This is a genomic window from Sphingorhabdus lacus (assembly GCF_009768975.1).
GTDB classification, from domain to species: Bacteria; Pseudomonadota; Alphaproteobacteria; order Sphingomonadales; family Sphingomonadaceae; genus Sphingorhabdus_B; species Sphingorhabdus_B lacus.
In genome coordinates this window covers 3,077,330-3,187,554 of record NZ_CP035733.1, presented here as the reverse complement: position 1 = coordinate 3,187,554, position 110,225 = coordinate 3,077,330, and the positions used below count along the sequence as shown (strand labels likewise).

General features: G+C 59.7%; 119 protein-coding genes and 1 tRNA gene (2 of these 120 running past the window's edge). 56 read left to right on the top strand and 64 right to left on the bottom strand.

All coding sequences use genetic code 11. The annotated features are described in order from the left end of the window. Both EUU25_RS15240 and EUU25_RS15235 read right to left on the bottom strand, forming a co-directional pair. Positions 1–657, bottom strand: the 5' portion of a protein-coding gene (locus EUU25_RS15240) for a phage portal protein (protein ID WP_158902413.1). 465 nt of this gene lie to the left of the window's left edge; the window shows 657 of its 1,122 coding nt (coding positions 1–657); the start codon lies at positions 655–657; its stop codon lies beyond the left edge, outside the window. Between the two features lie 417 nt (positions 658–1,074). Further along, on the bottom strand, positions 1,075–1,263 hold the full coding sequence (locus EUU25_RS15235; RefSeq protein WP_158902411.1) for a hypothetical protein: 189 nt from the start codon (positions 1,261–1,263) through the stop codon (positions 1,075–1,077). Between the two features lie 143 nt (positions 1,264–1,406). On the opposite strand from EUU25_RS15235, the gene EUU25_RS15230 reads away from it, so the two are divergent. Further along, positions 1,407–2,240, top strand: a complete 834-nt coding sequence (locus EUU25_RS15230; RefSeq protein ID WP_158902409.1) for a GDSL-type esterase/lipase family protein — start codon at positions 1,407–1,409, stop codon at positions 2,238–2,240. On the opposite strand, the gene EUU25_RS15225 is transcribed toward EUU25_RS15230, so the two are convergent. The 3 genes from EUU25_RS15225 to EUU25_RS15215 all read right to left on the bottom strand — a co-directional run bounded on the left by EUU25_RS15225 (position 2,218) and on the right by EUU25_RS15215 (position 6,036). Continuing rightward, on the bottom strand, positions 2,218–2,898 hold the full coding sequence (locus EUU25_RS15225; RefSeq protein ID WP_158902407.1) for a Fe2+-dependent dioxygenase: 681 nt from the start codon (positions 2,896–2,898) through the stop codon (positions 2,218–2,220). The two genes, EUU25_RS15230 and EUU25_RS15225, sit on opposite strands and share 23 nt — an antisense overlap. 10 nt (positions 2,899–2,908) lie before the next feature. After that, a complete protein-coding gene (locus tag EUU25_RS15220; RefSeq protein WP_158902405.1) occupies positions 2,909–5,194 on the bottom strand; it encodes a TonB-dependent receptor in 2,286 nt (761 codons plus the stop codon). A 203-nt stretch (positions 5,195–5,397) separates the two neighbouring features. After that, positions 5,398–6,036: a glutathione S-transferase family protein gene (locus EUU25_RS15215; protein WP_158902403.1), complete on the bottom strand. Its 639-nt coding sequence runs from the start codon at positions 6,034–6,036 to the stop codon at positions 5,398–5,400. A 174-nt stretch (positions 6,037–6,210) separates the two neighbouring features. On the opposite strand from EUU25_RS15215, the gene EUU25_RS15210 reads away from it, so the two are divergent. From EUU25_RS15210 to EUU25_RS15200, 3 genes are all read left to right on the top strand, one after another. After that, complete coding sequence (locus EUU25_RS15210) at positions 6,211–6,414, top strand: hypothetical protein (RefSeq protein WP_158902401.1); 204 nt, start codon at positions 6,211–6,213, stop codon at positions 6,412–6,414. Positions 6,415–6,481: 67 nt separating this feature from the next. Continuing rightward, positions 6,482–7,132, top strand: a complete 651-nt coding sequence (locus EUU25_RS15205) for a YqaA family protein (RefSeq protein WP_158902399.1) — start codon at positions 6,482–6,484, stop codon at positions 7,130–7,132. A gap of 51 nt (positions 7,133–7,183) precedes the next feature. Further along, positions 7,184–7,495, top strand: a complete 312-nt coding sequence (locus EUU25_RS15200) for a hypothetical protein (protein ID WP_158902397.1) — start codon at positions 7,184–7,186, stop codon at positions 7,493–7,495. Here the strand turns inward: EUU25_RS15200 and EUU25_RS15195 are convergent, their stop codons facing one another. Together EUU25_RS15195 and EUU25_RS15190 are read right to left on the bottom strand one after the other, a co-directional pair. Continuing rightward, positions 7,496–7,915: a VOC family protein gene (locus tag EUU25_RS15195; RefSeq protein WP_158902395.1), complete on the bottom strand. Its 420-nt coding sequence runs from the start codon at positions 7,913–7,915 to the stop codon at positions 7,496–7,498. Continuing rightward, a complete protein-coding gene (locus EUU25_RS15190) occupies positions 7,912–8,280 on the bottom strand; it encodes a hypothetical protein (protein WP_158902393.1) in 369 nt (122 codons plus the stop codon). The genes EUU25_RS15195 and EUU25_RS15190 overlap by 4 nt, the downstream gene beginning before the upstream one ends. 93 nt (positions 8,281–8,373) lie before the next feature. Between EUU25_RS15190 and lnt the strand changes: the two genes are divergently transcribed. Genes lnt through trmB form a run of 3 tightly spaced genes read left to right on the top strand, consistent with a single transcriptional unit; the run spans position 8,374 to position 12,016 of the window. After that, positions 8,374–9,996 (top strand): apolipoprotein N-acyltransferase, encoded by a 1,623-nt coding sequence (gene lnt / locus EUU25_RS15185; RefSeq protein WP_187351328.1) that lies wholly within the window; start codon positions 8,374–8,376, stop codon positions 9,994–9,996. A gap of 60 nt (positions 9,997–10,056) precedes the next feature. After that, positions 10,057–11,268, top strand: coding sequence for a methionine adenosyltransferase (gene metK / locus EUU25_RS15180; RefSeq protein ID WP_158902391.1), 1,212 nt, complete (start codon positions 10,057–10,059; stop codon positions 11,266–11,268). Positions 11,269–11,311: 43 nt separating this feature from the next. Beyond that, a complete protein-coding gene (gene trmB / locus EUU25_RS15175) occupies positions 11,312–12,016 on the top strand; it encodes a tRNA (guanine(46)-N(7))-methyltransferase TrmB (RefSeq protein ID WP_158902389.1) in 705 nt (234 codons plus the stop codon). On the opposite strand, the gene EUU25_RS15170 is transcribed toward trmB, so the two are convergent. Continuing rightward, positions 12,013–12,567 (bottom strand): hypothetical protein, encoded by a 555-nt coding sequence (locus tag EUU25_RS15170; RefSeq protein ID WP_158902387.1) that lies wholly within the window; start codon positions 12,565–12,567, stop codon positions 12,013–12,015. The two genes, trmB and EUU25_RS15170, sit on opposite strands and share 4 nt — an antisense overlap. Positions 12,568–12,774: 207 nt before the next feature. Between EUU25_RS15170 and EUU25_RS15165 the strand changes: the two genes are divergently transcribed. Both EUU25_RS15165 and EUU25_RS15160 read left to right on the top strand, forming a co-directional pair. Further along, positions 12,775–13,860 (top strand): sensor histidine kinase, encoded by a 1,086-nt coding sequence (locus EUU25_RS15165; RefSeq protein ID WP_246162771.1) that lies wholly within the window; start codon positions 12,775–12,777, stop codon positions 13,858–13,860. After that, positions 13,857–14,600: a LytR/AlgR family response regulator transcription factor gene (locus EUU25_RS15160; RefSeq protein WP_246162769.1), complete on the top strand. Its 744-nt coding sequence runs from the start codon at positions 13,857–13,859 to the stop codon at positions 14,598–14,600. Before EUU25_RS15165 ends, EUU25_RS15160 begins: the two co-directional genes overlap by 4 nt. A gap of 52 nt (positions 14,601–14,652) precedes the next feature. Here the strand turns inward: EUU25_RS15160 and EUU25_RS15155 are convergent, their stop codons facing one another. Then, positions 14,653–14,973, bottom strand: coding sequence for a UrcA family protein (locus EUU25_RS15155; RefSeq protein WP_158902383.1), 321 nt, complete (start codon positions 14,971–14,973; stop codon positions 14,653–14,655). Positions 14,974–15,249: 276 nt separating this feature from the next. Next, entirely contained in the window at positions 15,250–16,245 is a 996-nt protein-coding gene (gene thiS / locus EUU25_RS15150) for a sulfur carrier protein ThiS (RefSeq protein ID WP_373473537.1), read from the bottom strand. Between the two features lie 80 nt (positions 16,246–16,325). On the opposite strand from thiS, the gene EUU25_RS15145 reads away from it, so the two are divergent. From EUU25_RS15145 to EUU25_RS15090, 12 genes are all read left to right on the top strand, one after another. Continuing rightward, positions 16,326–17,288, top strand: coding sequence for a DUF481 domain-containing protein (locus EUU25_RS15145; RefSeq protein ID WP_158902382.1), 963 nt, complete (start codon positions 16,326–16,328; stop codon positions 17,286–17,288). Positions 17,289–17,304: 16 nt separating this feature from the next. Continuing rightward, on the top strand, positions 17,305–17,739 hold the full coding sequence (gene aroQ, locus EUU25_RS15140; protein ID WP_158902380.1) for a type II 3-dehydroquinate dehydratase: 435 nt from the start codon (positions 17,305–17,307) through the stop codon (positions 17,737–17,739). Positions 17,740–17,784: 45 nt separating this feature from the next. After that, positions 17,785–18,264 carry an acetyl-CoA carboxylase biotin carboxyl carrier protein gene (accB, locus tag EUU25_RS15135; protein WP_158902378.1) on the top strand — a complete coding sequence of 160 codons (480 nt, stop codon included), beginning with the start codon at positions 17,785–17,787 and terminating at the stop codon, positions 18,262–18,264. 2 nt (positions 18,265–18,266) lie between these two features. Then, on the top strand, positions 18,267–19,616 hold the full coding sequence (accC, locus tag EUU25_RS15130) for an acetyl-CoA carboxylase biotin carboxylase subunit (RefSeq protein WP_158902376.1): 1,350 nt from the start codon (positions 18,267–18,269) through the stop codon (positions 19,614–19,616). Next, entirely contained in the window at positions 19,616–20,305 is a 690-nt protein-coding gene (locus tag EUU25_RS15125; RefSeq protein ID WP_158902374.1) for a M15 family metallopeptidase, read from the top strand. Before accC ends, EUU25_RS15125 begins: the two co-directional genes overlap by 1 nt. 306 nt (positions 20,306–20,611) lie before the next feature. Beyond that, complete coding sequence (locus tag EUU25_RS15120; protein ID WP_246162767.1) at positions 20,612–21,427, top strand: RcnB family protein; 816 nt, start codon at positions 20,612–20,614, stop codon at positions 21,425–21,427. Positions 21,428–21,540: 113 nt separating this feature from the next. Continuing rightward, positions 21,541–22,809, top strand: coding sequence for a metal-dependent hydrolase family protein (locus EUU25_RS15115; RefSeq protein WP_158902370.1), 1,269 nt, complete (start codon positions 21,541–21,543; stop codon positions 22,807–22,809). A 12-nt stretch (positions 22,810–22,821) separates the two neighbouring features. Then, entirely contained in the window at positions 22,822–23,532 is a 711-nt protein-coding gene (locus EUU25_RS15110) for a prolyl hydroxylase family protein (RefSeq protein ID WP_158902368.1), read from the top strand. 96 nt (positions 23,533–23,628) lie between these two features. Beyond that, the gene (locus EUU25_RS15105; RefSeq protein WP_187351326.1) at positions 23,629–25,446 is read left to right on the top strand and encodes a DUF885 domain-containing protein; all 1,818 of its coding nucleotides are present in this window, start codon (positions 23,629–23,631) and stop codon (positions 25,444–25,446) included. 45 nt (positions 25,447–25,491) lie between these two features. Then, positions 25,492–27,027, top strand: coding sequence for a hypothetical protein (locus tag EUU25_RS15100; protein ID WP_158902364.1), 1,536 nt, complete (start codon positions 25,492–25,494; stop codon positions 27,025–27,027). Positions 27,028–27,037: 10 nt separating this feature from the next. Then, positions 27,038–27,931 (top strand): alpha/beta hydrolase fold domain-containing protein, encoded by an 894-nt coding sequence (locus tag EUU25_RS15095; protein WP_158902362.1) that lies wholly within the window; start codon positions 27,038–27,040, stop codon positions 27,929–27,931. Between the two features lie 60 nt (positions 27,932–27,991). Then, on the top strand, positions 27,992–29,050 hold the full coding sequence (locus EUU25_RS15090) for a fatty acid desaturase family protein (protein WP_158902360.1): 1,059 nt from the start codon (positions 27,992–27,994) through the stop codon (positions 29,048–29,050). Here EUU25_RS15090 and corA read toward each other — a convergent pair. From corA to EUU25_RS15075, 3 genes are read right to left on the bottom strand one after another with little or no spacing between them, the layout of a single operon-like run. After that, on the bottom strand, positions 29,028–29,996 hold the full coding sequence (gene corA / locus EUU25_RS15085; RefSeq protein ID WP_158902358.1) for a magnesium/cobalt transporter CorA: 969 nt from the start codon (positions 29,994–29,996) through the stop codon (positions 29,028–29,030). The two genes, EUU25_RS15090 and corA, sit on opposite strands and share 23 nt — an antisense overlap. After that, positions 29,993–30,514, bottom strand: coding sequence for a DUF1003 domain-containing protein (locus EUU25_RS15080; RefSeq protein WP_158902356.1), 522 nt, complete (start codon positions 30,512–30,514; stop codon positions 29,993–29,995). The genes corA and EUU25_RS15080 overlap by 4 nt, the downstream gene beginning before the upstream one ends. Beyond that, entirely contained in the window at positions 30,511–32,076 is a 1,566-nt protein-coding gene (locus tag EUU25_RS15075) for a lysine--tRNA ligase (protein ID WP_158902354.1), read from the bottom strand. The genes EUU25_RS15080 and EUU25_RS15075 overlap by 4 nt, the downstream gene beginning before the upstream one ends. A 39-nt stretch (positions 32,077–32,115) precedes the next feature. Here EUU25_RS15075 and EUU25_RS15070 point away from each other — a divergent pair, with 39 nt between their 5' ends. The 3 genes from EUU25_RS15070 to EUU25_RS15060 are packed head-to-tail and all read left to right on the top strand — an operon-like array spanning position 32,116 to position 35,929. Continuing rightward, on the top strand, positions 32,116–34,866 hold the full coding sequence (locus tag EUU25_RS15070; protein ID WP_158902352.1) for an ATP-dependent DNA helicase: 2,751 nt from the start codon (positions 32,116–32,118) through the stop codon (positions 34,864–34,866). Continuing rightward, the gene (locus EUU25_RS15065) at positions 34,863–35,408 is read left to right on the top strand and encodes a SixA phosphatase family protein (protein ID WP_246162765.1); all 546 of its coding nucleotides are present in this window, start codon (positions 34,863–34,865) and stop codon (positions 35,406–35,408) included. Before EUU25_RS15070 ends, EUU25_RS15065 begins: the two co-directional genes overlap by 4 nt. Then, a complete protein-coding gene (locus tag EUU25_RS15060) occupies positions 35,405–35,929 on the top strand; it encodes a GNAT family N-acetyltransferase (RefSeq protein WP_158902350.1) in 525 nt (174 codons plus the stop codon). The genes EUU25_RS15065 and EUU25_RS15060 overlap by 4 nt, the downstream gene beginning before the upstream one ends. A 182-nt stretch (positions 35,930–36,111) precedes the next feature. Here EUU25_RS15060 and EUU25_RS15055 read toward each other — a convergent pair whose 3' ends face one another. The 5 genes from EUU25_RS15055 to rpmF form a co-directional block, all read right to left on the bottom strand. Then, positions 36,112–36,471, bottom strand: coding sequence for a MerR family transcriptional regulator (locus EUU25_RS15055; protein WP_158902348.1), 360 nt, complete (start codon positions 36,469–36,471; stop codon positions 36,112–36,114). A 6-nt stretch (positions 36,472–36,477) separates the two neighbouring features. Then, complete coding sequence (locus EUU25_RS15050) at positions 36,478–36,768, bottom strand: integration host factor subunit alpha (RefSeq protein WP_158902346.1); 291 nt, start codon at positions 36,766–36,768, stop codon at positions 36,478–36,480. Between the two features lie 95 nt (positions 36,769–36,863). After that, complete coding sequence (locus EUU25_RS15045) at positions 36,864–37,832, bottom strand: beta-ketoacyl-ACP synthase III (protein ID WP_158902344.1); 969 nt, start codon at positions 37,830–37,832, stop codon at positions 36,864–36,866. Beyond that, positions 37,829–38,848 (bottom strand): phosphate acyltransferase PlsX, encoded by a 1,020-nt coding sequence (plsX, locus tag EUU25_RS15040; protein WP_158903469.1) that lies wholly within the window; start codon positions 38,846–38,848, stop codon positions 37,829–37,831. Before plsX ends, EUU25_RS15045 begins: the two co-directional genes overlap by 4 nt. Before the next feature lie 28 nt (positions 38,849–38,876). Next, positions 38,877–39,053: a 50S ribosomal protein L32 gene (gene rpmF / locus EUU25_RS15035; protein WP_158902342.1), complete on the bottom strand. Its 177-nt coding sequence runs from the start codon at positions 39,051–39,053 to the stop codon at positions 38,877–38,879. A 197-nt stretch (positions 39,054–39,250) separates the two neighbouring features. Here rpmF and EUU25_RS15030 point away from each other — a divergent pair, with 197 nt between their 5' ends. After that, positions 39,251–39,649, top strand: a complete 399-nt coding sequence (locus EUU25_RS15030; protein ID WP_187351281.1) for an MAPEG family protein — start codon at positions 39,251–39,253, stop codon at positions 39,647–39,649. 6 nt (positions 39,650–39,655) lie between these two features. Here EUU25_RS15030 and EUU25_RS15025 read toward each other — a convergent pair whose 3' ends face one another. Together EUU25_RS15025 and EUU25_RS15020 are read right to left on the bottom strand one after the other, a co-directional pair. Next, positions 39,656–40,342 carry an MBL fold metallo-hydrolase gene (locus EUU25_RS15025; protein WP_281346995.1) on the bottom strand — a complete coding sequence of 229 codons (687 nt, stop codon included), beginning with the start codon at positions 40,340–40,342 and terminating at the stop codon, positions 39,656–39,658. Between the two features lie 40 nt (positions 40,343–40,382). Beyond that, positions 40,383–41,021, bottom strand: coding sequence for a S24 family peptidase (locus tag EUU25_RS15020; protein ID WP_158902340.1), 639 nt, complete (start codon positions 41,019–41,021; stop codon positions 40,383–40,385). Between the two features lie 120 nt (positions 41,022–41,141). On the opposite strand from EUU25_RS15020, the gene EUU25_RS15015 reads away from it, so the two are divergent. The 3 genes from EUU25_RS15015 to dgcA all read left to right on the top strand — a co-directional run bounded on the left by EUU25_RS15015 (position 41,142) and on the right by dgcA (position 42,847). Beyond that, positions 41,142–41,348: a hypothetical protein gene (locus EUU25_RS15015; protein ID WP_158902338.1), complete on the top strand. Its 207-nt coding sequence runs from the start codon at positions 41,142–41,144 to the stop codon at positions 41,346–41,348. Further along, positions 41,345–41,617 (top strand): hypothetical protein, encoded by a 273-nt coding sequence (locus tag EUU25_RS15010; protein WP_158902336.1) that lies wholly within the window; start codon positions 41,345–41,347, stop codon positions 41,615–41,617. The genes EUU25_RS15015 and EUU25_RS15010 overlap by 4 nt, the downstream gene beginning before the upstream one ends. Before the next feature lie 234 nt (positions 41,618–41,851). Beyond that, positions 41,852–42,847, top strand: coding sequence for an N-acetyl-D-Glu racemase DgcA (gene dgcA, locus EUU25_RS15005; protein ID WP_158902334.1), 996 nt, complete (start codon positions 41,852–41,854; stop codon positions 42,845–42,847). Here the strand turns inward: dgcA and EUU25_RS15000 are convergent. The 6 genes from EUU25_RS15000 to EUU25_RS14975 form a co-directional block, all read right to left on the bottom strand. Then, on the bottom strand, positions 42,842–43,342 hold the full coding sequence (locus tag EUU25_RS15000; protein ID WP_158902332.1) for a pyridoxamine 5'-phosphate oxidase family protein: 501 nt from the start codon (positions 43,340–43,342) through the stop codon (positions 42,842–42,844). The two genes, dgcA and EUU25_RS15000, sit on opposite strands and share 6 nt — an antisense overlap. Positions 43,343–43,866: 524 nt before the next feature. Beyond that, positions 43,867–45,045, bottom strand: a complete 1,179-nt coding sequence (locus tag EUU25_RS14995; protein ID WP_158902330.1) for an acetyl-CoA C-acyltransferase — start codon at positions 45,043–45,045, stop codon at positions 43,867–43,869. A gap of 24 nt (positions 45,046–45,069) precedes the next feature. Further along, entirely contained in the window at positions 45,070–45,528 is a 459-nt protein-coding gene (locus EUU25_RS14990) for a MaoC family dehydratase (RefSeq protein WP_143776661.1), read from the bottom strand. A gap of 267 nt (positions 45,529–45,795) precedes the next feature. Beyond that, positions 45,796–46,971, bottom strand: coding sequence for a mechanosensitive ion channel family protein (locus EUU25_RS14985; protein ID WP_158902328.1), 1,176 nt, complete (start codon positions 46,969–46,971; stop codon positions 45,796–45,798). Between the two features lie 77 nt (positions 46,972–47,048). Further along, positions 47,049–48,413, bottom strand: a complete 1,365-nt coding sequence (locus tag EUU25_RS14980; protein WP_158902326.1) for a putative O-glycosylation ligase, exosortase A system-associated — start codon at positions 48,411–48,413, stop codon at positions 47,049–47,051. After that, the gene (locus EUU25_RS14975) at positions 48,406–48,576 is read right to left on the bottom strand and encodes a hypothetical protein (protein ID WP_158902324.1); all 171 of its coding nucleotides are present in this window, start codon (positions 48,574–48,576) and stop codon (positions 48,406–48,408) included. Before EUU25_RS14975 ends, EUU25_RS14980 begins: the two co-directional genes overlap by 8 nt. Positions 48,577–48,677: 101 nt before the next feature. Between EUU25_RS14975 and EUU25_RS14970 the strand changes: the two genes are divergently transcribed. Beyond that, complete coding sequence (locus tag EUU25_RS14970) at positions 48,678–49,901, top strand: TIGR04063 family PEP-CTERM/XrtA system glycosyltransferase (RefSeq protein WP_158902322.1); 1,224 nt, start codon at positions 48,678–48,680, stop codon at positions 49,899–49,901. A gap of 30 nt (positions 49,902–49,931) precedes the next feature. Further along, complete coding sequence (locus EUU25_RS14965; protein ID WP_158902320.1) at positions 49,932–50,918, top strand: hypothetical protein; 987 nt, start codon at positions 49,932–49,934, stop codon at positions 50,916–50,918. A gap of 101 nt (positions 50,919–51,019) precedes the next feature. On the opposite strand, the gene EUU25_RS14960 is transcribed toward EUU25_RS14965, so the two are convergent. After that, entirely contained in the window at positions 51,020–52,258 is a 1,239-nt protein-coding gene (locus EUU25_RS14960) for a polyhydroxyalkanoate depolymerase (RefSeq protein ID WP_158902318.1), read from the bottom strand. A 251-nt stretch (positions 52,259–52,509) separates the two neighbouring features. Between EUU25_RS14960 and EUU25_RS14955 the strand changes: the two genes are divergently transcribed. Continuing rightward, positions 52,510–54,222, top strand: coding sequence for an ABC transporter transmembrane domain-containing protein (locus EUU25_RS14955; RefSeq protein ID WP_158903463.1), 1,713 nt, complete (start codon positions 52,510–52,512; stop codon positions 54,220–54,222). 62 nt (positions 54,223–54,284) lie between these two features. On the opposite strand, the gene EUU25_RS14950 is transcribed toward EUU25_RS14955, so the two are convergent. Both EUU25_RS14950 and EUU25_RS14945 read right to left on the bottom strand, forming a co-directional pair. Then, complete coding sequence (locus tag EUU25_RS14950) at positions 54,285–54,734, bottom strand: DUF1465 family protein (protein ID WP_158902316.1); 450 nt, start codon at positions 54,732–54,734, stop codon at positions 54,285–54,287. A gap of 133 nt (positions 54,735–54,867) precedes the next feature. Beyond that, a complete protein-coding gene (locus tag EUU25_RS14945) occupies positions 54,868–55,065 on the bottom strand; it encodes a YdcH family protein (RefSeq protein ID WP_143776667.1) in 198 nt (65 codons plus the stop codon). A gap of 155 nt (positions 55,066–55,220) precedes the next feature. On the opposite strand from EUU25_RS14945, the gene EUU25_RS14940 reads away from it, so the two are divergent. The 7 genes from EUU25_RS14940 (at position 55,221) to EUU25_RS14910 (ending at position 63,530) form a co-directional block, all read left to right on the top strand. Beyond that, a complete protein-coding gene (locus EUU25_RS14940; protein ID WP_158902314.1) occupies positions 55,221–55,388 on the top strand; it encodes a YdcH family protein in 168 nt (55 codons plus the stop codon). A 75-nt stretch (positions 55,389–55,463) separates the two neighbouring features. Next, on the top strand, positions 55,464–57,728 hold the full coding sequence (ptsP, locus tag EUU25_RS14935) for a phosphoenolpyruvate--protein phosphotransferase (protein ID WP_158902312.1): 2,265 nt from the start codon (positions 55,464–55,466) through the stop codon (positions 57,726–57,728). A gap of 96 nt (positions 57,729–57,824) precedes the next feature. Beyond that, complete coding sequence (locus EUU25_RS14930) at positions 57,825–58,817, top strand: helix-turn-helix domain-containing protein (protein WP_246162763.1); 993 nt, start codon at positions 57,825–57,827, stop codon at positions 58,815–58,817. 119 nt (positions 58,818–58,936) lie between these two features. Beyond that, complete coding sequence (locus tag EUU25_RS14925; RefSeq protein WP_158902308.1) at positions 58,937–59,863, top strand: tetratricopeptide repeat protein; 927 nt, start codon at positions 58,937–58,939, stop codon at positions 59,861–59,863. Next, positions 59,854–60,801, top strand: a complete 948-nt coding sequence (gene tilS, locus EUU25_RS14920; RefSeq protein ID WP_158902306.1) for a tRNA lysidine(34) synthetase TilS — start codon at positions 59,854–59,856, stop codon at positions 60,799–60,801. The genes EUU25_RS14925 and tilS overlap by 10 nt, the downstream gene beginning before the upstream one ends. A 143-nt stretch (positions 60,802–60,944) precedes the next feature. Next, positions 60,945–62,894, top strand: coding sequence for an ATP-dependent zinc metalloprotease FtsH (ftsH, locus tag EUU25_RS14915; RefSeq protein ID WP_158903461.1), 1,950 nt, complete (start codon positions 60,945–60,947; stop codon positions 62,892–62,894). A gap of 21 nt (positions 62,895–62,915) precedes the next feature. Beyond that, positions 62,916–63,530, top strand: coding sequence for a DUF3800 domain-containing protein (locus EUU25_RS14910; RefSeq protein WP_158902304.1), 615 nt, complete (start codon positions 62,916–62,918; stop codon positions 63,528–63,530). On the opposite strand, the gene EUU25_RS16585 is transcribed toward EUU25_RS14910, so the two are convergent. Both EUU25_RS16585 and rpoZ read right to left on the bottom strand, forming a co-directional pair. Continuing rightward, positions 63,504–64,763 (bottom strand): DUF3667 domain-containing protein, encoded by a 1,260-nt coding sequence (locus EUU25_RS16585; protein WP_246162761.1) that lies wholly within the window; start codon positions 64,761–64,763, stop codon positions 63,504–63,506. The genes EUU25_RS14910 and EUU25_RS16585 overlap by 27 nt on opposite strands. Before the next feature lie 91 nt (positions 64,764–64,854). Beyond that, positions 64,855–65,199 (bottom strand): DNA-directed RNA polymerase subunit omega, encoded by a 345-nt coding sequence (gene rpoZ / locus EUU25_RS14895; RefSeq protein WP_158902302.1) that lies wholly within the window; start codon positions 65,197–65,199, stop codon positions 64,855–64,857. A 170-nt stretch (positions 65,200–65,369) separates the two neighbouring features. Here rpoZ and EUU25_RS14890 point away from each other — a divergent pair, with 170 nt between their 5' ends. Then, complete coding sequence (locus EUU25_RS14890) at positions 65,370–66,503, top strand: phospholipase D-like domain-containing protein (protein ID WP_158902300.1); 1,134 nt, start codon at positions 65,370–65,372, stop codon at positions 66,501–66,503. 300 nt (positions 66,504–66,803) lie between these two features. On the opposite strand, the gene EUU25_RS14885 is transcribed toward EUU25_RS14890, so the two are convergent. Together EUU25_RS14885 and EUU25_RS14880 are read right to left on the bottom strand one after the other, a co-directional pair. After that, positions 66,804–67,346, bottom strand: a complete 543-nt coding sequence (locus EUU25_RS14885) for a GNAT family N-acetyltransferase (RefSeq protein WP_246162759.1) — start codon at positions 67,344–67,346, stop codon at positions 66,804–66,806. 215 nt (positions 67,347–67,561) lie between these two features. Then, complete coding sequence (locus EUU25_RS14880) at positions 67,562–67,960, bottom strand: glycine zipper 2TM domain-containing protein (RefSeq protein WP_343032370.1); 399 nt, start codon at positions 67,958–67,960, stop codon at positions 67,562–67,564. A gap of 156 nt (positions 67,961–68,116) precedes the next feature. Here EUU25_RS14880 and EUU25_RS14875 point away from each other — a divergent pair, with 156 nt between their 5' ends. Further along, a complete protein-coding gene (locus EUU25_RS14875) occupies positions 68,117–68,338 on the top strand; it encodes a hypothetical protein (RefSeq protein WP_158902296.1) in 222 nt (73 codons plus the stop codon). Positions 68,339–68,366: 28 nt separating this feature from the next. Continuing rightward, a complete protein-coding gene (gene rarD, locus EUU25_RS14870; protein ID WP_187351280.1) occupies positions 68,367–69,263 on the top strand; it encodes an EamA family transporter RarD in 897 nt (298 codons plus the stop codon). A 9-nt stretch (positions 69,264–69,272) separates the two neighbouring features. Here rarD and pyrC read toward each other — a convergent pair whose 3' ends face one another. Continuing rightward, complete coding sequence (gene pyrC / locus EUU25_RS14865; RefSeq protein ID WP_158902294.1) at positions 69,273–70,310, bottom strand: dihydroorotase; 1,038 nt, start codon at positions 70,308–70,310, stop codon at positions 69,273–69,275. Between the two features lie 38 nt (positions 70,311–70,348). On the opposite strand from pyrC, the gene ygfZ reads away from it, so the two are divergent. Further along, a complete protein-coding gene (gene ygfZ, locus EUU25_RS14860; protein ID WP_158902292.1) occupies positions 70,349–71,092 on the top strand; it encodes a CAF17-like 4Fe-4S cluster assembly/insertion protein YgfZ in 744 nt (247 codons plus the stop codon). Between the two features lie 311 nt (positions 71,093–71,403). Here the strand turns inward: ygfZ and EUU25_RS14855 are convergent, their stop codons facing one another. Then, entirely contained in the window at positions 71,404–71,772 is a 369-nt protein-coding gene (locus tag EUU25_RS14855) for a septal ring lytic transglycosylase RlpA family protein (RefSeq protein WP_158902290.1), read from the bottom strand. Positions 71,773–72,033: 261 nt separating this feature from the next. Between EUU25_RS14855 and EUU25_RS14850 the strand changes: the two genes are divergently transcribed. Continuing rightward, positions 72,034–72,119, top strand: a tRNA-Tyr gene (locus EUU25_RS14850). A 23-nt stretch (positions 72,120–72,142) separates the two neighbouring features. On the opposite strand, the gene EUU25_RS14845 is transcribed toward EUU25_RS14850, so the two are convergent. The 11 genes from EUU25_RS14845 to gyrB form a co-directional block, all read right to left on the bottom strand. Next, positions 72,143–72,943, bottom strand: a complete 801-nt coding sequence (locus tag EUU25_RS14845; protein ID WP_246162757.1) for a tyrosine-type recombinase/integrase — start codon at positions 72,941–72,943, stop codon at positions 72,143–72,145. Between the two features lie 429 nt (positions 72,944–73,372). Further along, positions 73,373–73,588 (bottom strand): hypothetical protein, encoded by a 216-nt coding sequence (locus EUU25_RS14840; protein ID WP_158902286.1) that lies wholly within the window; start codon positions 73,586–73,588, stop codon positions 73,373–73,375. A gap of 27 nt (positions 73,589–73,615) precedes the next feature. Next, positions 73,616–74,131 (bottom strand): hypothetical protein, encoded by a 516-nt coding sequence (locus tag EUU25_RS14835; RefSeq protein WP_158902284.1) that lies wholly within the window; start codon positions 74,129–74,131, stop codon positions 73,616–73,618. 86 nt (positions 74,132–74,217) lie between these two features. After that, complete coding sequence (locus EUU25_RS14830; protein ID WP_158902282.1) at positions 74,218–74,475, bottom strand: hypothetical protein; 258 nt, start codon at positions 74,473–74,475, stop codon at positions 74,218–74,220. Then, positions 74,468–74,749, bottom strand: coding sequence for a hypothetical protein (locus EUU25_RS14825; protein WP_158902280.1), 282 nt, complete (start codon positions 74,747–74,749; stop codon positions 74,468–74,470). Before EUU25_RS14825 ends, EUU25_RS14830 begins: the two co-directional genes overlap by 8 nt. 1 nt (position 74,750) lies before the next feature. Then, positions 74,751–75,047, bottom strand: a complete 297-nt coding sequence (locus tag EUU25_RS14820) for a hypothetical protein (RefSeq protein ID WP_158902278.1) — start codon at positions 75,045–75,047, stop codon at positions 74,751–74,753. A gap of 410 nt (positions 75,048–75,457) precedes the next feature. After that, positions 75,458–77,281, bottom strand: a complete 1,824-nt coding sequence (locus EUU25_RS14815) for a phage major capsid protein (protein ID WP_158902276.1) — start codon at positions 77,279–77,281, stop codon at positions 75,458–75,460. Between the two features lie 81 nt (positions 77,282–77,362). Next, positions 77,363–77,713 carry a RuvC family protein gene (locus EUU25_RS14810; RefSeq protein ID WP_158902274.1) on the bottom strand — a complete coding sequence of 117 codons (351 nt, stop codon included), beginning with the start codon at positions 77,711–77,713 and terminating at the stop codon, positions 77,363–77,365. Between the two features lie 69 nt (positions 77,714–77,782). Next, positions 77,783–78,031: a hypothetical protein gene (locus EUU25_RS14805; RefSeq protein ID WP_158902272.1), complete on the bottom strand. Its 249-nt coding sequence runs from the start codon at positions 78,029–78,031 to the stop codon at positions 77,783–77,785. 280 nt (positions 78,032–78,311) lie between these two features. Next, positions 78,312–80,846 carry a phage/plasmid primase, P4 family gene (locus EUU25_RS14800; RefSeq protein WP_158902270.1) on the bottom strand — a complete coding sequence of 845 codons (2,535 nt, stop codon included), beginning with the start codon at positions 80,844–80,846 and terminating at the stop codon, positions 78,312–78,314. Between the two features lie 317 nt (positions 80,847–81,163). Further along, positions 81,164–83,722, bottom strand: a complete 2,559-nt coding sequence (gene gyrB, locus EUU25_RS14795) for a DNA topoisomerase (ATP-hydrolyzing) subunit B (RefSeq protein ID WP_158902268.1) — start codon at positions 83,720–83,722, stop codon at positions 81,164–81,166. Between the two features lie 443 nt (positions 83,723–84,165). On the opposite strand from gyrB, the gene EUU25_RS14790 reads away from it, so the two are divergent. Both EUU25_RS14790 and EUU25_RS14785 read left to right on the top strand, forming a co-directional pair. After that, positions 84,166–85,734 (top strand): class I adenylate-forming enzyme family protein, encoded by a 1,569-nt coding sequence (locus tag EUU25_RS14790; RefSeq protein WP_158902266.1) that lies wholly within the window; start codon positions 84,166–84,168, stop codon positions 85,732–85,734. Then, positions 85,724–86,194, top strand: coding sequence for a DUF2721 domain-containing protein (locus EUU25_RS14785; RefSeq protein ID WP_158902264.1), 471 nt, complete (start codon positions 85,724–85,726; stop codon positions 86,192–86,194). Before EUU25_RS14790 ends, EUU25_RS14785 begins: the two co-directional genes overlap by 11 nt. Positions 86,195–86,410: 216 nt before the next feature. On the opposite strand, the gene coaD is transcribed toward EUU25_RS14785, so the two are convergent. The 3 genes from coaD to EUU25_RS14770 are packed head-to-tail and all read right to left on the bottom strand — an operon-like array spanning position 86,411 to position 88,038. After that, entirely contained in the window at positions 86,411–86,911 is a 501-nt protein-coding gene (gene coaD / locus EUU25_RS14780; RefSeq protein WP_158902262.1) for a pantetheine-phosphate adenylyltransferase, read from the bottom strand. Beyond that, positions 86,911–87,792 carry a polyprenyl synthetase family protein gene (locus EUU25_RS14775; RefSeq protein ID WP_158902260.1) on the bottom strand — a complete coding sequence of 294 codons (882 nt, stop codon included), beginning with the start codon at positions 87,790–87,792 and terminating at the stop codon, positions 86,911–86,913. The genes coaD and EUU25_RS14775 overlap by 1 nt, the downstream gene beginning before the upstream one ends. Positions 87,793–87,798: 6 nt before the next feature. After that, complete coding sequence (locus tag EUU25_RS14770) at positions 87,799–88,038, bottom strand: exodeoxyribonuclease VII small subunit (RefSeq protein WP_158902258.1); 240 nt, start codon at positions 88,036–88,038, stop codon at positions 87,799–87,801. Between the two features lie 119 nt (positions 88,039–88,157). On the opposite strand from EUU25_RS14770, the gene EUU25_RS14765 reads away from it, so the two are divergent. Beyond that, complete coding sequence (locus EUU25_RS14765) at positions 88,158–88,604, top strand: hypothetical protein (RefSeq protein WP_158902256.1); 447 nt, start codon at positions 88,158–88,160, stop codon at positions 88,602–88,604. Between the two features lie 92 nt (positions 88,605–88,696). On the opposite strand, the gene EUU25_RS14760 is transcribed toward EUU25_RS14765, so the two are convergent. From EUU25_RS14760 to EUU25_RS14750, 3 genes are all read right to left on the bottom strand, one after another. Beyond that, positions 88,697–89,572, bottom strand: coding sequence for a LysR substrate-binding domain-containing protein (locus EUU25_RS14760; protein ID WP_158902254.1), 876 nt, complete (start codon positions 89,570–89,572; stop codon positions 88,697–88,699). Between the two features lie 252 nt (positions 89,573–89,824). Then, positions 89,825–91,126 carry an MFS transporter gene (locus EUU25_RS14755; protein WP_158902252.1) on the bottom strand — a complete coding sequence of 434 codons (1,302 nt, stop codon included), beginning with the start codon at positions 91,124–91,126 and terminating at the stop codon, positions 89,825–89,827. Then, entirely contained in the window at positions 91,123–91,446 is a 324-nt protein-coding gene (locus EUU25_RS14750) for an antibiotic biosynthesis monooxygenase family protein (protein WP_158902250.1), read from the bottom strand. Before EUU25_RS14750 ends, EUU25_RS14755 begins: the two co-directional genes overlap by 4 nt. A 133-nt stretch (positions 91,447–91,579) precedes the next feature. On the opposite strand from EUU25_RS14750, the gene EUU25_RS14745 reads away from it, so the two are divergent. From EUU25_RS14745 to EUU25_RS14735, 3 genes are read left to right on the top strand one after another with little or no spacing between them, the layout of a single operon-like run. Next, a complete protein-coding gene (locus tag EUU25_RS14745) occupies positions 91,580–92,206 on the top strand; it encodes a class I SAM-dependent methyltransferase (RefSeq protein WP_158902248.1) in 627 nt (208 codons plus the stop codon). A 53-nt stretch (positions 92,207–92,259) separates the two neighbouring features. Continuing rightward, a complete protein-coding gene (locus EUU25_RS14740) occupies positions 92,260–92,409 on the top strand; it encodes a hypothetical protein (RefSeq protein ID WP_158902246.1) in 150 nt (49 codons plus the stop codon). A 36-nt stretch (positions 92,410–92,445) separates the two neighbouring features. Continuing rightward, on the top strand, positions 92,446–93,012 hold the full coding sequence (locus EUU25_RS14735; RefSeq protein WP_222848801.1) for a GNAT family N-acetyltransferase: 567 nt from the start codon (positions 92,446–92,448) through the stop codon (positions 93,010–93,012). Positions 93,013–93,058: 46 nt separating this feature from the next. Here EUU25_RS14735 and EUU25_RS14730 read toward each other — a convergent pair whose 3' ends face one another. Together EUU25_RS14730 and EUU25_RS14725 are read right to left on the bottom strand one after the other, a co-directional pair. Beyond that, on the bottom strand, positions 93,059–93,610 hold the full coding sequence (locus EUU25_RS14730; protein ID WP_158902244.1) for a hypothetical protein: 552 nt from the start codon (positions 93,608–93,610) through the stop codon (positions 93,059–93,061). Positions 93,611–93,703: 93 nt separating this feature from the next. Then, complete coding sequence (locus EUU25_RS14725) at positions 93,704–94,273, bottom strand: hypothetical protein (protein ID WP_158902242.1); 570 nt, start codon at positions 94,271–94,273, stop codon at positions 93,704–93,706. Positions 94,274–94,463: 190 nt separating this feature from the next. Here EUU25_RS14725 and EUU25_RS14720 point away from each other — a divergent pair, with 190 nt between their 5' ends. Then, positions 94,464–94,799, top strand: a complete 336-nt coding sequence (locus EUU25_RS14720) for a GFA family protein (RefSeq protein WP_158902240.1) — start codon at positions 94,464–94,466, stop codon at positions 94,797–94,799. 6 nt (positions 94,800–94,805) lie between these two features. Here EUU25_RS14720 and EUU25_RS14715 read toward each other — a convergent pair whose 3' ends face one another. Next, positions 94,806–95,186, bottom strand: a complete 381-nt coding sequence (locus EUU25_RS14715) for a VOC family protein (RefSeq protein ID WP_158902238.1) — start codon at positions 95,184–95,186, stop codon at positions 94,806–94,808. A 307-nt stretch (positions 95,187–95,493) separates the two neighbouring features. Here EUU25_RS14715 and EUU25_RS14710 point away from each other — a divergent pair, with 307 nt between their 5' ends. Further along, a complete protein-coding gene (locus tag EUU25_RS14710; protein WP_158902236.1) occupies positions 95,494–96,165 on the top strand; it encodes a hypothetical protein in 672 nt (223 codons plus the stop codon). A 26-nt stretch (positions 96,166–96,191) separates the two neighbouring features. After that, positions 96,192–96,812, top strand: coding sequence for a glutathione binding-like protein (locus EUU25_RS14705; RefSeq protein ID WP_158902234.1), 621 nt, complete (start codon positions 96,192–96,194; stop codon positions 96,810–96,812). 7 nt (positions 96,813–96,819) lie between these two features. Here the strand turns inward: EUU25_RS14705 and EUU25_RS14700 are convergent, their stop codons facing one another. The 6 genes from EUU25_RS14700 to EUU25_RS14675 form a co-directional block, all read right to left on the bottom strand. Then, the gene (locus tag EUU25_RS14700; RefSeq protein WP_425505188.1) at positions 96,820–99,045 is read right to left on the bottom strand and encodes a prolyl oligopeptidase family serine peptidase; all 2,226 of its coding nucleotides are present in this window, start codon (positions 99,043–99,045) and stop codon (positions 96,820–96,822) included. A 551-nt stretch (positions 99,046–99,596) separates the two neighbouring features. Then, positions 99,597–99,926 carry a GFA family protein gene (locus EUU25_RS14695; protein WP_246163012.1) on the bottom strand — a complete coding sequence of 110 codons (330 nt, stop codon included), beginning with the start codon at positions 99,924–99,926 and terminating at the stop codon, positions 99,597–99,599. A 53-nt stretch (positions 99,927–99,979) separates the two neighbouring features. Beyond that, a complete protein-coding gene (locus EUU25_RS14690) occupies positions 99,980–100,507 on the bottom strand; it encodes a DUF2239 family protein (RefSeq protein WP_158902230.1) in 528 nt (175 codons plus the stop codon). A 381-nt stretch (positions 100,508–100,888) separates the two neighbouring features. Beyond that, a complete protein-coding gene (locus EUU25_RS14685; RefSeq protein ID WP_158902228.1) occupies positions 100,889–102,181 on the bottom strand; it encodes a DNA-packaging protein in 1,293 nt (430 codons plus the stop codon). After that, entirely contained in the window at positions 102,178–102,888 is a 711-nt protein-coding gene (locus tag EUU25_RS14680) for a hypothetical protein (RefSeq protein ID WP_158902227.1), read from the bottom strand. The genes EUU25_RS14685 and EUU25_RS14680 overlap by 4 nt, the downstream gene beginning before the upstream one ends. A gap of 95 nt (positions 102,889–102,983) precedes the next feature. Further along, a complete protein-coding gene (locus EUU25_RS14675) occupies positions 102,984–104,084 on the bottom strand; it encodes a winged helix-turn-helix domain-containing protein (RefSeq protein WP_158902225.1) in 1,101 nt (366 codons plus the stop codon). Between the two features lie 90 nt (positions 104,085–104,174). Between EUU25_RS14675 and EUU25_RS14670 the strand changes: the two genes are divergently transcribed. Together EUU25_RS14670 and EUU25_RS14665 are read left to right on the top strand one after the other, a co-directional pair. After that, the gene (locus EUU25_RS14670) at positions 104,175–104,738 is read left to right on the top strand and encodes a hypothetical protein (protein ID WP_158902223.1); all 564 of its coding nucleotides are present in this window, start codon (positions 104,175–104,177) and stop codon (positions 104,736–104,738) included. A 129-nt stretch (positions 104,739–104,867) separates the two neighbouring features. Next, positions 104,868–105,392 carry a hypothetical protein gene (locus EUU25_RS14665; protein ID WP_158902221.1) on the top strand — a complete coding sequence of 175 codons (525 nt, stop codon included), beginning with the start codon at positions 104,868–104,870 and terminating at the stop codon, positions 105,390–105,392. A 51-nt stretch (positions 105,393–105,443) separates the two neighbouring features. Here the strand turns inward: EUU25_RS14665 and EUU25_RS14660 are convergent, their stop codons facing one another. From EUU25_RS14660 to EUU25_RS14650, 3 genes are all read right to left on the bottom strand, one after another. Further along, the gene (locus EUU25_RS14660) at positions 105,444–106,334 is read right to left on the bottom strand and encodes an alpha/beta hydrolase-fold protein (RefSeq protein WP_158902219.1); all 891 of its coding nucleotides are present in this window, start codon (positions 106,332–106,334) and stop codon (positions 105,444–105,446) included. Positions 106,335–106,844: 510 nt separating this feature from the next. Then, positions 106,845–107,159, bottom strand: a complete 315-nt coding sequence (locus tag EUU25_RS14655; RefSeq protein WP_158902217.1) for a hypothetical protein — start codon at positions 107,157–107,159, stop codon at positions 106,845–106,847. A gap of 85 nt (positions 107,160–107,244) precedes the next feature. Further along, on the bottom strand, positions 107,245–107,769 hold the full coding sequence (locus tag EUU25_RS14650; protein WP_158902215.1) for a hypothetical protein: 525 nt from the start codon (positions 107,767–107,769) through the stop codon (positions 107,245–107,247). Between the two features lie 574 nt (positions 107,770–108,343). Between EUU25_RS14650 and EUU25_RS14645 the strand changes: the two genes are divergently transcribed. Both EUU25_RS14645 and EUU25_RS14640 read left to right on the top strand, forming a co-directional pair. After that, complete coding sequence (locus EUU25_RS14645; protein WP_222848800.1) at positions 108,344–109,954, top strand: S1 family serine peptidase; 1,611 nt, start codon at positions 108,344–108,346, stop codon at positions 109,952–109,954. A gap of 49 nt (positions 109,955–110,003) precedes the next feature. Continuing rightward, positions 110,004–110,225: the 5' end (the start) of a hypothetical protein gene (locus EUU25_RS14640; protein ID WP_158902211.1), read on the top strand. Its footprint extends 360 nt past the window's final position; only the first 222 of its 582 coding nucleotides appear in the window; it begins with the start codon at positions 110,004–110,006; the stop codon falls past the right edge of the window.

The following is a 110,225-nucleotide window of genomic DNA, read 5'->3' as shown; positions in this document are numbered from 1 at the left end:
CAACGTCCCTGCCTCGCCTGCTTCATAAACCAGCGCGCCAGATGGTCGCGCCGCATTGTCGAGCAAGGCCTTGTTCCAACGCGTTGCGGCGTTGTGGATCGCCATAGCCCCGGCTGCCGCCCCCATCGCACCCAGCCCATAATGGTCATCCAGCGGATGCAGCGCGCGCAGGTGGATCACCTGTTCCACCGGCAGCCGCGACGTCGCCCCGGATACGCGATAAATATAAGCCATGGGCCAACCCCGGCTGTCCGCCTCGATCGCCACCCGTTCGGGGCGCAATGCGAACAACTCGGTCGGGCGTCCGTCGGCGCCGGGCAAAATCTCGACATAGGCATTGCCGTGCAACAGCAAATGCGTTGCCACTGTTTCGAGCAGTGCCTGCCCCGCAGTTCGCGCCCGGATCAACCCCAGCGCAACCGGATCGCACGGCAGCAACGGCGCCGATGCCACGCCATCGGTCACCAGACCCACCGCGCGCTGGGCAATTGCATTGGCAAGGTACAACTCACGCACCTGAGCCTCATAGGAACGGGGCCATTCGCCGAGCGCTGTCATAGCGGCGGTGCGAACCCCCGAAAGCCGGTCCTGTTGCACACGCATTTTCCCCGGACGCAGCAACCCGCGCCCGGTTGATTTCCAACCGAAGATATTCATGCCTATTCCTTGAAGTGGTCCAACGCCCGACACGCGCACAAAAAAGGCCGGAGAAAACTCTCCAGCCCCTGCGCCCTTGCATGGGTGCGAATCGCAATTTTCGACGATGCCTATTTGTACCGAATGAGCGTTACGCTGTCAATATGTTTTTACCCATATGGTTAAAATGTCGGTTCTTGCTGCGTCCTATATGACGCCAAAAACGACTATTCCGCCCAGCACAACCGCAGCGAGTGCCAATATAATCATATATGTTTTGCGCTGTTCCATTTTTTCGCCCCCATTTGACCGCTCATCTCGATCCATTCGAGAATGGCATCCTATCGCTTTTGTCCGACGGCGCAATCGAGATCGCACGCCCTACGCAGCGCGCGGATCCAGACTTTGGAGGCTCATGGGGATATGCCCGCAACCCGCTCACACAACCACAGGCGGGACTTCGGTCAATTGCGCGACGATTTCGTCCATGCTGCCGGCGACCAGCAGCGGTTGTCCGCCGACGATGCCGATCTGGGTCTGGCCGTTTTCGGCGGCACGTAGCCACGCGACGTTGGATGCGACGACGAGGTAATTGCCCCCGCGGGAGTGGAGTGCGATAAATTTCATGGTGGTGTCTCCTGACGGGAACCAGCGTTAGGGGCGAGGTGTGTTGTTTGCATTAACGCGGGCCCACATACGTATGTGGGGTGATTGCCAAGCGCTGCATTTCCCATAGACTGCCCCCACACATCGCGAAGGGAGAGCGCGTCATGAAAAGCTTGAATATCTGGACCGGCCTCTATGCCGTGGCGCTGGCCGCGACTTTGCCAACCATCGCGCAAGGCCAAACACCAGATGCGCCGCGCTTTGTTGCGGAAACGCCCACACCCCGTGTCGACTATTGGCAAAAGCGCGCGTCCGACATTGGACAGGAGCTATCCACCGCCCAAAGCCTGGAGCCGGTCCGGCTTGTCTTTGTCGGCGATTCCATCACCGATTTCTGGCATCTGGATGCGAACCCCTGGTTTCCGGGACTCTATTGCGGCTGGTCGGTCTGGAACGAAAGCTTTGGCGGGGCGGTTCCCCAGCACAAGGCGCTCAATCTCGGCGTATCAGGCGACCGGATCGAACATGTGCTCCACCGCCTGCTGCCGGCCGCGCAAGGGGGCGAAGGCTGGCTCGACCGGCCGGACCTGCAACCCGATACGCTTTTCGTCATGCTGGGTATCAATAACAGCTTTGATGCCGAAAAGCCCGCCACCACCAGCATCATCAAAGGGGTCGAGGCCGTGGTCGCGCGCCTGCGGGAACGAAGGCCCAAGGCGCGGATTGTGATCCAGTCGCTGCTGCCGACCGAGGATGCGGTGAAGAACCGCGATCTGGTGATGCCGGTCAATGCGGCGTTGCGTACGCATGCGGCGACGCAGGCCAATACGGTCTTTCTTGACCTCTACCCATCATTTGTGGACGACAGCGGGGCGCAACGGCGCGTGCTGTTCAACGACGCGCTCCATCCCAGCCGCGAAGGCTATCGCGTATGGCGCGACCGGTTGGTCGCCTTTTTGAACGCAGCGCCTGAGGTTAAAGCGCCCAGCGGCGGATGAGATTGTGGTAAAGCTGCGTCAGGCGTAGCACCTCGGCATGGCCCCCGCCATGGTCGGTGGTCAGATGCTGGATGCTCTGGTCAAGTTCGAACAGCATTTCGCGCGCGTGCGTGTCGCGGACCATGGATTGGACCCAGAAAAAGCAGCTGATCCGTTCCCCTTTCGTCACCTCGGTCACATGATGGAGGCTGGACGACGGGTAGAGCAGCATATGCCCGGCCGGTAGCTTATAGGACGCTTGCCCGAACGCCCCCTGCACCACCAGATCACCGCCATCATAGCTGTCGGGATCGGTGAGGAACAAGGTCGCCGACATATCGGTCCGCATCTGCTGCCCCGTGGCGGGGTCGATGCGGATCGCGTTGTCGACATGGTCGCCAAAGCCCTCACCCGGGCCATAGCGGTTGAACAACGGCGGATAGATGGCGTGCGGCAAAGCGGCCGACAGGAACAGACCATTTTGCGCCAGCGCCCGCTGCACCACGGCGCGCGCTTGCCGGGCGGCCTCACCACCCTCGGGCAATTGCCTGTTTCGTTTGGCAAGCGCCGCGCCGGGGCCGCTGGTGGCGTTGCCGTCCACCCAATCCGCTGTGGAGAGGGAGCGGCCCAGCTCCACAGCTTCATGGGGGGGAAGGATATCGGGAATAGCGATCAGCATGGCGCGACCTTCAGAAACTGGCGGTCAGCGAAAGCGTCGCCGATCGTCCCGGTGCGACATAGGCAAAGGGGCTGCCCGACCGGTAGATCGCATCATAGTAAAGCTTGTCGGTCAGGTTGAGGACATTGACCCGCGCCTCCAACCCCTCGCGCACCTGCCACCGCGCGACCGCGTCGAAGCGCGTGTAGCTGGGCACAAAGGCCGTTCCCGCCACCTGAGACCCGCCGAAGATCTTGCTCTGATGATAAACCTGCCCGCCGATTTCAAACCGGTCGGTCACCGCATAGGTGGCGAGCAAGGAGGCGCTGTGCTTCGGGATATTGGCAAAGGGCCGCCCTTCATTTGCGGCGTTCACCGAATTGACCAGCTTGGCATCGGTATAGGTATAGCCGCCGAACAACTGCACCTTGTCGCCCAGATTACCCGACACACCAAGCTCGACACCGCGCGACCGCAATTTGCCCACCAGTTCATAGACACCGGGCGAGGTTTGCTCGCGGGCATTTTGCTTGGTGATCTGGAACAGCGCGCCGGTCAGCAGCAACTCGCCATTGAACAGCTCGCCCTTCACCCCGACCTCCATATTTTCATTCCGCTCGGGCTCCAGATTCTGGGTCACGGCGGCGAGGCCGTCATAGGCGACGCCGTTGCCGTCAATCTGCTCTCCGCTGGGGTTGGAGGAGGTGCTGTAGGACGCATAAAGGCTGACCGCCTCGACCGGCTTGTACAGCGCGCTCGCCTGCCAGTTGAGGAAGCTGACATTGTTGGCCAGCCTTTCGGGTTGCAATCCCGCCGCGTTACTGGCGTCGGGGTTGAACAGGGCGATGTCATAACTGTCGTACCGCGCGCCTAGAGTGACCGCGAATTTCGGCCCGAATTTGATGGTGTCGATCAGGTAGACGCCGGTTGATTCCACCCGGGTTTGTGTAGGTCCGGTGACGCCATCGACATAGGATGTCAGCGTTCCGTTCAACAGCGGATCGGGGTCGAGCAAATTGCGGATGAAGGGTGAGACCGAAAGCACATTACCATTCGCATCTTCGACAAAGGCGGAGGTCAGCAGGCGATAGGCATCGACTTTCTCCCGCGCATATTCCGCGCCGAAGACCAGCGTGTGGGAAAAGCCTTCATTGCCCAGGCGAATGGTCGCATCGGCAAGGCTCGCCAGATAGCGCGTGTCCGAATAACGCCGCTGCGCACCCGGCGTGACGGTGAACTGGTCCTCGGGCAGCAGCGTTCCCGTCGCCGGGCACGCGCCTGTGGCGGTGCGGGCAAAGCGGCAAACCGCACCGACGGGTCCGGCCAGATAGCGGTTATAGGTCTCGCCATAGCGGGTGATACTGCGCAGGGAGAGCGCGTCGATGGGATCATATTCCACCGCAAAGGTGCCGATGTCCGAACCATTATAGAGGAAGTCGCGGCCGATCACGCCGTAATAATTGTCACGGTCGACCTTATAGGGTTGCTGCGTCGTGCTATCGAACGGATGCCCCCAGTCGGGCACGCCGTCGAGCCGGAAATGATAATAATCCGCCGTGACCAGCAAGCCATTGACCGGGTTCCAGCCGAGCGCGATGACTGTGCCCTTCTTCGTGCTCTCCACATAATCGCGACCCGGCGTGTCGGCCTGATGGTAAAGCGTGTTGACCCGCAGCGCGAGGCTGTCGGTCAGCATGACATTGGTATCGATGGTGCCGCGATAATGGTTTTCGGTTCCGATCGTTCCTTCGACCACGGCAAAGTCGTTGCCGATCTGCGGCCGTTTCGACTGGAGGCTGACCAGCCCGCCGGTCGTCCCGCGCCCGCCAAAGCTGCCCGACGGGCCTTTGACGATTTCGATCTGCTCAATGCCGAAAATCTCGCGGCTCGACACGCCGGGGTCGCGCAGGCCATCGATATAGATATCGTTGCGCGCCTCGAACCCGCGGATGAAGATGCGGTCGCCAAAGGCATTGCCGCCTTCACCTGTGCCCAAGGTCACGCCGGGGGTCGAGCGGACCACCTCGCGAAAGCTGGTCGCGCCGATATCCTCGATCACCTCTTTCGGGATTACCGTGATGCTCTTGGGCGTATCGCGCAGCGGTTCGGTAAACTTGCTGTTGGCCGAATTTTCGACCTTATACGGCGCGTTGGCATTTGCGTTGGGGTTTGCATCGCCATCCCGCTCACCTGTCACGACAATCGTCCGCCGATCCTCCGAATCCGCCAGATCATCCTCGGCGAGTGCAGGGCTGATGATCGAAGCCGAGAGTGCACCTGCCAAAAGGGCACGCGAGACGAGGGCGGGACGGGTCATGAACTTTCCTTTAGCTGCATTATTGAGAACGATTCTCATTATGATGATATGCAGTTATTAAGATTGATTCTTATTTGCAATACATATTCCGACCAACAGAATGTTTTGCGACGGACGGATACGAAAAACCCCTGCCGGTCGAGGTGAGCCTCGACCAGCAGGGGCAATGATTTCAGCGGTGAAGCTCAGTCAGCGCTGATGACTCAACCCAGACCCAGCATCTTCCTCTCGCGGCGGATCCAGTCGGCGAAGCTGGGGCGGCTGTGCATGCTGGCGAGATAGGCGGTCAGCTTGGGATAGGTTGCGGCGTCGGGGACATAGCCCGCATGCGCGGCATTGACGAAGGGGCTGGCGACAGAAATATCGGCCAGCGTCAGGCTGTCGCCGACCAGAAAGCCGCCGTCGTCGATGATCTCTTCAAGATAGGCGCAAATCGGTCCCATGTCCGTCTCGCCCTTGGCCGCTGCTGCATCATCGCCGGGTTTGCCGACAAATTTGGGGGAAACAATCCGGTTGAAGAACATTGCGCCTGCAGCAGATGTCAAAATCGTGTCCGCAAATTCGTCGAACCAGACAACCCGCGCCCGGCTTTCCGCATCAGCAGGGATTAACGGGCTGTCGGTATATTTGGCGTCGATATAGGTGACGATGGCGGACGAATCCGAAATGGCAAAGTCACCGTCGGTGAAACCGGGCATTTTGCGAAACGGACTGCAGGCCAGAAATTCGGGGTTCTGGTCACCCAAGCCGATCGGCACCAGTTCCAGCGCCAGTCCCTTCTCGGCGGCGAAGGCCAATACTTTACGGACGAAAGGGGAAACCGGTGCACCATATAGCTTCATGATCAACTCTCCTGAGATATTGGCCGGAATCGGCCTTGGCCCCTACACTGCCATTTCAGTTGTTATTTGCAACTGTTTTTGGTGGTCTGGAACAAATTCGAGTCCGGATCATTTTACCGGCAATCAATGTGGTTTTGTGCGGACATCGTGCGACATGTCCGGAGGGAATGAATAATGGCGACTTTGCTGGATATTGCGGGCAAACCCCTACCGCCGCGCAACCGCGCGAGGCGGCGGTTGCAGCAACAGGATTTGCGTGATCTGACGAAGATATTCGTCGTTCTGCTGCTCATCATATTGGGCTATTTTCTGGTCGCTCCCGAACGGGATGCCGCGGCCGAAATCCGCGTCGCGGCAAGCGCGAAGGCGCGGGCCTGATATTCGGGCATCTGCTGCCCGCGAAAAATTTGGACATTGGGAACGGTGACGGCTAACGCCGCGCCTAATGTTGAGACGCCTCTATGAATGGATGATGGAAAAGGCCGCGCACGCGCATGCGGAGCGGTGGTTGTTCCTGTTCTCCTTCATGGAATCGAGCTTTTTCCCGATACCGCCCCATCCGCTGCTGGGCCTGATGTGCCTCGCCCGTCCCGACAAGGCGCTGCGCTACGGGATGGTGTGCACGCTTGCCTCGGTGCTGGGCGGGCTGTTCGGCTATGCCATCGGCTTCTTCGCCTATGAAACCATCGGCGTTACCTTGCTCAAGACGCTCGGCCTGTGGGACAGCTTTCCGGCCGCTGCCTGTTACCTGCGCGAATTCGGCGCGGAGATAATCCTGATCAAGGGCGCGACACCCATTCCGTTCAAGCTGCTGACGCTGACCGCCGGGTTCATCCATATGGACCTGTGGACCTTCATCTGGGCCAGCGTGCTGTCGCGCGCGTTCCAGTTCATGCTGGTCGGCCTTCTGTTCTGGAAATTCGGTCCGCCGATCAAAAGCTTCATCGATAAATATCTGGCATGGGTCACCGCGGGCTTTCTGGTGCTTGTTGTTGGCGGCTTCATTGCCTTTTCGATGCTGGCAGGTGGCGGAGCGGAAAAGAGCGACAAATGCTCGAACGTCGTCAAAATGCAGGAACCAGCGTCCTCAATTTAGGGGCTTGTTAAGCAGCAGCGTTTATCATGGCCCCCGGAACAAGGTGGACCCATGGACAATAGCTCACGCAATATCGTCAGTTTTATCGCGACCATTACGATCGCCGCGCTCGTCTTGATGGGCGCGCATTTTTACGCGCAAAGCGGGGATGAAACACCGGTTGCCGAAGACACAAACGCAGTGGCTCAAGTGCTGCCGGAAAACGCCGTGCCTGCCAACGAGAGCGATCTGGCCGAAGCGGCGCTGGACGAAGTGGAAGATGACGATGCAATCATCCGCGAGGCGGAAGTGACCGTCGAGCCGACCGACGGCATCACCGGCGAGCCGTCGGCAACGGTGCAAGCCGTCAACGCGACCCCCTGATCAGCGCGCAAAGATACTGGCGTCGTCGCCGAAAGCCTTGAACTCCAGCGCATTGCCGCTGGGATCATAGAAGAACATTGTCGCCTGTTCCCCGATTTCGCCTTTGAAGCGGACATGGGGCGCGATCCCGAATGCGATACCCGCGGCATCGACACGCCGGGCCAGTTCCTCCCATTGCGTCATGGTCAGCACGACGCCGAAATGCGGCACAGGAACCTCTTTCCCGTCAACCGGATTATGCGTCGACACCGACCGCGCGGCGGGGTCGAGATGGGCGACCAGCTGATGACCAAAGAAATTGAAATCGACCCAATGGTCGGACGAACGTCCCTCGTCACAGCCGAGAATATCGCCGTAAAATTGTCGGGCCACAGCCAGGTCGTGGACAGGAAAGGCGAGGTGAAAGGGTCTCAGGCTCATTTGGATTGCACCGGTTTGGGTAGGGGTTGGTCCGCCGCCGATGCCACCGCCAGTTCGCGCAGCATCTGGCGGGTGCAGGCATCAAGCACGGCGCCATCCCGCGTCTTGCCGACGCCCGCTTGCGCGGCTTCCTGCATGGCGAGCGCAACGACTTCGCGCGGCTGGCCGGTTTCAAAGACGATCCGGTCGCCGACTATCCCTGCCCAGCGCTTTCCATTTGCCTGCACATCCGTGCCGGCGGCCATGCCGCGCTTTTGGGCATCGGCCTGAACGGCAATTTCCACAACACAGGCGATGTCGCGCTGGTGCACTTCCGAAAGGGCTGACGGCACCGCAGCGGCGAGCAGGAGGGTAAAGATAAGCATCAGGGGCCCCTAGCATCTGCTTTCTGAATGCACAGCAACATATTGCAAAAAGCCGTCTTGACCCCGCCTGCTCTGTTGCTTTTGTCCCCGCCCATGGGCAAAGACGGCGCCGTGCAGAGAATCCCCGCATTCCTTCTGAAATATCCCCGCTGGTCCGCGTTGGTCGCCGGGACCATTTCCGCCGCCGGATTTGAGCCGTTGGGGCTATGGCCGCTTACCCTGCTCTGCTTTGCGCTTCTGATTCATCTGGTGGGCCACGCATCGGGCGCAAGGCGTGCCGCAATGCTCGGCTGGCTGTTCGGTGTCGGCCATTTTAGCGCAGGCAACAACTGGATCGCGGTCGCCTTTACCTTTCAGGCGGCGATGCCGATCTGGCTCGGCTATTTTGCCGTGGTTACATTGGCACTTTATCTCGCGGTCTATCCCGCGCTGGCGGCAGGCGGGACATGGTGGATCCACATCCGCGTCAAGCGCGCGGCAACGTCGGGCGCAATCCTGCCCCTGATCCTCGCCTTTGCCGGATGCTGGACAATCAGCGAATGGCTGCGCAGTTGGGCCTTCACCGGTTTTGCGTGGAATCCCCTGGCGGTCATATGGCAATCGCAACTTGAGCTTGCCCGTGCGACAGGTCTGTTGGGGACCTATGGTCTTTCGGCTGTCGTGGTGCTGACGTCGGGGCTGATCCTGCTCGCAGGACATCGGCAGTGGCGGCCGTTGCTGGCGGGATTAGCCCTGCTTTCAGGACTCTGGGTTCACGGTGTCGAAATCCCTGTCACCTCAGCCAATAACGCACCAAAGTCGCCGCGCCTCACCATCGTCCAGCCCGATATCTCGCAGGCGGACAAATATGAACCGGGCTATGAAGCGATCAATTTTGCAAAGCTGGCGATGAACAGCCGCCCCTTGCCCGACCAGGGTCCGCGCCTGCTGCTCTGGCCCGAGGCAGCATTGCCGGATTATCTGGAGGACGGATATCCGTACCGCTATTACCAATTCCAGCCGGGCGACAGCGCCGCAGGGGCACGCGCGCGTCTGACGACCCTGATGCAGGATGGCGATGTGCTGGTGACCGGGGCCAACCGGCTCGTCATTGAAAAGGGCCAGTTGGTCGCCGCCCGCAACAGCGTCAGCGCGCTGGATTCGAACGGCACATTGCTCGGCCATTATGACAAGGCGCATCTGGTGCCCTATGGCGAATATCTGCCCGTGCCATGGCTGCTCCGGCCACTGGGTCTGGCGCGTCTCGTGCCGGGTGATCTCGATTTCTGGCCGGGACCCGGGCCGCAGACCTTGACCGTGAAGGTCGGGGATCAGCCGGTGAAGGTGGGCTTGCAAATCTGCTATGAAATCATCTTTTCCGGCCAGGTCGTCGACAGCGGAAAGCGTCCGGATTTTATCTTCAATCCTTCGAACGATGCCTGGTTCGGAACCGTCGGCCCGCCGCAACATCTGGCGCAGGCACGGCTACGCGCGATAGAGGAAGGCCTGCCCATCGTCCGCGCCACGCCCACGGGGATCAGCGCCATCATCGACGCCGATGGCCGGATCGTCCAGCATCTGCCGCTCGGCACCGCCGGACGCATCGACGCGCGTTTGCCGCGTGCCAAGGCGCCCACATTATTCGCAACCTATGGCAATATCCTGCCTATCGGATTTGCCTTGCTGCTCATCGCAGGCGCGTTGTTACCCCTTGCCCGCCGGGGCTCTTCCCGCTAAGGGCCCGCATCGATATAAAGAATTCTTTATACGCAGACACAGCCATAGACTGGAAAAACCATGCGCTCCAATTACCTGTTTACCTCGGAATCCGTGTCCGAAGGCCACCCCGACAAGGTCGCCGACCAAATCTCCGACGCTATCGTCGATCTGTTCCTGTCCAAGGACCCAGAAGCACGCATCGCGTGCGAAACGCTGACCACGACGCAGCTTGTCGTTCTTGCCGGTGAAATCCGCGGCAAGGGTATCATGGACGAAGACGGCAACTGGGCCGCTGGCGTCAAGGAAGAGGTCGAAGCGACCGTCCGCCGGACCGTCAAGGAAATCGGGTATGAGCAGGAAGGTTTCCATTGGGAAACGCTGCGCTTTGAAAATAACCTGCACCCCCAATCCGCACATATCGCCCAAGGCGTCGATGCGTCGGGCAACAAGGATGAAGGCGCTGGCGACCAGGGCATCATGTTCGGCTATGCGTCGACCGAGACGCCCGACCTCATGCCCGCCACGCTGGATTACAGCCACAAGATCCTGCAACGCATGGCCGCCGACCGCCATGCCGGAACCGCACCCTTTCTGGAGCCTGATGCCAAGAGCCAGGTGACCTTGCGCTATGACAGCGAAGGCAAGCCAAGCGCGGCGACCGCCATCGTGGTCTCGACGCAGCATGCCAAAGGCTATGACCAGGGCGAGAAGGAAGCCGAACTGCACGCATATGTGAAAAGCGTTATCGCGGACATTCTGCCGGCCAGCCTGCTGACCGAAACCGAATATCACATCAACCCGACGGGCAGCTTTGAAATTGGCGGCCCCGACGGCGATGCCGGTCTGACCGGACGCAAGATTATCGTCGACACCTATGGCGGCGCAGCGCCCCATGGCGGCGGCGCATTCAGCGGCAAGGACCCCACAAAGGTCGACCGCTCGGCGGCCTATATCACCCGCTATCTGGCGAAGAATATCGTCGCCGCTGGCCTTGCAACCCGCTGCACCATCCAGCTTGCCTACGCCATTGGCGTGTCGAAGCCGCTGTCGCTTTATGTCGACACGCACCGCACCGGAACCGTGGGCGATGATCAAATTGAAAATGCGATCATGAGCATCGAGAAACTGGGCGGCCTCACACCGCGCGCGATCCGCACCCATTTGGGCCTCAACAAGCCGATCTACCGCAAGACCGCAGCCTATGGCCATTTCGGCCGCAAGGCAGAGGGCGACTTCTTCCCGTGGGAGCGGACCGATCTTGTCGAGGACCTGAAGGCCGCACTCGCGTAACGCCTGACTTGATTTCGACGGTCAAAGCGCTAATCGCGCCGGCATGACTGCGCACAAACCCGGCGATCCGACCACCTTGAACCGCCTTTACGGGCGGTCCAAGGGCAAGAGGCTGCGGTCGGAGCAATCCGATCTGGTGGAAAATCTGCTGCCGCAAATTGCGGTGCCGGACGAAGGCGTGCTGACCAGCGAAAGCCTGTTCGGCGATGCGCGTTCGATGCATTTCGAAATCGGCTTTGGCGGGGGCGAGCATCTTGCCTATCGGGCCGACCTGTTGCCCGACCATGGCTTCATCGGCTGCGAACCGTTCCTGAACGGGGTGGCCATGGCGCTGACCCATATCCGCGACGGCGCGCTGCGCAATGTCCGCCTGCATATGGGCGACGCGCTCGAGATCTTGCGCCGCATTCCCGATGGTTCCTTGAGCTTCGTCTATCTGCTGCACCCCGACCCCTGGCCCAAGGCGCGCCACGCCAAGCGCCGCATGATGAACGACGGTCCGGTCAATCTGATCGCGGCAAAGTTGAAACCGGGCGGTGAATTCCGCTTTGGCACCGACCATCCGGTCTATCTGCGCCACGCGTTGATGGTGATGCAACGGCATCGCGAGCAGTTTGACTGGCTATGCGATAAACCTGCCGATTTCCTGAAGCGTCCCGGCGGCTGGCCGGAGACCCGTTACGAGGCCAAGGCCCGCCGTATCGGGCATGAAGTCTGGTATTTCCGCTATCGCCGGCGCGACGATTAACGCGCCTTGCTGTTGTCCGCGTCCACTTTTTCGACCCATTCGGGATAAAAGCTCGGCTGCCGCTTTGACCAGCCGGGGGCCGTGGCCGCCGCTTCGCTGATCGATTGGAGCAACGCCTTGCGCCGTTCGGGTTGCAGATGCGGCATCGATGCGGCGGCACAAAAGGCCGACGGCAACCAGGGCCGTGCATCGGCACCGATCAGACGTTCGTAGAGAAAACGATAGGCAGCAAAGCCGTCGAGACGGCTCTGGCCCAGGTCAAAGGCCGACACCGTAATCAACTGGGTAAGGAAAGGCTCGGCATCCTCGATCGAGCTGGAGTCCGGAATAAGTGCCCGAATTTCGGGCAGTTTATCGTAAAATTTGTGCTGGGCCTTGATCGTGGTCGCTTCGACTGCGTCGCGGGACCACAGGGCGATGGCATCTTTCCGGTCAAAGGCGACATCAAGCGAGCGGCGGATATAGCGCTGTGTCGCGGCGCTGAAACCGGCGAATTCTTTAATCTCTGCCAAGGTCATCATGCCCGGCCCGTCACTCTTGCCCTTTGTCATGGCACCAATTCCCCTGTCACCATCGAATACCACTATCGCAGATTCATAGTTAATGAATCGTTTACAGCACCGATGGCAAGAAAAAGTTTCGACCAACTTGAGGGCCCATTCGACGAGAAGCGCGGGACATAGTGCAACCTTCGCAAAATCGGCTATGTAAAGGCCATGTACTTTGTCCAGCAACGAAAGCCCCTTGTCGGCCAGCAAATGGCGCTTTTGACCATTATCGGCTTTTGGGCCTTTTACGCGCTGATCCTGTCGCTGCGCGCGGCGCTTCTCGACTTTCCGGCCCAGTCGACCTTGTTCGAACGCCGCCTGATGGTGGCCGTCGTCGGCATATTCGTGACCTGGGTCATGTATATCGGCCTCAGGCTTGCAGACCGGCAATCGCTCGGTTTCCGGGTCAGCCTTGCCTTTTTCGGGGCAATACCCGCCGCGATCCTGCTCGCATCAGCCAATTTCTATATCTTCAACCTCTATGATCCGATCAGCCTGTTCAAGGATCCCAATGTCGGCCGGACGGTCGAGGATCTGAAAGACCAACTCGGCTTGTCCTTCTGGCAGGAAATCGCCGACATTTCGGTCACCCATTATTTCTTCCTGATCGCCTGGGCGTCGCTGTATGTCGCCATCGGCTACGCCCGCGAAGTGCGCGAGGCGGAGCGCAAGACATCCCGCTTTGCACAGGCGGCGCAGGATGCCGAGTTGCGGTCGCTGCGCTATCAGGTCAATCCGCACTTCCTGTTCAACACACTCAATTCCCTGTCCAGCCTGGTCATCACGGGCAAACCGACCGAGGCCGAAACGATGATCCAGAACCTGTCCAACTTTTACAGGACCAGCCTGTCATCCGATCCGCTGGAAGATGTCACGCTTGAAGAAGAAGTCGATTTGCAGCGGCTCTATCTGGAGATTGAGGGCGTCCGGCACCCCAAGCGGTTGCGGACCAAGTTCGACATTCCGCCCGAACTGATGCACCAGCATGTGCCCGCACTGATCCTGCAGCCGCTGGTCGAAAATGCCATCAAATATGGCGTGTCGCGCACCACCCGTCCGGTCACCATCACGATCGGCGCAAAGCTTCAGGAAGACCATCTTGTCATCAGCGTCGAAGATGATGGCGAGGCCATGGACGTCACCCATGTCGGTGGCAATGGCATCGGCCTTGCCAATGTGCGCGACCGTCTGGAGGCGCGCTACCGATCGGCGGCGAAGCTGGAAACAGAAGCCTTTTCGGGGGGCGGCTACCGGGCGACGCTGACCGTACCACTCAGCCATAAGGTCCATATATGAGCCGATTACGCACCATGATCGTTGACGACGAGCCGCTCGCGATCGAGCGGCTCGAAATATTGTGCAACGACCATCCGGTCATCGAAATCGTCGGCACCGCAAATGACGGCGTCGCCGCGCTGCGCCTGGCCCAGCAACTGACGCCCGACCTCGTCTTCCTTGATATCGGCATGCCCAAGATGGACGGCATCAACGCCGCACGCGCGCTTGGCCTGATGGACAAGAAGCCGTCGATCATCCTCGTTACGGCTTACGACAATTTCGCGGTCGAGGCGTTCGACCTTGATGTCGTCGACTATGTGTTGAAGCCTGTGTCCGGCGAACGGCTGGGCCGCGCCATTGCCCGCGCCTCGGCGAGCGACAGCGAAGCGCCGTCATCCACCGGCGGTGCGAGTGGCGGCAGCGGTAATTATGCGAGCGAATTCTGGGTATCCCACCGTGCAGAGCTGATCCGCATCGCAGCCGTCGATATTGAGCGGATCGAGGCCGAGCGCGATTATATGCGGCTGTATACCGCCGGACGCAGCTATTTGCTGCACCAGACCATTTCGGCGTTGGAAGAACGGCTGAACCCCGAACAGTTCCAGCGCATCCACCGCAGCCATATCGTCCGGCGCGACCTAATCACCGGACTGCGCCATGAAGGTGGCGGTGTGTGGCACGCGCTGTTGGGCGAAGATTTGTCGATGCGCATCGGGCGCAAATATCTCGCCGACGTCAAAAAGCTTGCGGGCAAATAAAAAGGGCCCCGGCCATCGCTGGCCAGAGCCCCCACCGTGAAACTTGGTGAATTTAGTCGCGCAAGGCGACGCGGCGGCTTTCGGCATAGGCAGCGATACGCTGTTCTGCTTTCGGCATGGCGCGGGCCAGCGAGTCCTTTTCGCAGTTATTCTGGTCGATACGCTCCTTCAGCGTAATCGCCCGGGGGCTGCCGCAGACGCGTTGTACCGCCGACTTGACGCGGGTTTTCAGGCGTTCCTGACCCTTGGCAGTCGACAGGTCGAGGTCTTCATGCTGGACCGAGACCGTTTTCCACTCGGCCATGGCGGGGGTCGATAAAGCCAGTGCCGATGCGGCAATCATTGCAACTTGAAACAGCTTGGGGGTAGCCATTTTGAACATCCTTTTTTTAAGGCCGCGACGTTTCGCCGTCGGCCTGTGGGAGAGGGTGCAGGCGGGCCGACTTCCGTAGCTGGGGAGCAAGTTTGCAAGCCCGTCCTGCAGAAATGTTTCTACCCCCGCTGTGTTGCCCGGGCATTACAGTTTCGATAAAGCGCAAAGACAGTCGATGGTTCGACCAGCGTCGAGGCGAACGCACATAATGGTTCGACCAACGACTAATTTTGCAATTATATTACAAGAAAAGCGCCCGAAATGGCGTTGGACGGTTTAGATCAGTCCAGCAAGCGGGCTTGACGGGTCGGCATACATGCGGCGGCCCATCCGGCCCGCGCGGTAGGCCATACGCCCTGATTCGACCGCCAGCTTCATCGCGGTCGCCATCGCCACCGGATCTTTCGCCTCGGCAATTGCGGTGTTCATCAACACGCCATCGCAGCCCAATTCCATGGCCACCGCCGCATCCGACGCGGTGCCGACACCTGCATCCACCAGCACAGGAACCGATGCACCTTCGACAATCAGGCGGATCGTTACACGGTTCTGGATACCCAGCCCCGAACCTATGGGCGCGCCCAAGGGCATGATCGCTACCGCGCCTGCCTCTTCCAGCTGCTTCGCGGCGATGGGATCATCGACGCAATAGACCATGGGCAGAAATCCTTCCTTGGCCAGCACTTCGGTCGCCTTCAGCGTTTCGCGCATATCGGGGTAGAGCGTCTTTGCCTCCCCCAATACCTCCAGCTTCACCAGATCCCAGCCGCCTGCCTCCCGCGCCAGCCGCAGGGTGCGGATCGCATCATCGGCGGTGAAGCATCCGGCGGTGTTGGGAAGATAGGTATATTTTTTGGGATCAATATAATCGGTCAGCATCGGTGCCTTGGGGTCGGAGACATTGACCCGGCGCACGGCAACGGTGATGATTTCGGCCCCTGACGCCACCAGCGCAGCGGCATTTTGTTCGAAATCCTTATATTTGCCCGTACCGACAATCAGCCGTGACGTGAACGTCCGGCCCGCTACGGTCCAACTGTCATCCTGTCCGCCGCCGACGAAATGCACGATCTCAAACATATCACCCTCGGCGATGGTAACATCGGCCAAGGTCGAGCGGGACACGATCTCCAGATTGCGTTCGACCGCGACCTTTGCCGGATCAAGACCGATTTCGCGCACCAGATCGGCAACGCTGATTCCAGCGGCCACGCGGCGCGGGTCACCGTTCAGTTGGATGGAAATGCTGTCGGTCATCTGGGAAAGGGCCATTTCGTCTCGCTTTTTCTGATTTGCGCCATATAGGAAGAGTGCAATTGCAATAGCAACCCGGCTTGCCAAAAAGGCGTCCTATGCGGTCACGATATGGAACATTTTTAGTATTGCTGGCGGGTCTGGCGTGCGCCGCACCCGCTTTTGCCGAATTGCCCCAGCCCGTGCGGCAGATGATGGAGGCTGCGGCGCGGGAGGGTAATGCCACTGAACTTGCCGCCGTGGTCAAATTTGCCCGTCTCACCTATCCGGCGGAAAGCGTCGAAATCGACAATCTGCTATTGGCGCTGGAAAGCAACCGTGCGCAGCAAGTCGCGGCGGCAGCCCCTGTAACACCCGCACCGCCACCGGCCATTGCTGTAGCTGCGGCCGCTGCGCCCGCGCCAACACCTGCCCCTCCGCCGGTCAAATGGTCCGGACGCGGCGATCTGGGTGGATTTCACACAAGCGGCAACACCGACAGTTTCGGCATCACCGTCGGCGCCGTCATCAAACGCACCGGCGCCGCCTGGTCGCACCAGATCCGCCTGCGCGGCGACTATCAGGAAAGCGAAGGACGCACATCGCGCGAATATCTGAACGCCGCGTACCAGAGTGACTGGACGATCAGCGAACAGCATTATGCGCTGGGGATATTGGAATATGAACGCGACGTGCTGGCGGGGCTCGACCATCGGGCGACGTCCAGCCTTGGTCTTGGCTGGCGCATCGTGCGCGAGGCCGATGTGGCCATATCGCTGGAGGCTGGCCCTGCATTTCGCCATGACTGGACACGGGCGGGTGTGGAACGGTCGACGCTGGCGGGCCGGGGCGCACTGACCAGCAGTTGGCAGATGAACGACAAGGTCAAATTGTCGCACAATATGGAGTTGGTTGCCGAAGAGAATAGCAACACCATCCGCGCCGTCACCGGCCTGCAGGCAAAACTGACCGGTCGGATTTCTTCACAGATTTCGTACGACCTGCGCTATCAGGACCGGCCTTTATTGGGCAAAGAGGAAACCGACACGGTGACCCGTATCGGGCTGACCTATGATTTTTGATGGAAGATAAAGCGTTTTGACCGACCTGATCTTTGTATTGAACGGCCCCAATCTGAACCTGCTCGGCACACGCGAGCCGGAGATTTACGGCCATGACACGCTCGACGATATTGCCGCAATGCTCGATGACCAAGCGCGCGAAGCCGGGGCGGAGATTGATTTCCGGCAATCGAACCATGAAGGGCATTTGATCGACTGGCTGCACGAGGCGCAGGCCGAAGGCGCGAAGGCGGTGCTGCTGAATGCGGCGGGCTATACGCACACGTCGATTGCTCTTCTGGACGCGATCAAGGCCATCAAAGTGCCGGTATATGAGGTCCATTTGTCCGACCCGCATACCCGTGAAGAGTTCCGGCATTTAAGCTATGTGGGGATGGGCGCGAAGGCGGTGTTTGCAGGACATGGCGCAAAGTCCTATCAACTCGCGCTGGACGCAGCGTTACAAGTTTGACATTAGGCGCAGCACATTAAAAATTCGGGGCGCAAGGAGCAAAAAATGGCGGCAAAATCAGGCAGCAATGGTGGAATGCAGGTGGATACCGATCTGGTCCGCGAATTGGCCGAAATGCTGAACGATACCGGTTTAAGCGAAATCGAGGTTGAGGACGGTGATCGCAAGATCCGCGTTTCGCGCACGATGACCGCCATTGCGGCCCCCGTCGCCGCAGCGCCCGTCGCTGCAGCCGCACCTGTTGCGCAGGCCGCACCTGCGCATATCGCCGAAAGCGCACCGGCCGTTGCCGCAAATGCGCTGAAATCGCCGATGGTGGGCACGGCCTATCTGACACCCGAGCCCGATGCCGCGGCATTTGTAACGGTCGGGCAACAGGTCAAGGCGGGCGACACCGTAATGATTATCGAAGCGATGAAGGTCATGAACCCCATCGTTGCGCCGAACAGCGGCACCGTGACCGAGATTTATGTCGAAAGCGGACAGCCCGTCGAATTTGACCAGCCGCTCATGGTTATCGCGTAAATATGGGCATTGAGAAAATCCTGATCGCCAACCGTGGCGAGATTGCGCTTCGCATCCATCGTGCCGCGCATGAAATGGGAATTAAAACGGTCGCGGTCCATTCGACGGCGGATGCCGAGGCGATGCACGTGCGCCTTGCCGATGAAGCCATCTGCATCGGACCGCCTTCGGCCACCGACAGCTATTTGAACATTCCGGCGATTATTTCGGCGGCGGAAATCAGCCATGCGGACGCGATCCACCCCGGCTACGGCTTTTTGTCGGAAAATGCGCAGTTCGCGGAAATCGTCGAAAGCCATGACATCAAATGGATCGGCCCGAAGCCCGAGCATATCCGCACCATGGGCGACAAGGTCGAGGCGAAGCGGTCCGCTGGCGCGCTTGGCCTGCCGCTTGTTCCCGGCAGCGACGGCGCGATCGAGGATGTGGCCGAAGCCAAGGCGATTGCGCGTGACATCGGCTATCCGGTGATCATCAAGGCCGCATCCGGCGGCGGCGGGCGCGGCATGAAAGTGGTCAACAACGAGGAAGAGCTCGAGACCCAGATGCAGCAAGCAGGATCCGAGGCGAAAGCGGCATTTGGCGATGCCACCGTGTATCTCGAAAAATATCTCGGCAATCCGCGCCATATCGAATTCCAGATTTTCGGCGATGGCAATGGCAACGCCGTGCACCTGGGCGAACGCGACTGTTCGTTGCAGCGCCGCCACCAGAAAGTGTTGGAAGAGGCTCCCTCGCCCGTGCTGTCGACAGCCGAGCGTGACCGTATGGGCAATATCTGCGCCAAGGCCATGGCGGACATGGGCTATCGCGGGGCAGGCACCATCGAGTTTCTGTGGGAAAATGGCGAATTTTTCTTCATCGAAATGAACACCCGTTTGCAGGTGGAACATCCGGTGACGGAAATGATCACCGGCCTCGACCTCGTCCGCGAACAGATCCGCGTGGCAGAAGGCAAGCCGCTTTCGTTCACGCAGGACGAAGTGACCTTCACCGGCCATGCCGTCGAATGCCGTATCAACGCCGAAGACCCCGTTACCTTCATGCCCTCACCCGGCACGGTCAGCTGGTACCACCCGCCGGGCGGTCTCTATGTCCGCGTCGATAGCGGGCTTTACCACGGCTATAAGGTGCCGCCTTATTATGACAGCATGATCGCCAAGCTGATCGTATATGGCCAGACGCGCGAAGGCTGCCTGATGCGGTTGCGGCGTGCGCTGGGCGAATTTGTGATCGAAGGTATGAAGACAACCATTCCTTTGCACCAGAAGCTTCTGGAAGATCCCGATTTCCAGAACGGCAATTACACGATCAAATGGCTTGAAGAATGGCTGGCCAAGGACGCCAGCTAGTGCTTTCCCGCCGGCAGGTGGCGCTGGGGCTGGCTGTTGTGCCGCTCGCCGGATGCGCCCCTGCCCGGCCGGACAAGGATGTTGCCTTCATTCCGGCAAAGCAGGCAAAATCGTTGGCGGCGACCGATCCGGGCCGTCTGGTCGAACTGGTCAAGCTCGATCCGACCATCCGCCTCGACATGCGCTACGCCACCACGAATAATTTCACCGGCACCGTCCTGTACAGCGAGGCGCGCGCTTTCCTGACCGCACCAGCGGCGCAAGCCGTCGTCCGCGCCAGCCGCACCGCCCGGGCCGAAGGCTTTGGCCTCACCATCTTCGATGCCTATCGCCCATGGCGGGTGACAAAGAAGCTTTGGGACGCAACGCCCGTTGGCCCGAAAAAAGAGTATGTCGCCAACCCCAAGCGCGGATCCAAGCACAACCGCGGCTGTGCTGTCGACCTCAGCCTGCATGATCTTGCCACCGGCGAACTGGTCGAAATGCCGACCGGCTTCGACGATTTTTCGGAAAAAGCGCATCGCGACTATATGGGTGCCAGCGCCGTGGCGATTGAAAACCGCGCCCGCCTGCAACGCTATCTGGAGGCCGAGGGCTTTGTCGGCCTGTCCAACGAATGGTGGCATTTCGACTTTACCGGGTGGGAGAAATTTCCGGTGCTGGATATTCCGTTCGACAAGGTGGGGTGAAGGTCCTTTGGGGAGTTAACGGTCGGCGGAACTAAGATGCTGAAACAAGTTCAGCATGACGGAGTAAGGTTAAGTACTGTTTTGAACACCATACCCGTCACCCTGATTTCCCCTACCCGTCACCCTGAACTTGTTTCAGGGTCCTAGTCCGGTTTACACTGCCCAATATGCAGGAGTCTCCACATGTTCGTTCATCAAAACGCTTCCTTTCATGAACATGAACTGCGAGTTCAGCCACGCTTCACAACGACTCGGCCATTGAAGACTTCATGCCGGGGCATTGGGCGCCCGCATCGGGGAATGATCATGAAGAAGATTATTTTGGCAACATTGGCCGCCGCAACCGTGATGACACCCGTCGTCGCGCAGGCGGCAACCGTTCCAGTCGAGACCAGCCGCAATGCCCTGCAAATGCAGGACCAGGCGTCGTTCCAGCGTGGCGAAGGCCGCGATGGCGATGGACGCAGGGGCGAACGGCGTCGTGGTGGCGAAGGCCAGCGCGGCGGAAACCAGGGCTGGCGCGGCCAGCAGGACGCACCGCCACAGGCACGCGAGGAAACACCACAACCTCCCCGCACCGTCCGCACATGGTCGCAAGAACGGCGCAATGGCGATGACAATGACGGCCGGTACAGCCGCCGCAATGGCGCAAACCAGGGCGGTTACCAACCCGGCGGCTACCAACAGCGTGACCGTGACGATGACGGTCAACGCAACTGGAACCGCAGCCGCGAAGGCAGCATCGATCGCAGCGGCGAAAACTACCGTGGCGGCAACCGCAGCTGGAGCCGCGATGACGACAATCGGGGCAGCCGCTGGAACCAGAGCTGGCGCAATGACCGGCGCTATGACTGGCGCGGGCATCGTGAACGGTACCGGAACTATTACAGCCCCGGCCGCTATTATGCGCCCTATCGCGGGCATAGCTACCGGCGCTTTGGCATCGGGATCAACATCGGCTCGGGCTATTATGGTTCGCGCTACTGGATCAGCGACCCGTCCTATTACCGCCTGCCGCCGGCCTATGGCCCCTATCGCTGGGTGCGTTACTTTGACGATGTGCTGCTGATCGACTTACGGTCCGGCCGCGTGGTGGACGCGATCCACGACTTCTTCTGGTAAGAAACCGGACGATTGAAATAGAAAACCCGGGCGTCCCTGACGTCCGGGTCTTTTTTTCTTGTAACATGGCGCCAAGCTGCCCAATCTCCCTTTTGTAAAACAGGGAGAGATATATGTTTCGTTCCATGCTTCTGGCCAGCATCGCTCTGGCCGCCGCGACGCCCGCCATGGCCGAGACCCACGCGATCCTCGTGGGCAACCTGATCCCCGACGCTGCGACGGGACCGACAGGCCCAGCCGTCATCATGGTCGAAGACGGCCGTATCAAGGAAATCAACCGGGGAACGGACATTCCATTCAAGGCCGACGTCGTTGTCGATCTTTCCAAGATGACCGTCGTGCCCGGCTTTATCGACCTGCATGTCCATCTGACCGGTGACCCCGGCGGTGACTTCCGCGACGAAGCGGTCGACCCGGACGAATGGGGCGTAGTCATGGGCGTGAAGAACGCCGGACTGACCGTGAAGGCCGGTTTCACCACCGTTCGTGAAGCAGGCTCGGCGCAGAACACCGCCTTCGTCCTGCGCCGTGGCACGGCAGAGGGCAAGATTGTCGGACCACGTATCGTCGCGGCAGGACCGGCTTTGTCGATCGTGGGCGGGCATGGCGATGTCACCGGCTTCCGTAAGGATGTGCTGGCGGCGCTCGACACCGGCTATACCTGCACAGGCCCTGTCGAATGCGCGGAAAAGGTGCGCAAGGCATCGCGGCTTGGCGCTGATGTCATCAAGATTACTGCGACCGGCGGTGTCCTTTCGCAACAGGGCCGCGGGCTGGAGGCGCATTTTACCGATGCGGAAATGAGGTCCATCGCTGACACCGCCCATTCGCTGGGCTTGAAGGTCATGGCCCATGCGCATGGCGCGCGCGGCATCGAGGCCGCATCAGCCGCGGGTATCGACACAATCGACCATGGCACCTTTGCCGATGAAGCGGCGCTAAAGGTCATGAAGGCCAAGGGCACCGTGCTGGTCCCCACGCTGATGGCACTGGAAGGCGTGCGGGCGCGGATCGGCAAGGGCATCTATACGCCAACGGTCGAGGTAAAGGCACGGCAAGCAATTGAGGCCGCCGGACGGCAGGTCACGCGCGCAAAAGCGATGGGCGTGACCGTCGCATTTGGCACGGACGCTGGCGTGTTTGAGCATGGCAGCAATGGCGGCGAATTCGCCCTGCTGGTAAAGGCCGGACTGACACCGGCCGAAGCCCTGGCGAGCGCCACGACCATTGCGGCCAAAACGCTGGGAATGGAAAATGAAATCGGCAGGATCGCCGTCGGCTATTCCGCCGATCTGGTTGCGGTCAGCGAAAATCCGCTCACCAATATCACGACACTCGAAAAGCCGACATGGGTCATGGTAAGAGGCCGCATCGTTCCCTGATTCGGACCCGATATGCTTGAAGATACGCCCATCAAAAAATTCGACGCCAACAATGATCCGGCAAAGCTTGCCCGGATCGGCGTGCATGTCACGAAGCGGCTGAACGCCAACCCGCTGGTGCAGCAGGTCGAGCATGCCGATGCGCAGCTCTATCTGTATCAGGGTTTTTTGAGCAAGGCGGACTGCAAGACGCTGATCAAGAAAATCGATGCCGATGCCGTCCCTTCAACGCTCTACAAGGGCACCGAACAGGCGGGTTTCCGGACCAGCTATAGCTGCCACCTGAACCGCTGGGACACCTTTGTCGCCAAGGTCGAGGCGCGGATGAGCGATGTGCTGGGCATCGAAAATGACTATGCCGAAACGATGCAAGGGCAGCGCTATCAGGTCGGGCAGGAATTCAAGGCGCACCATGATTTCTTCCACCCCAGCCAGAATTATTGGGAACAGGAAGGCCCCTCGGGCGGGCAGCGCAGCTGGACCGCGATGATCTTCCTCAACGAACCCGAAGAAGGTGGCGCGACCGAGTTTCCGCATCTGGGTCTGGGTGTCCGTCCACAGGCGGGCATGATGCTGATGTGGAACAATATGAACCTCGACGGCACGCTGAATTACAAGACGCTCCACACCGGAACACCGGTCGCCAAAGGCGTCAAGCATGTCATCACCAAATGGTACCGGCAGAATAACTGGCTGGAAATCAATACCCCCAAAGACAGCTAATTGCTGTCTGTCGAATAATGTTTGCGGCTTGAAGCCGTTGGCCGAAAAGAGAAGCCATTGCGGGCTGCCGTCGGCGGCACCAATGTTTATGGAGAAATGCTTGTGAAATCACTGAAACTCATCTTGCTTGCAGGGGCCGCGCTGACGGCACCTTTTGCCACGGCCGCCGTCGCCCAGACTGCACCTGCCGCCGCAACCACGCAGACCGAAGGCCAGCGTCTGGCCGCATTATTCGCCGCCGATGACGAAGGCAGCCTGAAGCGCAATCCGCTCAACGCGCTGTTCCGTGGCGACATGCGCTATGCCGACCGCTTTGGCGATTTCATCAGCGACGAATATTTCGCCAATGAGAGAAAAGCCGCCGAAGCCAATCTGGAAAATCTGAAAGCGATCGACCGCGAAAAGCTGAACCCCACCGACAAGATTGCCTATGATGTGTTCAAGCAGGGCCAGATCGACGCGCTCAAAGGCCTGTCGAAGGAAATCATGGACCTGACCGTGGTCCGTCCGCTGAACCACTTCTTCGGCTTCCACACCTTCTACCCGACCTTTGCCAGCGGTCAGGGCGCGGCCCCGTTCAAGACGGTCCAGGATTATGAAAATAACCTGAAGCGCCACAAGGAATTCATCGTGCTGATGGACCGTTCGATTGACCGGTTCCGTCAAGGCATGGCGTCGGGCGTGTTCGAAACGAAGATGACGATCACCAATGTCGTGGACCAGTTGAACACCCAATTGGCCCAGTCGACCGAAGAGTCGCCCTATTTCGGTCCGGTGAAGAAATTCCCCGAAGGCTTTAGCGATGCCGACAAGGCGCGTCTGACCGCCGAATATCGCGACATTATCGAAAAGGGCCTTTACCCCGCCAACACCCGTCTGCGCGACTTCCTGCGTGACAGCTATCTGCCGCTGGCGCGCGAGCAGGTCGGCCTGTCGGCGATGAAGGGCGGCGATATGCTCTATCAATACCAGATCGAGCAGACGACGACCCTGCCGCTCAAGGCCGACGAGATCCATAATCTTGGCCTGTCGGAAGTGGCACGGATCAAGACCGGCATGGAAAAGATCAAGAATGAGGTCGGCTTCAAAGGCACGCTGCCCGAATTTTTCGAGCATCTGCGCACCGACCCGAAATTCAAGCCCGCCAGCCGTGAAGCGCTGACCCAGGGCTATTATGATATCGGGAAAAAGGTCGATGGCCTGATTTCGACGCAGTTCAAATATCTTCCCAAGGCGCCGCTTGAAATCAAACCCTATGAAGAGTTCCGCGAAAAATATGAAGCCGGCGGCAGCTACCAAAATGGTACGCCCGACGGTTCGCGTCCCGGCACCTTCTATTTCAATGCCTATGACCTGCCCAGCCGCACAACGCCGGGCATGACGACGCTGTACCTGCACGAAGGCGCCCCGGGGCACCATTTCCAGATCAGCATCGCGCAGGAAAATGAAGCGCTTCCCGCCTTCATGCGCTTTGGCGGCAACACGGCTTATGTCGAAGGCTGGGCGCTTTATTCCGAGACGCTGGGCTATGACATGGGCCTGTTCAAGGACCCCTATCAGCGCTTCGGCACCCTGTCCGACGAAATGCTGCGCGCCATGCGTCTGGTCGTCGACACCGGCCTGCACAGCAAGGGTTGGACCCGCGAACAGGCAATCGACTATATGCTCGCCAACAGCGACATGGGCAAAACCGACGCCACGGCCGAGGTCGAGCGTTACATCGCCATTCCGTCGCAGGCGCTCGCCTACAAGATCGGCGCGATCACCATCCTTCGTCTGAAGGACAAGGCGAAGAAGGCCATGGGTGCGAAGTTCGACGTTCGCGAATTCCACAACCAGGTGCTGAACACCGGCGCCCTGCCTTTGGCGGTGCTTGAAAAGAAAATCGACGACTGGATTGCAGCGTCGAAATAAAGGCCATAAGCTCCCCCCATCACAGCAAAGGTGGTGGGGGACCTTATGAAGACTCGGATAGCGGTTGGTTTAATCTGTTTATGGGCATTTATCCTGCCCGCCGCCGCCCGGGCCGAGTGGAATGAAGCCAGCAGCGACCATTTCCTCGTCATCGCGGACCAGAAGGAAAAGGATGTCCGCGAATTTACCGAACGGCTCGAACGCTATCACAGCGGCCTGTTAGGGATATTGAAACGGGCGGATGAAAAGCCCAGCCCCTCCAACCGCGTCACCATCTACATTGTCCGCAGCGCAGGTCAGGTACAGAAACTCGCCGGCGACAAGAGCGGTTTTCTGCAGGGCTTTTACTCTCCCCGCGCGGGCGGGTCGGTCGCATTTGCCTCGCGCGTCGAAAGCGATGGCATGAACATCACGCAGAGCGAACAGGTCCTGTTCCACGAATATGCCCATCATGTGATGCACGGCGTCAGCGAATGGGCCACCCCGCGTTGGTATAGCGAGGGCTTTGCCGAATTTTTCTCGACCGTCCGCTTTGAAAAAGATGGCGGCATGGGCATCGGCCTGCCCGCAAATCACCGCGCGGCAGAGCTCAATTATGCGGTTGATGTTCCTATCGAGGCATTGCTCGATTCCGATACGTACAAGACCCGCAAGGTCAAAGGTTATGACGAATTTTATGGCCGCAGCTGGCTGCTTTACCATTATCTCCAAATGTCGGGGACACGCCCGGGACAGCTGACCAAATACCGCGCGGCACTTGCAAATGGCGCAACCGAGTGGGATGCGGCGCAGACCGCTTTTGGCGATCTGAAGGTGCTGGACAAGGAACTGAAAGCCTATCTGAACAAGGGCAAGATGCGTTATCTGCCTATCGCGGCCGACAAGCTGGCGGTCGGTCCGATCACCATCCGCAAGATGAGCGAAGCCGAAAGCGCGATGATGCCCATCATTCTGGAATCCAAGCGCGGGGTGGATGAAGAATCGGCCAAAGTCCTGCTTCCCAAGGCGCAGGCGGTTGCCGCGAAATATCCCGATGACCCTGCCGTCCTCGCCGCCTTGGCAGAGGCGGAACATGATGCGGGAAATTATACCGAAGCCCTTGCCGCCGCCGACAAGGCGCTGATCGCCGCGCCGACGCTGGTGAACGCCCATGTGCAGAAAATCTATGCGCTCTCCCGGATCGCGGAAAAGGCCGAAAATGCCGACGCAGCGTGGAAGAAAGTGACCCGCGCCGTCACCGCGCTGAACAAGATTGAAACCGACCACCCCATCCCGCTCATCTTCTATTACCGTAGCCTGCAGATGTCGGGGAAGGACATCAGCGAGGTCGCGGCTCATGGGCTGGAACGGGCGTTGCAGCTTGCCCCCTATGACCAGGCCGTGCGCTGGCAAGTGGTGCAGCAATTGATGGACGATGAAAATTTTGGCGGGGCCTACCGCACGTTGATGCCGCTGGCCAATGATCCGCACAACCGGAGCGAGAACAATCCCGCCATCCCCCTTCTCGCCGAAATCAAAGAAAAATATGAAGCGCAACTGGCCGCCGCAGCAACGCCGGCACCCGCCACCAGCGGGAAATAGGGAGAGTAAAATGCCGAGTTTTATCGCCAGCCTGACCGGCTTTGTGCTGCGCACAACCGGCATTTACCGCAAGCTGTTTACAGGCGGCCCGCAATTTCAGACCAATATCGCAAAATCACGCGCACAGCCTACGCCCGAACCGGACGCGAAGGCGCGCGGCAGCGTGCATGTCGCGCACACCGAATTTGCCGGACGCACCGTATGGACCCTCGCGCCTAAGGACCGTGAACCGACGGCGCATATTCTCTACTGGCATGGCGGCGGCTATGTATATCCGGCAGCGGCGGTGCATTGGGACTTTCTGGCGCATATGGCAAAGGTCCATGGCTGGTCGGTGACCGCGCCGCTGTATCCTTTGGCGCCCGAAAGCAACGCGGAGAAAGCCACGCAATGGGCGATGGATTTCACCCGCGCCTATACCGATGGCTTAGGCGGCAAGGCGTTTGTCATGGGTGGCGATTCCGCAGGCGGCGGGCTCGCGGCAGCCGTTGCGCAAATGGCGCGCGACACCGGATGTGCGCAGGCACGCGCCCTGATCCTGATCTGCCCATGGCTCAACCTTGACCCCGCGCACCCCGAACAGGCACAGATCGAGCCGCGCGATGGCATCCTGACCATCAGCGGCATTACCGATGCCGGACGCATTTATGCGGGCAACGTGCCGCTCACCGATATGCGGTGCAGCCCGCTCTTTGGCAGCTGGGACAATCTGCCTCCGATCCTCGCCTTTGGTGGCGGCAATGATATATTGGTCACCGATGCTCGCGCGCTGAAGGCCAAGCATCCCACCGTCGCCTATCGCGAGCTTGCCGGGATGCTGCACGACTGGCCGATCTTCACCTTCCGCGAATCGCGCGCCGCACAGGCCGATATGGCCGCCTTTGCCGCGAGCGCATTAACGTAGCGGATTTGGACGCCCCCGGCTTTTGCGCTATGATCGGCGCATGAGAATAGGAGAGTTCCCATGCCCGCGGTAAAGGCCGCCAATCCCCGCCAGATATTCGGTGCGGAAAGATGGATGCGCATCACGGCGGTCTCGCCCTGGCGCGGGGTGTGGTTGATTGTGCATGCATGGGCAGTCGTGGCACTCGCCGCTTTTGGCGCAGCGGCAGCATGGCAATGGAGCTGGATTGCCGGCCTCATCGCAACACCGGTGGCGCTGGCTGTTCTGGGCGGTCGCCAATTGGGCCTTGCCATTTTGATGCACGAAGGTGCGCACGGCCTGCTCCATCCCGATCGCAAGATGAACAATTTTCTGGGCCAATGGCTCACCGGCGCCGCGACCGGCAGCGACCTTCACGCTTATCGGGCCTATCATCTGACGCACCACAAGTTCACGCAGCAGCCCGAGGACCCCGACCTGTCGCTGTCCGCGCCCTTCCCCACCAGCCGCGCGAGCCTGCAACGCAAGGCGATCCGCGACCTGACGGGCCAGACCTTTTTCAAGCAGCGCAAGGCTCAGTTCGCCGCCGCATGGCGCGGACTTCAGGCAATGTGGCGCAGTGAAAGCGGTGATGCCTCGGCCAAGCGCGACACGAGCGCGGGCCGGATGCTCAACCTGCAAAGCCGGTCAGGCATCGATGCGCCGGTGGCGAATATCGACGGCGCCAAGACAACCGCCCGCACCGTCGGCCGCTTTTTGACCGTTCAGGCGGTGTTGCTCGCGGTCTCGCTCCTGTTCTGGGGCTGGTTGCCCTTCGCGCTGTGGCTGGTCGCACTGGCATCGACGTTCCAGCTATTCCTGCGCGTGCGCAATATCGCCGAACATGCGTGCACCACCACGGGCAGCGAGGATCCCTTTTCCCATGCGCGCACCACTTATGCAGGGCTGCTCGAACGCTCCACCGTTGCGCCCTATTGGGTGAATTTCCACAGCGAACACCATCTGTTCATGGGCGTGCCCTGCTACAGCTTGCCGCTTGCCCATGCCTTGCTGGGCGAAGAAAATTACCATCACCGGATGACTATTGAGCCCGACTACCGGACCGTCCTGCGCAAGGTTACAGCCAGCCAGCCCGCCTGAACCGGATATAGAGCGTGAGGCAGATGGTCGCCATCACGCCGACCACGGCATAATAGCCATATTCCCAGCGCAATTCGGGCATGATGTCGAAATTCATGCCGTAAATGCCGGCAATCGCGGTCGGCACCGCCAGAATCGCGGCCCACGCCGCCAATTGTCGCGTGATCGCCCCCTGCCGTTGCTGTTCCAACAATCCGCTGGTTTCGATGACCGAGGTCAGCGTGTCGCGCAGACCCGCGACGCGGTAGATGACGCGCCGGATATGGTCGAGCAGGTCCCGGAAATAGGGGTGAATATCCACGTCGATCTGCGGCAGGTGGAGGTTGAGAAACTGGCTCGCCAAATCTTCCATCGGGCCAAGAATGCGGTGCAATCGGAACAGTTCGCGGCGCAGCGTAAACAGGCGCGCGGTTTCCGATCGGTTGAGGAAACTTTCAACCGCATGGTCCTCCATCGCGAGCACTTTTTCTTCCAGCTCGTCCACCACCGGGAAATAGCCGTCGACAACGAAATCCAATATGGCGTGCAGCACATAGTCGGGACCATGTTTCAACAACCAGGGCGTCGCCTCCAACTGCGCGCGCAAAGGTGTATGCGCCCGGTCCGAGCCATGACGGACGGTGATGATGAACTGGCGCCCGACAAAGATGGCGGTATTGCCATATTCAATCCGCTCGCCCTTCAAATGTGCCGTGCGCGCCACCAGAAACAGATGGTCACCATAGGGTTCCATCTTCGGCAAATGGCGGGGGTCCAGCGCATCCTCGACCGCCAGCGGGTGCAGCCCGAAATGTTCCTGTATCCGTTTCAATGCCCCGTCATCGGGTTCGTGCAGGCCGATCCAGATGAAATCGCCCTGCTTTTCGACATGGGGGATCGGCTTTGCGAGGTCGATCTCGGTCAGGATTTTGCCATCACGGTACAGCCGGGCGGCGACCACGCTCATCGGGACTGTTCCTCGTCCGGCCGGTTCAACGTGCCGACCTGTTCGATCAGATGGTTGACCTTTTCATGCAGCCGCAAGATTTCCAGCTCGGCGCGCAGATTGACTTCATAATCATGCGCGGCCGCCGTGCGGTCCTTGGCCGCCTGCCGGTTCTGGCTCATCATGATGATGGGCGCCTGCACCGCCGCGAGTGTCGAGAGCAACAGGTTCAGGAAGATGAAGGGATAGGGATCGAACGCCATCCCCATGCGGTTCAATATCTGCGAATTCAGGATCATCCAGCCGAAAAGGACGACGGTGAAGGCGATGATGAACCCCCAACTGCCGCCGACCGCCGCCACATGGTCCGACAGACGCTCGCCAAAGGTCGCGCTTTCTTCGTGGACGACGCCGATATCCTGCGTGGTCTCCCGCTTGTGGATACGTTCCAGCACGCGCCGTTCCGCCGCCGACAGCGCGTCGCTCGATTTGCCAAGCAGCTCCATCGCCAGATCGTCGACCGTGCGCGGCGTCGTCATGCAAGCGCCTCTGCAATCAGGGTGCGGCTGTTGGCGATGCCGTAGAGCGCGATGAAGCTGCCCATGCGCGGCCCCGCGCTGGAGCCGAGCAGCGTTTCGTATAGCGCCTTGAACCAGTCGCGCAGATTTTCAAATCCGCCTTCCTTGCCGATTTCATAAACGATATTCTGGATATCCTCTGCGCTTGTGTCGGCGGGCAGTTCCGCCAGCCGCGCGTCGAGTGTCTGCAAGGCGGCGATTTCCACGCCCTCCGGCTTGCGCTTGTGCAGGGTCGGCGCAACAAAATCGCGGTTATAGGCGAGCGCGATCGGGATCAGCTCGGCCAACTCGGGCGAATTTTCGGCGCTCGCACCTTCGGCATAATTGCCGAGATAGGCCCATACCTGCTCCTCGGTCGCACCAGCACCCATCACCCCGACCAGATTCAGCAACAGGCCAAAGGTGACCGGCGGCTGGCCGGTCGGCACATTGCCATTGTGGATGTGGTGCACCGGATTGCCGAGCCGCTTTTCAACCGGCTGGTCATGCCATTGCGCGCGGAACTGGAAATATTCGTCCACCGCCTTTGGCACGACACCCAGATGCAGTTGCTTCGCGCTTTTGGGCTCGCGATAGGCGTAGAAGGCGACGCTGTTTTCCGTCCCGTATTTCAGCCAGTCTTCCAGCGCGAGGCCATTGCCCTTGGACTTGGAAATCTTCTCGCCCTTTTCATCGAGGAACATCTCGTAGATCAGGCTTTCGGGCGGGCGACCGCCAAGCACGCGGGCGATCTTGCCCGATTGCACGCCGCTGTCGGTCAGGTCCTTGCCATACATTTCATAGTCGACACCGAGCGCAACCCAGCGCATCGCCCAGTCGACCTTCCACTGCAGCTTCGCCTTGCCGCTCAGGATGGATTGCGTGACGCGCTCGCCTTCATCGTCAAAGGCGATCAGGCCCGCCTCGGCATCGACAACCTCGACGGGCACCTGCAGGACAATGCCGCTCTTTTCACTGATCGGAAGGACCGGCGAATAGGTGGCGGCGCGTTCCTTGCGCAGCGTCGGCAGCATGATGTCCATGATCGCCTGATAATGGCGCAAAACGCCCTTCAGCGCGTCGTCAAAGGCACCGCTTTCATATTTGCTGGACGAGGAAATAAATTCATATTCGAACCCGAATTGGTCCAGAAAATCGCGCAGCATCGCATTGTTATGCGCCGCGAAACTTTCGAACTTTTCGAACGGATCGGGAATGCGCGACAAGGGCTTGCCGAGATGTTCGGCCAGCATCGCCTGGTTCGGCACATTGTCGGGCACCTTGCGTAAGCCATCCATATCGTCCGAAAATTCGATCAACCGCGTCGGTGCATCGGACAGCGTCGCAAAGGCATTGCGCACCATCGTCGTGCGCAGCACCTCGTTAAAGGTGCCGATATGCGGCAGACCCGACGGACCATAGCCGCATTCAAACACCAAGGGCACGCCGCCCGGCTTCCCCTGCGGATAGCGTTTCAAAAGACGCCGCGCCTCTTCATAAGGCCATGCTTTGGATTGGCTTGCGATCTCGCGGAGGTCAGTCACGTGTTGCTCTTTCGTTCTGTTTGCGCCACTCTTGCGCTTATGCAATCTCCCCTAACCTTTCCAGCGCTGCATGCAAGCCATGCCGGTATCTGGATGGCCACTCCCGACGGGCAGGTGCGCACCGTGGGCAAGGGCGAGGCTGTGGGGCGGGCGGCGGAGACGCCGATTGTCATGCTCAACGCGCCCTTGGTGGCGCAGCGTCTGGGCTATGCGGAATTGTCGGGTCTGGATGTGCTGGAACTGTTCGCCTTTGTGCATCCGGCGCGTTTTGTCGTGCCGACGGCCAAGGGGCTGGCGACGGTTTTGGGTATAAAGGCGGACGCTGAGGATGGGGTGTGGAGCGACCAGAAGGTGCCACACCTCCTCCTTACCGCTACCGAAAAACTTTTGGCCACATTGGCTGACCCCGCATGGCCCGAACGCGAGGGGGCGTGGGACAGTGCGCAGGCGTTGATGCGGGTGCGCTGGCCTTGGGCAAATATCGTGCTGCGTCATCTCGCCAAACCCGAAAAGCCCGAACGCTGGCTGTTCGCGCGGCTGCCCGAATGGGAGGAAGCCGCCCCGCGCACCCCCCCGCGGGTGGTGACGTTAAACCCCGATGCGGTACAGGCACAACTCGCATCCCTCGTCGGCAACGGTGCCGAAACACGGCAGGGACAGCGCGACTTTGCGCAGGCCGCCGCGCGCATCTTTGCGCCCCGCGCGCGCAAGGGCGAACCCAATATGGTGCTGGCAGAGGCGGGAACCGGGATCGGCAAGACGCTCGGCTATCTCGCGCCTGCATCGCTCTGGGCACGCAATGCCGACGGCGCGGTGTGGATTTCGACCTTTACCAAGGCGCTGCAACGGCAATTGGTGCGCGAGGCGCGGCGGATCTATCCCGACCCCGAAAGCTTCAAACAGAAGGTCGTGGTCCGCAAGGGCCGCGAAAATTATCTCTGCCTGCTAAATCTTGAGGATGCCTTGCAAGGCGGCTTTGCCGGACGGGCGGCGACATTGGCGCATCTGGTGGCGCGCTGGGCCGCCTATAGCAGCGACGGCGATATGATCGGCGGGGATTTGCCCGGCTGGTTGCCCACGCTGTTCCGCCGTAACGGATCGACCGCACTGACCGACCGGCGGGGCGAGTGCATTTATGCCGGATGCCCGCATTACAAGAAATGCTTCATCGAACGGGCGGCGCGCGCCTCGGTGCAGGCGGATATCGTCATCGCCAACCACGCGCTGATGATGGTCAACGCCGCACGCGGCCGCGACGAGGTCAGCCGCCCGACCCGGATCATTTTTGACGAAGGACATCATCTGTTCGACGCCGCCGATTCGATGTTCGCCGCCGCGTTGACCGGACAGGAAACGGTCGAAATGCGCCGCTGGGTCATCGGGCCGGAAGGCAAGGCGCGGGGACGCAGGCGCGGGTTGGCGGCGCGGCTGGCCGATGTCGCATCCTATGACGAAGAAGGCGGCCTCGCGATCGAAATGGCGCGCATCGCGGCCGAAGCCCTGCCCGGCGATGGCTGGCTGGGCCGCGTTGCCGAAGGGGTGCCTTCGGGGCCGGTCGAGCGGCTGTTGCACGCGATAAGGACCATGGTGTTCGCGCGCGACGAAAGCAATCTGGCCGAAAGCGGCTATGGCCTGGAAACCGAACTGGCCGATCCACCCCCTGCGGTGGTCGATGCGGTTGCCGATACGCAGGTTGCGCTGGAGACGCTGGCCCGCCCACTGACCTTGCTGGGTGCGCGGCTGGAGTCGATGATTACCGATCCGCCCGACTGGCTGGACGGCGGCGCGCGGGCGCGGGTCGAAGGTGCGATGGCGAGCCTCGGCTGGCGCATCGATACCGTGCGGGCGTGGATTTCGATGCTGGCGCGGGCGGTCGGCCCTGTCGATGCGGACTTTGTCGACTGGCTGGCCATCGATCGTTTTGAAGGGCGCGACATGGATATCGGGATGCATCGCCATTGGCTCGACCCGATGAAGCCGGTGGCCGAAATTGTCCTGAAGCCCAGCCACGGGGTGCTCGCGACCTCGGCCACTTTACGCAGCGGCGGCGACTGGGCCAATGCCGAGGCGCGGACCGGCGCGGTGCATCTGGACCACGCGGCCGAACATTTTAGCGCAACCAGCCCCTTTGACTATGCCGCGCAGGCCGAGGTGTTGATCGTCACCGATATCAAGCGCGGGGATATGGCGGCGCTGGCGGGGGCCTATGCCGCGCTGATCGGGGCTTCGGGGGGCGGTGCGCTCGGCCTGTTCACCGCGATCCGGCGGCTGCGGTCAACCTATGCGCGGATTGCCGACCGGCTGGCGCGCGATGGCCTGCCGCTTTATGCGCAGCATATCGACCCCATCGACACCGGCACGCTTGTCGATATTTTCCGCGACGATCCGCACGCAAGCCTGCTGGGCACCGATGCCTTGCGCGACGGCGTGGACGTCCCCGGCGCATCGCTGCGTCTGGTGGTGATGGAGCAGGTCCCCTGGCCCCGCCCCGACATTTTGCACCGCGCGCGGCGGCTGTCCTATGGTGGCACCGATTATGACGACCGCATCATCCGCGCAAAGCTTGCGCAGGCCTTTGGCCGGCTGATCCGCAGCGCGGGGGACAAGGGGCATTTCGTGCTTCTGTCGTCGGCCGTGCCGTCGCGGTTGCTCACCGCCTTTCCGGCGGGAACCAGCATAAGGCGCGTCACATTGGAACAGGCGGTGGCGGCAATAAAATCAGGTCTTTCCCCCGTAACAAATATCCGGCAGGACGATGCAAACACCCTGCAAGAAGGTAATCCGATTTGACGCTGACCCTGACCCTGTTCCGCCATGCCAAATCGAGCTGGGACGATACGATCCCGCGCGATTTCGACCGACCGCTGAACAAGCGCGGTGAAAAGGCGGCGGTGACCATGGGCAAATGGGTCAAGGAAAACGGCCTGACATTCGACCATGTCGTCGCCAGCCCTGCCGTCCGCGTCATCGATACCATCGACCAGTTTGTCAAAGGCACGGGCGAGCGCATTGACGCGACATGGGACCGGCGGATCTACCTCGCCTCGTCCGCCACACTGATGGACGTGCTGCGCGACCAGTCCGACGACTATAAGGATGTGCTGATGGTCGGGCATAATCCGGGGATGGAAGATCTGGTCTTCGACATCGTCCCTGATGACGGCAGCTCGCCCTTGCGCGATCTGGTGTGGGAAAAATACCCCACCGCCGCGATTGCGCGTATGGAACTCGACATCGATAGCTGGGCCGATATCGACCGCAAATGCGGGAAGCTGACCCACTTCATCCGCCCCCGCGACCTCGACGCCGAACTGGGACCCGAGGACGAATGACGCCGATACACTGGCGCAAGGCCGGACCCGACGACGCGGCAGCGCTCGCCTATCTGGGTGCGGCGACCTTCCTTTCGACCTTTGCCTTTGACCATCCGGGCGGGCCGCTGATCGAACATCTCGATGCAGAGCATAGTGCGGATTATTATGCGGCAAAACTGGCGCGGGCGGATGTCGATATCGTGCTGGGCGAAACGCCGCTGGGCGCGCCAGTGGGCTACGCCCTTCTTATGTCCCCCGAACATCCGCAGTTCCAGCAGGACGGGGATTGGGAACTGAAACGCTTTTACCTGCTCGGTCCCTGGCAGGGCGGCGGCAATGGCCGGGACCTGATGGCACAAGCCATCCAGGTCGCCCGCGACCGCGGGGCCCAGCGCCTGCTGCTCGCTGTCTACGAAAGCAACACCCGCGCGATCGCCTTTTATGAGCGGGCGGGGTTCGTCCATATTGGCGAGACGGTGTTCATGGTCGGCGATGTCGCGTTTCAGGACCGGGTCTACGCGAAGAATTTGGTGGGGTGAGGTGTGGGGAGTTGGGGGCTGATCGGTTTGAACTCCCCCTCCCCACTTCGTCTAATGGCTAAAGCCATAAGACTACGTACCTCTCCCCTGAAGGGGAGAGGGAATGCGTTTTGCCTCTCCCCTTCAGGGGAGAGGATACGGAGCCTTGGCCGTAAGGCCTAGGCGGAGTTGGAGAGGGGCCCTCAGGCCGCCTGAAGCGCGGCGTTCAGACGGTCGCGGACGGCGCGCAGGGCGGATAGGTCGACCGCAATGCCCGCAACAGGCGCGGGTGCAGCCACGGGAGCAGGCGCAGCTTTTGCGCCGCCGGATGTGAGATATTTACGCGCACCCTTGATGGTATAGCCTTCGCTGTGCAGCAGGCGGTGGATGGTGTGCAGCAATGCCACATCCTCCGGCCGGTAAAGGCGGCGCCCGCCGGCGCGGGTCAGGGGTTTCAGCATTGGGAACTGTTCTTCCCAATAGCGCAATATATGGGTGCGTACGCCAAGCGCCTCGGCCATTTCACCAATGGTGCGAAAGGCGTCCGCAGACTTTTCCGTCATGGCGCTTTACTTGACCTTTTGCCGCATACCCTGGCTGGCGCGGAAGGTCAGCACGCGGCGCGGGGTAATCGGCACTTCGATACCGGTTTTGGGGTTGCGTCCTATGCGCTCGCTCTTGTCGCGCAGCACAAATGTGCCGAAGCCGGAAATTTTGACATTTTCACCGTCGAGCAGTGCGGTCGTCATATGACCGAGAATCGATTCAATCATCGCGGCGGCATCGGTGCGTGACAGACCAACTTGTCTGTTAAGCACTTCGGCCAAATCTGCGCGCGTCAATGTACCTGCATCTGCCATTGTACCGTCTCCCGACGTGCGACCCGTCTGTTGAGAAGCAACAGTTATATAACAAAAATATGGAGTTGTAAAACGACGATCGTCGAAAAATTGTCCTACATTCGGACGACGGAGGCGCCCCATGTAAAGCCGCCGCCCATGGCTTCGAGCACGATGATGTCATCCGGCTTGATCCGCCCGTCGCGCACCGCAACATCGAGCGCCAGCGGAACGGACGCTGCCGACGTGTTGGCGTGCTGGTCAACGGTCAGCACGACCTTGGCCGGATCGAGGCCCAGTTTCTTTGCCGTCGCGTCAATGATGCGCGCATTGGCCTGATGCGGCACGACCCAGTCGACATCGGACGGCGCGAGTCCTGCGGCTTCCAGCGTTTCGTTCATCACGCTGGCGAGATTGGTGACCGCATGGCGGAATACCTCGCGGCCCTTCATGCGCAATTTGCCGACGGTGCCGGTCGTCGACGGTCCACCATCGACATAGAGAAGCTCATTATGCTGGCCATCGGCGTGCAACCGCGTGGCAAGCGCACCGCGTGTGCCGACCTCGGCGCTCAGCACCACGGCACCTGCGCCGTCGCCGAACAAAACGCAGGTCGCGCGGTCTTCCCAGTCGAGAATACGGCTGAAGGTTTCCGCGCCAATCACCAGCGCATTTTTGGCCGATCCGGCGCGGATCATGCTTTCGGCGACCGAAAAGGCATAGAGAAAGCCAGAGCACACCGCCGCCACATCAAAGGCGACACCGCCGTTGCAGCCCAGTGCATGCTGCACGATCGTGGCCGATGCGGGGAAGGTCTGGTCCGGCGTTGCAGTTGCCAAAATGATGAGGTCGATGTCCGCCGCCGTCATCCCCGCCGCATCCAGCGCGTTGCGCGAGGCGAGCGTGGCGAGGGTTGCGGTTGTTTCGTCGGGCTCGGCAATATGGCGGAACTTGATTCCTGTGCGCTCGACAATCCATTCGTCCGAGGTATCGACGCGTGCGGCCAGCTCGGCATTGGAAACACGGTGGCGCGGCAAGGCCGATCCAGTGCCCTTGATAACGGCGCGAAGTGCGGTTTCTGTCACCCGATTTGCACCCGGGCCAGATCCTGCGCAATGCGCGCGGTGATATCTTCTTCAACCAGCCGTGCGGCCACTTCGACCGCATTGGCGACGCCCTTGCTGGTCGCGCTGCCATGGCTTTTGACGACGACGCCGTTCAGCCCCATGAACACCGCGCCATTATGGTTGTTGGGATCAAGATGGTGGCGCAGCAATTCGGTCGCGGGACGCGAAACCAGAAAGCCGAATTTCGACCGCAGCGAGCTGGTGAAAGCGCGGCGCAGCAGATCGGTCACGAAACGGGCCGAACCCTCAATAGCCTTCAACGCGATATTGCCGGAAAAACCGTCGCAGACCACCACATCGCATTCGCCGCGGTTGATCTTGTCGGCTTCGATAAAGCCCTGGAAATCCATGTGCAGGCCGCTGGCGTCACGCAGATATTGCGCCGCGTCGCGCAGCTCGTCCGTGCCCTTCATCTCTTCCGTGCCGATATTCAGCAACCGTACCTTGGGCTGTTCAAAGCCGAAGATGATCCGCGAATAGGCAGCGCCCATGACAGCAAATTGCGCCAGATTCTTGGCATCGCAATCGGTGTTGGCACCCAGATCGAGCACCACCACATCGGTGTCTTTCAATGTCGGAAGCAAAGCGGCGAGCGCGGGGCGGTCGATGCCGGGCATGGTGCGCAAGGCCAGTTTGGACATGCCCATCAGCGCGCCGGTGTTGCCCGCGCTGACCGCAGCGCTGGCCTGGCCTTCCTTGACCGCGTTGATCGCGAGACCCATGGAGCTTGTCTTGGCTTTGCGCAGCGCCTGGCTGACCTTGTCGTCGCCGGTGACGACGTCTTCTGCGTGCAGGATTTCGGACGCAGCGCGCAAATTGGGGTGGTTGTCGAGCGCAGCCTTGATCTTGGGCTCGTCACCCACCAGCAGAAATTTGAAACTGTCGTGCCGGTGCCGTGCCAATGCCGCGCCTGCCAGCATGACAGGCACGCCTTCGTCGCCGCCCATCGCGTCTATGGCGATACGCGGTTTCATCGACACCAGCAATTCTCCCGATTAAGGATTAGGCGACCGCTACCACTTCGCGGCCGTTATAATGGCCACAGGCATCGCACATATGGTGCGGACGCTTCAGTTCGCCACAATTTGCACATTCCTGAAATGCGGCAACTTTAAGCGAATCATGGCTGCGGCGCATACCGCGCTTCGAAGGGGACGTTTTTCTCTTGGGGACAGCCATCTCGGCACCTGTTCCATTTCAAAATCAATAAGTTCTGGCGCATGATAGGTCAAAAGGCAGGTCGTGGCAAGCAATCGCCAGAATCGGCCTTCATAAACCGCACATGTCCGTGTGAGCGGCGCGCTATACCGCTTTTTCTGTGCTTTGCAAGCCGAGAGATAGCAGTTAAGCGGATGCATCGAACAGGGAGAGTATAGATGCTGAGTTTACCCGTCACACTGACCATTGCCGCCGGCGCTGCTATTGTGAACATCTGGCTGATGGTCCGCTGTGGCCAGGCCCGCACCAAAGAGAGCGTTTCCATTGGCGATGGCGGCAACGAATTTGTCATCCGCCGGATGCGCGCGCACGCCAATTTCGTTGAAAGCGCACCCTTTGTCCTCGTCCTTCTGGCCGCGCTGGAACTGACACAGGGCACCAGCAACTGGCTGTGGGGTATCGGCATTGCCTATATCGTCGGACGTCTCGCCCACGGCCTTGGCATGGATGGCGGCGCCTTCGGCAAGGGCCGGATGGTCGGCACGCTGATCACCATGCTGACGCTGCTCGGCCTTGCCGGCTGGGCCTTGTGGACGGTCTACGCGACCGTCCTCTGAATAGAATCAGCGCGCGGCCAATATATCGTCGGCGACGAACATATTGGTCTTGCGTTCATAGCCGAACTGGCTCGTCGCGCCATGCCCCGGAATGAAGGTCACATCATCGCCCAGCGGCCATAGCTTCTGGGTGATGGCGTTGATCAGGTCCGCATGGTTCCCGCGTGGGAAGTCCGTGCGGCCAATCGACCCCTGGAACAGGACGTCGCCCACAATCGCCAGACGGCTGGGCGCGTGGTAGAATACGACATGGCCCGGCGTGTGCCCGGGGCAGTGAATGACGTCGAGCGTCAGATTGCCGACCGTTATCGTGTCGCCATCCTTCAGCCAGCGGTCCGGCTCGAACGTATGCGCCTCCATCCCCCAGCGTGGTCCGTCGTCGTCCAGCTGGGCGATCCAGAAACGGTCTTCCTCATGCGGCCCCTCGATCGGCAGGCCGAGTTCCTGCGCCAGCATGCCAGTCTGCCCGCAATGGTCGAGATGCCCGTGCGTCACCAGCAGCTTTTCCAGCTCCACCCCCGTCTGCGCCACTGCGGCCTTCAGCTTGGGCAAATCGCCGCCGGGATCGACCAGCGCCGCCTTGTTGGTTTCGGTGCACCAGAACAGCGTACAATTCTGCTGCAGCGGGGTTACCGGAATGATGGCGGCTTTCAGGGGCGGCTGCTTGCCGCCGGGGGAAGTTACATTGGTCATATCCGCCTATGTGGCGAAGCAGCGACGGGCTTGCAAGCCTTCACAGCCGCCGCCCCGCCCACACGACCCGCCCGATCACCGCAACGGCGCTGCCTTTGACGTCGGGCCAGTCGGGATAGGCGGGGTTATCCGACAATATCGACAGCCGCCCCGCCGGACCCAGCGCCAGCCGCTTGACCATCAGCACATCGTCCAGCCGGATCACATGGATACCGTCGCGCAAACCGGTGGCGGTGGCCCGCCGGTCGACCATGATATCGTCCCCGTTGTTCAACGTCGGCGCCATGGAATCGCCGTCGACACGGATCAGCGACAGGCTCGCCGGGTCCAACCCCTGTTTGCGCAGCCATTTTTCGTCAAAGCCGATCTTGCCCGCCAGCGTCTCCCCTTCATTGATGGCACCCGGTCCAGCCGAAGCCCCGACCGCCAGCTTGGGTATCAGGCGCATTCCGGCCTGCGCGGGCGGGGGTGCGATACCCCCCAAGAGATGTTCCTCCACACCGAAAAAACGCGCCAATATTCCGCGTTCTATTTCGGGCAGGCGCTTGGGTGTGCCGCGCTTGATATATTGCTGAATATAGGCCGCATTTCGCCCGATCAGCTTTGAAAGGCGGGCATAGTCCTGCCCGCTTTCCATGATCAGGCGATGCAGAACTGCTCGGGGTTCTTCATCAACCATATTTGCTCCACATCGGAAGGAAATTTCCTAGACTTGTAGGATTTCTCCTATCACAAATGTTCTATATTTGTTCCATTTGATTCGGGCAAGGAAAACCCGGTCGCACTCGGAGGAGAATCCATGCACATCAACCGCCTCGTAGAATGTTTCCTGCGCGAAAAAGGCATCGCGCCCACGAAATTGGGCCGCCTGGTCGCCCGCGACCCGCGGCTGGTGCTCGACATGCGCATGGGCCGGGAATTTCGCCCCGAAATGGAGACAAAAATACGGCGCTACATCGCCGCCAACGCGCCCAGGCTCGAAAGCGGCAAGGATGTGCCCGCATGATGTGCCAAAGACGGCTGCTGCGCGAACTGGACCGGCTTCTGCCCGGCGGCCAATGGCGCGTGGTGCAGGAACGGCCGTGGTTCAGCCTGACCTTTTCCGGCGTACAGATGACCCTATCCTGCACACCGGCCCCTGGGCGCGGGCCGCAAGAGGTTGCAGCGATATTGGAGGCGCATGAATTCACCCTGCCCGGCCGGATCGTGGCCGACATCGCGGTCGAAGAGGCTGACGGGGGATTGGTGGTCGTGCTGTTGGTGCTGGAAGGATAGGGTGGGATTTTTTCGTCAGAAGGAAGAAGGGGGCATTTTTCCCGGCCCCGTCACCCTGAATTTCGATGCCCCCGTCACCCTGAACTTGTTTCAGGGTGACGGGTAGTGACAAGTCGTGTTTCTACTTCCCTTCTTCCTTTTGCCGAAAGAATCAAAACCTTCCTCCCCCGAAACCCGGCTTGCATTGCCGCACATAGTTGGCCAGTCTGGCCCCGGGATAAATCGGGTGGGGCCATGGCGTTACGTATAAGTGCAGCTGTCGAACGCTGGCCTGTTGCAGGGCAATTCATCATCGCACGTGGCGCCAAGACTTATGTCGATGTGCTGGTCGTCGCGGTCAGCGACGGGGCGCATTTCGGGCTCGGGGAGAGCACGGCGATCTATTATAATGGCGAAACGGCGGAAAGCTGCCTTGCCGAGGTGGAGGCTGTGCTGCCCCAGCTGGAGCCTATGAACGCGGATGCGGCGCGCGAAGCGGTGCAGATTTTGCTCCCTCCCGGCGCGGCGCGCAATGCGTTGGATTGTGCGCTGTGGGATCTGGCGGCCAAGGCGGCGGGCGTGCCCTTGTGGCGTTATGCCGGTCTGTCGGCTGCGCCTGTGCCGCTGGTGACGGCCTTTACCATTTCGCTCGGCGAACCGGCGGTAATGGAGGCGGACGCCGCCAGGGCCGCCGCGCGCGGATTTGGCCTTTTGAAACTGAAACTGACGGGTGAAGGCGATATTGCCCGCGTCGCCGCCGTCCGGTCCGGAGCGCCCCATGCGCGCCTGATTGTCGATGCCAATGAAAGCTGGGGCGATCTGGATATCGCGGCGGAGGCTGCGGCTCTGGCGGCATTAGGCGTGGAGATGATCGAGCAGCCCGTCGCCGCAGGACAGGACGCGCTGCTGGCCGAAGTGCGTGCGCCGTTGCCGTTGCTGGCGGACGAAAGCTGCCACAGTGCCGCCGATGTCGCGCGGCTGGCGCCCTATTATGACGGGGTGAATATCAAGCTCGACAAGGCAGGGGGCCTGACCGAGGCGTTGAAAATTGCCGACGCCGCGCAGGAACGGGGGCTGAAGGTCATGGTCGGCTGTATGCTGTGCACCAGTCTTGCAGTTGGCCCGGCCTTTCTGGTCGCGCAACGGGCGGACTGGGTGGATCTGGATGGACCGGCGCTTCTTGCCGAAGACCGGCCCGACCATTTCGGCTTTACAGGCGGGACAATCGCCCCGCCCGCACGCTTTTTATAGGCTGACTTCAGCAACCTTGTCCTTGTAATCTTCCTTGGGATCAATGCCGAGCAGCATCTTGATACCCGCAACAACGCTCGACGCGTCAATCCAGATTTCGGCATTTTCCGGCTCAAGGCGGATGAGTGCGATTTTGGGATCGTCCTTGCCTTCATACCATGCCGCGACAAAACGGTTCCACAGCCGGTCAATGATGGCAGGGTCCCGCGTCGTGGTCAGCGTGCCGTGCACGGTCGCCCAGACATCATGACCCTTGGAGGTGAAATGCGCCATGGCGCGTGAGTCCTGGTTGATCTTTTGGTAAAGCCCGTTTTCGGTCGAGGTGAAAAACCAGATCGGGCCGCTGTAGAGATTACCTTCCAGCCCGGCATCGTCGAGCTGCGCCGTCATCGGCCGCGCATGGCCATCTTCGCCCTCGGCAAGGCCCAGGAACATCGTCCGGTCAGACTTCAGCGCCTTCCAGAATTTTTCCTTGATTTCGGTATGGTTCGTCATGTTCGTCTCCTTTTCAGAAGAGCAAAACCTGCTCAGGGCGTTTGGGTTCCGTCGGTTCGTCGTGGGTGAAGGTGAGGCGCACTTACGATTAAACATAGTTGTACTATTATAACCATTTACTTCGTGGGCCAGTCGCCGTTATGCGCAAAGGCGGCAGCAAATTGCTGCCGTTTTTAAGAAAGGAAAACTGATGGCATGACAGCTCAGGCTGCCTTGGTCATCATCGGACTGATTGGTCTGATGCAGGCCTTTACGACCTTAGTGTTGAAGATCATTGAGGTTGCACGGTCCAAGTGACCGTTGGGCGGGGTTCGGTGTTACAGCGCCGAGCCCCAAACAGGTAGTCCCAAAAAAGGTTGAACCCGGCCGTTACAGCGACCGGGTTCTAGAAAGAAATGGAATGACTTCCAAACTGCATTTTGGCTATTATAGGAAGTTGCCTTATAAATCAAGACCCTATTCCATATTGATCGCCAAAGCGCAGGAGGAGACTGATCCAAACAGGTTCGTCTCCCCATTGCTCCTTAGAATATCTCGAACAGCCCAGCTGCGCCCATGCCGCCGCCGACGCACATGGTGACGACGCCATATTTGGCACCGCGGCGTTTGCCTTCGATAAGGGCGTGGCCGGTGCAGCGCGCGCCGGTCATGCCATAGGGGTGGCCGATCGAGATCGAGCCACCGTTGACGTTCAGCAGTTCATTCGGAATGCCGAGCTTGTCGCGGCAATAAAGCACCTGCACGGCGAAGGCTTCGTTCAGTTCCCAGATGCCGATATCGTCCATCTTCAGGCCAAAACGCTGCAGCAATTTCGGAATGGCGAAGACAGGACCGATACCCATTTCGTCGGGCTCGGTTCCGGCGACGGCCATGCCGACATAGCGTCCCAGCGGATTGAGGCCTTTCTTTTCGGCGACCTTGGCTTCCATCAGGACGCTGGCCGACGAGCCGTCGGACAATTGGCTGGCGTTACCGGCGGTGATGGTCATGTCGGGACCAAGCACCGGCTGGAGCGCCTGAAGACCGGCCAGCTGGGTGTCGGCGCGGTTGCCTTCATCCTTGGCGATGGTGACTTCCTTCTGGCTGACTTCGCCGGTTTCCTTGTTGGTCACATTCATGGTGGTGGTGACGGGCACGATTTCGGCGTCGAAATAACCGGCAGCCTGCGCAGCGGCGGTGCGCTGCTGCGACTGGAGGGCATATTCGTCCATCGCGTCGCGGCTGATATTATAACGCTTGGCAACGACTTCGGCGGTTTGCAGCATCGGCATGTAGACATTCTGGTGCATCGCGATCAGCTCGCGGTCCGGGGCAACGCGCATTTCCTTGGTCTGTACGAGGCTGATCGATTCCTGGCCACCGGCGGCCATGATGTCGACATTGTCGACGATGATCTGCTTGGCGGCGGTTGCGATCGACATCAGGCCCGACGAGCATTGGCGGTCCATGGTCATGCCCGATACCGTGATCGGAAGGCCGGCGCGCAGAACGACCTGACGCGCGAGGTTGCCCGCCTGTGTGCCCTGCTGCAGCGCGGAGCCCCAGAGGACGTCGTCGATTTCGCCGCCTTCAATACCGGCGCGCTCCACAGCGGCCTTCAGGGAATAGCTGCCCAGCGTCGGGCCGGATGTGGCGTTGAAGCCGCCGCGATAGGCTTTGCCGATGGCGGTACGGGCGGTGGAAACGATAACTGCGTCACGCATGGGAGTAGTTCCTTAAATTGAAGATTATACGAAAAACTGGCTGATCCATTCGGCTTGAAGGGCGGGCTTGTCCTCGCCTTCAATCTCGACGGTGAATTCAAGCGTCTGCTGCCATTGGCCGGGACGCTTTTCGACAAGCTCAAGCAGCTTGAAATGGCCGCGTACCCGCTTGCCGGAACGGACAGGCGCGAGGAAACGGGTTTTGTTGCCGCCATAGTTGACGCCCATCTTGACGCCTTCAACGCGCGGGGTGTCCGACTTTGCGGACATGACGGGGAAAAGCGACAGCGTCAAAAAGCCATGGGCAATGGTCCCGCCAAAGGGGGTCATCTTGGCCATTTCCTCGTTGACGTGAATGAACTGGTGGTCGCCGGTGGCGTCGGCGAATTTGTTGATCATTTCCTGATCGACCAGGATCCATTCGGATGTACCGATTTTTTCACCCACTTTGGTGGCGAGTTCGGCGGGGGTTATGGTGGTCATGGGCATTCCTCCTAAGGTCAATTTTGCCCTATCGTGGCCCGATTGGCGGCGTATTACAACCCCTGCGCTTTTGCCGTTACGGCATGCTTGGCTGTGGCGGCGGAGGGGGAAGCCTGTGAATATGAACGCGCGCAGGATTGGTTATCGCGTGTGGATTTCCGGTATCTCCGTGATTCTCCAAACCCGTCACCCTGGCCTACCCCCGTCACCCTGAACTTGTTTCAGGGTGACGGTGCGGTGGATGGGGACTGTCCCCTTATCCAGACGTCAACCCTTCGCCCGCGCCTTGGGCGCAGCAGCCGCCGCCGGAGCATAAGGCATAACCAGCGTGCCGTCCGGGGCAGCCGTGAAAGTCGTCTGGGTGGGGTAGGCAAATTCGATGCCGTCGCGCGCGAAGCGTTCGACTATGGCAATGCCGATGGCGTGCCGTGCCTTGAACATTTCCTCGACATCATCGCTGTTCACATCGAACACCAGCTGGAAATCGAGCGAGCTGGGGCCGAAGGTCGAAAAGCCTGCGCGGATGAATTCCGAGCCATGGGCCTCGACGATTTCCTTGAGCAAATCCGGCACCCCTGCGGCCACAGCGGGCGGGGTCTGGTATACGAGGCTCAGCGGAAATACGACGCGGCGATAAACGGTCAGCGTGTTGTTGGTGATTTCCTTTTCCAGCAGCTTGCTGTTGGCAATGATCTTCTCTTCGCCCGTCAACGCGCGCAGGCGGGTGCTTTTCATGCCGATCTTTTCGACCCGCGCGGTGGTCGTGTCATAGGTGACCGTGTCGCCCCGGCGGAAAGGCTTGTCGAAGATGATCGAGATGGCTGCAAACAGGTCGGAAAAAATGCCCTGTGCGGCAAGGCCGATGGCGATACCGCCGACGCCAAGACCTGCAATCAGGCCCGTGACGTTCACGCCCAGATTGTCGAGGATGACGATGGCGGCGATGGCAAACAGCGCGAAGCTGACCGACAGGCGGATCAGCACCATGGCGCTGGCCAGCGTATCGCGCTCATGCTGGCCGTCGCTGACGCGCCGTTCGATGAGGCCGAGAATGATCTCGCGCAGCCACACCGCGATCTGGATGGTGACCGCGATGGTGAACAGCACGTCCACGGTACGCGTCAGCATATCGGGCGCGTTGGCGTAGCGGTTGACGACCTCGACCGCGACCATCACGCGGAAGAATTTGCTGGTCCGCGCAAGCGTGCGTGCGATGATGGATTTGAGCTCCGCACGTTGCTCGCTCTCCCGCGCGACCTTCGCCGCGATGCGTTTGAGCCAGCTCAGCAACAGGAACACGACCACCGCAGCGGCGACCGCAATTCCCAGCTCAACGGCATTGCCCTCCACCCAGGTGACCAGCGTGGTCCAATAGGATTCGAGGCGGGGGAGGATGGCTTCTGTGTCGAGGCGGGGGGAAGGTGTCGGCGTCGGTTTGGTCATGCTTCGGCTTTAAGGTGGTTCGTCGCCGCACACAATGCGCCTCGTCGGGCTTTGTTCCCGTGGCGCTTCCTTCGCCTTTAGGCCTCGGCCAGTTTCCTCCGGCTGGTTATGGGCTTCCACGCCGCCTCCTTGCGGCGGCGGGCGAGGTAGGTGTCGAAACTGATCTGCAACGCGATCAGCATGTAGAAAAAGGTCTGGAACGCGATCCCCACAAAGAGCGAGCCGACCAGATAGACGATCTGGCTGTTCTGCAAGGCGGTGGCGAGCGGGGCGACCCAGGCTTCGTCGGGGCGGTTGCGTTTGCGGTAGAGGCGGCTGATGACTTCCATCCGCCAGACGCCGCCAAGGTGGATGATGAGCCACATCAGCAGGCCCGGGAAGCCCTGCTCGCCCAGCATCTCGAAATAGCTGGAATGGAAGGCGCGGCCTTCGTCGACGATCTCGCGCACGGCGGGCGCATCATAGTCCGCCGGTTGGGCAGGGTTGCTTTTCTGCTCCATATCGTAGCGGATGCGGTTCTGCCGATAGACGTCAAAGCCACCGCCCAGCGGGTGTTCCTTCACATATTCCCATGTCCACGCCCAGACGGCGAGGCGGGTCGAGGCGGATTCGTCGGCTTTGTAATTCTTGATGGTGTCGGCCCGCGTCGTGAAACTCGACGGCAGGAACGGCACCGCCGCCAGCCCTACGAGCGCGACTGCGCCCAGATACAGCATCCGGTGCCGGACGTAGCGCAGCAGCAAAATGCCGAGCACGGCAATGCACACAATGCCGGTGCGCGCCTGCGTGCCGACAGGGATCAGCAGGCAGGCGAAGATCAGACAAGCGGCATAGGCGCGCACCTTCCAGTCGGGTTTGAATATCGTCCCGTGCTTGGCAAGCCAGAGGATGAGCGGGATGATGGTGATCGCAACGCAGGACACGATGCTGCCTTCGAACAGGCCGCTATTGTCGTCGATCAGGATGACGAGCGAGCCATAGCCCCCGCCGCCCGCTGCGGTCTTGATACCGCCGGTCACGATGAGGGCGGAGGCGCAGAGCACCATCGTCAATATGGTCGCCTCCATCCGCAGCTTTGTGCGCAATGTAAGGGGCAGGAAGGCGGCAAAGACCAGCGCTTTCCAGACCCAGTTCCATTTGTCGAGCGCGGCCACAGGCTCCACCGCGACGGACGTTGTATAGCCGCAATAGCCGAGCAGCAGGATCAGCAGGAACCAGCGCGGAGATACGCGCACATCCTTTTTATCATCGCCCAGCGCAAAGCCTGCAAAGGCGAGCGCAAAGAGGATCAGCGACAGCGGTATCGAGTTCAGCAGGAAATAGCTGAGCCGTTGCGGCGACACGATGTCGACATAGGCGTAGACCAGCGTGAACAGGAACGGCCGCTTGAACGCCATCAACATGATGAGCGCGATATAGCCGACGAAGATCAGGTCACGCATCGGGCGTTCCCTTGGGCGCGGGGCGCCGGGGCTTTGCAAATCCTGTTGGCGTTTCGTCAGGTGCCGGCGGGTCCTCGACGTCGAGGTCGGGCCGGTTCATGAGATGCCACAGCGCAAAAGCGAGCAGGGCGTGACTCAGCAATATCGAAAAATTGTCGATCACCGGGGATGCGCCCCTTTTGGCCGATATGCGCCTGTCATAGCTTGCCTATATCCGCGCCGGGTTGACGTGACGTTAATCCTTTTCTGGCAGGGATTTGGCCCATGTCGCGCATACTTCATATTCTTGATCACAGCCTGCCGCTGCACAGCGGGTACACGTTCCGCACCCGCGCCATCATGAAGGCGCAGGCCGCCGCCGGGTGGGAAGTCGCCGGAATCACGGGTGTCCGTCAATATCAGCACGGGCAGGTTCCCGATGCCGTTCAGGAGACGGTCGAGGGCCTGACTTTCCACCGCACCCTGGGCGAAGTGTCCGGGCCTTCGCCGTTGCGCGAATGGCGTGAGATTGCTGCCTTGGCCGATGCGATCGTCGCCCTGCACGCGCGCTGGCCGTTCGATCTGCTCCACGCCCATTCGCCTGCCCTGAACGGCTTGGCCGCCTTTCGCGCGGCGCAGCGGTTGGGCTTGCCGCTGGTCTATGAAATCCGCGCCTTTTGGGAAGATGCGGCGGTCGGCAATGGCACGGGCAGCGAAGGTTCGGCCAAATACCGCCTGACGCGTGCGCTCGAAAATTATGTGGTGAACCACGCCGATGCGGTCGCGGTCATCTGCGAAGGGTTGAAGAACGATCTGGTCGGACGCGGTGTGCCGCCGTCGAAAATCACCATCTCGCCCAATGGCGTCGACCTTGAACTGTTCGGATCACCGCCGCCTGCGGACAGCGCGCTCGCCGCGCAGCTTGGCCTGACGGGCAAGGATGTGATCGGCTATATTGGCAGCTTCTACGATTATGAAGGGCTGGACGACCTGATCGCCACCATGCCGTTGATGGCGCATGACGCGCATCTGCTCATGGTGGGCGGCGGACCGATGGAGCAGGCATTGCGCGCGCAATCACTGGCATCGCCCTGTGCCGACCGGATCCATTTTGTCGGCCGCGTCTCGCATGAAGAGGTCGAGCGTTATTACAGCCTTGTCGACCTGCTGGCCTATCCGCGCAAGAAGATGCGCCTGACCGATCTGGTCACCCCGCTCAAACCTCTGGAGGCGATGGCGCAGGGACGGCTTGTTGCGGCGTCGGACGTCGGCGGGCATCGCGAGCTGATCCGCGATGGCGACACCGGCACTTTGTTCGCGGCGGACGATCCCGCCGACATGGCCGCCGCGCTGGACCGTCTGTTTGCCAACCGCACCGGCTGGGACGCGATGCGCGACCGGGCGCGGCATTATGTTCAGAATGAACGCAGTTGGCAGAAGAATATTTATCGTTACGATCCTGTTTACCATTTGCTGATAGGGGATAAGGCAATTGCCCGAGCGGCGTGAGCGCAAGGGTGGACCAACAGGAAGTACATAATGCCGAAAAGCGTGCCAAACAGCCAAGTTAAAGCCGTCGCCATGGCCATGGCCGGTGCAACTCTGGCCGCCGTTTCAACGATGTTTGTCCCGGTCGCCATGCTCGAATCGGTAACCGGCGCGACCGGACTTTCCGAACTCATTCCCGCCGCCCGCGCCCCCTTGGGCGATACAGCGCGCGCCTTGATCGCCTTTGGCGCAGGGGCATTCACCCTGTCGACATTGACTTATTTATTGCTCCGCTTTGATGGTGCACCAGCCCAGCGCCCCGCACCTGTTCATGCAGCAGAGCCTTCGGTTCCCGACTGGATGGTGGACGACGAAGACCAAAAGCCGACCTTTGCCGACCGTTTGGCCCGCCTTCGTATGCCCGCGCTGGCCTTGCCGAAAATGCCGTGGCAGCATGACGAAGACGCCATTACCGAGCTTGCCGATTTGCCCAAGCTGCGCAACGGCGATACCCATCCCGACGCACCGCCACGCCGTCCATTGTTGGCAACGCAGGATTTGCCGGTTCTGGAACTCGCGGACGTCGCAACCGAAGTGACCGTCGAGCCAGCGGTTGAAGATGTTGGAGCACAAGAGCCTGTTGCAGACGTGGCTGTTGCCGAAATGGCACCTGAACCGGTTGCACCTGTGGCCGAAGAAATGCCGGTCGTGGCACCCGTCGCGGCCGAAGATGTGCAGCCGACGCTCGCCGAAATGGTCGCCCAGTTGGAAGCCGCCGTTGCCGAACGCCAGAAACAGCTCGCCGAACTGGAAAGCGTCGCCGCCGTCCTCGCCGTGCGGCAGCCTGCTCCTGTCGTTGACGAAGACGCCCATATCGAAGTCGTCGCCGACGCCGATGTCAGCATCGAACCCACCCGCGATGGCCGCCCGACCCTCGAGGTCGTGCATGATGTGGCGGCGGTTCAGGATGACAATATGGATTCCGCACTGGCCGCCGCGCTTGCGACGCTGAAGCGGATGAACGGGGCGGCGGGTTAAGGATTCGTCCCGATCGAGAGGGTACAGCCCCTCACCAACTCCGCTTAATTCGCTGCGCTCATAAGGCTTTGTGATGTGCGGGGATTGCCCCCACAAAACCCTCAACCATTATGCGCGGCGATCCATTCTTCGAGCACCGGCGCAATGCGTTCGCGCCATTTGCTGCCGTTGAAAATGCCATAATGGCCGACTTCGGGCGCCATATGGTATTTCTTGTGGCTGTCGGGCAGGCCGGTTGCGATGGTCAGCGCGGCTTTGGTCTGGCCAAGGCCGCTGATATCGTCCCGCTCGCCTTCAATCGCTAGGATCGCAATGTCCTTAATCGCGCCGGGGTCGACCAGCTTGCCGCGATAGTTGAACTCGCCCTTGGGCAGCAGGTGGCGCTGGAACACGGTGTCGACCGTCTGCAGGTAGAATTCGGCGGTCATGTCGCACACCGCGCGATATTCGTCGTAAAATTCCTTGTGCCGGTCTGCGCTTTCCCCATCCCCTTTGACGAGGTCGGAGAACATGGACCAGTGGCTGATCATATGGTTGCCAAGGTTCATCGACATGAAGCCGGAAAGCTGCAGGAACCCGGGATACACGCGGCGGCCCGAGCCTTTATAATAGGGCGGCACGGTCGCGATGACATTTTGCACGAACCAGTCGTGCGGACGGCGGGTCGCATGGTCGTTGACGGCGGTGGGGGCCTCGCGGGTGTCGATCGGGCCGCCCATCATGGTCAGCGTGCGCGGACGCAAGGGGTGTTCATTTGCGCTCATGATCGCGGCTGCGGCATAGGCCGGAACCGACGGCTGGCACACGGCCAGCATATGCGCGCCGCGACCCCCTGCATCGGGACCGATGAATTCGAGCCACTCGATCAGATAGTCGATATAGCTTTCCAGATCGAAACCGCCGCCGGTCAACGGCACATCGCGCGCATCTTTCCAGTCGGTGATATAAACGTCATAAACAGGCAGCATCCGCTCCACTGTGCCGCGCAGCAGCGTGGCGAAATGCCCCGACATGGGCGCACAGATCAGAAGCCTTGGCTTTTCGCTGCTGCCTTCATAGGTAAAATGCTTGAGCTGACCGAAGGGCTTGCGCGCTTCGTTGACTTCGGTGACCGGCAGATGCTTTCCGCCAATGTCGACAAAATCGAGTCCGAAGGCGGGTTTGCCGCGCGGCATTACCGAATGGGCAAAAACGTCAAGCGCGGAGGCCGCAATCGGGGCCATGCCGCCATAGCTGAACGGACCGGAAGCAAAATTGTTCAGGAAATCAGCTTGTTTCTGGGCAATCCAACCTGCGCCAGCAAGCCATCCGCGCTGAATATCATAACCGGTGTAAAGCATGGGTACGTCCTTAAAAATATCCGCCGGGCCGTTGCCGGCACCCGCTCATCGGGCCCGACATAAGCCTTTATTGTGCATTGCACCATAAAAAACTTAACACTTCGTCCCTCTGCGCAATTGTTTGCGTGTCTGCGCACTGCTAGGCGCTACGCATGACTGAACAGACCCTCGCGGCGGCGACACCCGCCGAACCTGTCGAAAATACAGCCGCGGAAACGCCGCAGCCCACCCGCAAACTGGCGCAGCTCCGGATGGTTGCCCATTTCGCCAGCCATTATCCGCGCCAGATACTCTATGCCGGTATCGCGCTTGCTGTCGCGGCCAGCGCGACGCTGGCGATCCCTGCGGGTTTCCAGCGGATCATCGACAAGGGCTTCATCGCCAATGGCGGCGACATCGACCCCTATTTCCGCTATCTGCTGATGATCGTCGCGGTGCTCGCCGTGGCGACGGCGCTGCGCTTCTATTTTGTGAGCTGGCTGGGTGAGCGCGTGGTGGCCGACATCCGCGTCGCGGTGCAGAAAAACCTGCTCGGTCTCGCGCCGCGCTTTTTTGAAGAAAACCGCCCCGCCGAAATCGCCAGCCGCATGACCGCCGATACCGCCGTTATCGAACAGATTGTCGGCACCACCGTTTCGGTTGCCGCGCGCAATCTGGTGATTGGCGTCGGCGGCATCATCTATCTTTTCACCCTCGCCCCCAAATTGACGGCGGCCCTGCTTATCGGCATCCCGATCGTCATCCTGCCCATCGTGTTCATCGGGCGTCGGCTGGAAAAGGCGTCGCGTTCCTCGCAGGACCGCGTCGCGGATATCGGCACCATCACCTCGGAAAGCCTGGGTGCGCTGAAAATCGTGCAGGCTTTCGGGCAGGAAGGGCGCGAGCATATCCGCTTTTCCGACGCTGTCGAAAGCACCTTTGCCGCGGCCAAGCGCCGCATCGGCCTGCGCGCCATGCTGACCGCCATTGTCATCGCCCTGATATTCAGCGCGATCACCCTGCTGATGTGGGAGGGTGCACAGGGCGTGGCCGAGGGCACTATTTCAGGCGGCACCATCGCGGCCTTCGTCCTGACCGGCGGTCTCGTTGCCGGTGCGTTCGGGGCATTGACCGAAGTCTATGGCGATCTGGTGCGCGGTGCAGGCGCCTCGGGCCGTCTTGCGGAATTGCTGGCGGCACAGCCCGATATCGCCCCGCCTGCCAAACCTGTCGCCCTGCCGGTCCCCCCGCGCGGGCAACTTGAGTTCCAGAATGTGAACTTCCGCTATCCCACCCGGCCCGAAGTATCGGCGCTCGATAATTTCAGCCTGAAGGTCAGCCCCGGCGAAACCGTCGCCGTCGTCGGCCCGTCGGGCGCAGGCAAGTCGACTTTGTTCCAATTGGCGCAGCGTTTCTACGATCCCGAAAGCGGCGCAATCCGCATCGACGGCGTCGCGCTGACCAGCGCCGACCCTGCCGAAATCCGCCTGCGCATGGCCTATGTGCCTCAGGACACCGTGCTGTTCGCCTCCTCCGCGCGCGACAATCTGCGCTATGGCAACTGGCTCGCCGACGACGACGCCATCTGGCACGCCGCCGAACAGGCCAATGCCGCGAACTTCCTGCGCGAATTGCCGCAGGGGCTCGACACCTATCTGGGCGAAGGCGGCGCGCGGTTGTCGGGCGGGCAACGCCAACGCATCGCCATCGCCCGCGCCGTCCTGCGGCAGGCCCCGATCCTGCTGCTCGACGAAGCGACCAGCGCACTCGACGCCGAAAGCGAACGTCTGGTGCAGGATGCGCTCGACCATCTGATGAAGGACCGCACGACCATCGTCATCGCGCACCGTCTGGCCACCGTCCGTTCGGCTGACCGGATCATCGTGATGGACCAGGGCCGCATCGTCGAAGAAGGCGATCATGCGAAGCTAAGCGCCGCTGGTGGTCTCTACGCACGGCTGGCGAGTTTGCAGTTCGACGCTTGAATTAAACCATCAATTGTCGCCTCTCCCCTTCAGGGGAGAGGGGGGTCGAACCTAACAAGACCTCAAAAAGAAGCGCGCAGCCTTTCTATCATCGCCAGCGGTTCGGGGACCGGCATATCGGCGCTGCGCATTTTCTGGCTCATCCGCTGCAGGCGGAAATAAAGGTCTTCGCTTGCGGCGATCAGGGCGCGGGCTTCTTCGGGGAAGCGGTCAACCTGGAACGAGTCGCTGGCGGGGGAGTAGCCCAGATCGCGTGCGTCGGTCAGGCTGTCATAGTGCGAAATTTCGCCCGCGAGCAAAGCTTTCTGGTTAAGCAGCCATGCAATGCTGTGCATCAGGCGGGTCGTCACCTTTAACGATTCGCATGAAAAGGCGACGGATATTTCAGGCGAAAGATTGACGGTCATCTGGTCACGGTCAAAATAGGAACGCGCCTCATCCGCCAGAATCATCGCTTCGATATAGAGCGATTCCAGCAGTTTCGGGGTGAGTTCGTGATGCAGACTTTCCATCTGCAACCTTATGCCACCGGTGCTGTAAAAATGTTAGGGCAAATCGGCGCAAAACCGGGTCAGTGGCGCGACTGTACCGGGATGAAACGCCTGATAGATAAATGTAAAATGGTTAAGATGGCGAAAAGGCCAATCAGGCAATGATATCCGGCACAAGCTGGTCTTCCAGCCGCATGATGCGGTCCTTCAGGATCAGTTTCTTTTTCTTCAGCCGGGCAATCTGCAACTGGTCGACGATCGTCTGCGAGGAAAGTGCGCGGATCGCATCGTCAAGGTCGCGATGCTCAACCTTTAACTGTTCGAGCTGCTGCTGGTAACCTTCGTCGTTCATAATCCCCTCTAACCTTATTGGGGTTAACAAGTCATCGTCAAAATGGGACCCACTATCCCAAAGCTAGAAATTGGATCGAATTGAGGGAAGACATCGTTAAGCTTTCATGATTTACTCTCGTTCCATGTCGTCGAGTCTCGTGAAAGGAGAATGAGGTGAACAACAGTCACATGTCCGCATTGCGTTTGAAACATGCCGAACTGGAAGCAAAGCTGGAGCGTGAAGAGAACCGCCCGCTGCCCGATACCGGGCTGATCCACGCGCTCAAAAAACAGAAACTCCATCTGAAGGATATGCTCACGCAGGAATCGCTTCCTGCCTGACCCTCGGGCTTTTTCCCGGAATAAAATTTGAGCGAGGGTATCGCTTGCGCACGGCGCATCTGCTAGGTGCGGAATATGGAAAGCGCTACCCGTTCCGCCCGTAACATATTGACCGGCCTGCACGAAGTCATGGCATCCAAAAACCATGCGCAGGCCAAGTTGAACCATGTCGTCAATATTATCGGCGAGGCGCTGTCGAGCGAGGTATGCTCGATCTATCTGCTGCGCGACGGTGCGCTGGAACTGTTCGCGACCCGCGGACTGAACGAGGCGGCGGTCCATGTCACCCGTCTGGGCCTGGGCGAAGGTCTGGTCGGGACGATTGCCGAAAATGTCGAGACGCTGAACCTCGACGAGGCATCGGGGCATCCCAATTTCCGCTATGTCCCCGAAACGGGCGAAGAACGGTTCCACAGCTTTGCCGGTGTCCCCATCGTCCGGTCCGAACGCGCCGTCGGCGTGCTCGCCGTGCAGCATGTCGAACCGCGCAAATATGAAGAGGTCGAGATCGAGGCGCTGCAGACCGTGGCGATGGTCTTGTCCGAACTGATCGCCAATGCCGACCTGATCGACGACCCCGAAATCGGTTCGGGCATCGAAACCGGTACGGTCAGCCTGACCGGCCTGCCGCTGGTCAAGGGTGCTGCCGCAGGCGTCGCCATTTTCCACCAGCCCAATGTCCGCATCGAACATACCGTGGCCGAGGATACCGAAGCCGAACGCCAGCGCGTCTATTCCGCCTTCGACAAGATGCGCGAACAGATCGACCGCATGGCGAGCCAGATCGATTTCGGCACCGGCGGCGAACATGAGGAGGTCATCGCGACCTACAAGATGTTCGCCTATGACGAAGGCTGGAGCCGCCGCATCAACGAGGCCATCGACAGCGGCCTGACCGCCGAAGCCGCGATCGAGCGGGTGCAGCAGCGCACGCGGATGCGGATGCGGCAGATTGACGATCCGCTGCTCGCCGACCGGATGCACGATCTGGAGGATCTGTCGAACCGCCTGCTGCGCATCGTGTCGGGGCAGATGAGCACGGCGGCGCAACTGGGCCTCAAAAAAGACACCATCCTGATTGCGCGCAACCTCGGCCCTGCCGAACTGCTCGAATATGACAAGCGCCGGTTGCGCGGCGTGATTTTGGAAGAAGGCTCGCTGACCGCCCATGTCGTCATCGTTGCGCGTGCGATGGGCATTCCAGTGCTCGGCCGGGTGCGCGGGATCCGCCACAAGGTGCGCGATGGGGAGATGATCCTTCTCAACGCCGACGAGAAGAGCGTCATCGTCCGGCCGTCCGCGAGCGCCGAGGAAAGTTTCCAGCACCAGCTTGTCGACCGGCAAAAGAAAAAGGCCCGCTACGCCGCGATGCGCGACGAGCCGGCGGTGACGAAAGACGGGCTTCCGATCACCCTGATGATCAACGCAGGGCTGCGCGACGATATGTCGGCGCTGGCGACCACCGGGGCCGAAGGCGTCGGCCTGTTCCGCACCGAATTCCAGTTCCTGATTTCCGCCACCCTGCCCCAGCGCGAACGGCAACAGCGTTTCTACCGCGACGTGCTCGATGCCGCAGGCGACAAGCCTGTCATTTTCCGCACGCTCGACATCGGCGGAGACAAGGCGCTGCCTTATTTGAAGGACGAAACCAGCGAGGAAGAAAATCCCGCGCTCGGCTGGCGCGCATTGCGCCTGTCGCTTGACCATGCCGGGTTGATGAAGACGCAGGCCCGCGCGCTGATCGAGGCGTCCGCCGGACGCACGCTGAACGTCATGTTCCCTATGGTGTCCGAACCGTGGGAGTTTGATGCGGCGAAGGCGATCTTCGAAGGGCAGATGGAATTTCTGGGCAAGCTGAAAAAGCAGTTGCCGAGCAAGGTGCGCTATGGCGCGATGCTGGAGGTTCCGGCGCTGGCCGAAACGCTTGATATCCTGCTGCCCAAAATCCAGTTCCTGTCCATCGGCACCAACGATCTGACGCAATTCCTGTTCGCCGCCGACCGCGCCGACCCGCGTCTGGCCGAACGCTATGACTGGCTGAGCCCGGCGATCCTGCGCTTCATCAAGCGGGTGGTCGACGCCACCGACGGGCATGACGTGGATGTGGCCGTGTGCGGCGAAATGGGCGGACGCAGTCTGGAGGCATTGGCGCTGATCGGACTTGGCATCCGTCGTCTTTCGATCACACCCGCCGCCGTCGGTCCTGTAAAGGCGATGATCCGTTCCACCGACCAAGCCGCAATCAAGGCAAAGATGACGGAATTGCTCACGTCACCGACGCAGAATCTGCGCTCTGCCTTATCCGTCTGGGCCACGGCTCAGGGTATCGAAACCAGCTGAATTTACACCCTTTATCGATTGACTTTCATCGGCACGATGCCATTGTCCGGCATCTGCCCGGAGAGGTGGAGGGAGAACGGGCCGTGGAGATTTGCATTGGGTGACGATTCACCGAGCGAGGAAGAATTTCGTTTTCAAACCGTCGGCGAACAGCTGAAGGCGGAGCGTGAGCGCTTGGGCCTCAGCCTATCCGACCTCGCTGCGAAGACACGGGTGCCGATGCGGCATCTGGAATCCATTGAAAAATCCGACTTTGGCGCGCTCCCCGGCTCCACCTATACGCTTGGTTTTGCGCGCTCTTATGCCCGCGCGGTGGACATGGACTCCGCCAAGGTCAGCACCGACTTGCGCGCCGAACTCGCCCAGGGTGGGCATGAAGGTTATCAGGCACCGCTGCAAAATTACGAACCCGCCGACCCCGCCCGCGTACCGTCGCGTGCGCTTGCATGGACAGCGGCTGGCATCGGCGTCCTGCTCGTTGCCGCCTATTTTGTCTGGCGCAGCATGACGCTTGGCGGCGGTGGCGACATTTCCATGCCCGCACCGGCTGCGGAAAAGGCGGCATCTGCGGCCACCGCGCCTGCCGAAACGCCCAATCCCGACGGCGCTGTTGTTCTGACCGCCACCGACAATGTCTGGGTGAAGGTCTATGACGCCGACAACAAGCGTCTCTACGAGAAGGAAATGGTGAAAGGCGACAGCTTCACAGTGCCGCAGGATGCGAACAAGCCGATGATCGTGACCGGACGGCCGCAAGTGCTGACCGTAACCGTGGGTGGCAAGGAAGTTCCCGCCCTTGGTCCGGCGGACAAGACCGTCGCCGATCTTGAAATTAGTGCGAAAGCCCTGCTGGCCCGCGTTCCTGCCCCCGCCCCTGCCGAAAGCACGGCGAGCACGCCCGCGGCAAGCACCACGAGCAGCAGCAATAGCAACAGCAGCGCAAGCAACAGCACCCCGCGCGAACGGACCGTGGAACGCCGCACTCCGGCCGCCAATCCGTCTGCGCCCCGGGTTACCGAAAAAACGGTGGAAAAAGCCGCTGAAGCCCCTGCTCCCGCAGCGCCCGCGACGGAAAATAGCGGGAATTAAGGCCGATCCCGTATCTTTCGGATTCCAAACTTTACATTCCCTGTTGCGTTCGGCCTTTATTGCGTGAATCGGGCAAGCTATAGAAACCTGCTTTGGTCGACATTCTGGAGGGTAGCCCAATGACACTAAGAATCCTGCTGTTAGGCAGTGCCGCCTGCATGATGAGCGTTTCCGCATTGGCGCAAGATGCCAATCTGGACGGCCGCGTCGGCAAGCTGGAAAAGGAAATGCGCGCGGTCCAGCGGCAGGTCTTCCCCAATGGCGCGGGCAAGTTTCTGGAACCGGAAATTCAATCCCCGACCGCGCAAAAGCCGACCACATCCTCGTCGACCGCAACCGCCGACCTGCTCGTCCGCGTCGATGCGCTTGAAACCCAATTGGCAACGCTCACCGGCCAGTTCGAGCAGCATGACAATGCCATGCGGCAGATGGAAACCCGGTTGAAGGCGATTGAAGCCCAGTTGAAGGCGCAGGCCGATCAAGCCGCCGCGGGCACCGCCTCGGTCGCGCCCGTCGTCACCACGCCTGCGGCAACTCCTGTTGCCACACCCGCCGCAGCCAAGCCCAAGCCGGCAACGACCACTCCGGCGGTTGCGGCCAAGCCCACCGCTGCGCGGACAGCCGCTGTCGCCGCAATCGAAAAGCCCGCGACCGGCGATGCGTTCGAAGATGGCTACACCTATGGTTTCCGTTTGTGGGAAGCAAAATTCTACCCCGAGGCGCAGGTTACGCTTGAAGAAACCATCAAGAAAAACCCCAAGCACAAGCGCCTGAGCTATGCCCGCAATCTGCTGGGCCGCACATGGCTCGACGACAAGAAACCGGCGACGGCGGTCAAGGTGTTCTACGACAATTACAAGACCGACCCGCGCGGCGACCGTGCCCCTGAAAGCCTTTTCTTCCTGGGCTCGGCATTGACCGACCTCGGCAAGACCGCCGAAGCGTGCGAGGCGTTTAACGAGTTGGCGAAATCCTATCCCGATGTCGCCACGGGGCGTCTCGCCGACCGGATTGCGGGCGGCAAAACACGGGCCAAGTGCAAATAAGCCAGCCGCCCGAATATCTCGACCGTTTCCGGCGGGCGCTTGACAGCTTTGCGCCGGATACGAGCGACCCGATCCTTCTGGCCGTGTCCGGCGGCCCCGACAGTCTGGCGCTCCTGCTGCTTGCGGCAGAGGCGCGGCCGGGGGCAGTTTTTGCCGCCACCGTCGACCATGGCTTACGCCCCGAAGCCGCGCAGGAGGCCGACTTTGTCGCGCACATCTGCGCCGGTATCGGAGTCCCGCACCTGACCTTGCGTCCCGAAGCAGCGATTACCGGCAATCTCCAGTCGCAGGCCCGCGCGGCGCGCTACCGTCTGCTGGAACAGGCCGCCGATGGCCAGCATTGCACCCTGATCGCGACCGCGCATCATGGCGATGACCAGTTGGAAACCGTGCTGATGCGGCTGGCACGGGGCAGCGGGATTGACGGTATGGCGGCAATCCGCAGCCGTAATGGCCGCATCATCCGGCCCATGCTCGCCTTTTCCAAGGCTGAGTGCGAGGATATCTGCGCGCGCGCAGGGATCGATCCTGTGCGCGACCCCAGCAACAGCAATGCCGAATATGACCGCGTCGCCATCCGCCAATGGCTCGCCCAGGCACCGCATCCCTTCGCCATCGCACGCACCAACCGCACCGCGCGCGCCTTGCACGATGCCTCCGACGCACTGGTCTGGATGGTGCAGACTTTGGCCGAAGAGCGGATCGTGGAGGACGCAGGTACGCTGCGGTGCGACGCCAGCGGCCTGCCCCGCGAACTCAAGCGCCGCCTGCTGCTCGCCTGCATCACCCGCCTCGATCCCGCGCTGCAGCCCCGGGGCGAGGCCGTCGACCATCTGCTCGCCGAACTGGACGCGGGCCGGACCGCGATGATCGGAAATTTGCTGTGCAGCGGAGGGTCGCTTTGGACAGTCGCGCCCGCCCCGCCACGGTCGGCATAGCCTCTCCCGCAGCACAGCAAAGGAAACTCCGCTTCTCCGTGCAAAAATTGCGCTTCATTATATTGTCATTCACGCATTCGCGCTTACATTGCCTCCATGTCCCGACGCACTTCGCACGGGTGAAGACAATCAAGGCGTAGATGATGAACGACGAACCGGAGTCCAAAGGTAATCCGCTGTTGCGCAATATGGCCATTTGGTCGGCAATCATTGTCGCCATTTTGCTGGTTGCGTCCATTTTTGGCGGCACTTCGGATCCCGCAAAAGGCATCAGCTATTCGTCCTTCCGCGAAAAGGTCGAAGCTGGCGAGGTCAAGTCGGTCGCGATTGCGCCCGAACGGATCACCGGCAAGTTCCAGAATGACGAAACCTTCGTCACCGTTCCCATTCCCGCCGACAGCGGCCTCTATCCTCTGCTCGATGAAAAGGGCGTCGATGTGCAGGGCAAGGCCGAAGAACAGCCCAGCCTGTTGCTGATCCTGCTCTATCAGGCGCTACCCTTCCTGCTGATCCTCGGCATCGCTTTCTTCGTTCTGCGCCAGATGCAGAAGGGCGGCGGCGCCGGTGGGGCGATGGGCTTTGGCAAGTCCAAGGCAAAATTGCTCACCGAAAAGCATGGCCGCGTCACCTTTGAAGATGTCGCCGGTATCGATGAAGCACGCGAAGAGCTGCAGGAAATCGTCGAATTCCTCAAGGACCCGCACAAATTCTCGCGCCTGGGTGGCAAGATTCCCAAGGGTGCGTTGCTCGTCGGTTCGCCCGGCACCGGTAAGACCCTGCTCGCCCGCGCGATTGCCGGTGAGGCAGGCGTGCCCTTCTTCTCCATCTCCGGTTCGGACTTTGTCGAAATGTTCGTCGGCGTCGGCGCAAGCCGCGTGCGCGACATGTTTGAACAGGCCAAGAAGAACGCGCCGTGCATCGTCTTCATCGACGAAATCGACGCCGTGGGCCGTAGCCGTGGCGCAGGCCTTGGCAATCAGAATGACGAGCGTGAGCAGACATTGAACCAGCTGCTCGTCGAAATGGACGGCTTTGAAGCCAATGAAGGCATCATCATCGTCGCCGCCACCAACCGTCCCGACGTGCTCGACCCCGCCTTGCTGCGTCCCGGCCGTTTCGACCGTCAGGTCGTCGTGCCGCGTCCCGACATTGATGGCCGCGTAAAGATCCTCGAAGTGCACATGAAGAAAGTGCCGCTCGCCCCCGATGTGGACGGCCGCGTCATTGCCCGTGGCACCCCCGGCTTCTCCGGTGCGGACCTTGCCAATCTGGTGAACGAAGCCGCCCTTCTCGCCGCGCGCCGTGGCAAGCGCCTTGTCGCGATGCAGGAATTTGAAGACGCCAAAGACAAGGTCATGATGGGCACCGAGCGCAAGTCGATGGTCATGACCGAGGACGAAAAGAAGATGACCGCCTATCATGAGGCTGGCCACGCGATTGTGTCCATCCATGAACCGGCGTCCGACCCGATCCACAAGGCAACGATCATTCCGCGCGGCCGTGCGCTGGGTATGGTCATGCGCCTGCCGGAACGTGACAGCTACAGCTATCACCGTGACAAGATGCACGCCAACCTGTCGGTGTCGATGGGCGGGCGTGTCGCCGAAGAGCTGATCTTCGGTTATGACAAGGTGTCGTCGGGCGCGTCGAGCGATATCCAGTACGCCACCAGCCTCGCCCGCGACATGGTCACCCAATGGGGCATGTCCGACGAGATGGGCCCGCTGCAATATGAAGAGCGGCAGGACGGCTATCTCGGCTATGGCATGTCGCAACGTTCGGCCATGTCGGACGAAACCGCGAAGAAGATCGACGCCGAAATCCGCAAGCTGGTCGAAGGCGGCCACAAGCGGGCAACCGACCTGCTGAAAAAGCACAGCAAGCAATTGCATCTGCTGGCCAATGCGCTGCTCGAATTCGAAACCCTGTCGGGCGAAGAGATCAAGTCGCTGCTGGCCACCGGCAAGTTCGAGCGGGACGATGGCGCGATTGCCAAGCCGTCGAGCATCCCGCAAATCGGCACCGCCATTCCCAAGGCCGGCCGCCGCAAGGCAGGCGATGTATCGGGCGAACCCAACCCGCAAGGCGCGTAAGCACCGACCGGGTCCGGCGCCATGCCGATCTATTGCGATGAATCAGGCGGCGTCGGCCGGGGTGTCATGACCCTGGCCGGGCTGTCCATCGAAGCGGCGGACGCCGAAAAGACACTCGCCCGTTTTCGCGAAGTCACCGGCCTGACCGGCGAGCTGAAGGGCAGCCGCATCGATCTTGCGGAACGGGCCTTGCTCTTCGAAATCCTTGACGACGCCAAATGGTCTGCCACCGTCGGCATCGCTATCTCTGCGCTCGTCCCCGAACAGGGCAGCGACCGGGGCGACCATGATGTCGCCATTTATGTGCACTTGCTCGAAGATGTCATCAGCGCGATGGTGCCCGCCACCGACGGCTGCGTCAGCGTCTTCATGGACGATGGCCGCTATGGCCCCGAAACACTGGCGCTGGTCCGCAAGGATATCGCCGCGATCATCGGCCCCTGCGGTCAGGCGCAACTGGAACTGAGCCACCGCCTGCCCGGCCTGCAAATTGCCGATGTCATCGCCAACACCTTCTTCAACCGCGCCATGGTCACCGAACGGCAGGCGCGTATGGCGGCCATCGTCGCGCCCTATCTGGAAAGCGGTCAAGTCCGCCTTCGCCTGTTGTCAGGTGGCACCCAGACCGACGATTAGCATCGTGAACAGCGTCAGTGCGGTCATCGCGAAGAAGCTTAAAAAGCACATCCGCCAGAACGCCCCGAAGCGCGACGTTTCATAGGCATGGTGGATCTGCCGGTACATATGGATCGGCGGATAGAAGGCGAGCAGCATGCCGCCTAAGGGCGCAAACCCGTTGCTGATGAGCACCGCGCAGATGATACCGAGCAGCATCATGAAGGTAATCGAATAGGTCACGAAGACCGCATGGTCGAACATCTTGAACCGCCGCCGCCAGAAAAAGAGCAGCCAGACAAAGGGCACCGAAATCGGGATCAGCGACCAGCTATATTTATAGGCGTTGGACTGGATCTTGTAGAGCAGCAGTTGCGGGTTCTTCTGCGCCGTCTTGACGGCTTTGTTCAGCGCGCCTGACCCGGGAAAATTGAGGTCGGTGAAATTCCATTCACCGTCTTCGTCAAAGCCGTTTTCCAGTCCGCCCGCGGCCGTATTGATCACCCGCGCCGCCATTTTTGCGCCGTTCAGTTCGTCTTCCAGCGTCTTGGTCGGCTGCCCGGCCTTGCGGGCCTTTTCCAGATCGTCTTCCAGACCCGCAATGTCCGCATCGATCTTGCGGCGTTCCGACTGGAATTTCTCATTGGCCGCTTCCATTTGCCGTAACTGGCTGCCCTGGCGGTCTTCAAGCCTTTGCAGGCGTTCCCGAGTGGCGGCGATCTTGGCATCGAGGCGCTCGGCATCCGCAGGGTCTGCCTTTTTCTCCGCCTCTAAGACGGCAATGGCATCCTCAAGTTCCTTGCGGTCCGTCTGATATTCCTTGCGAACCGATTCGATAGACTGCGGCGCGGTGACCGACGATCCGCCATCGGGCACCAGCCAGTTGAACGTGGCAAAGGTCAGAAAGACCGAGAACAGGAACAGCGCCAGCGGCGAGACAAATTTCGCGCGCTCGCCATGGACATAGCGGCGGGTCAAATCCCCCGGTTTCCAGAACAGCATCGGCAAAGTGCGCCAGATCTTGCCATCGAAATGCAGCACGCTGTGCAGGATATCATGGCCGAATTCATGCAGGGTGCGGTGCACATGCGCCTTTTGCCCGCACATATGGCAATGCGCCCCCATCAGGGTCGCGCCACAATTCAGGCAGGTTCTTTCCGCCACGCCCCGGCCTTCCCCGGCTTCGGGTTCGACGGCGCGCGCAAGCGCCGCACCTGCGATAATATCTGCTGCTCCGGCTAGGTCCCCACTCATGCCGTCTGTCTATCAGCGCGAATCCGGAATGCCAAAAAGAAAAGGCCCGGTCGATGCCGGGCCTTTTGAACTTTATGTGGGATGGACCCTATTACCGGTCGTAATCACGCTGCATGCCGGCACCACGTGCAGGCGCCGCGGCGGTCAGGCGAAGTGCCTCTGCCGACAGGCTGATCGAACCGATTTCATCGGCTTCTTCATCTTCGTCCACCTGGACCTTCTGCAGCGACTGGACCAGTCCTTCCTGCAGATGTTCGGGACGAACGGTTTCTTCGGCGATTTCGCGCAGCGCAACGACCGGATTTTTATCGCGGTCGCGGTCAACGGTCAGTTCTGCACCGCCGGAAATTTCGCGTGCGCGCTCGGCCGCCAGCAATACGAGGTCAAAACGGTTGGTGACCTTATCAATACAATCTTCAACGGTAACGCGTGCCATGCTGGCTCCTGATTCTTCACAAATTTCGGAAAAGTAGAGCGCACCTAGGGTTTGCCCGCCAAAATGTCAATGAAAACGGCACGTCCCTTGCCGTGGCGTGGCCGACGCACTACCTCGGTCGAATGGAGGCCCCTACCCCCACGCCAGCATTTCCGGGAAAGCTGTTTCACGTGAGTGACCACGACCTTCACGTCGTCCACGCCCCCGATGAACGGCTGGCCGCGATGCATGCCCTGATTTCGGCGGCGCGGGCGCGGCTGCGTATCTTTTTCTATATGTTTGCCGATGATGAAACCGGACGGGAGATTCTGGATGCACTGGTTACCGCGGCGGAGCGGGGCGTTGCCGTCCATCTGATCATCGACAGTTTCGGTTCGAGCAATATCAGCGATGCCTTTTTCGATCCTCTGGTGCAGGCAGGCGGCCATTATCATTGTTTCAGCACCCGCAAGGGCCTCGGTTATTTCATCCGCAACCATCAGAAAATGCTGATCGCCGACGATGCCCATGCGCTGATCGGCGGGTTCAACATCACCGACCAATATTTCGGACGCAAGGGTGACGACAGTTGGGAAGATATCGGGATGATCATGTCGGGGCCGGAGGTGGCGCATCTCGCCGGCTATTTCGATGCGCTCGACACATTGTCGCAAGGCGGAAAGGTCCGCTATCTGGGCCTGCGCACGATCATCAAGGGCTGGCGTCCCGGCATTGGCGAGGTGCAGTGGTTGCTGGGCGGGCCGACAAACCGCATTTCGCCTTGGGCGCTGACGCTCAAACGCTCGCTGCAGGTGGGCAAAAGGCTCGACATTGTCTCGGCCTATTTCTCGCCCTCGCAGACCATATTGCGCCGGATTGCGCGGGTCGGCAAACGCAACAAGGGCTCGCGCCTGATCATGGCCGGAAAGACCGACAATGGCGCGACCATCGCGGCGGCGCGGGTGCTCTACCGCTACCTCCTCAAACGCCGGACGCGCATCTTTGAATATCAGGCCCGTCCGCTGCACATGAAGCTGATGGTCATTGACGATGCGGTCTATATCGGTTCGGCAAATCTCGATGTCCGCAGCCTGTTCATCAATCTGGAGATCATGCTGCGCGTGAAGGACCACGCGCTTGCCACCCATATGCGAGGGCTAATCGACACGCTGGTCGCACAGTCGGAGGAACAGACCACCGCACTTCTATCCCGCCGCGACGGCTGGTGGAGCCGCTTCAAGGGCGGGCTTGCCTATTTCCTTGTGAACTCGGTGGATTATACGGTGGGTCGGCGGATCAAATTCGGGCTGTTGCGGAGCCGGTAGCTTTCAGGCGTGGGGTTCTTGGCTGTGACCTTTTTTTCGCTAGAAGGAAGAAGGCGTTGGAGGGCGTAATCTTGGTCATTGCCCGCACCTTGAAGTCATTTTGCACGTCAAGGTGCCGAATGAAGACAATAAAAAGGATAGCCGAAGGCTATTAAAAACGGGTCTGAAAAACACGTACCGCCAACAGGAAATACTATCTGCGCGCTAAGGCAATGATCAGGACGATAGAAAAGCGCTGCCCCCAAAGAACAGCACCGCCGCCTTCTATCTTATCGCCTTTTATCTTTTAGGCTTACTTTATCACCCCGCACGCGCCTTCCACTCCACCTTGCTCTGCCCCCACGCCCGGACCGGGATATCCTGAAACGGATCGGGCAGGCGCGTTTCGCCCTGGTCGTACGATCCCAGCCGTTCGGCGAGCGCCACCGATGCGGTGTTTGCAGGGTCGATGGTGTGGATGACATTGTCCCATCCCAGCACGTCGAACGCATAATCGATGCTCGCGACCGCCGCTTCATGGGCATAGCCTTGTCCGGCAAATTCCTGTGCCACGCCCCAGCCAACCTCGGTCCCGGGCCAGCCTTCGGGCATCCACGGACCGGTGCGGCCGATCCATTGGCCGGTGTCGCGCAGGATCATCGAGAACATGGCATAGCCACGCACCTGCCATGCGCCGACCATGGTGCACAGCATCCGCCAGCTTTCGCCGCGGCCTTTTGCTCCGCCCAGATGGGTCATGGTGACAGGGTCGGCGCAGAAGGCTGCCCAGCCTTCGAAATCTTCCGCCGAGGGCGGGCGCAGGATCATCCGTTCGGTAATCAGAAAGGGTCCGCCGCTCATCATATCTCTCCCGCTCAACAGGCGGGTTCTATGCAGCGCGCATCGGCCGCGCACAAGCAAAAGCGGCACCGCCTTTTGAGGGGCGATGCCGCAATGTTCTGCACCGGGCAGATGGGGAGGGGGAATCCCGGTGCAATCTGTGCGGGGACTGTTCCTTATGAAACAGTCCCCATGTGAAGCGTCCCGCTAGTGCGACCCGTAGGACTCTTCTCTAAACTTTAGCGGCAGCGCGAACCGCCACGGTCGATTTCACGACCCAGCAATGCGCCACCGGCGGCACCCAAGATGGTGCCCAGCGTCTTGTCGCCACGTCCGGCAATTTCGTTACCGGCAAGGCCGCCAACGGCGCCACCGATCAATAAACCGGTCGTGCCGTCTTTACGGCGGCAATAGGCCCGGCCATCGTCTCCGCGCCATACGCGCGTGTTGCGGCTGACGCGTTCGTCGCGGCGGCCTTCACGATAGCCACGTTCATAGGCACGCTCGCGGCGGCCATCAAAGGCGCTGCTGTCGGTGACTGTGGCATGCGCCGACTGCACCTGGAATTGCGGGGCCGCGTATCCGACGGTCGGGATCGCAAGCGTTGCGGCGACCAGTGCGATGATTGTTTTTTTCACATTCATTCTCCTTCATGAACCTTCTCGGGCCTAAACCTGCCAACCTGAACATTGGTTGCACGGCTTTTCGACGAAGAGACGAGACGTGGCCACGAAGCGGCCAGAGGAGATTTTTTCGCGCTTGCACCGGCGGACCTGCTGTCCCTAAGATGCGCTATGGCTAATGTTATCTCTTTCCTGTTCGGAACCATCGCCCTTGTTCTCGCCATTATCGGCTTCATCCCCCTGTTGGGCTGGCTCAACTGGCTGATCATCCTGATCGCAGGTGTCGGTGCCGCCTTCGGCGCGGCGTCGGACAAGAATTCGGGGCGCAATTTCTGCTTCGTGGTGATGGGCATTTGCGCACTTCGCCTGTGGATCGGCGGCGGCATCATTTAAGCCGCGTGCCCGCTAAGGCGGGGACAGCATGACCGAAAAGTCCGAAACCCCGCCGCCCAATGGCCTGCCCTATGCCTTGGGCGCCTATCTGACATGGGGCTTTGTCCCTGTTTATTTCAAATTGCTCAGCCATGTCCCGCCGGTCGAGATCGTGGCGCAGCGGATCTTGTGGTCGATCCCCCTGCTGTTGGTCATCATGGCCTTCCGCAGCCAGCTCGCCGATTATGCCGCCATCTTCCGCGACCGCGCATTGCTGCGCAACCTGATCGCCTCGGCGGTGCTGATTGCGGTGAACTGGGTGATCTATATCTGGGCCGTATCGACCGACCATATATTGGCAGCAAGCCTCGGCTATTATCTGAACCCGCTAGTCAACGTGCTTTTGGGCCGGATGTTTCTGGGCGAGCGATTGCGCCCGATGCAGCTGGTCGCGGTGGCTGTTGCGGCGTTGGGCGTCGCGATCCTGATCGGCGATGCGCTGGATACGCTGTGGGTGTCGGTGTCACTGGCGTTTAGCTTCGGCGTCTATGGCCTGATCCGCAAGATTACGCCGGTTGGTTCGGTGCCCGGACTGGCCGTCGAAACCACCCTGCTCGCACCCGTATCACTTGCGGCGGCGCTCTGGTTTGCTTCGCAGGGAACCGGCGGTTTCGGGGACGATTGGCAGACGTCGGGCCTGCTCATATTGGCTGGCGCAATCACCGCCATCCCCCTGCTGCTGTTCGCAACGGCGGCCCGGCGGATGAGCTATGCGAGCCTCGGCTTCGTGCAATATCTCGCGCCATCCATTGCCTTCCTGCTCGGAGTGTTCGTGTATAATGAACCACTCAGCCTGACGAAGCTGGCCTGCTTCATCCTGATCTGGATCAGCATCGCCATCTTCTGCGTCGACGCCTTTCGCACTTACCGCGCGGGCAAGGCCTAAGCCGCAGCGTCAGCCGCGATAGACCCAGCCCAGCGTTTCCCCTGCGTGAAAGGGAACGATTGTGGTGCCATTGGCATCGACCGTATCGGGCACACGGGTCTCCCCGCGTTCCAGCGTGATCGTGCCCTCATTCAGCGGCAGGCCGTAAAAGCGTGGGCCATTTTCGCTGGCAAAGGCCTCGAACCGGTCAAGCGCGCCTTCTTCGTCAAACACCGTGACATAGCTTTCCAGCGCATAGGGTGCGTTGAATATACCCGCACAACCACAAGCACTTTCCTTTGCCGATTGGGCGTGCGGCGCGCTGTCGGTGCCGAGGAAATATTTAGTGCTGCCCGACGTCGCCGCCTTGCGCAGCGCAAGCCGGTGCACCTCACGCTTGGCAACGGGCAGGCAATAGGCGTGCGGGCGCATCCCGCCTGCGAACATCGCATTGCGGTTGATGTGCAGATGCTGCGGCGTGATCGTCGCCGCGACATTGGGTCCGCTGGCATCGACAAAGGCGGCCGCATCGGCGGTGGTGATATGTTCGAAGACGATCTTCAGTTCGGGCAGGTTCCGGACCAGACCCGATAATGTGCGTTCGATAAACACGGCCTCGCGGTCGAAAATATCAACATGGCTGTCGGTCACCTCGCCATGGATCAGCAAGGGCATCCCCACCGACGCCATTTTCTCGAGCGCGGGCATGATCTGCGCGATGTCGGTCACGCCATGCGCACTGCCCGTGGTGGCATGGGCCGGGTAAAGCTTGGCCGCGGTAAACACGCCCTCGGCAAAACCCCGCGCTAGTTCGTCGCCATCGACCCCGTCGGTCAGATAGGCGGTCATCAACGGCGTGAAATCCACACCCGCCGGCACCGCCGCCTGTATCCGGTCGCGATAGGCGACGCAGCCTTCGACGCTGGTCACCGGCGGCGACAGGTTGGGCATCACAATGGCGCGGGCAAATTGGCGGGCGGTGAAGGGGACGACCCCTTTCATCACGGCGTCATCGCGGAAATGGAGGTGCCAGTCATCGGGGCGGCGGATCGTCAAGCTGTCAGTCATCTCTTCCCTTTAGGCGAAGCGGACCCTATCTGTCACCCATGTCCAACCCCCGCCTGTTCGATCGCGCCGTCCTCCGCCTCTCCCCCACCGAGGAGGGCGAAGATGTGCGCGGATTTCTGCAAGGCCTGGTGACGCAGGACAGCAAAGGCGCCCTGCCCGCATGGTCGGGCCTGCTGACGCCGCAGGGCAAGGCCCTGTTCGATTTCATCCTGTGGGACGGCGGCGCGGATATCCTGATCGATTGCGAAGCCGCACAGGCCGAGGCACTGGCACGGCGGCTGTCCATCTATCGCCTGCGCCGCAAGATCGCGATTGGCGTGGATGATGCACTCGGCGTCTTTTGGTCGCGAGAAAATGAAAGCCAGGGCGAAGGCGACCCGCGCCACCCCGCGCTTGGGCAGCGCTGGATCGGGCCGGTCGGGGCCGACGATGTGGACGCAAGCGAAGCCTTCCGCCGCCACCGGCTGGCGCGGGGCATTGCAGAAGGCGTGACCGAACTCGGCAGCGACCAGACACTCTGGCTCGAAACCAACGCAGCGGAACTGGGCGGCGTGTCCTTTTCCAAGGGCTGTTATGTGGGGCAGGAAAATACGGCGCGGATGAACTGGCGGCAAAAGGTCAACCGCCGCCTGGTGGTCGTCCCGCTGGCGGACGCCGACCCCAAAAGGCAGCGCGTGGCCTATCCCGAGCTGGGGCTATCGGTCGAGTTGCGGCGGGTGGAGGATATGGCGGGGCTGGATTTGCCGGAGTGGCAGCGGGGTGCTTTGGGGGATGGGGAGTGAATGACTTCCGGGTGTGGGGTTTTTCGCTAAAAGTTTTTTTCGCTAGAAGGAAGAAGGCAATAAGGAAGAAGGCGTGGGGGCTCTAATTATAGCTTGGCGCTTTTACTCAAACGCATGTTGAACCATAAAATCCGTCACCCTGAACTCGTTTCAGGGTCTTAGTTTCGACGTCTGAGGAATAAGACCCTGAAACGAGTTCAGGGTGACGATGCTTTCGATTGAAGCGCACCGCCGCAAGGGCTACGCAAACGCCTTCTTCCTTTTGGCCTTCTTCCTTCTAGCGAAAAAACCGCAGCCCCCAAAGCCACCCCTTAATCCAGCAACTCCAACTTCACCCGGGCCGTCCCGCTCCGGTGCATCCCGATCTCGCGCGCTGCGGCGTAGCTGATGTCGATGATCCGCCCCTTGCCCCATGGCCCGCGGTCGTTGATGCGGACGATGACTTCCTTGCCATTGGCCAGATTGGTGACCGCAACCCGGCTGTGAAAGGCGAGTGAGCGGTGTGCGGCGGTGAAGGCGGCGGGGTCGAAACGTTCGCCGTTCGCCGTGCGGCTGCCTGCGAATTCATTGCTGTAATAGCTGGCCATGCCATCGCCGACATGGCGCCTTATGTCCCCCGCCTGCGCCAGAACAGGCAGCAGGGCGAGCGCCAGCAACGGCGTGCGAAATCGTGTTTTCATGGACCCCTCCATCGATTCGCCAAGCTTACGCCCGAGTCCAAAACCCGCCAATCCGCCTGTCGATACGGCGCGCCATTATTGGGCCGAGGTGATAGCTTCCGCTAAGCCGTGCGCGCGTTTTTGCGCTTCGATCGATAAAAGTTCCGCAATTGGCTGCGCTTTCCCATTTGAAGCATTGACAGACAAGGGCCGTTTCGCCATTGCGCTGCTTCCTTTGTGGGACCGGCCTATGTGCGTAAGCGCATTACCCGCAAAAGACGTGGACAGGTGGCCGAGTGGTTAAAGGCAGCAGACTGTAAATCTGCCCGGTTTTCCGTACGCTGGTTCGAATCCAGCCCTGTCCACCATCTCCCTTTGCAAGTGTCTGGTTTCATTGCGATTTCTCCGGCTTTTGGCTAACCGCTTTATTAAGGTTAGCCATTGCATCGTTCGAAAGTCGCTCTTGATCTGCCATCGCAGCGTATCGATTGAACTCCCGATCGGTCTTGTGGCCGGTGATGGCGCGACCCTGCTGATTTGTTGCGCCACTTTCTGCCAATCGACGCGACATTGCTTTTCGGAGGCCATGGGCGCTGCATTGCGGCAACCCAGCTTCGTCGCATCGATCGCGGAACCAATTGCCAAAACCGTTGGAGGTGAAAGGCTTTCCAAATTCCGTCAAAAGCAGTGTCAGATTGTCACCTGGCATCGCGTTTAGAGCAGCTTGAAGCTCCATGTTGATCGGGATCGATACGGCAGCTCCGGTTTTCGTTTGGCGCACCATTATGCGGCCTGATTTGATGTGCTGACGGCCCATTTTGACAACATCGGACCGGCGCTGGCCAGTGTGGAGCAAAAGAGCAAATGCGAGGCGCGCCTTTGTGCCGATCGGATGGCGGGCCTCAAATGCAGTGATTTCGTCTTCCGTCCAAGTGTGGAAACCTTCCCCATCGGACTTGAAGCCATCGGTCAATTCGGCAGGATTATCGTCCCGCATCCCGATCTTCACAGCATACCGGAATAAGCGTTTCAGGACTTTGCGGAGATTGTTCGCAGCAGCTGGTCGATCGGCCATTTTACCGAGGATTGCATCGAGATGATGGGTCTTAATTTGGCTGACCGGCTTATCGCCATGAGCTTTCCGGAACCTTTCGATTATACCCCGATAGGTTGCTTGCGATGATGGGCGCATATTGCCCTGCCAAGCTGGGGAGCAATAGAAACGAGAAACCAGGTCATCGATGCTGCCAGGCTTAAACCGGTTCGCACCAATCACGGGCGCGACCGAATCAAGGCATGCGCGATATTCAGCTAGGAATTGCTCAGTGCCTGGAACGTTTTGGAAGCTATAGGTTGACTGGCCTTTACGGCGATAACGGAAGCGCTGCTTCCCATGGCGATCCAGATAGGAAGATACATATTTTGGAAGGTAACGACGCTTTCCCATTATGTGAGAACCTCATCCCAAGGGTTATCAAATGTCGTTTCATTTTGCTGAGACGCACCCAAAAACACTCGAATGTTTCCCGCTGGATCCACGTCGATTCGTTTCGGATTTTCACCGGCGGCTTTGACGGCCTTCAATGCCCGCACCAAATCGTTCTGCTTAAATCTGGCTGGTCTAGGCATTGCGCTTCTCCAACACTTGGACGTCCCGCCAAGCCAGTTGGGTAGCTGGCGAGGGAACGACAATCTTGTGATCGGGTTTCACGATCGAAATTTGCACAGACCCTCCAGGCAGCAGCGTGATCTGGTCTACCGAGGATCCTGTCGATTTTATCGCGGCAAGCGTCTCTAACAGTGTTTCACGACGGATGAGCCGCGAACCGTTCGACATAGATGTGAGCGCCTGCATCTGCATGGCCTATGCCTCTACGTCCAAGGCAGTCATAATCCGGTGCCAGACCCTGTTCACGTTGACGATAGCGACGGCCCCAGGAGCATCATTGAACAGGTCGTACATGACCGATTCCAGATCGATCTGCTCGCCGCTTTTCACTGCGATAACGTCCGCTAGAAATGCCCGTTTGAACACCAGGTATGTGATGTACGGATCTGGAAACAAATGACCAGGAACCCGATCGGGAAGGGCGCCAATGCGATTTTTGGAGTGACCAACATCGCCAAAATTGAGAGCAGCCCAATAGGCATCTTTTGGAGACACACCGATCGACCACAGCTCAAAAGTGATGCCCAGACGAACTACGCTTCGCAACGATAAAAGGCTTCGTCCACCAGGTGCAGCAGCCTGCGAATCTGTTTCGTGCCATTCAAATTTCCCGCGAGCCATGTAGTCGCGAAGAGTGAGCAGGTTCCATCCCGTTGCTCGTGCAGTCGCACTTAACGGAAAGCGGGGTTCATCGAAATTCAAGCTGCTCACGTTCTGAGGCTCCTAATGTGTTCGCACAAGCTAATGCCTCATGCGAACACATTATGTCAATGGAAATATTATCTGTCGATTACGGTTCAAATTTCGGAGACTTCGGGAGGCAGTCCGAACACCGCAGATTTATAAATGAAGTTAGCATCGAGCAGCCAATTCATCGCTACTTCTGCAGCCTGAAATTCGCTCATTCCTGTGAATATGGGCTTCGGTGGCAATTCCGATAGGATCCGCTCCCGAGCTTCCTGCAAAGTCTTACATGTCGATTTTGCTTCGCCCTCGGATGCGCTTGATTTGCGAACCGGCTCGAACCTCAAAACATTATCGGAACGTTCAATCATCGCCGGACCTTTCAACTAAATTGTCACCAAAAATCACCTGGTGATATCTCGCTAATCGCCGCTCGAACCAGATTTCGCGGGCCAAACCAAAGGCCAGAGGATTAGCAAAATCTGCCATGCGGGGCTTTGGTTCAACACTGCCAATGAGCATCTGCCGAGCTTCATGAAGGGTTTTCGCGGACCCGTTGTTTTTAAATGGGGCGCGGATCCTCTCGCGGCGCTTTGCGCGGCGCTGGGCATCGAGACTGACAATCTTTATTGAGACGCTAGTCATATCACTGGCCTCCCGTGCAGGGCGCGCTGCGCTTCTGCCAGATCGACATAACCTGCGCGTACCGGAGCGCATCGTCTAACTCGCGCATCATTTCAGTTGCCCTGGTCTTCCACCCTTGGGGGTTCCCCTCCGAAGCGAGCCATCCAAGGCCGTTCGAATTGATGAAACCTCCTAGGCTTTCAAACTCTGATACCCATTCAGCAGCGGACCATTCAGGGGAGCCCGATCGGCGATTTTCCAAAATTGTCGGTGCAAATTCAGCACTCGATTGTTTATGCGTGTGTTCAGCTTGAGGCATGGCACTTCTCCATGTTGAAAGTTAGAGCCGATGCAGGGTTGCAGCCTTGCATCGGCTTGCATTTTCTGGCATCAGAAAAACGTTATGTCAATATCTAGCGCTAACAAAAAAGGAAGAGGTCGCCCGCCAGTTGGAGCGACGCCTATCAATGTCCGCTTTCCGCCTGCTGAGCTTGAAGCGCTCGATGCGTACATTGCGACCCAGCAAGAGGGCGAAGTTACGCGGCCTGCAGTCATCCGTTCTATAATTCGGACCTTTCTGGCTGACCGCTGAAATTCTCCAAATATTGGTCTAAAAAACCCGCCCGCGATGGCTAGGCGCGGACGGGTTCGAAATGATCGAGCCAAGCTGATCAGGGCTTGCTCGATCTCATCGGCGGCTGAAGGGGACGAACCGCCGCCGAATCTCAATTACGGCGCTATTGCGTCGACGATTGCCGCGAAGCTCGCCGCATGTTTGACGCTAATGTCGGCGGATAGGAATGCGCTAATCCGGACACGGCCCTTTTGCGAGTTGGTGTAAGGATCAACCACCAGGTCAAGCCCGCCCCAAAGTCCGATTACCAATTCCGACCAATTCCCGAACACGATACCTGACAAGGCAGTGCCGGATCCTTTGGTAAAATCCGATCGGACATTGTTGGTAGCATATGCCGGATACCCGTTCATCACACCTGAGCCTGGATCACTGCCAGCAAGTCCTGGCATCCATACCGGCGTGTCCGTTCCGGAGAACCGTTGCGTCGATTTAAGGGCCCGTCGAACTTTGGTATTGGTGATGTAAGACATGTTGCCACTGTCCGCATCAGAGGCAGCGATCGCCGATTCCAAATCCAAAATCGAGCCGTAGGTAGGAGCCGCACCGTTGGCACCCAGGGCAACTGAACCGATGCCCGAAGTGTTGAATACACCCCGAGGCTCGTTCGATGCCCCAAGGCCATGCAGAGCGCCTCGATCGAGAGCAATCCCCAGCTGTGCCGAAAGGTCATTTCGGACAATTTCCTCCATGGCGGGCAGGGCCTGCAGGGCAGCTTGCCGCGACCATGAAATATTGCCGGTCACAGTTTTGGGCGAGAGGCTAACCTGACTGGTGGTTAGGTTGGTTTCAGTCGCTTCGCCGTCTTCCGCGATCCACTGGCCCGCCGTCGCATTATCTTGCCTGGGAAGCACTGCATTGCCGACCAGATCGGTTAGGACGGTAGCGCCTGCCATCATCACTGCAGTTTTTCTCCGCAGTGGCGCGATGAACTGATCTGCAAGATAGTCGGTGCCGACCAGATTGCCCGCGCTGGTTGGAGTGCCGACCAGCTGCACACGGGTCATCAAGGCGCTGGTGGGAACCATAAAACCTTTTGGCGCTACCCCACCGTTGCGGCGGATCAATTCTTGACTAACTTCGGCTTCAAGTCCGGAGAGTCTACCGTGCTCGATGGTATCTGCAATTGCCCTGGTAAGCATGAAGCCAGAGCGCAATCGATCGAACTGGTTATCATTCGGCGCACTTTCCGCAGTCCGGAAAGCTTGCGACCCGGGCGCGTTGTTCTGAAATTCGTTGATGAACCTTTCGACCGGCCAACCGCCGTCGATTGCGCGGGTGGCTAGATCCTGTGGGATGTTGAGGCGGGAAGCCATCGAAGTGATGTTGCTGATGCGCTGACGTTCAGACGCTACTGCATCAGAGTTTTGATTTTGTTGATTGCTCTGTGGCATTGTGAGAACCTTTCTTGATGATTGAGAAAAGCTGCGACCGATGCCGACCGTGTGATCTGCAGGCAGCGCAACTGATGAGACTTCGTAAAGAGTCCATTTCGTGATGCGCCAATCAGTGCTCCCAGGCACTTCCACCGCTTCATCGATTATGTATCCTATGGAAATGTCAGGCCGGATGCCTTCGCGAACATCGGCCACGATGCCCGCCATATCCGCTCTTTCCGAGAGGCGGATGTCTCCGACAAGTTTCCGGCCTTTAAGCCGGATATTTTCGACCCGCCCGAGCTGACGCTCTAGATCGTGATCGATGAGAAGCGGCAATCCCATTGCAGCGCGTTCAAGGTTCACCGCTTCCGGCGAGTGATCCAATATCTCATTACCGAATGGACGCACCACCGGCGTCTCACTCGATAGGGTGGCTTGTAGCATACCATCTGCAGCAACTTCAACAGCCACCGCGACAAATCTTCGGTTTAGATCTGAACCCCCGATCAATGGACGCCCATTTTCATTTGAATTTGGCATTGTTCTAATCTTTCATTCTTGCAAAACGATAGGCGCGCTTTTCTGCGAACCGATTATCACCCCCCAGGGCGCTAGGTATGGCTAGGGAGGTTCCCTGGTCACGGGATGGCGCTGGTCGATCTGTGGCGCGGTGGGATCGATATCCAATCCCAGGGAAGACATCGCAGCATCCCATCGAGCTGCACTCATTCCGCCTCGGGCTTGCAATCGTTCGATGAATGCAACCGACTCATCCAGATCGAACTGATATGCGCGTCCCCGCTTTCCGGTTTCGATCACGGGGAAGTCAGGGTTTTGATTGATTAACCGGCGAATTACCTTCGGGCATGGCATGCCAGGGCGTCGCGATAGCTGCTGCAGCCCGCCGATCATGGCAACCACCAGAAACGAAACAAAAACAAGAAGTGTTTGAAAAGTATCGGGAACCCGCACGACGAGCGCCTTCGGCTCCCGTATACACTTTGTGCCCCAGGAGGACCCAAAGGCCCTCGGAAAGGCTGGTTAGTTTGCTGCTTTGGCTCGATGCCTGCAATCGACATACGATTTCGTTGATTGCGCGACAGTGGAGAGCAGCGCGTCATACCCTGCAGTTGACAGCATACCGAATACCCCAGCTTCAAGAAACGCACTGGCAGCCTGCTCGGGAGTGAGCAGCATGCGGAGGCGGACTGCAGCATCTTCAAGGATCGAAGCGACCAGCTCAGCCGAGTCTTGAGCTTCAATAGGGCTGCAAATTGAGGATATCGGCATAATTTTACGTCCTTTCCGACATGGGAGGGTTGTTGGGAGACTATTGGGAGGGTTGAAGGGATACTAAACCCAAGGATTTGATAGGGTTTGGGACACTTGGGACACTTATATGTGAGTTTATCTCTTATGTGTGCGCGCACACACGCGCACACACATGATGTAAAGAACACCGGCGAAGTATCCCAAGTGTCCCAAAGGCGCAGAAAAGCTGACCGAATAAATATATTTCGGTGTCCCAAAGCCTCCCATTCAGGCCTCCCATATGGCCAGCAATCCCAGGTCATAACGGCCAATCATCCTCCTGATAGACGGGAGGGGAAGAGGGCGAGGAGGGCGAACCATCGGGGAAGTCGAGCACGTTGCCATCCTGGTCGATGAAGTCGTGGACGTCTTTGAGCGTCGCTACATCGAGCCAGTGAATGGTGTTCGATTGCTTCTTGCGATAGCCGCGATCGGCCATAGCGGCAGAGAAACCCATCTGAGACCAAGCGGTCTCACCTGCAGCCTCGGCCCACGCCTTATACAGTTTGTAGAGGTGAGATGACTGAACGCGGGATCCAGCCTCCTTTCTCAAGCAGAGCGTTATGAAGCGCCCTAAAGGATCGCTATCGTCACGATACTGCGCAGTCGCTGCGATAACCGACTCTGGTTCTATCAATCCACATTGCCGCCAATCGAGCATGCCCTCGATCATCCGGTTCAGTATGCCCGATGCCTCGTTTCGTAGCTTGCCGAGCAGCTTTCGATCTTTGTCGGCATCTGCAATCTGAACAGTCCAGGGCACGAGAAGTACGCGGCGCCAGATCCCATCATCCGTACCGGTGATTTTCGGCCTGTGATTTCCCCCGACTGTAAGCTTGAATGCGGGATTTAGATCGAAGCCTCGCCGTGCGTATGGCTCACGCACTGCAACCGGCTCATTGCCAGTGACCAGCTTAATCAGAGCCTCAGCGAGCTTAGCGCCCTTTTCAGGTTCGGACGTTCTCACCAGCCTTACACCGACCAGCTTGGCCAGATCGGCGCTATGATCGGACCCCGATTTTTTCCGGCCCTGGTCAAGAAATGACTCTATCCCCAGCGACGTCGCATAGTCCCCGAGAATTACGCTCCAGGTATCTATCAGCGTCGATTTACCGTTAGCGCCACGTCCATGCCAAAAGCAGAGCTTTTGCTCGCTGACATCGCCTGTGAGGCAGTATCCGGCCCACTGATGCAAAAAGCGGCGCATTGTTTCATCCGGCTGCACCTTGTCCAGAAAGCCATCGTAGATCGGCGCTTTCGCCTTCGGATCATACTTGACCGGCATTAGCCTGGTAATCAGATCGCTCGGGTCATGCGGCCGCATATGAACTCTTGCCCGAGGCGAATTTTCATCGGCCGCATCGAGCAGCTGCAGCGTTCCATTTTCGCAATTGATTAGGAATGGATCGCGGTCGAAGTCCTCGGGCTGAATTGTGAGACCCAGCGGCCTTGCCGATGCCTTTATCCGGCTGAATTTTCCGTGCGCTTCGGACTTAACCGCCCATTTTGCGAGCAGATCGGAAACCAAAACCTCCTCATCGTCCTTTTCTTCAACCAGATCATCGAGCGCGCCTGGTTCGCCAAGATCCCGTCTACCGGAATCGCGCATTGCTCGGGCTTCCTCAGCGATCGCTCTAACCGTTTCGTAAACCCACTGCTCAACAACAGCTTCGGCACCCTCGATCGTCCATCTCCGACCGTCATATATCGACCAAAGCTCGCTCTTATCGACCCAGCGCACCCTGTGACGGTTACGCGCCGCAAACCGCTCTGCATTGCCCATATCAGTCATGGGAAAGCGGCAGCATAGCAAATGGAGCGCCTCGATGTCCTCGGGAGCGGCCTGCATTGGGTGCTTACGATATGGTTGGGAAGAGGACCGGCTATTCTGCCCACGAGGGCGCGCATCGAGCGCTACGCTCGAAAGATCGCGAGGGTTCGTTATCCCCTTTCCCCATCCGGATTGAATAGTCGCTTCAATCTGGTTGGAGGTATCTCCCCCAGGATTAGCAGCTGCAGATCCTCGGATCGCGGCCAGGGCGGCATGCTCATCAAGAACCCCAGCTGCAACAAATTCAGCAATGTTAGCTGCAGCATTGTGCAAAGCTGTATTTCGCTGGCCACTGGCAGCATTTTTGATTGCTGCGCACTCTCGATCCAGAGCCGATAAAGCATATTTCCGGTGCGCATCGCTTGCATCGTTGCGCGCACTGCCCTGAGAGGGCGAACCAGAGGATTTGCTCCCAAAGGCTCCCCTTCTTAAAATCAGGTCGATAAGCGCCTTAGGTGCACTCGCAATGTCCGCATCTGGATTTTTGCATATGTAGCTTTTGCCATCGTTCCGGACGGATGGCGGCGCAATCACATAGCCACCAGTCCCTCTCACATCGATGCGCGGGATAATTCCAGCTCGATTGCCAATCTTTTCACCTGGTGGGAGCAAAAACCAAATGTGAAGCCCACCGCGGGGCGTTTCGGTAGTGAGGGTAGTGGGAAGCTGACACCCAATTTTTGATTCCAGCTGCGCGACCAATTCAGCCGCTTCGAAAATTTCACCGGTATCTTTGTCGATGCCGGCATCGATATCGACAACAAATGCGCCGGCGGGAACTCCGGTAGGAATGCCAATCATCGCACCTGGGAAAGATTTCCATTGCTGCTCGATCGATGCTGGATCTGCAGTGGCATTTTCCCGCCATCCCTTAATCAGCGGGCGTTTTGTTTCCCGATGGCACGGAAAAACCGTTTTGCCCGATCGAGCGTATACAAGAGCTGCAGCGACAATATCCGTCATCGGTGCGCTCGCAATCGAACACAATTTTCGAACTCTGGTTCGATTAACGGAAATTCTGTGGCAACTGCCCTGTTTTGGTGCGCCTTTCGCACCGCATCATCTGCCAAAACTTCGGCAATTGCGGTTAGCCTTTTGCTTTTGATCGGCGCAGTTAACCGTGAAGGGTTTTTGTAGGGTTCGCCATTGTAAGCATCTGAAAAACTGATTTTAAGGGAGAGCAGCCCTGTCCACCATTTCTTCCCCAATTTCTCACCACGGTACGCGCGCAGTGAGAAATTGTGCCCTTTGCCTTTACGGTCTCCGCACGAAAACCGAACTCAAACGTCCAGATTGGCCACGTTCAGCGCATTCTCCACGATGAAATCGCGCCGGGGTTCGACGACTTCGCCCATCAATTTGGTGAAGATATCGTCGGCCACATCCGCCTGATCGATCTCCACGCGCAGCAGGCTGCGGTGGTTGGGGTCGAGCGTGGTTTCCCAAAGCTGTTCGGCGTTCATTTCGCCCAAGCCTTTGTAGCGCGAGATCGACAGGCCCTTGCGGCCCGCGGCCAGCACGGCGTCGAGCAGTTCGGACGGACGGGTGATCGCACCCTTGTTGCCGAGGCCCGCGGACGTAACTGCGCGCCGCACTTGATCGCCGACGGCGGTGATGTCTTCGCCTTCGCTGTCGGTTTCGGGTTCTGGCTCAGCCTCCAATATGGCGGCGTCGCCTGCCTTGACCAGACGTGCCGGTGTTTCGTAGCTCGCGCTTTCCTCGCTCGCCAGCTTGTGCAGCTTGCGTGCTTCAGCAGACAGAAGGAAGGCCGCTTCGATGATGTGGTGGTCGGTGACGCCGCGCCACAGCCGTTCGAAATGATAGCCGCCATCGGCAGCCACGCGTCCGGTCCATTTGCCTTCGACATCCTGCGCGCCCATCCATGCGGCGGCCTTTGCGACCGCAGCCGTGCGGTCGGTCGCCTCGGGGTCGAGTGCGCCGGTCAGTGCCATCGCCTCGACAATTGTCGGGTCATAGCGGCGCGGAACAAATGCCATCAGGCTGCGCATCCGGCGCGCATGGTCGACCAAAGCGCCCAGATCCGCACCGGCACGCTGTCCGCCTGCGCCTTCGAGGACAATACCATTGAGGCCGACTTCGACCAGATGGTCGTCGAGCGCGCGATCGTCCTTCACATAAATTTCGCTGCGTCCCTTTGCGACCTTGTACAAAGGCGGCTGCGCGATGAAGAGATGGCCATTCTCGATAATCTCCGGCATCTGCCGGTAGAAGAAGGTGAGCAATAGCGTGCGGATATGGCTGCCGTCGACGTCAGCGTCGGTCATGATGACGATCTTGTGGTAGCGCAGTTTTTCAATGTTGAAATCCTCACGCCCGATGCCGGTGCCCATCGCCTGGATGAGCGTGCCGACTTCCTTGGAGGACAGCATCCGGTCAAAACGCGCGCGTTCGACGTTCAGGATCTTACCCTTCAACGGAAGGATCGCCTGATAATGCCGGTCACGGCCCTGCTTGGCAGAGCCGCCTGCGGAGTCCCCTTCGACCAGGAAGAGTTCGGATTTCGCCGGATCCTTCTCCTGACAATCGGCCAGCTTGCCGGGCAAGGACGCGACGCTCATCACCGATTTGCGGCTGGCTTCACGCGCCTTGCGCGCGGCTTCGCGCGCGGCGGCGGCGTCGATGACCTTCTGGATCACGGTGCGCGCATGGCCGGGATTTTCCTCCAGCCATTCGCTCATCCGGTCAGCCATAAGGCTTTCCAGCGGCTGCCGCACTTCGGACGAGACCAGCTTGTCCTTGGTCTGGCTCGAAAATTTGGGGTCGGGCAATTTGACCGAGACAATCGCAGTCAAACCTTCGCGCATATCGTCGCCGGTCAGGGTGACTTTCTCTTTCTTCAGCACGCCCGATTTCTCGGCATAATTGTTCAGCGTGCGGGTCAGCGCAGAGCGGAACGCCGCCAAGTGCGTGCCGCCGTCGCGCTGCGGAATATTATTGGTGAAGCACAGCACATTTTCATAATAGCTGTCGTTCCATTCCAGCGCGACGTCGATGCCGATGCCGTCGCGGTTCGACGAAATGGCAATAGGATCGGCGAGCAGCGCGGTCTTGTTACGGTCGAGATATTTGACGAACGCGCCGATGCCGCCTTCGTAGAACAGGTCATGCTCCTTGATGTCCTCATGCCGCTTGTCGCGCAGCAGAATGCGGACGCCCGAGTTGAGGAAAGCCAGTTCGCGGTAGCGATGCTCCAGCTTGTCAAAGTCGAATTCGAGGACATTTTTGAATGTCTCGGTCGAGGCCATGAAGGTCACGCGGGTGCCTTTCTTGCCCTCGGGCGCGTCGCCCACGACCTTGAGCGGCCCCACGGCATCGCCATGTTCGAAGCGCATCCAATGCTCTTTACCCTCACGCCAGATGGTGAGTTCGAGAAATTCCGACAGCGCGTTCACAACCGACACACCCACGCCGTGCAGACCGCCCGACACCTTATAGGCATTGTCGTCGGATGTGTTTTCAAACTTACCGCCGGCGTGCAGTTGAGTCATGATAACCTCGGCTGCGGACACGCCCTCTTCCTTGTGCATCCCGGTCGGAATACCGCGGCCATTGTCCTCGACACTGACCGAGCCATCGGGGTTGAGTTCGATCAGGACCAGATCGCAATGCCCGGCCAGCGCCTCGTCAATCGCGTTGTCCGATACCTCGAACACCATATGGTGCAGACCCGACCCGTCGTCGGTGTCACCAATATACATGCCCGGCCGCTTACGCACGGCATCAAGCCCCTTCAGCACCTTGATGCTGTCAGCGCCATATTCATTCAGGTTGGGGGAAGCGGCGCTATCGCCGGTACGTTCTTCAGGAGTATCTTGCATCGCGGCACTATAGGGCAAGCGGCACCAAAACCCAAGCTAATGCGACCGTTTTCCACATCTATTTGACGTGTAAAATCAGGTGGTTGGCGGTTTTTCGATGTTGCGCGGATTATTTCGTCAAAAGGAAGAAGGAAAAGAAGGAAAAAGGAAGTGGGTTCGCGCCATTCTTTGCCTCGCGCTACGTCACCCTGGACTTGTTTCAGGGTCCATCCAGAGGGCACCCCCGTGGGTAGAGTTATGAAGCCTGTCATAACTTTTAAGCATTCCACGGCGGAGTTTCGCGGCGCGATAGACCCTGAAACAAGTTCAGGGTGACGGGAAGTCTAAGGAAGACGCGAATTCGGGAATGTCTCCAATTCCACCCCTTTTTCCTTCTTTTCCTTCTTCCTTCTGACGAAAAAACTGGCACAACCAAATTTCCGAAATCCAACCCAAGGCACCCAATGACCTTTGATCCGCAGGCCGAACTTGAAAAACCCTTTGGCTCCTACCCCGATCTGATTGCGCATTGGGGGCAGGACCGGCCGGGGCGGGTTGCGCTTGATGATGGGCGGGAGAGATTGACCTGGGGGGAGGTGTCGGCGCTGGTCGACCGGATGGCCGCGCAGATGCAGCGCGATGGATTGCGCAAGGGGCAGGCGGTTGCGATCCTCGGCACGACCTCGGTCCGCTATGCCCTCGCCTATCTGGCCGCCGTGCGGGCGGGTGGCTGTGCGGCGCCGCTTACGACCTCGGCCGCGCCCGGGCAGCTTGAAGCGATGCTGCGCGACAGCGGGGCGATGCATCTGTTCATCGATGCCCCGAAGCGCGCCGATCTGGCGGGGGAAGATCTGCCGCCGCTCAAAACCATCATGCTGGACGCCCCCCTGCCCGATGCACCGGACATATATGGCTGGATGGCGGAGGAGGGCGCGACGCCCGCAGATTTGGGCTGCACCGCCAGCGACCCGTTCAACATCATCTATTCCAGCGGCACGACCGGCACGCCCAAGGGCATTGTCCATTCGCGCGGGATGCGCTGGAAACATGCCGCCGTCGGCCCCAATGCAGGCTATGGCGAGCCGGAGCAGAAATCGCTCATCTCCACCCCGCTTTATTCGAACACGACGCTCGCGCTGGTGATGCCGACGCTCGCTTATGGCGGCAGCCTGTACATGATGCCCAAATTCGACGCCGCCCGTTATCTCGACATCGCGGCGGGGGAACGGATTACGCACACCATGCTGGTGCCGGTGCAGTATAAACGCCTGATGGAATTTGACGCGTTCGACAGTTTCGACCTGTCGTCCTTCCAGATCAAATATTGCACCAGCGCGCCTTTTTCCGCCGCATTAAAGGCCGAGGTGGTCCGCCGCTGGCCGGGGGCGCTGATCGAGATTTATTCGATGACCGAAGGCGGCGTTGTCTGCCTTTTGCACGCGCATAAATATCCGGACAAGCTGCACACCGTCGGCCAACCCGCACCAGGCAGCGAGGTGTTCACCATCGACGAGGAAGGCAACCGCCTGCCGCCGGGCAGCATTGGCGAACTTGTCGGGCGGTCGCCGACGATGATGTCCGGATATCAGAACCAGCCGGAAAAAACGCAGGAAGCAAGCTGGTACGATGAAGACGGCGGCCGGTGGCAGCGGATGGGCGATATCGGCCGGGTCGATGAAGACGGCTTTGTCGAACTGGTCGGCCGCGCCAAGGATATGATCATTTCGGGCGGGTTCAACATCTACCCCGTCGATCTGGAGGCCGTGTTGCTGCAACATCCGGATGTCGAGGAAGCCGCCGTGATCGGCATGCCGAGCGAACAATGGGGCGAAACGCCCGTCGGCTTTGTCACGCCCGCCAAGGGTGCCACGCTCGACAGCGCCGCCGTGCTGGCCGCGACCAATGCGCAGCTTGGCAAGACGCAGCGCCTGTCCGCGCTTTACGAAATTGCCGAAATGCCGCGCAGCCATATCGGCAAGCTGCTGAAAACCGACCTGCGCGATCTCGCGGCGGAGAAGCAGCATGCATCCTGAATTCGGGCCCAATCTGACGGTCGTCATCTCGGTGTTGCAAACCGCCCTGACGCCCGCATTCCTGCTGGTCGCGGTAGGCAGCCTGCTCAATGTCCTGACCGGCCGCCTGTCCCGCATTGTCGACCGCTCCCGCGATTTGCAGCAACTGCACGGCGTCACCGAAGGCGCGGCGCATCAGCGGGTGGTGAGCGAGCTGCGCATCATCGAACGGCGGATGCAGGTTGTCGGATCATCGATCCTCTTCGCCGTGCTGTCGGCCATCACCGTGTGCATCATGATCGCGCTGCTGTTCCTGATGGGCCTGACGAAATTTTCGGCACCCTGGATCGCGGTGTCCGTGTTCATGCTGTCGCTGGCGCTGCTCGCGACCTGCCTGCTGCAATTTGTGCATGAAATCCGGCTGGCGACGCATGCGATCCATGTGCCGGAGGAATATCTGGAACTGCCGGAAAAGGGGTGAGGGCGGGGGCGTTGGGACAGTCCCCAAAACTGTGCTTTCCCTCTCCCCTTTAGGGGAGAGGTACGTAGTCTTATGGCTTTAGCCATTAGACGAAGTGGAGAGGGGGCGTTGGTGCACTGACCTCACCGTCGAAGCCCCTCACCAACTGCGCCTAGGCCTATCGGCCAAGGCTTCGTATCCTCTCCCCTAAAGGGGAGAGGGGGTCCAACCCCTAACCTACCCCTTCATCTTCGCCACCCGCGCGACCACTTCGTCGCGGATGGTGGGGGTCACGAACTTGCCGATCTCGCCGCCATATAGCGCGATTTCCTTGACGAGGCGCGAGGCGATGGGTTGCAGGGCGACGTCGGCCATCAGGAACACGGTGTCGACGCGGTTGTTGAGCTGCCGGTTCATGCCGGTGAGCTGATATTCATATTCGAAGTCGGTCACGCCGCGAATGCCGCGGATGACGGTCGATGCGCCAACCGATTCCGCAAAATCCATCAGCAGCGAATTGAATCCCACAACGCGGATGGTCGCATCGCCGATGCTCGCCACTTCGCGTTCGACCATCGCGATGCGTTCGTCGTCGGAAAACATCGGCGATTTGGCGGCGTTGGTGGTGACGCCGATGACCAGCTCATCCACCAGCTTCGCGCCGCGCCGGATGATGTCCATATGCCCCAAGGTGATGGGGTCAAAGGTGCCGGGATATACGCCGATGCGATGTGTCATTAACGGTCCCTCTCCGTAATATAATTGGCAATGGCGCGCAGCAGGTCGGCTTCGCTGCCATAGCTTGCCAGATGCTCGTTCGCCTGCGCGACCAGCATGCCCGCCTGTTGCTTGGCGCGGTCGAGGCCCATCAGCGAGACAAAGGTCCCCTTGCCCGCCTCGGCATCCTTTTGCAGCGCCTTGCCGGCGAGTTCGGGATCGCCCTCTACATCCAATATGTCGTCGGCAATCTGGAAAGCGAGGCCGATATCGCGGGCATAGCCTTTCAGATGCGCGCGGCCTTCGGGCGGAATATGGCCGAGGATCGCGCCCATTTCGACGCTGGCAGCAATAAGCGCGCCGGTCTTCAGGGCCTGCAGACGTGTCACCGTAGGCAGGTCAAAGGTCGTCTTTTCCGCCTCCAGATCCATCATCTGCCCGCCCGCCATGCCATCCGGGCCGCTCGCCAGCGCGAGGGTGGCGATCAGCTCGCTGCGGATGAAGGGGTCGGTATGGGTGCGCGAGCTTGCCAGTATTTCAAAGGCCAGCGCATGCAGCGAGTCGCCCGCGAGCACGGCGGTCGCCTCCCCAAAAGCGCGGTGCACGGTGGGCTTGCCCCGGCGCATATCGTCATCGTCCATGCATGGCAGGTCGTCATGGATCAGCGAATAGACATGGATCGCCTCCACCGCCGTGCCAACGCGCAGCGCGACATCGCGGTCGACATGGAACAGGGCAGCGGTCGCGGTGACCAGCAAGGGCCGCAATCTTTTGCCCCCGCCAATCGCGGCATGGCGCATCGCGGCATAGAGCGGGTCGCGCGCATCGCCGGGCAGCGCGAGCAGCCGGTCAAATTCGGCGTCTACATCCGCAGCTATCTGGTTCAGCGCGTCGTGCAACATATCCGGTCAGCCGGCGTCGAAGGGCGTGGTGCCAGCGGGCGTGCCGTCGGGTCCCAGCGTGATCGCCTCGATCCGCGCCTTTGCCGCATCCAGCCGTTGCTGGCACAGCGCGCGCAACTGGTTGCCCTTTTCATAGAGCGCAATCGATTCGTCGAGCGGCGCTTCCCCGCTTTCCAGCTTGTGGACGATATCCTCAAGCGCGCGCAGCGCCTGTTCGAAATTCAGTTCGGGTGCTTCGGAAGACATCCCCCTGCAATGGCGCTAGCGGCTGTTCGGGTCAAGCCTTTCGGGCAATCGCAAAATTCTTTGGCGGACGCGCATTTTTGCTTTCCAATGGCGAAAGGCTGCGGCAAACGGGCCGCCTTATGAAAACACCTCTCCTGATCCTCGCCCCGTTGTTCATGCTGGCGTTAGCGGCATGCAACCAAACCGAAACCCCTGCCGCCGGTGAAGCCGACGCGACCAAGGCCACCGCGGCCGTCGAAGAAATCGAAATGCCGCCCGCGATCACTGCCTCTGGCACCTATCGCTGCGCCGACAACACGATCCTCTATGTCGATTTCCTCGGCGCGAATGAAGCCGCCGACATCCGCGTAGGCGACAAGGCCGCCACCGCCGTCCGCGTCACCGCACCTGCTCCCGAAGCGCCCGCCGCTGACGCCGCCGCAACCGACGCCGCCAAGCCCGCCGCCGAAGCAGCCCCCGCCGGCCCGCTGACATCCGCAGACGGCGAAAGCACGCTCGCGGGCGCTGGCAAGGAAATCAAGGTCAAGCTCGCCGGCAAGGGCGAACAGACCTGCAAAGGCAGCTAATCGCTTCTAGCAAAAATCCACGCAACCACGGGGTCGTTCCAACCGGAGCGGCCCCTTTTTTATGGGTCAGATGCGGTGCGTGTCCCCGTTCCTCACACCCCGCTTTTCAACAACCAGTCGTGGAAAATCTTCACCGCCCGCTGGCGCAGGGCGCGGGGGCGGCAGACGAACCAGTAGCTGTAGGGGCTTTCGACCTCTTTATCGAACAACCGGGTCAGGCGGGGGTCGCGGGCGTCGGAGAAGTGGCTGCCGTGCATGATGGCAACGCCAAGGCCGTTGGCCGCCGCCTCCAGCATCAGAGGGCCGCTGTCGATATGGTCGATGGCCAGCGGTTTCAGGCGCGGTTCGCCCATTGCCTCGCGCCAGGCGTCGAAGATCATCGGCATGTCGCTGTGCACCATGACCGTATGCTTGGTGAGGTCGGACGGCGTCTTGATATCCTGCTCTTTCGCCCATTCTTCCGACGCGATGGCGTAGACGACATTGCTGTCGAGCCGGACGCTGTAGAGTTTGGGGTCCACCTCGGCCGCGATGATAATCGCGGCATCCACCACATCACCCAGCAGATTTTCGGCATGGCCCGACGTGTCGACATCGATGTGCAGCTTCGGAAACGCCTTGCGCAGCGCGGGCAGCTTCGGGATCAGGCGCTGCGTTCCGAACAGCGGCAGCACGCCCAGCCGCAAGCGATATTCACCGCCGCGACCGGCCAGTTCCTCGACGGCTTCTGCCATCGCGTCCATCGCGGGTTCGACTGCGGCGAGCAAAGCCTCGCCATCGGCGTTGATGACCATCGCCTGTGCGCGCCGGTCGAACAGCGGTTTGCCGATAAAATCCTCCAGCCCCTTGATCCGGCGGCTGAGCGCAGGGGGGGACAGGGCAAGTTCACTCGCCGCCGCTTTGGCCGAGCCAAGCTTGGCTACGCGCAAAAAAGCTTCGAGTGAGCGCAAGGGAGGTAAACGACGCATCACATACTCCTAGGGATTTGTCGCGGTGCAACAAATACGGGTCTTTCATCGCATCCGCCGCAACGGCGCGCTTTTCATTGCGAAACGACTATTTGATAGTTGCAGAATATGCAACAGTAATTGCATTGTTCGCACTTGCACAAAAAATGGAGTCGGCTCATATCGAAAGTGCCTTATAGGCATCCTCTCCTAAAGACTTTTTCAGGGTCGACTTCGGTCGGCCCTTTTTTTTGCGCTGCAGCGAAAGTCGGGTCAGGCCGGGACGATAAGTGCGCGGCGACCCCAGAGGATCAGGAACAGCAAGGCCGCACCGATGATCAGGAAGGTCGCAGGTTCCCACACACTGAACAGAGCAACACCGATCGCGGGGGCGAAAATATAGGCCGCGCCGTTGATCGAGGCGATTTTGCCCGCGACGTCGCCCTGTTCATGCCGCCGCACGGCAAGCGAGGCCCCTGCGGTAAAGCCGGGGCGGAACAGGCCAAAGCCGAGCGAGGCAATGGCAAAGCCCGTGCTGATCCCGTAAAAATCATGGCTGACACCGGTCAGGACGACACCAATCAGCGCAAGGACGGAGCCCAGCAGCACCGAACTGCGCGCGGCGAGCGAGAGCATCGGGATCAGTCCCCATTGCGCCAGCAGCGTCGCCATCGCACCGATCAGCATCACCGATCCGCTGGCCTGCACCGCTTCCCACGGTTTATCGTGCAACCCGAGCCGGTCGCGCACCAGAAAGCCCACCACGCCCAGCAATATCGCCTGCGCATGGCCGCCGATCAGGCCGGCCAGCAGCCAGGACAACATGCGTTCGTCCCGCCAGGGCAAACGGACTTCGGTATCGGGCAGGGTGGAATCGAGCGCTTGCCCGTCCTCCTGCTCCGCATCGGGCGAATTCATTGACCCGGCATTGGGATAGGCCGCGACCGAGCCGCGTGCGGCAAATTTCGGCGTATCATTGGGCAATTGCCAGTGCAGCGCGATCAGCACGGCCACACCAAAGGCCGCGAACATGATCAACGGTCCGGCGAGGCCAAAGGGCGGGAACAGCAGATAATGCGCCACAGCCGGGCCGATCACCGTGCCGACGCCAAAGGAGGAGGCGAGCATGGACAACGCCTTGGTCCGCTCCTCCCGCTCGGTCCGGGCGGCGACATAGGCCTGCACCGCGGGCGGCGCGGCGGATCCGAATCCGCCATAAAGGCTGCGGAACAGGGCGAAGAGGACGAAGGTTGCAACCGGGCCGATCCAGCCTTCCAGCCCCAGCCACAGCACCAGTCCGCACAATCCCATGGAGGCGACAAAGCCGATGATGCCGACACTCATCAACTGTTTCCGGCCCCGCCGGTCGGACAGGCGCGCCCATTTGGGTGCGGTAATCACCCAGAGCAGCGCCGACCAGCTAAAGGCAAGGCTGACCCACACATCGGGCATGTCGAGCTCGCTGGCGATGGCGGGCAGCGCCGATTGCATCGCGGTGTTTCCGGCGGCGGCGACCAGCATCACCAGAAACAGCACGACCACCCGGTTGTTGGGGATGGCGGGGGCCGCGCTCATGGCTTTACCCAGTCATAGCTGCGCACGACTTCGGCGACGTGCAGGCTGTAATGCATGTACCAGCGGTCACGTCCGGCATCGCGGATCGCGGCATGATCCGGATGGTCGCGCCATGCCTTTGCGTCGGTGTCGCTGGCCCAGTAACTGACCGTAATGCCAAGGCCATCGGCCCCGCGCACCGATTCCATGCCAAGATAGCCGGGTTGTTGTTGCGCCAGCGCATCCATTGCATGTGCGGCCTGCGCATATCCATCGGCATCCGCGTCGCTGCGTTGCGCGATAAAAATGACAGAAGTGGAGCCGATGGGAAGCCGTGCCATAACAAGTGCATAGAACCTATTTGCGGAACGGTGCAACCCGCACGGAACATAATCTTGCTTAATGCTGTTGCATAAGCCAGCCTGATTTGCGAGTGCAATGCAACTGTCACAATAGCGTCGCGGAACCCCCTTTATGCCTTCATCCACCTTGGCCAAAGTACCGCTGCTGACGCGCGTAAAGACCCGTGTGAGCCGTTTTTTTGGCCCTTGGGGTGTGTTTTTCAAAGGTTTTATCAAGCATCCGGTCATGGTCGGATCGATCATTCCATCCTCCGACCGCACCGTCGCCAAGATGCTCGCGCCGGTTGATTGGGACAATACAAAGCTGTTTGTCGAATATGGTCCGGGAATTGGAACATTCTGCCAGCCGGTGCTGAACCGCCTGCGCCCCGATGCGACCTTGCTGGTCATTGATCTGAATGAGGATTTCATCGTCTATCTGCGCAAAACCATCCGCGACAGCCGCTTCATCGCGGTGCACGGCTCGGCCGCCGATGTGAACGAGATTATCGCGCAGTTCGGTTTCAAAAATGCGGACTATATCCTGTCCGGCCTGCCCTTTTCGACCTTGCCGAATGACCTCGGCCCGGTGATTGCGGAAAACACCGCCAAAGCGCTCCGCCCCGGCGGCGCCTTCCTCGTCTACCAATTCCGCGCCCGCGCCCGCGACTTCATGGAACCCTATTTCCGCAAGATCGACAACGGGTTCGAACCGTGGAATATCCTGCCTTGCCACCTGTTCTGGGGCTGGAAGGAATAAAAGCCGGAACTTGATTTTGCCGGTGCAAGGAAATTGCGGAAGGTAGGTAATCCGTGGAAGTTTTGGTGGATGTGGTTCGCGGAATTTTTGAACTGCCAGTTGCCTATATCAACAACAAATACGGACTGGCCGCAGCGTGGATTTGCGCGGCAACAATGATCTCGCTGATCATCGGGTTGCTATATGTCTTTATGACTTGGTAGCCCTGCCGACCTTAGTCATCCTGAAGTTGTTTCAGGGTGACGGGGCATAGTCGAAGTTACACAGGGACTGTCCCCAACCCCACAGGCAAGGGCGAGCCCCTTTCGCCCTGCTGGACACTGGTCTATCATCACGCGATGCTTGTCCGCCCCTTCATGCCCTCAGATGCCGAAGCGCTTGCGGCGCTGTTTCACGCATCGGTCCGGGAAGCGGGCGCGCGCGACTATTCGGCGCAGCAGGTGGCGGCGTGGAGTCCATCTTCGCCGGATCCGCAGGATTATATCACGCGCGCCGGGGACCGGACGGTTCTGGTGGCAATTGACGAAGATGGAGAGGTGATCGGTTATGGCGATCTGGAGCCGGACGGCCATATCGACCACCTTTACTGCCGCCCCGACAGGATTGGGATGGGCGCGGGTTCGGCAATTTATGCCGCGTTGGAGGCGGCCGCGCGAGATGCAGGGATCGCGATGGTCTTTGTAGAGGCCAGCGAGAGCGCGCGCCGCTTATTCGAACGTCGCGGCTTCAGCATTGATGCGCGCAATGATTTCACGATCAATGGCGTCGCGATCCACAATTACCATATGTCCAAGCGGATTGCTTGAACGGGGTAGGGGGCAGTCCCTTAAAGGAACCGCCCCCATCCGAACTTCAAATCTCGCGGTCGCCGAACTGGACGAAGTCGACTTCGCCATTGGTCGCGCCGCAGGTGAAGTTGTCATCCTTGCCGCCCGACATCCGGCCTTCGACCCGCCAGCCTTCGCCGTCGCGGGTGACGTTGCGGATTTCGTCGACGCGTGCGCCATCCTGCTGCGCCGCGTTGGAGCAGGCCTCGACCGCGCTTGCCACATCGTTGCGGCCGGTGCTGTCGGGTATGCTGTCGCGGGTGCTGCTTGGCTCTTCATCATAAGGCCGCTGGTCGGGATAGCTTTCGCTGTCGCGCTTGTTCTTGCTGTTCTTGCTCGCCGCGTCGGCGACGATGGCGATCCCGGCGAGGATTGCTATTCCGGCCAGAATGTCACCGCCATCGACACGGTCGCGGTGCCGATAGCGGTGACGTCGGCCCCAGCCATTATATTCGCCGGCCGATTTCAATACAGAATGCCCGCGATCGAGCGACACCGCCGCAAAGGCTGGTGCCGCCGAAGTGGCGACGACTGCCGCTGTGCCCAAGGCCAGCGCTGATTTCCGAAAATACCCCATGAATGCCTCCTGTTCGGGGGTGCGAAACTCCCCCCTGTCATCCGCGATTATAGGGTCCAGCCTGTCGCCAGGCTGAACCCTTTTAAGCTTCAATTACCGCCAGCGGTCGAGACCGCTATAGTCGATATCGACCACCCGTCCGCGTTCGACATAGCAGGTGAACCGGCCCTTGTCGTAACCCCGGCCATAGCCGTCGCCATAGCCGTTGCGGCCATCACGGTCGTACCGGTCATAGCCCCGGTTGTTGCCGCGCCAGCCGTCCTGGACGACAAGGTTGCCCTTGACGCGGTAGCCATAGCGGGTGCGTTCAATGTCGCGGATTTGCGTCACGTCCGACCGGCTGTAGCGGCTGGCCCAACGCTCGACACCGTTGACGCACTGGTTCACCGCTGCACGTCCGCCGCCATGGCGGTTGCCATAATTATAGCCCGCGCGGTTATAGTCATACCGGTCGCCCCGGTCATAGCCGTAGCGGTCGCGGTCATTATCCGACGCTGCAATCACTGCGGCAAGTCCGCCGAGCACAACGGCTCCGGCAATGACTTCGCCTGCGCTGATGCCATCGCGGTCATAACGGTCGCGGGCCTGTGCGGGGGCGGATACACTCACCAAAGCTGCAGCAGCAGCCCCGGCGCCTAGCAAGCTTTTGGTTACAAAATTCATCGTCATTCTCCTGTGTCTCGACGGGCTGTTTCCCGTGCTGACAGTTACTGAATAAGTGATTCGTCTTGACGGTTTCCTGAATTGACTTGTCAGCTTTTGTTCAGGAAAGTGAGGTGTTTTATGAACAGTCTGTGCGGGCCTGCCCTCTGTCGTTCTTGCGGACCCGGCCATATGCCGATAGCATATCCCTATGAGTGTTCAGGGAAGCTGCCATTGCGGCAACATACAGATCAAGGTGCCGCACGCGCCGGCATGGGTGGCGGATTGTAACTGCTCGCTCTGTCGCCGCACCGCCTGGCGCACCGCCTATTACCCGCCGGAACAGGTAAGCATTTCGGGCGACACCAAGGCCTATATCTGGGGCGACCGGATGATCGGCATCCACCATTGCCCGACCTGCGGCTGCGGCACGCACTGGGCGACGCTGGGCGAAGACTTCGGCAAAATGGGCATCAACGCGCGCCTGCTCGACGATTTCGACGAGGGCGCTGTCGAGGTGCGCAAGATGGATAATGCGGGGGATTAGGGGGCGTTACTGCGTCGCCACCCACCATATATTCCCGGCAGGATCCTTGAACCCGCCGCGCAGATCATCGTCGGCTGATTTTCGAATGGGCGGCTGGACAGCCTCCGCACCCTGCGCCAGCGCGCGATCATAGACCGCTGCGGCATCGGGCACATAAAGGTGGATGTGCACTTCCGACGAAAGATGCTGCGTCGCGCCGCCGCCGACCATGACGATGCTGTCATCAATCCGCATCTCCGCATGCATCAGCGATCCGTCCGGCCGGTCAAACCGCCGCACCTGCCCCGCGCCAAACACCGCCACCAGAAAGGCGATCAGCCCTTCGGGATCGGCGCACATCAGATAGGGGCTGACCGAAGAATAGCCCTCAGGTTTCCACGCGCTCATACCGACTCCTTCCACGCATCCGTTTACGCGGAGGCGGACGGGGAATGCGAGAGAAGAATGAGGGTCCGATCGTCTTTTGTATATTGCCAAAGCAATCCGCACCGAACACATATCCGGCTGCTTCATCTTTTCGACCCTATGCCTGTTCGACCTGTGGCAAAAATGAGGAAAGCATATGCGACGCACATAATAAGCGGGATATGTCAGAATGAATTTTTTGCGAATTTCGATACAATCAGTGCTGGGTCTATTAATAGCGATAGGCAGTTCTCCTGCCAGTGCTGCGGATAAAAAGAATGAAACGGCGGTGAGGGCATTGTCCGCCGACTATGCGGAATGTGTTCTTGGGTATCAAAACCGCGTTGCTTTGGCGCGCGAGTTTCTGGTCAAAGATTTACCATCGGAATCGTTGCCCAAGGGGAAATTTAGCAGGCTGATAAACGGTGAGTGTCTCGTGAAAGTCGCAAAGCCGGAAAACGGGATCCAAATGACCTTTCCGGGCGAACTCTACCGCTACGCTTTGGCGGGGGCGCTTATGCGCAAAGACTTCGGCCAGACTTCATTTGCCGATTTCTCCAAGGTCCCCCCTCTGCAGCATCGGCCATTCCCGATCCTGGATGAGACCGCCGTGCCTAAGAAGAAAAAGAAAGCTGATGAATTTCGTGAAGAATATCGGCTTGCATGGCTCGATGGTTTTATGGCCCGATATGCCGAATGCGTGGTGCGCCGGATTCCGCAGGAAAGTCGTGATCTTTTGGCTAGCGAAGTGGCCAGCGTTCAGGAAAAGGATAATTTTGGCGTGATGGCTGATGCATTATCGAAATGTATGCCCGAAGGCCGCACCATCCGCTTTGGCAAAGAAATGCTGCGCGGTTCGGTTGCAGTGGCCTATTATCGTCTGGCCGACGCTGCCACCAAACTCGCGGCCGAGCCAGCCGGGACTGCCGCCCCTTTGCAGACTGTCCCCAACCCCGATTGACCACCACGCTGTATTGGAGAGAACCGATGGACCTGTATTTCGCCCCCCTATCCTGTTCGCTGGCCACCCGCATTGCCTTGTATGAAACGGGGCAAGAGGCGGGCTTTTATCGGGTGGTTATGGCGACCAAGCAGACCGAGGACGGCCGGGATTATCTGGCGATCAATCCCAAGGGGCAGGTGCCTGCGCTGGTCACCGATGCGGGCGAGGTGCTGACCGAGGGGCCGGCGGTGTTGCAATATGTGGCGGACCTCGCGCCCGAAAGCGGACTGGCGCCCCCTGCCGGCACGCTGGAGCGGACGCGGTTGCACCAGTGGCTCAACTATATCTCGTCCGAATTGCACAAGGCGGTCTATTTCATGCTGTTCAACCCCGCCATTCCGGTGGCGATGAAGGATTATGCGCGCGGGTCGGTGGGCGCGAAATATGACTTGCTGTCGGCACATCTGGCCGACCGCGCCTATCTGGTCGGGGACAGCTTTACCGTGGCCGATGGCTATCTGGTGGTGACGCTCGGCTGGGCGCAACCGGCGGGGGTCGATCTTTCCCCCTGGCCGGTGCTGACCGCCTATCGCGACCGCATCATGGCGCGCCCCGCCGTGGGACGCGCCTTTGCGGATGAGGTTGCTTTGATGGCGACGGGCTAAGCCCCGCCTATTTCAGCTCCAGCCCCGTCCATTTGGCGAGGAAGGCGTAGATGTCGGAATATTCCTCGATCAGCTTGTCCGTCGGCTTGCCCGATCCATGGCCCGCGCGGCTTTCGATGCGGATGATCTTGGGCCGCGATCCGGTCTTCGCCGCCTGCAGCGCCGCGGTATATTTGAAGCTGTGCCCCGGCACCACGCGGTCGTCGGTGTCCGCGGTGGAGACAATCACCGCCGGATAATCGACGCCCGATGTGATGTTGTGATAGGGCGAATAGGTCAGCTGCATCTTTAGATCGGCCTCTTTCGCAGGACTGCCATAATCGTCGACCCAATAACGGCCTGCGGTGAAGCGGTCGAAACGGGTCATGTCCATAACGCCGACGGCGGCATGGCCCGCCGCGAACAGGTCCGGCCGCTGGTTCAGCGACGCGCCGACCAGCAGACCGCCGTTGGAGCGGCCCTCAATGGCAAGCTTACCCTTGGCGGTGTATCCCTTGGCCACCAGATATTCGCCCGCCGCGGCAAAATCGTCGAACACATTCTGCTTGTTCATCAGGCGGCCCGCATCATGCCAGGGCTTTCCATATTCGCCGCCCCCGCGCAGATTGGCGAGCGCGAAGACGCCGCCCGACTGGATCCACGCCATGCGCGTCGCCGAATAGGTCGGTGTCTGCGAAATGTTGAACCCGCCATAGCCATAGAGCAATGTTGGCGCGCCCTTGCTGAGGTCGAGGCCCTTTTTGTGGACGATGAACATCGGGATCTTCGTGCCGTCCTTTGACGGGTAGAAGACCTGCTCGATTGCAAAGTCCGCCGGATTGAAGCTCAGCTTCGGCTCGGCGAAGGACGTCGACTGGCCCGTGCGGCTGTCAAAACGGTACACCGCGCCCGGCTGGTTGAAGCTTGAAAAGCCGTAGAAGGTTTCAGGGTCACCCGGCGTGCCGGAAAAACCACTCGCGGTGCCGATGGCGTTCAGCGAGATTTCCTTGGCCGGACCCCCTGCCAAATTGGTCATCATCGCCATCGATTTCGCGTCCTTGATATAGGACATGATCAACCGCTCGCCCACAATCTGCGCACGGGTCAGCGTTTCGGCGCGTTCGGGGACGATGTCGGTGAAGGCAAATCCTTCAGCCATGCAGACGTCTCCCGCGTCCGAGCTGCCTTCGCACGGAGCCCGGTTCAGAACCTTTGCCTTGAGGTCGACCGAGACCAGTTTCAGCCGCGGTGCGTCCTTGTTGGTGATGAACCAGAGCTTGTTGCCCACGCCCTCGACCAATTGCCATTCATGCTCCAGCCCCTTGACCAGCGGCTGCGCCTTCCACGACGGTTTCTTGCCGAGCGGCATGATGTGGAGCTCATATTTCTCGTCCGTCCCCTGCGACGTGGTGATCAGCGCCCATTTACCGTCATGCGTGACCTGCGCGCTGTGGCCATATTCGGGCTTGTCGGGGGTCGCATAGATCGCCTTGTCCTCCGACTGCGGGGTGCCGATCTTGTGGTAATAAATGGTCTGGTTGTAATTCAGCTGCTGGAACGCGGCGCCTTCTTTCGGCTCGGCAAAGCGCGAATAGAGGAAGCCGTCATTGCCGACCCAACTGATGTTGGTGAACTTCGCCCATTTGATCTCGTCGGTCAGGATCGTGCCCGTCGCGGTGTCGAGCACCTTGATCGTCCGCCAGTCCGAACCGCCATCCTGGATCGAATAGGCGAGCAGCTTGCCATTTTTCGACGGCACCCAGCTATCGAGCGCGGTCGCGCCGTCCTTTGCCCATGTGTTGGGATCGATCAGGATACGGTCCTTGCCGGTCAGCCCCTTGCGCACATACAGCACCGACTGGTTCTGCAGCCCGTCATTCTTCGTGAAGAAATAATGCCCGCCCGCTTTTTCAGGCAGTCCGAAACGTTCATAGTCGAACAGCTTCTTCATCCGCGCGGCGAGCACATCCTTTCCGGGCAGCGTGTCGAGATAGGCGTCGGTCACCTTGTTCTGCGCCTTGACCCAATCGGCGACGGCGGGATTGACGCGGACATCATCCTCCAGCCAGCGATAGGGATCGGGGATTTTGATACCAAAGGCGGTGTCGACAACATCGACGGTCTTCGTCTGCGGATAGGTGAGGCCATCGGCAACATCCGCCCCCATTTCCGCTGTCGCAGCATCATCCGCCCACGCGCCCTGCGGCCCTGTCATCACCATCAACGCAACCCCCAACCAAAGTGCTTTACGCATTTTTTCATTCCCTAACTCGCAAGAATCTGTCGCCCTACGCCTAGTGCGTTGCACGGCGAAGGCCAATAGTTTCCTTTGGCTTTCGAAGCCCCAAGGACCATCACACCACGTACCGTCACCCTGAAACAAGTTCAGGGTGACGGAGCGGTAGGCTTCAAGGTGACGGGCTGGTGAACAACCCCCTTTCCCCTGAAGGAGAGAGGGATGTTCGACAATCGCTGCCCTGCGCTGGCGGATAGGTCGTGCCGATTTTTTCGTCAGAAGAAAAAAGAGAAAGAAGGAAAGAAGACAGGTCGAAACGCATCCCGCCCTTCTTTCTTCTTCCTCTTCTTTCTTCCACATAATCCTCTGGCACTAACCTATAGTTATGCCCGAACTGGATGAATGGTCGCTTTTAGGGTGCCGGGCGGCCAGCGGGAATGACTAGAATGTTCTGGATAGCGGACTGTCGGGTATCTGGACAAACGCGGTTGAAAGCTGCCGTTAGCGGTAGCCAATACCGTTGGATTTCCAAACCCTTCCGAAATCCTGAGGAATAAGCGCCCGCCGGCTTAGTCGAGATGCTCCACTCCGTCGCCGCTGATGCTTACCCAAGGATGCTTCCGGCGTTCGTAATTTGAGTAAGATGGGGCCGGGAGTTGATCATCTCCAAAAGCGCCGAACGGGATGGCCACGAAATCGGGCAATATGTCGATCTGGTAAGCGACCGTTGAGCCGCAGCTTGGGCAGAATCGATAGGTGAGGCTGCGTTCACTGTCGGCCGTACGTGCGAATGTACTAAACTCGCCTGTGACCATGACATTCTCTGCCAAAAATCGTGCCTGCGCAGAAAATGCGCTTCCCGTCCGGCGTTTGCATTCGAGACAATGGCAAACCGACATAAGTACTGGCTCGCCCGTGCATTCGGCCTTTAGGCTCCCGCAGCGGCAGGTCGCTACGCGCATAATGCAGCACCTTTTGTGTCCTCCACAGATGACAGCAGTTTGCGAATATAACGCCCCAGATCTTGTGGCCATTGATCAACCGTTGCAAGAAAATCGTCGTCACGCGCAGAGTAAAGCGCACGAAGCGCCTCTTCATAGCCTGGCATGTCGCCACAAGCGGCCTGCATAAAGCGGTAAACGGAGTCCCGGCACTCGCGCTCTGTCCGACCTTCGCGGCGTGCATCCTCAACCAGCCGTCTCAAGGCAGCAGATGCACCGCCCGGCTGTTCGGAAAGCCACTCCCAATGCCGGGGAAGAAGAGTTACTTCGCGAGCCTGCACCCCCAGCTTCGGACGGCCCGCACTGCGCGGTGCGGTGTCCCGATAGTCGAGGTCGGTGATCCGGCCAGATCCATCCTCAAATACGAGCACTGCGCCATCTTGCGCAAGAAGTTGTTCGTTGATGCTTCGCGCTACCTCGTCCCGCTCACCAGACGCAATCTGCTTTCCTGCGAGGAATGCCGTAAAACTGGACGCCATATTGTTGCTCCTAATTTAGAAGCGCCGCAATTATATCCGGATAAATCTAATGTCAATAATATCCGGATAAAATACTTCCTCGAACATAGGATGCTGGGTTTCAAGAATGAACGGCGCTTTGGCGACTGTCCGATAAGTTGTCGTTTCCTGACGGTCCGCTTTCGATTTGGATATCCTGTTAAGTCCCCCTCTCTCCTTTAGGGGAGGGGTACGTAGTCTTACGGCTTTAGCCGTTAGACGAAGTGGAGAGGGGGAGGTCGCGCATTGCCCTCACGGTTGGAGCCCCTCTCCAACTGCGCCTAGGCCTGTCGGCCAAGGCTTCGTATCCTCTCCCCTAAAGGGGAGAGGGGAAATTGCCGATTGTCCCCTTGCCCCCGCGTTCTAAAGCACCCTGATCCGCGGTGTGCGCTTTTTGCCGCGGAGCAGGAGCGCCCAGATTGCCCAGACCATTGCGTCGGCGCGGTCGGGGCTTTTGCTTTCGCCTTCATAGCCGCCGGGGACGAGGCCGCTCAGTTCGGTCTCCAGCTCGGGAAATTCGCCGGCAAAACAGGCGCGGCCGTTTTCGAACAGGGCGGCGACGGGTTCTGCGCGTGCCGCCTTGCCCACCGCCGCATGGACCAAGTCCACCGGCAAGGTCGCCGATGCGGCGAGCAGGACGGAGCGGACCATGGCGCCGCCCTGGTTCCGTTCGGCTACCACGCGGTCGGCGTCATAGTGATGCGCCGCCTCGGCCACTGCCCGTGCCCATCCCTCGGGCGAGGCGCCGGAGACCGAACAGTCGGCGCGCACATAGGCGATGCCATCGGCCGCTAGTGTGCACACGATTATGCCGCAAGTGCCATTGGCCGATGTGGGTGGATCGACGCCGATGACAGTGCGCACAATCTCTCCGGACAGGGCGTCCACCCGACATCGCGCGATCAGGTCGAGCGGCCAGAGGCTGCCCTCGACATCGTCGAACAAACGCCCCTCCAGCTCCTGCAGGGCGAGCCGTGTGCCGCCATAATGGTCCTTCATGGACGCGATGAAGCGCTCGGGCAGATGCGGATTTTCCGACGTCGCCCCACCGGTGCGCACGCTGTCCGCCGCTTCCAATATCCGGCGCAACAAGGGCAGCGCGCGGGGTGTGGTCGTAACCGCCGCGCGGGGGAATGCCCCCATGCGCAGGCCCATCTGCATATTGTTCCAGCTATCGACCGGATGCTTCCATTTGGCCAGCTCGTCCGCCCAGGCAAAATGATGCTCCGGCCCGCGCAGACCTTCGGGGTTGGCTCCGGAATAGAGGGTCGCCTCTGCGCCATTTTCGAACCAGAGCGTGCGCTGCGTCGCCGACCATTGGACGATCTCGCCTTCGGATGCCAGCCGCAGCAGGCCCGACGGCCCTTCGACCATTACCCGGCGCGCCTCGTCCAGCGTAGCGGCGATGAGCGCGATGCGGCAGCCGGGATGGGCGCGCATCTGCGCCAGCACCCATTCGGCCCCGGCGCGCGTCTTGCCAAAGCCCCGCCCCGCCATGATCAGCCAGGTGCGCCAGTCGCTGTCGGGCGGCAATTGCCCTTCATGGTGGAAAGTGGGAAAATCACGAGTGAGCGCCAACGCCTTGCGCTCGTCGAGCTGCTGGATCGCGGTCGCGCCAAAGGGGCTTTGGACAGCGTCGAAAAAGCGTTTGTTCATTTCTGCGCAGCCTGCGCCATGCGTTCGCACTTCTCGATGATTTCTTCCTTCACCTTCTCGACATCGACCGGCGGGCGTTTCCGGTCGTAGCGGCGCAGGCGGCCATTCTGACGCAGACGTGCTTCGTAGAGTTGCGCCACACGGATCGCCTGATCGACCGACATGTCCGCAAATTCGGGCAGCGGTGGTTCCTGTTGTTCCAGCAGATTATTGGCCGAGGTCAGCAGCGATAGCGCCAGCCGCTCGGTCGCGAGGGTCACCACCTCATCCCAGCACTTGTCGAAGGCGGGCCAGATCTTGCGGCGGTTGTAGAGCGCCGTGGTCGACATGCCGATAGCCCGCGCAGCCTCCCGCACATTGCCTGTTTCGGCGAGCCGGGTGAAGAATGCCTCCTCCACCGTCTCGTTCCAGCGCCCTGCGCCGGTTGCCATGACGCAGGTTTTCCCGCTGCGCGATGACCGGATGGTGCGCGGCCTGGCATCTTCCAGCGCGACATCTTCCGGCACGCGCCCTGCCGCCAGCGCTGCCCGACCCGATGCAAGCGCGTCCTCCCACAATCGGGCGAAATGGGGATTGCTTTTGCGGTACTGATAGGCGGTGGCATGGTCGATACCGGCGGCACGCGCGGCCTCGCGGACATTGGCACAGCGGCCAAGCGCACGCAAAAACGCCCGCCGCCACTCAGGTGGCGTGGTTTTGGAAGGCATGGGATATCCTTTGCTTTTGGGTAAAAGGTAGAATGTGGACGCGGTGGGTCCAGCTTTGACGTCTTTACCTTTTCAGCGTCACTATGCCAATAAAATTAACCTATACGGTTATTACTTCTTTTGTCCATCTGCCGTCGCGCAAGAGACATGGCCCAGACCACCCCGCCGACAAACAGCAGGCTTTCAAGCGCGCCCGAAACCATGGCGCTGACCGGGCCGAAACCATTTTCGCCCACCAGCCCGCCTATTTCGTCTGGACGAAATTGCGATTGCGGGAACATCTGCGCCACCGCAAAAAGACTGCCGCCCAGCAACCTGCCGCCAAGCGCCGGGATTGCTGCACCGATAACCAGGCCGATCAGCAGGGCGGGCCACAGCCGCACCGGCCCCGATTCGCGCGCGAACCACAGGCCAAGGCCGACCCCGGCGCCGATGACGACACCTTCCATTCCGCCGGTCATGGTTGCAGGCGCACTTCCGTACAACAGGCCGAACGCATCCAGCCCGAGCAGCTTGACCGATCCGCCGATGATCATCCCGCCGATGGAGCCGCCCGCCATATGGCCGGCCCAACCGGCGCGGCGCTGCGCGACCGCGGCAAGGCCGAGACATATCCCCGCCGCACCCAATATGGAGAATAGAACGGTCAGCGCTGTCATCACCATCACCACCGAACTGCCGGCCTGCGTGCTTTGCCCCGCCGCGATAAATCCGTAGAACAACCCGCCAACGACCCCGGCCAGAGCACCGCCGAGGACGCCTGCCCCCGCCAACAACCAATAGCGCGCCCAGTCAAAGGCGTGCAAAGGCGGCGCTTCCAGAAGTGTCGCCCCGACAAGGGGCAAGGGTGCAACCATGGGCGCGGCAACCTCTGGCGCGCCCACCGACACATCGGCAATGAAGCGATAGCCATATTTGGGCACAGTCTCGATGAAGCGTGGTCGCGCTGCATTATCGCCCAGCACGCGCCGCAGCGTCCGGATACATTGGGTGAGGGCTTCATCGGTCACCGGCACCCCGTGCCAGACGTCTTCCAGAAACCGTTCCTTGGACACAAGCTTGCCCGGCGCGCCGACCAGCAGGGCCAAGGCGTCGAAATAGCGACCGCTCAGCTCCACCTGCGCTCCGTCACGCATTAGCAGCCGATTTTCCGGATCAAGCCGGAAATCATCGAAATATAAGCTTGCCCCGTCCATTATTCACCAATTGCTCACGGCCCCATCATGCCGCTCATCACCTAGTCTGCCAATGCTTTGCGGACAATCACCAAATGGGGCAAAAATTTGATGAACGACATTGGGTTTGGGGGGCCAGGACCGCGACGCATTCCGATCTGGCGGATATTGGGTTGGGGCGGCGCGGTCCTGTTGGTCCTGACACCGCTCGTCGCCATGCAATTCACCCGTGAAGTCAATTGGACCGCAGCCGACTTTATCTTCGCAACGGTCATATTCGGAATTATCGGTGCGTTGACGGAACTGACCGTCCTCCTCACCAACAACTGGTTTTCCCGCGTCGGTGGTTTTGTTGCCGTCCTCGCCGGCTTTCTGGTGTTCTGGTCCAACCTGGCGGTCGGCATGATCGGCCATGAAGGCAATGTGGTGAACCTGCTCTTTGGCTTTGTCCTGTTGATCGCCATTATCGGCGCATGGCTTTCCAGTCTGCACCGCAACATCATGCCCGCCGCGATGCTTGCTGCCGGAACCACACAATGCGCCATCGGCCTGCTCGCGGGCATATGGGGCAGTGATTTCAGGGGCGGGGTGTTGACGATCTTGCTGTCGACGCTGTGGTGGATCGCCAGCCTGCTGTTCGCCATCGGGGCCAAATATCGGGAACCTGTTGGTTAAGGGCCTGAGCGCTGCAATGGGGACAAAATCCCATTGCATAATTGCCGCTGCCCGATAATTTCAGCGCTGGAGGCACCATATCCTGAGCCGGAGTCGACACCTCGTCCTCCCTATTGAAAGGAACCGTGAATGAACAAGCCGATTATCACAGCCGTCGTTACCGGTATGGCAATAGCAACGCTCGCGGCAAGCGGCGCGACGGCGCAGCGCTACGACGACTATGAATATGAAAATGCCGAAAACAGCCTGACGTTGATCTGCTGGGGCGAAGGCCGCAAGCCCGGGACGTCGGTGTCCACCGGCTATTCCTGGGACCACCGCCGCAACAAGTTTGTGCCCGAAACCTATATCCAGAACACCACGAAGGAGTTTGACTCCGAAGTGCAGATTGAACTGCACGACGACTGGGGCCGCATCCACCTGACCGGAAAGCTGATCCCGACGATCCACAGCGGCGGCAACAACGGCTGGTGGGAACTCGACAATGTCCATGTCGGCCCAGACACGATCACCGCACGCTACCGGTTGAACGGGCTTAACAAACCAAGGTTGGAAATCAACCGCCGGACCGGCCGCATGAAGATTGACGGCCAGACAAAATTCCGCGGCGAATGCGATCAGGGCAATTGGGGCAAACGCGCCAATCGTTTCTAAAAAACGCACGCCGTTGCGACGATGGCGGGAGGCTGCATCCGGCCTTCCCGTTCAGGACGCCAGAAAGCGCGCCAGTGACGACGTGTCGATGGCGCAATGCCCGCCATAAAGCGGATGCCATTCCACGGCCATGCCCCGCTGCGCCGCCTTGGTGGCGAGCATCTGCGACCCTTCGAAATTGCCATAGGCATCGTACAGGCCGTTCGACAGATAGAGCGCCGGATAATCCGCATCGGCGCGCTTCACCAGCTCCAGCGGAGAGACACGCTTCCACTCCGCCGCATCGGCCACATAGCTTTTCGCCAACAGCCAGATCCCGAACCCGATCCTGGGATCCGCCCCCGTCCGCGCGAGTGTAGCGCGCATCGCGGGAAATGACGCAAAGGGAGATGTCGCGTACACACCCGGGCATAGCGACGCGATTCTGGCGAAACGCTGCGGATGGGTGAGGCCGGCGATCAGCACATTGAGACCCCCCATGGACTCGCCCAGCAACAGCCGTTGTCCGGGCGCACCGGTCTTCGCATCCATCTCGGGAAGCTTGGCCATGAAATCGTCGAGCAACCCGCTATCCTGCTTCTTCCCCTTCGGCGTCAGCAACCATGTTGGGCCATAGGAGGCGACCACAACCGTCGGCGGCAGGGTCTTTGTCCGCTGCCAATCGGCTTGCACCATGGCGGTCCAATAGGTGTCGTCATTCCAGATCTGCGCATCCAGATTGCGGCCATGCAGATGGTAGACCACATTGCCATTGGTCCCCGCCTTTGCGCGGTAAATGCAATAGTTCAGCCGTCCCGATATATGGCAGCTCTTTTCCGCCGGGATAAACGCAACCTTCTGGACACCCTGCGGTGCGGTAATCTTCGTCCAGACATAATAGCCGGCGAGGAGGAACAGGATCAGGATAAGCCATTTCCGATAGGGCTTTCGTAGCAATGGCATTGCGGCCCTGTCTCCTGTCTGAAAATGGCGTGCTCTGTGGTGGTCGAGGCTAATGCATTTGCGATTTTGCGGCAAGGATATGGAGGGAGGTCGCGCGCGAACCGCACCGTCGCTGCCCCTCACCAACTGCGCCTCGGCCTGTCGGCCAAGGCTTCGCATCCTCTCCCCATGGGAGAGGGGGTGTTTCACGCAAAGAAGCGAAGAAAAGGGGGGCAGTCTCTAACCCTTCTTTTTATAATTAGCGTGGCGTTAGAGGATGGGTCGTGCCGATTTTTTCGTCAGAAGAAAAAAGAGAAAAAAGGAAAAAGGGGTACAGCCCGAAGCACAGTCCACATCTGGCCCGACTTTCTTCTTTCTCTTCTTTCTTCCAGATAATTCTCTGGCACAAAGCGTTGGCGGCCCTGCACCTGCGCAACCCCAAATAGCGGGTAGGCGTGAACTGAACGAATGGCCGCTTTTAGTATGCTAAGCGGCTAGCTGTAATGGCTGGAATGTTGTGGATTGCGGACGTTAACGCTCGCAAGCGTTGTCGCTAAAGATGAGTGCTACACCCCGGGCTGTCGTTTGAAACGTGTCGCCAACCTTGCAGTTCAGGCGCGAAATCAAAATCGATTTTGAACCGAAAGCTCCATCTGCGCTGCGCGCCGTCAAAACGACTTCGTCTGGATTCCACTTAGGGTTTGCTTGGGGTGCGATGCTAAGCACTACCGCCGACACTTCACGCTCCGGCTGTTCAGTGCAGGCGGTCACGTAGGCCGCAGCAACCAATGCAAATACGATTGATTTCATCTCGTCGAAATTAGTGCTTTCCTCCACCGTCCGCAATGTTGTCGTCTCCTGACAGTCCGGTTTGGCAACTTTGTTGTGGGAAGCAGATTTTTATCATTCAGCAGTTTGCCCCCTTGCGCTGCTATTTGCTAGACCACTCCAAGTCTGAAAATACAAAATCGCCTGTAGAACAAATGATATTCAACTTTGCCTGACTACCTAATTTTAGCTCAGGATTGCCGTCCATTTCGCCGATTCTAAATTTGATCTTATCGCCGTTAGTCACTGAAACCTCGATCGGAAGCCGCTGTCCGATATTCACATTACCGATCAAAAATGGCTCGTCAGTCTTTCCATCCACTGTCATATTCAAAAATACTAATGCAGTCTTCGACTTGTAGTCGGGCGCAATAACTTGCACTGCCCAGCGGCTCTTTTCGTCCATGCTTTCAAAATAAATCTGTGCAAGCGGAGAGTATTTGCCTTTCCGAAACTCATTGGGCTGAATGTTCGTTTTGATCGAAAAATTTTTCAAATCCACGTTTTGTTCGATGGCGGAAAAACGGTCGGCAGGGGTATCACAGCCATAGGTTATTGGCGCGCTGTTTGCTGCGGTCGCCAAAAAGCAGGACACTATCAGTCCCGCAAAAATGCCATATCTCGTCACGTTGGCCTCCATTCTATTGGGTATTTTCCAAGTTCCGAACTGCCGTATGGCTGGTGTTTCCGATGTCCGCAATGTTGTCGTGTCCGGCAAGTCCGCTTTTGTTGAAGATATCGCTTAACCGGCCATTCGCTCATCCATCGACATAGAAAGGCAGCCTATCCAGATCATTAAATCGGACTGATGTCGCTTTAATCAGGTGACAATTGGCACAGCAACTGATCCGTGCAGCGGTAACTGTACAATTAGCAAAAGCCGGATAGACTGGGCATCGGTGGGTCGCAATCATATCGCAACTGCATATACAGAGGATGTTGCGCAGTACTGGGAGGGGTGCGAAATGGCGAGGATTTGGGTAGCCGCTCGGGCGTTTCTGCCGCTGTTGTGCGCGGTGGCTGCAATGCTTCTGCCGCAGACTTTATTTGGCGCCCAGACACCTAGTATGGAAAATCGCAATGGCTGCCTTGTCGGCGTCAGCTGTGCGGCACAGTCCCCTGCAAAATCGATATCTGAACCGCCTGCGCCAGGCGCCCCTCTCACATTAGCAATAGCAGACTCGCTTGCTGATGACCGCGCGATGATTGAAGCAATACTGGCGATGAACCCCAATGTGCGGGTTAGTCCAACAAAGGAGGATGCCGATTATCTTATCGCGCGTTATCCCGATTTTCCCGACATTCTGATCCTAATTCGGAACGAAGAATTGTTTGGCGGCAATCTCGATCGGCCCCCGCTTTTCGACAGCTCCGACGAAGGCATTGCAAAAATGTACGATCTATTTGCCACAGCGGGTTTTCCTGTTGGCTATAGGCTACCGTTAGTTGCAGGAAGCATCAGCGATGCCTCGCTGGCGGATCAACTCAACTTGGAGCTGGGACAAATAATAATGGCGCGGCGTTTGCTTTTCCTGCGCGGAAAGTCACAACAAGACGTAGGTTACGAGATAGTTCGCGATGACTGCCGGGGAGTTGAACCGTCGAAAATCTGCGTCCCTTCGCAAACGCTTTTGATCCACAACAAATCGTCATTGCCCCAATATGTCGCGATAGGACATGTTGATCCGCATAATATGAGCTTCTATCTTTCCCAAAATCTACCAAAGCAATTTTCGTTGAACCCCGGTGAATCACGAACTTTCCCATATGTGGAAGACGGTCAATACACCGTCATCATTTCGGCAAACGAGCCGATCGACCTCGATATCGTTGAAATCAGCAAACGAACGGCGCCGGATCTGCCGCGAGCTTGGAATATATCGGTAATTCAACCTCCAATAGGGACGGCTACCTACGGTGGTGGGGGTGGCGTCGTCATTTCATTATTTGCTGCCCCATGGCAGGCTCAGCTATATTCAACCGACAGCGGAACTCCGGCTTCACTGCGTGCCAATGCTACACTCGGCAAGGTTGCTTGGGCGCAGTATGAGAAAAGACACCGTTGCGGTGGATCAGTGATCGGACTGGATGACAACAAACGGTATATCGTGCTGACGGCGGCGCACTGTGTCGCTGGCGAACCTTTCGCCGGTCCGGTGTTGCGGCAGAATGCACTTAAATTTCGTCGCGTGAGGCTGGGAACGTTGGACCTGACAAAAGGCGGCACCACCTACGCAATTGATTCGATTGTGGTCCACAAGGGATATGTCGCGGGGGGGCACGATAACGATATCGCGATTTTGCGGATTAGGCCCGATTCCAGTACGCTGTCGCAGAACGCAAAATCGGTGCGGCCGATAGCGGTAGCGACAAGCCAGCCAACAGCGACGACCCGCGTTAAATGGTATGGCTGGGGCTTCATGGAGGCCACAGAGGGTATTGTTACACGCATAACAAGCAACAACGTCGTTCAGCGCAATCCTTCACAGCTTCACGAAGGCAGAATGCAGCTTATCGATCAGAAAACATGCAGCAAGCGCGGCGGATATGGAAAAGTGACCGACTTCATGCTTTGCGCGGTTACGCCTCTGAAATCGAGGGTCGAAGTTTTCACCTGCCAAGGGGATAGTGGTGGACCAATTGTCGCCACACAGAACGGCAAAACCATGCAAGTCGGCATTGTATCATGGGCCGTTGGCTGCGGAGCCAAAGGCAAGCCGTCGGTCTCTGTGAATGTGGCCAGATATCAGTCATGGATCAAGGAGGCTAAAACGAAATTCGTTTCAGGCAAATCGGTCGAATATTCAAAATGAATGTCGCTGATGTTGTCGTGTCCGGACAGTCCGGTTTGGCGGCTTTGTTGTGGAAGGGCCATCGCCGGACGATATAAAAATCAAGCGTGATCATCCAAATGTGCCGCATCTGATCCATCAAAAGAGCTTTTGGAACTGGTTGAGAAACCGTAGAGTATTAAGCGCATCCGAAGAAATGGAAGCAGGAATGTCAATTTTACGAACTAATTTTCAACCGACGATATTTCTAGCAAATTCAGCTTTCTGCGGAGCTGCGCTATTTTTTTTGATA

Excerpts from the sequence above, each read along its gene's own strand:
- EUU25_RS14950 (WP_158902316.1), bottom strand. The coding sequence starts at position 54,734 with ATGGAAAGTCTGCATCACGAACTCACCCCGAAACTGCTGGAATCGCTC.
- EUU25_RS14800 (WP_158902270.1), bottom strand. The coding sequence starts at position 80,846 with ATGACGGATATTGTCGCTGCAGCTCTTGTATACGCTCGATCGGGCAAA.
- EUU25_RS15215 (WP_158902403.1), bottom strand. The coding sequence starts at position 6,036 with ATGAAGCTATATGGTGCACCGGTTTCCCCTTTCGTCCGTAAAGTATTG.
- EUU25_RS15205 (WP_158902399.1), top strand. The coding sequence starts at position 6,482 with ATGTTGAGACGCCTCTATGAATGGATGATGGAAAAGGCCGCGCACGCG.
- EUU25_RS15210 (WP_158902401.1), top strand. The coding sequence starts at position 6,211 with ATGGCGACTTTGCTGGATATTGCGGGCAAACCCCTACCGCCGCGCAAC.
- EUU25_RS15170 (WP_158902387.1), bottom strand. The coding sequence starts at position 12,567 with ATGACAAAGGGCAAGAGTGACGGGCCGGGCATGATGACCTTGGCAGAG.
- EUU25_RS15120 (WP_246162767.1), top strand. The coding sequence starts at position 20,612 with ATGAAGAAGATTATTTTGGCAACATTGGCCGCCGCAACCGTGATGACA.
- EUU25_RS14815 (WP_158902276.1), bottom strand. The coding sequence starts at position 77,281 with ATGCCAAATTCAAATGAAAATGGGCGTCCATTGATCGGGGGTTCAGAT.
- EUU25_RS15060 (WP_158902350.1), top strand. The coding sequence starts at position 35,405 with ATGACGCCGATACACTGGCGCAAGGCCGGACCCGACGACGCGGCAGCG.
- EUU25_RS14830 (WP_158902282.1), bottom strand. The coding sequence starts at position 74,475 with ATGATTGAACGTTCCGATAATGTTTTGAGGTTCGAGCCGGTTCGCAAA.
- ygfZ (WP_158902292.1), top strand. The coding sequence starts at position 70,349 with ATGTCCAACCCCCGCCTGTTCGATCGCGCCGTCCTCCGCCTCTCCCCC.
- EUU25_RS15055 (WP_158902348.1), bottom strand. The coding sequence starts at position 36,471 with ATGACGGAAAAGTCTGCGGACGCCTTTCGCACCATTGGTGAAATGGCC.
- EUU25_RS15155 (WP_158902383.1), bottom strand. The coding sequence starts at position 14,973 with ATGGCTACCCCCAAGCTGTTTCAAGTTGCAATGATTGCCGCATCGGCA.
- EUU25_RS15200 (WP_158902397.1), top strand. The coding sequence starts at position 7,184 with ATGGACAATAGCTCACGCAATATCGTCAGTTTTATCGCGACCATTACG.
- EUU25_RS15225 (WP_158902407.1), bottom strand. The coding sequence starts at position 2,898 with ATGCTGATCGCTATTCCCGATATCCTTCCCCCCCATGAAGCTGTGGAG.
- EUU25_RS15100 (WP_158902364.1), top strand. The coding sequence starts at position 25,492 with ATGAAGACTCGGATAGCGGTTGGTTTAATCTGTTTATGGGCATTTATC.
- EUU25_RS14805 (WP_158902272.1), bottom strand. The coding sequence starts at position 78,031 with ATGCCGATATCCTCAATTTGCAGCCCTATTGAAGCTCAAGACTCGGCT.
- thiS (WP_373473537.1), bottom strand. The coding sequence starts at position 16,245 with ATGGCCCTTTCCCAGATGACCGACAGCATTTCCATCCAACTGAACGGT.
- EUU25_RS14960 (WP_158902318.1), bottom strand. The coding sequence starts at position 52,258 with ATGCTTTACACCGGTTATGATATTCAGCGCGGATGGCTTGCTGGCGCA.
- EUU25_RS14910 (WP_158902304.1), top strand. The coding sequence starts at position 62,916 with ATGCCGATCTATTGCGATGAATCAGGCGGCGTCGGCCGGGGTGTCATG.
- EUU25_RS15145 (WP_158902382.1), top strand. The coding sequence starts at position 16,326 with ATGCGGTCACGATATGGAACATTTTTAGTATTGCTGGCGGGTCTGGCG.
- EUU25_RS14770 (WP_158902258.1), bottom strand. The coding sequence starts at position 88,038 with ATGTCTTCCGAAGCACCCGAACTGAATTTCGAACAGGCGCTGCGCGCG.
- ftsH (WP_158903461.1), top strand. The coding sequence starts at position 60,945 with ATGAACGACGAACCGGAGTCCAAAGGTAATCCGCTGTTGCGCAATATG.
- EUU25_RS15235 (WP_158902411.1), bottom strand. The coding sequence starts at position 1,263 with ATGAAATTTATCGCACTCCACTCCCGCGGGGGCAATTACCTCGTCGTC.
- EUU25_RS14755 (WP_158902252.1), bottom strand. The coding sequence starts at position 91,126 with ATGAGCGCGGCCCCCGCCATCCCCAACAACCGGGTGGTCGTGCTGTTT.
- EUU25_RS15115 (WP_158902370.1), top strand. The coding sequence starts at position 21,541 with ATGTTTCGTTCCATGCTTCTGGCCAGCATCGCTCTGGCCGCCGCGACG.
- EUU25_RS14945 (WP_143776667.1), bottom strand. The coding sequence starts at position 55,065 with ATGAACGACGAAGGTTACCAGCAGCAGCTCGAACAGTTAAAGGTTGAG.
- ptsP (WP_158902312.1), top strand. The coding sequence starts at position 55,464 with ATGGAAAGCGCTACCCGTTCCGCCCGTAACATATTGACCGGCCTGCAC.
- EUU25_RS14775 (WP_158902260.1), bottom strand. The coding sequence starts at position 87,792 with ATGTTGCACGACGCGCTGAACCAGATAGCTGCGGATGTAGACGCCGAA.
- EUU25_RS15110 (WP_158902368.1), top strand. The coding sequence starts at position 22,822 with ATGCTTGAAGATACGCCCATCAAAAAATTCGACGCCAACAATGATCCG.
- EUU25_RS14790 (WP_158902266.1), top strand. The coding sequence starts at position 84,166 with ATGACCTTTGATCCGCAGGCCGAACTTGAAAAACCCTTTGGCTCCTAC.
- EUU25_RS14990 (WP_143776661.1), bottom strand. The coding sequence starts at position 45,528 with ATGACCACCATAACCCCCGCCGAACTCGCCACCAAAGTGGGTGAAAAA.
- EUU25_RS14955 (WP_158903463.1), top strand. The coding sequence starts at position 52,510 with ATGGTTGCCCATTTCGCCAGCCATTATCCGCGCCAGATACTCTATGCC.
- EUU25_RS14670 (WP_158902223.1), top strand. The coding sequence starts at position 104,175 with ATGAACGACATTGGGTTTGGGGGGCCAGGACCGCGACGCATTCCGATC.
- EUU25_RS14715 (WP_158902238.1), bottom strand. The coding sequence starts at position 95,186 with ATGAGCGCGTGGAAACCTGAGGGCTATTCTTCGGTCAGCCCCTATCTG.
- EUU25_RS14750 (WP_158902250.1), bottom strand. The coding sequence starts at position 91,446 with ATGGCACGGCTTCCCATCGGCTCCACTTCTGTCATTTTTATCGCGCAA.
- EUU25_RS15195 (WP_158902395.1), bottom strand. The coding sequence starts at position 7,915 with ATGAGCCTGAGACCCTTTCACCTCGCCTTTCCTGTCCACGACCTGGCT.
- EUU25_RS14720 (WP_158902240.1), top strand. The coding sequence starts at position 94,464 with ATGAGTGTTCAGGGAAGCTGCCATTGCGGCAACATACAGATCAAGGTG.
- EUU25_RS15230 (WP_158902409.1), top strand. The coding sequence starts at position 1,407 with ATGAAAAGCTTGAATATCTGGACCGGCCTCTATGCCGTGGCGCTGGCC.
- EUU25_RS15160 (WP_246162769.1), top strand. The coding sequence starts at position 13,857 with ATGAGCCGATTACGCACCATGATCGTTGACGACGAGCCGCTCGCGATC.
- EUU25_RS14845 (WP_246162757.1), bottom strand. The coding sequence starts at position 72,943 with ATGCGCCCATCATCGCAAGCAACCTATCGGGGTATAATCGAAAGGTTC.
- EUU25_RS14980 (WP_158902326.1), bottom strand. The coding sequence starts at position 48,413 with ATGCGTGACCTGATCTTCGTCGGCTATATCGCGCTCATCATGTTGATG.
- EUU25_RS14745 (WP_158902248.1), top strand. The coding sequence starts at position 91,580 with ATGCCTTCATCCACCTTGGCCAAAGTACCGCTGCTGACGCGCGTAAAG.
- EUU25_RS14855 (WP_158902290.1), bottom strand. The coding sequence starts at position 71,772 with ATGAAAACACGATTTCGCACGCCGTTGCTGGCGCTCGCCCTGCTGCCT.
- EUU25_RS15025 (WP_281346995.1), bottom strand. The coding sequence starts at position 40,342 with ATGACCAATGTAACTTCCCCCGGCGGCAAGCAGCCGCCCCTGAAAGCC.
- dgcA (WP_158902334.1), top strand. The coding sequence starts at position 41,852 with ATGGCGTTACGTATAAGTGCAGCTGTCGAACGCTGGCCTGTTGCAGGG.
- accC (WP_158902376.1), top strand. The coding sequence starts at position 18,267 with ATGGGCATTGAGAAAATCCTGATCGCCAACCGTGGCGAGATTGCGCTT.
- EUU25_RS15220 (WP_158902405.1), bottom strand. The coding sequence starts at position 5,194 with ATGACCCGTCCCGCCCTCGTCTCGCGTGCCCTTTTGGCAGGTGCACTC.
- EUU25_RS14695 (WP_246163012.1), bottom strand. The coding sequence starts at position 99,926 with ATGTCGGTTTGCCATTGTCTCGAATGCAAACGCCGGACGGGAAGCGCA.
- EUU25_RS14690 (WP_158902230.1), bottom strand. The coding sequence starts at position 100,507 with ATGGCGTCCAGTTTTACGGCATTCCTCGCAGGAAAGCAGATTGCGTCT.
- EUU25_RS15090 (WP_158902360.1), top strand. The coding sequence starts at position 27,992 with ATGCCCGCGGTAAAGGCCGCCAATCCCCGCCAGATATTCGGTGCGGAA.
- EUU25_RS14675 (WP_158902225.1), bottom strand. The coding sequence starts at position 104,084 with ATGGACGGGGCAAGCTTATATTTCGATGATTTCCGGCTTGATCCGGAA.
- EUU25_RS14875 (WP_158902296.1), top strand. The coding sequence starts at position 68,117 with ATGGCTAATGTTATCTCTTTCCTGTTCGGAACCATCGCCCTTGTTCTC.
- rpmF (WP_158902342.1), bottom strand. The coding sequence starts at position 39,053 with ATGGCTGTCCCCAAGAGAAAAACGTCCCCTTCGAAGCGCGGTATGCGC.
- EUU25_RS14760 (WP_158902254.1), bottom strand. The coding sequence starts at position 89,572 with ATGCGTCGTTTACCTCCCTTGCGCTCACTCGAAGCTTTTTTGCGCGTA.
- EUU25_RS15080 (WP_158902356.1), bottom strand. The coding sequence starts at position 30,514 with ATGACGACGCCGCGCACGGTCGACGATCTGGCGATGGAGCTGCTTGGC.
- EUU25_RS14700 (WP_425505188.1), bottom strand. The coding sequence starts at position 99,045 with ATGCGTAAAGCACTTTGGTTGGGGGTTGCGTTGATGGTGATGACAGGG.
- EUU25_RS15190 (WP_158902393.1), bottom strand. The coding sequence starts at position 8,280 with ATGCTTATCTTTACCCTCCTGCTCGCCGCTGCGGTGCCGTCAGCCCTT.
- EUU25_RS14995 (WP_158902330.1), bottom strand. The coding sequence starts at position 45,045 with ATGCGTGACGCAGTTATCGTTTCCACCGCCCGTACCGCCATCGGCAAA.
- accB (WP_158902378.1), top strand. The coding sequence starts at position 17,785 with ATGGCGGCAAAATCAGGCAGCAATGGTGGAATGCAGGTGGATACCGAT.
- EUU25_RS15015 (WP_158902338.1), top strand. The coding sequence starts at position 41,142 with ATGCACATCAACCGCCTCGTAGAATGTTTCCTGCGCGAAAAAGGCATC.
- EUU25_RS15050 (WP_158902346.1), bottom strand. The coding sequence starts at position 36,768 with ATGGCAGATGCAGGTACATTGACGCGCGCAGATTTGGCCGAAGTGCTT.
- EUU25_RS14765 (WP_158902256.1), top strand. The coding sequence starts at position 88,158 with ATGAAAACACCTCTCCTGATCCTCGCCCCGTTGTTCATGCTGGCGTTA.
- EUU25_RS14885 (WP_246162759.1), bottom strand. The coding sequence starts at position 67,346 with ATGATGAGCGGCGGACCCTTTCTGATTACCGAACGGATGATCCTGCGC.
- EUU25_RS15105 (WP_187351326.1), top strand. The coding sequence starts at position 23,629 with ATGCTTGTGAAATCACTGAAACTCATCTTGCTTGCAGGGGCCGCGCTG.
- EUU25_RS15095 (WP_158902362.1), top strand. The coding sequence starts at position 27,038 with ATGCCGAGTTTTATCGCCAGCCTGACCGGCTTTGTGCTGCGCACAACC.
- gyrB (WP_158902268.1), bottom strand. The coding sequence starts at position 83,722 with ATGCAAGATACTCCTGAAGAACGTACCGGCGATAGCGCCGCTTCCCCC.
- coaD (WP_158902262.1), bottom strand. The coding sequence starts at position 86,911 with ATGACACATCGCATCGGCGTATATCCCGGCACCTTTGACCCCATCACC.
- plsX (WP_158903469.1), bottom strand. The coding sequence starts at position 38,848 with ATGAAACCGCGTATCGCCATAGACGCGATGGGCGGCGACGAAGGCGTG.
- EUU25_RS14660 (WP_158902219.1), bottom strand. The coding sequence starts at position 106,334 with ATGCCATTGCTACGAAAGCCCTATCGGAAATGGCTTATCCTGATCCTG.
- lnt (WP_187351328.1), top strand. The coding sequence starts at position 8,374 with ATGGGCAAAGACGGCGCCGTGCAGAGAATCCCCGCATTCCTTCTGAAA.
- pyrC (WP_158902294.1), bottom strand. The coding sequence starts at position 70,310 with ATGACTGACAGCTTGACGATCCGCCGCCCCGATGACTGGCACCTCCAT.
- EUU25_RS14925 (WP_158902308.1), top strand. The coding sequence starts at position 58,937 with ATGACACTAAGAATCCTGCTGTTAGGCAGTGCCGCCTGCATGATGAGC.
- EUU25_RS15020 (WP_158902340.1), bottom strand. The coding sequence starts at position 41,021 with ATGGTTGATGAAGAACCCCGAGCAGTTCTGCATCGCCTGATCATGGAA.
- EUU25_RS14665 (WP_158902221.1), top strand. The coding sequence starts at position 104,868 with ATGAACAAGCCGATTATCACAGCCGTCGTTACCGGTATGGCAATAGCA.
- EUU25_RS14725 (WP_158902242.1), bottom strand. The coding sequence starts at position 94,273 with ATGAATTTTGTAACCAAAAGCTTGCTAGGCGCCGGGGCTGCTGCTGCA.
- EUU25_RS14825 (WP_158902280.1), bottom strand. The coding sequence starts at position 74,749 with ATGACTAGCGTCTCAATAAAGATTGTCAGTCTCGATGCCCAGCGCCGC.
- rpoZ (WP_158902302.1), bottom strand. The coding sequence starts at position 65,199 with ATGGCACGCGTTACCGTTGAAGATTGTATTGATAAGGTCACCAACCGT.
- trmB (WP_158902389.1), top strand. The coding sequence starts at position 11,312 with ATGACTGCGCACAAACCCGGCGATCCGACCACCTTGAACCGCCTTTAC.
- EUU25_RS14970 (WP_158902322.1), top strand. The coding sequence starts at position 48,678 with ATGTCGCGCATACTTCATATTCTTGATCACAGCCTGCCGCTGCACAGC.
- EUU25_RS15030 (WP_187351281.1), top strand. The coding sequence starts at position 39,251 with ATGCTGAGTTTACCCGTCACACTGACCATTGCCGCCGGCGCTGCTATT.
- EUU25_RS14645 (WP_222848800.1), top strand. The coding sequence starts at position 108,344 with ATGATTGAAGCAATACTGGCGATGAACCCCAATGTGCGGGTTAGTCCA.
- corA (WP_158902358.1), bottom strand. The coding sequence starts at position 29,996 with ATGAGCGTGGTCGCCGCCCGGCTGTACCGTGATGGCAAAATCCTGACC.
- EUU25_RS15010 (WP_158902336.1), top strand. The coding sequence starts at position 41,345 with ATGATGTGCCAAAGACGGCTGCTGCGCGAACTGGACCGGCTTCTGCCC.
- metK (WP_158902391.1), top strand. The coding sequence starts at position 10,057 with ATGCGCTCCAATTACCTGTTTACCTCGGAATCCGTGTCCGAAGGCCAC.
- EUU25_RS15070 (WP_158902352.1), top strand. The coding sequence starts at position 32,116 with ATGCAATCTCCCCTAACCTTTCCAGCGCTGCATGCAAGCCATGCCGGT.
- EUU25_RS16585 (WP_246162761.1), bottom strand. The coding sequence starts at position 64,763 with ATGAGTGGGGACCTAGCCGGAGCAGCAGATATTATCGCAGGTGCGGCG.
- EUU25_RS15000 (WP_158902332.1), bottom strand. The coding sequence starts at position 43,342 with ATGACGAACCATACCGAAATCAAGGAAAAATTCTGGAAGGCGCTGAAG.
- EUU25_RS15165 (WP_246162771.1), top strand. The coding sequence starts at position 12,775 with ATGGCGCTTTTGACCATTATCGGCTTTTGGGCCTTTTACGCGCTGATC.
- EUU25_RS14685 (WP_158902228.1), bottom strand. The coding sequence starts at position 102,181 with ATGAACAAACGCTTTTTCGACGCTGTCCAAAGCCCCTTTGGCGCGACC.
- EUU25_RS14985 (WP_158902328.1), bottom strand. The coding sequence starts at position 46,971 with ATGACCAAACCGACGCCGACACCTTCCCCCCGCCTCGACACAGAAGCC.
- EUU25_RS14840 (WP_158902286.1), bottom strand. The coding sequence starts at position 73,588 with ATGTCGAACGGTTCGCGGCTCATCCGTCGTGAAACACTGTTAGAGACG.
- rarD (WP_187351280.1), top strand. The coding sequence starts at position 68,367 with ATGACCGAAAAGTCCGAAACCCCGCCGCCCAATGGCCTGCCCTATGCC.
- EUU25_RS14705 (WP_158902234.1), top strand. The coding sequence starts at position 96,192 with ATGGACCTGTATTTCGCCCCCCTATCCTGTTCGCTGGCCACCCGCATT.
- EUU25_RS14965 (WP_158902320.1), top strand. The coding sequence starts at position 49,932 with ATGCCGAAAAGCGTGCCAAACAGCCAAGTTAAAGCCGTCGCCATGGCC.
- EUU25_RS14680 (WP_158902227.1), bottom strand. The coding sequence starts at position 102,888 with ATGCCTTCCAAAACCACGCCACCTGAGTGGCGGCGGGCGTTTTTGCGT.
- EUU25_RS14730 (WP_158902244.1), bottom strand. The coding sequence starts at position 93,610 with ATGGGGTATTTTCGGAAATCAGCGCTGGCCTTGGGCACAGCGGCAGTC.
- EUU25_RS14785 (WP_158902264.1), top strand. The coding sequence starts at position 85,724 with ATGCATCCTGAATTCGGGCCCAATCTGACGGTCGTCATCTCGGTGTTG.
- EUU25_RS14820 (WP_158902278.1), bottom strand. The coding sequence starts at position 75,047 with ATGCCTCAAGCTGAACACACGCATAAACAATCGAGTGCTGAATTTGCA.